103 protein-coding genes and 1 pseudogene (2 of these 104 cut by a window edge) are annotated in these 115,343 nt (G+C 58.4%); 36 read left to right on the top strand and 68 right to left on the bottom strand.

The genetic code is table 11. The features are described from left to right. The 23 genes from KZZ06_RS00985 to KZZ06_RS00880 all read right to left on the bottom strand — a co-directional run. A protein-coding gene (locus KZZ06_RS00985; protein ID WP_219578161.1) for a DUF5333 domain-containing protein crosses the window boundary here: on the bottom strand, positions 1-33 show its 5' portion. It extends 369 nt beyond the left edge of the window; only the first 33 of its 402 coding nucleotides appear in the window; its start codon is at positions 31-33; the stop codon falls past the left edge of the window. 116 nt (positions 34-149) lie between these two features. Further along, positions 150-476 (bottom strand): hypothetical protein, encoded by a 327-nt coding sequence (locus KZZ06_RS00980; protein ID WP_219578160.1) that lies wholly within the window; start codon positions 474-476, stop codon positions 150-152. 4 nt (positions 477-480) lie between these two features. Next, the gene (locus KZZ06_RS00975; RefSeq protein WP_257884141.1) at positions 481-975 is read right to left on the bottom strand and encodes a DUF3291 domain-containing protein; all 495 of its coding nucleotides are present in this window, start codon (positions 973-975) and stop codon (positions 481-483) included. 93 nt (positions 976-1,068) lie between these two features. Beyond that, a complete protein-coding gene (locus KZZ06_RS00970; protein WP_219578159.1) occupies positions 1,069-1,476 on the bottom strand; it encodes an MAPEG family protein in 408 nt (135 codons plus the stop codon). Positions 1,477-1,478: 2 nt separating this feature from the next. Beyond that, positions 1,479-2,774 (bottom strand): NADH-quinone oxidoreductase subunit NuoF, encoded by a 1,296-nt coding sequence (gene nuoF / locus KZZ06_RS00965; RefSeq protein WP_219578158.1) that lies wholly within the window; start codon positions 2,772-2,774, stop codon positions 1,479-1,481. A gap of 73 nt (positions 2,775-2,847) precedes the next feature. Beyond that, positions 2,848-3,075, bottom strand: a complete 228-nt coding sequence (locus tag KZZ06_RS00960) for a DUF5337 domain-containing protein (RefSeq protein WP_219578157.1) — start codon at positions 3,073-3,075, stop codon at positions 2,848-2,850. Positions 3,076-3,097: 22 nt separating this feature from the next. After that, on the bottom strand, positions 3,098-3,943 hold the full coding sequence (locus KZZ06_RS00955; protein WP_219578156.1) for an endonuclease: 846 nt from the start codon (positions 3,941-3,943) through the stop codon (positions 3,098-3,100). A gap of 32 nt (positions 3,944-3,975) precedes the next feature. Continuing rightward, positions 3,976-5,250: an NADH-quinone oxidoreductase subunit E gene (locus tag KZZ06_RS00950; protein WP_219578155.1), complete on the bottom strand. Its 1,275-nt coding sequence runs from the start codon at positions 5,248-5,250 to the stop codon at positions 3,976-3,978. An 81-nt stretch (positions 5,251-5,331) separates the two neighbouring features. Further along, positions 5,332-6,555, bottom strand: a complete 1,224-nt coding sequence (locus tag KZZ06_RS00945) for an NADH-quinone oxidoreductase subunit D (protein WP_219578625.1) — start codon at positions 6,553-6,555, stop codon at positions 5,332-5,334. Then, a complete protein-coding gene (locus tag KZZ06_RS22415; RefSeq protein ID WP_008226781.1) occupies positions 6,555-6,680 on the bottom strand; it encodes a hypothetical protein in 126 nt (41 codons plus the stop codon). Before KZZ06_RS22415 ends, KZZ06_RS00945 begins: the two co-directional genes overlap by 1 nt. 47 nt (positions 6,681-6,727) lie before the next feature. After that, entirely contained in the window at positions 6,728-7,333 is a 606-nt protein-coding gene (locus tag KZZ06_RS00940; protein WP_219578154.1) for an NADH-quinone oxidoreductase subunit C, read from the bottom strand. A gap of 9 nt (positions 7,334-7,342) precedes the next feature. Further along, positions 7,343-7,879: an NADH-quinone oxidoreductase subunit B family protein gene (locus KZZ06_RS00935; RefSeq protein ID WP_093915957.1), complete on the bottom strand. Its 537-nt coding sequence runs from the start codon at positions 7,877-7,879 to the stop codon at positions 7,343-7,345. After that, complete coding sequence (locus KZZ06_RS00930; protein ID WP_093915956.1) at positions 7,870-8,235, bottom strand: NADH-quinone oxidoreductase subunit A; 366 nt, start codon at positions 8,233-8,235, stop codon at positions 7,870-7,872. The genes KZZ06_RS00935 and KZZ06_RS00930 overlap by 10 nt, the downstream gene beginning before the upstream one ends. A 181-nt stretch (positions 8,236-8,416) precedes the next feature. Continuing rightward, positions 8,417-9,316: an NAD(P)-dependent oxidoreductase gene (locus KZZ06_RS00925; protein WP_219578153.1), complete on the bottom strand. Its 900-nt coding sequence runs from the start codon at positions 9,314-9,316 to the stop codon at positions 8,417-8,419. A gap of 55 nt (positions 9,317-9,371) precedes the next feature. After that, positions 9,372-10,157 carry a crotonase/enoyl-CoA hydratase family protein gene (locus KZZ06_RS00920; protein WP_219578152.1) on the bottom strand — a complete coding sequence of 262 codons (786 nt, stop codon included), beginning with the start codon at positions 10,155-10,157 and terminating at the stop codon, positions 9,372-9,374. Beyond that, positions 10,157-11,014, bottom strand: coding sequence for a hydroxymethylglutaryl-CoA lyase (locus tag KZZ06_RS00915; RefSeq protein ID WP_219578151.1), 858 nt, complete (start codon positions 11,012-11,014; stop codon positions 10,157-10,159). The genes KZZ06_RS00920 and KZZ06_RS00915 overlap by 1 nt, the downstream gene beginning before the upstream one ends. Positions 11,015-11,067: 53 nt before the next feature. Then, positions 11,068-11,721 (bottom strand): glutathione S-transferase family protein, encoded by a 654-nt coding sequence (locus KZZ06_RS00910; RefSeq protein ID WP_219578150.1) that lies wholly within the window; start codon positions 11,719-11,721, stop codon positions 11,068-11,070. Further along, the gene (locus KZZ06_RS00905; RefSeq protein ID WP_219578149.1) at positions 11,718-13,667 is read right to left on the bottom strand and encodes an acetyl/propionyl/methylcrotonyl-CoA carboxylase subunit alpha; all 1,950 of its coding nucleotides are present in this window, start codon (positions 13,665-13,667) and stop codon (positions 11,718-11,720) included. Before KZZ06_RS00905 ends, KZZ06_RS00910 begins: the two co-directional genes overlap by 4 nt. A gap of 123 nt (positions 13,668-13,790) precedes the next feature. Next, positions 13,791-14,207 (bottom strand): ASCH domain-containing protein, encoded by a 417-nt coding sequence (locus KZZ06_RS00900; RefSeq protein ID WP_219578148.1) that lies wholly within the window; start codon positions 14,205-14,207, stop codon positions 13,791-13,793. 10 nt (positions 14,208-14,217) lie between these two features. Next, the gene (locus KZZ06_RS00895; protein WP_219578147.1) at positions 14,218-15,822 is read right to left on the bottom strand and encodes a carboxyl transferase domain-containing protein; all 1,605 of its coding nucleotides are present in this window, start codon (positions 15,820-15,822) and stop codon (positions 14,218-14,220) included. Between the two features lie 34 nt (positions 15,823-15,856). Then, positions 15,857-17,380, bottom strand: coding sequence for an AMP-binding protein (locus tag KZZ06_RS00890; RefSeq protein WP_219578146.1), 1,524 nt, complete (start codon positions 17,378-17,380; stop codon positions 15,857-15,859). Continuing rightward, on the bottom strand, positions 17,380-17,871 hold the full coding sequence (locus KZZ06_RS00885) for a lysozyme inhibitor LprI family protein (protein ID WP_308339987.1): 492 nt from the start codon (positions 17,869-17,871) through the stop codon (positions 17,380-17,382). Before KZZ06_RS00885 ends, KZZ06_RS00890 begins: the two co-directional genes overlap by 1 nt. Beyond that, a complete protein-coding gene (locus KZZ06_RS00880; RefSeq protein ID WP_219578145.1) occupies positions 17,868-19,031 on the bottom strand; it encodes an isovaleryl-CoA dehydrogenase in 1,164 nt (387 codons plus the stop codon). Before KZZ06_RS00880 ends, KZZ06_RS00885 begins: the two co-directional genes overlap by 4 nt. A 141-nt stretch (positions 19,032-19,172) precedes the next feature. Here KZZ06_RS00880 and KZZ06_RS00875 point away from each other — a divergent pair, with 141 nt between their 5' ends. Beyond that, positions 19,173-19,643: a pyridoxamine 5'-phosphate oxidase family protein gene (locus tag KZZ06_RS00875; protein ID WP_219578144.1), complete on the top strand. Its 471-nt coding sequence runs from the start codon at positions 19,173-19,175 to the stop codon at positions 19,641-19,643. Between the two features lie 55 nt (positions 19,644-19,698). Here the strand turns inward: KZZ06_RS00875 and KZZ06_RS00870 are convergent, their stop codons facing one another. Beyond that, positions 19,699-20,889, bottom strand: a complete 1,191-nt coding sequence (locus KZZ06_RS00870; RefSeq protein WP_219578143.1) for a DegT/DnrJ/EryC1/StrS aminotransferase family protein — start codon at positions 20,887-20,889, stop codon at positions 19,699-19,701. Positions 20,890-20,893: 4 nt separating this feature from the next. Next, positions 20,894-21,565 (bottom strand): HAD-IA family hydrolase, encoded by a 672-nt coding sequence (locus KZZ06_RS00865; protein WP_219578142.1) that lies wholly within the window; start codon positions 21,563-21,565, stop codon positions 20,894-20,896. 118 nt (positions 21,566-21,683) lie between these two features. Here KZZ06_RS00865 and glmU point away from each other — a divergent pair, with 118 nt between their 5' ends. The 4 genes from glmU to KZZ06_RS00845 are packed head-to-tail and all read left to right on the top strand — an operon-like array spanning position 21,684 to position 26,122. Beyond that, the gene (gene glmU / locus KZZ06_RS00860; RefSeq protein WP_219578141.1) at positions 21,684-23,036 is read left to right on the top strand and encodes a bifunctional UDP-N-acetylglucosamine diphosphorylase/glucosamine-1-phosphate N-acetyltransferase GlmU; all 1,353 of its coding nucleotides are present in this window, start codon (positions 21,684-21,686) and stop codon (positions 23,034-23,036) included. 2 nt (positions 23,037-23,038) lie between these two features. Continuing rightward, positions 23,039-24,859, top strand: a complete 1,821-nt coding sequence (glmS, locus tag KZZ06_RS00855) for a glutamine--fructose-6-phosphate transaminase (isomerizing) (protein ID WP_219578140.1) — start codon at positions 23,039-23,041, stop codon at positions 24,857-24,859. Beyond that, on the top strand, positions 24,859-25,416 hold the full coding sequence (locus tag KZZ06_RS00850) for a pyridoxamine 5'-phosphate oxidase family protein (protein ID WP_219578139.1): 558 nt from the start codon (positions 24,859-24,861) through the stop codon (positions 25,414-25,416). The genes glmS and KZZ06_RS00850 overlap by 1 nt, the downstream gene beginning before the upstream one ends. Beyond that, entirely contained in the window at positions 25,409-26,122 is a 714-nt protein-coding gene (locus KZZ06_RS00845; protein ID WP_219578138.1) for a DNA alkylation repair protein, read from the top strand. Before KZZ06_RS00850 ends, KZZ06_RS00845 begins: the two co-directional genes overlap by 8 nt. 102 nt (positions 26,123-26,224) lie before the next feature. Here KZZ06_RS00845 and KZZ06_RS00840 read toward each other — a convergent pair whose 3' ends face one another. After that, entirely contained in the window at positions 26,225-26,734 is a 510-nt protein-coding gene (locus KZZ06_RS00840; protein WP_257884140.1) for a hypothetical protein, read from the bottom strand. An 86-nt stretch (positions 26,735-26,820) separates the two neighbouring features. Here KZZ06_RS00840 and moaA point away from each other — a divergent pair, with 86 nt between their 5' ends. The 3 genes from moaA to KZZ06_RS00825 are packed head-to-tail and all read left to right on the top strand — an operon-like array spanning position 26,821 to position 30,135. Then, positions 26,821-27,828: a GTP 3',8-cyclase MoaA gene (moaA, locus tag KZZ06_RS00835; protein ID WP_219578137.1), complete on the top strand. Its 1,008-nt coding sequence runs from the start codon at positions 26,821-26,823 to the stop codon at positions 27,826-27,828. A 13-nt stretch (positions 27,829-27,841) separates the two neighbouring features. Further along, the gene (locus tag KZZ06_RS00830; RefSeq protein WP_308339986.1) at positions 27,842-29,122 is read left to right on the top strand and encodes a 3-deoxy-D-manno-octulosonic acid transferase; all 1,281 of its coding nucleotides are present in this window, start codon (positions 27,842-27,844) and stop codon (positions 29,120-29,122) included. Continuing rightward, positions 29,119-30,135: a glycosyltransferase family 4 protein gene (locus tag KZZ06_RS00825; protein ID WP_219578135.1), complete on the top strand. Its 1,017-nt coding sequence runs from the start codon at positions 29,119-29,121 to the stop codon at positions 30,133-30,135. The genes KZZ06_RS00830 and KZZ06_RS00825 overlap by 4 nt, the downstream gene beginning before the upstream one ends. A 21-nt stretch (positions 30,136-30,156) precedes the next feature. Here the strand turns inward: KZZ06_RS00825 and KZZ06_RS00820 are convergent, their stop codons facing one another. The 5 genes from KZZ06_RS00820 to KZZ06_RS00800 all read right to left on the bottom strand — a co-directional run bounded on the left by KZZ06_RS00820 (position 30,157) and on the right by KZZ06_RS00800 (position 37,036). Beyond that, on the bottom strand, positions 30,157-31,320 hold the full coding sequence (locus KZZ06_RS00820) for a M20 aminoacylase family protein (protein WP_219578134.1): 1,164 nt from the start codon (positions 31,318-31,320) through the stop codon (positions 30,157-30,159). Between the two features lie 45 nt (positions 31,321-31,365). Continuing rightward, complete coding sequence (locus KZZ06_RS00815) at positions 31,366-32,535, bottom strand: M20 aminoacylase family protein (protein ID WP_219578133.1); 1,170 nt, start codon at positions 32,533-32,535, stop codon at positions 31,366-31,368. A gap of 19 nt (positions 32,536-32,554) precedes the next feature. Next, entirely contained in the window at positions 32,555-33,901 is a 1,347-nt protein-coding gene (locus tag KZZ06_RS00810; RefSeq protein WP_219578132.1) for an FAD-binding oxidoreductase, read from the bottom strand. A 130-nt stretch (positions 33,902-34,031) separates the two neighbouring features. After that, positions 34,032-35,192 (bottom strand): acetylornithine deacetylase, encoded by a 1,161-nt coding sequence (gene argE, locus KZZ06_RS00805; protein WP_219578131.1) that lies wholly within the window; start codon positions 35,190-35,192, stop codon positions 34,032-34,034. Between the two features lie 11 nt (positions 35,193-35,203). Further along, a complete protein-coding gene (locus tag KZZ06_RS00800; RefSeq protein WP_219578130.1) occupies positions 35,204-37,036 on the bottom strand; it encodes an ABC transporter ATP-binding protein in 1,833 nt (610 codons plus the stop codon). Between the two features lie 324 nt (positions 37,037-37,360). Here KZZ06_RS00800 and KZZ06_RS00795 point away from each other — a divergent pair, with 324 nt between their 5' ends. The 4 genes from KZZ06_RS00795 (at position 37,361) to KZZ06_RS00780 (ending at position 42,597) form a co-directional block, all read left to right on the top strand. Continuing rightward, entirely contained in the window at positions 37,361-39,082 is a 1,722-nt protein-coding gene (locus tag KZZ06_RS00795; RefSeq protein WP_219578129.1) for a peptide ABC transporter substrate-binding protein, read from the top strand. 101 nt (positions 39,083-39,183) lie between these two features. Further along, entirely contained in the window at positions 39,184-40,251 is a 1,068-nt protein-coding gene (locus KZZ06_RS00790) for an ABC transporter permease (protein WP_219578128.1), read from the top strand. After that, positions 40,244-41,242 carry an ABC transporter permease gene (locus KZZ06_RS00785; protein WP_219578127.1) on the top strand — a complete coding sequence of 333 codons (999 nt, stop codon included), beginning with the start codon at positions 40,244-40,246 and terminating at the stop codon, positions 41,240-41,242. The genes KZZ06_RS00790 and KZZ06_RS00785 overlap by 8 nt, the downstream gene beginning before the upstream one ends. A gap of 308 nt (positions 41,243-41,550) precedes the next feature. Further along, positions 41,551-42,597 (top strand): YeeE/YedE family protein, encoded by a 1,047-nt coding sequence (locus tag KZZ06_RS00780; protein ID WP_219578126.1) that lies wholly within the window; start codon positions 41,551-41,553, stop codon positions 42,595-42,597. Positions 42,598-42,601: 4 nt separating this feature from the next. Here KZZ06_RS00780 and KZZ06_RS00775 read toward each other — a convergent pair whose 3' ends face one another. The 3 genes from KZZ06_RS00775 to KZZ06_RS00765 form a co-directional block, all read right to left on the bottom strand. Further along, positions 42,602-43,885 (bottom strand): DUF3422 family protein, encoded by a 1,284-nt coding sequence (locus KZZ06_RS00775; RefSeq protein ID WP_219578125.1) that lies wholly within the window; start codon positions 43,883-43,885, stop codon positions 42,602-42,604. Between the two features lie 255 nt (positions 43,886-44,140). Beyond that, positions 44,141-45,580 (bottom strand): NAD(P)(+) transhydrogenase (Re/Si-specific) subunit beta, encoded by a 1,440-nt coding sequence (locus KZZ06_RS00770; RefSeq protein ID WP_219578124.1) that lies wholly within the window; start codon positions 45,578-45,580, stop codon positions 44,141-44,143. Between the two features lie 13 nt (positions 45,581-45,593). Next, a complete protein-coding gene (locus tag KZZ06_RS00765) occupies positions 45,594-47,168 on the bottom strand; it encodes a Re/Si-specific NAD(P)(+) transhydrogenase subunit alpha (protein ID WP_219578123.1) in 1,575 nt (524 codons plus the stop codon). A gap of 235 nt (positions 47,169-47,403) precedes the next feature. Here KZZ06_RS00765 and KZZ06_RS00760 point away from each other — a divergent pair, with 235 nt between their 5' ends. Both KZZ06_RS00760 and KZZ06_RS00755 read left to right on the top strand, forming a co-directional pair. After that, positions 47,404-48,156, top strand: a complete 753-nt coding sequence (locus tag KZZ06_RS00760) for an SDR family NAD(P)-dependent oxidoreductase (RefSeq protein ID WP_219578122.1) — start codon at positions 47,404-47,406, stop codon at positions 48,154-48,156. Positions 48,157-48,283: 127 nt separating this feature from the next. Next, positions 48,284-48,478 carry a hypothetical protein gene (locus KZZ06_RS00755; protein WP_219578121.1) on the top strand — a complete coding sequence of 65 codons (195 nt, stop codon included), beginning with the start codon at positions 48,284-48,286 and terminating at the stop codon, positions 48,476-48,478. Here KZZ06_RS00755 and KZZ06_RS00750 read toward each other — a convergent pair. From KZZ06_RS00750 to KZZ06_RS00735, 4 genes are all read right to left on the bottom strand, one after another. Continuing rightward, on the bottom strand, positions 48,470-49,246 hold the full coding sequence (locus tag KZZ06_RS00750; protein WP_219578120.1) for a gamma-glutamyl-gamma-aminobutyrate hydrolase family protein: 777 nt from the start codon (positions 49,244-49,246) through the stop codon (positions 48,470-48,472). The two genes, KZZ06_RS00755 and KZZ06_RS00750, sit on opposite strands and share 9 nt — an antisense overlap. Before the next feature lie 79 nt (positions 49,247-49,325). Further along, positions 49,326-49,751, bottom strand: coding sequence for a heme-binding protein (locus KZZ06_RS00745; RefSeq protein ID WP_219578622.1), 426 nt, complete (start codon positions 49,749-49,751; stop codon positions 49,326-49,328). Between the two features lie 70 nt (positions 49,752-49,821). After that, entirely contained in the window at positions 49,822-51,975 is a 2,154-nt protein-coding gene (locus KZZ06_RS00740) for a malate synthase G (protein WP_219578119.1), read from the bottom strand. Positions 51,976-52,182: 207 nt separating this feature from the next. Further along, positions 52,183-52,428, bottom strand: coding sequence for a hypothetical protein (locus tag KZZ06_RS00735; protein ID WP_219578660.1), 246 nt, complete (start codon positions 52,426-52,428; stop codon positions 52,183-52,185). Positions 52,429-52,530: 102 nt separating this feature from the next. Between KZZ06_RS00735 and pepN the strand changes: the two genes are divergently transcribed. Next, entirely contained in the window at positions 52,531-55,083 is a 2,553-nt protein-coding gene (gene pepN, locus KZZ06_RS00730) for an aminopeptidase N (RefSeq protein ID WP_219578118.1), read from the top strand. Positions 55,084-55,133: 50 nt separating this feature from the next. After that, positions 55,134-55,568 (top strand): hypothetical protein, encoded by a 435-nt coding sequence (locus tag KZZ06_RS00725; protein WP_219578117.1) that lies wholly within the window; start codon positions 55,134-55,136, stop codon positions 55,566-55,568. Positions 55,569-55,661: 93 nt separating this feature from the next. Here KZZ06_RS00725 and KZZ06_RS00720 read toward each other — a convergent pair whose 3' ends face one another. Beyond that, positions 55,662-56,366 carry a lytic transglycosylase gene (locus tag KZZ06_RS00720; protein ID WP_257884139.1) on the bottom strand — a complete coding sequence of 235 codons (705 nt, stop codon included), beginning with the start codon at positions 56,364-56,366 and terminating at the stop codon, positions 55,662-55,664. 257 nt (positions 56,367-56,623) lie between these two features. On the opposite strand from KZZ06_RS00720, the gene KZZ06_RS00715 reads away from it, so the two are divergent. The 4 genes from KZZ06_RS00715 (at position 56,624) to KZZ06_RS00700 (ending at position 60,738) form a co-directional block, all read left to right on the top strand. Then, complete coding sequence (locus KZZ06_RS00715) at positions 56,624-57,952, top strand: hypothetical protein (RefSeq protein WP_257884138.1); 1,329 nt, start codon at positions 56,624-56,626, stop codon at positions 57,950-57,952. Between the two features lie 154 nt (positions 57,953-58,106). Then, positions 58,107-59,618 (top strand): Asp-tRNA(Asn)/Glu-tRNA(Gln) amidotransferase subunit GatB, encoded by a 1,512-nt coding sequence (gatB, locus tag KZZ06_RS00710; protein ID WP_219578116.1) that lies wholly within the window; start codon positions 58,107-58,109, stop codon positions 59,616-59,618. A 97-nt stretch (positions 59,619-59,715) separates the two neighbouring features. Continuing rightward, positions 59,716-60,183: a thioesterase family protein gene (locus tag KZZ06_RS00705; protein WP_219578115.1), complete on the top strand. Its 468-nt coding sequence runs from the start codon at positions 59,716-59,718 to the stop codon at positions 60,181-60,183. 105 nt (positions 60,184-60,288) lie between these two features. Continuing rightward, positions 60,289-60,738 carry a DUF4177 domain-containing protein gene (locus KZZ06_RS00700; RefSeq protein ID WP_219578114.1) on the top strand — a complete coding sequence of 150 codons (450 nt, stop codon included), beginning with the start codon at positions 60,289-60,291 and terminating at the stop codon, positions 60,736-60,738. Here the strand turns inward: KZZ06_RS00700 and KZZ06_RS00695 are convergent. Beyond that, positions 60,735-60,992 carry a BolA family transcriptional regulator gene (locus tag KZZ06_RS00695; protein WP_219578113.1) on the bottom strand — a complete coding sequence of 86 codons (258 nt, stop codon included), beginning with the start codon at positions 60,990-60,992 and terminating at the stop codon, positions 60,735-60,737. The two genes, KZZ06_RS00700 and KZZ06_RS00695, sit on opposite strands and share 4 nt — an antisense overlap. A gap of 74 nt (positions 60,993-61,066) precedes the next feature. On the opposite strand from KZZ06_RS00695, the gene KZZ06_RS00690 reads away from it, so the two are divergent. From KZZ06_RS00690 to KZZ06_RS00670, 5 genes are all read left to right on the top strand, one after another. Further along, complete coding sequence (locus KZZ06_RS00690; RefSeq protein ID WP_219578112.1) at positions 61,067-61,696, top strand: J domain-containing protein; 630 nt, start codon at positions 61,067-61,069, stop codon at positions 61,694-61,696. Positions 61,697-61,902: 206 nt separating this feature from the next. Beyond that, a complete protein-coding gene (gene cobS, locus KZZ06_RS00685) occupies positions 61,903-62,889 on the top strand; it encodes a cobaltochelatase subunit CobS (RefSeq protein WP_219578111.1) in 987 nt (328 codons plus the stop codon). 309 nt (positions 62,890-63,198) lie between these two features. Further along, entirely contained in the window at positions 63,199-65,076 is a 1,878-nt protein-coding gene (gene cobT, locus KZZ06_RS00680; RefSeq protein ID WP_219578110.1) for a cobaltochelatase subunit CobT, read from the top strand. A gap of 56 nt (positions 65,077-65,132) precedes the next feature. Then, on the top strand, positions 65,133-66,923 hold the full coding sequence (locus KZZ06_RS00675; protein ID WP_219578109.1) for an aminopeptidase P family protein: 1,791 nt from the start codon (positions 65,133-65,135) through the stop codon (positions 66,921-66,923). 40 nt (positions 66,924-66,963) lie between these two features. Further along, positions 66,964-67,308, top strand: a complete 345-nt coding sequence (locus KZZ06_RS00670) for a DUF427 domain-containing protein (protein WP_219578108.1) — start codon at positions 66,964-66,966, stop codon at positions 67,306-67,308. A 4-nt stretch (positions 67,309-67,312) separates the two neighbouring features. On the opposite strand, the gene KZZ06_RS00665 is transcribed toward KZZ06_RS00670, so the two are convergent. The 15 genes from KZZ06_RS00665 to ftsW all read right to left on the bottom strand — a co-directional run bounded on the left by KZZ06_RS00665 (position 67,313) and on the right by ftsW (position 85,293). Then, a complete protein-coding gene (locus tag KZZ06_RS00665) occupies positions 67,313-69,046 on the bottom strand; it encodes a calcium-binding protein (RefSeq protein WP_219578107.1) in 1,734 nt (577 codons plus the stop codon). Positions 69,047-69,220: 174 nt separating this feature from the next. Then, the gene (locus tag KZZ06_RS00660; protein ID WP_219578106.1) at positions 69,221-70,906 is read right to left on the bottom strand and encodes a chloride channel protein; all 1,686 of its coding nucleotides are present in this window, start codon (positions 70,904-70,906) and stop codon (positions 69,221-69,223) included. A 78-nt stretch (positions 70,907-70,984) separates the two neighbouring features. Further along, positions 70,985-72,646 carry a DNA repair protein RecN gene (recN, locus tag KZZ06_RS00655; RefSeq protein WP_219578105.1) on the bottom strand — a complete coding sequence of 554 codons (1,662 nt, stop codon included), beginning with the start codon at positions 72,644-72,646 and terminating at the stop codon, positions 70,985-70,987. 37 nt (positions 72,647-72,683) lie between these two features. Continuing rightward, entirely contained in the window at positions 72,684-73,556 is an 873-nt protein-coding gene (locus tag KZZ06_RS00650; protein ID WP_219578104.1) for an outer membrane protein assembly factor BamD, read from the bottom strand. Positions 73,557-73,744: 188 nt separating this feature from the next. Further along, positions 73,745-74,668, bottom strand: coding sequence for a UDP-3-O-acyl-N-acetylglucosamine deacetylase (gene lpxC / locus KZZ06_RS00645; protein ID WP_219578103.1), 924 nt, complete (start codon positions 74,666-74,668; stop codon positions 73,745-73,747). A gap of 358 nt (positions 74,669-75,026) precedes the next feature. After that, complete coding sequence (gene ftsZ, locus KZZ06_RS00640; RefSeq protein ID WP_219578102.1) at positions 75,027-76,631, bottom strand: cell division protein FtsZ; 1,605 nt, start codon at positions 76,629-76,631, stop codon at positions 75,027-75,029. Positions 76,632-76,806: 175 nt separating this feature from the next. Next, a complete protein-coding gene (ftsA, locus tag KZZ06_RS00635) occupies positions 76,807-78,111 on the bottom strand; it encodes a cell division protein FtsA (RefSeq protein ID WP_219578619.1) in 1,305 nt (434 codons plus the stop codon). A 31-nt stretch (positions 78,112-78,142) separates the two neighbouring features. Next, positions 78,143-79,030 (bottom strand): cell division protein FtsQ/DivIB, encoded by an 888-nt coding sequence (locus tag KZZ06_RS00630; protein WP_219578101.1) that lies wholly within the window; start codon positions 79,028-79,030, stop codon positions 78,143-78,145. Further along, entirely contained in the window at positions 79,018-79,932 is a 915-nt protein-coding gene (locus KZZ06_RS00625; RefSeq protein WP_219578100.1) for a D-alanine--D-alanine ligase, read from the bottom strand. Before KZZ06_RS00625 ends, KZZ06_RS00630 begins: the two co-directional genes overlap by 13 nt. A 93-nt stretch (positions 79,933-80,025) precedes the next feature. Continuing rightward, positions 80,026-80,949, bottom strand: a complete 924-nt coding sequence (gene murB, locus KZZ06_RS00620; RefSeq protein WP_219578618.1) for a UDP-N-acetylmuramate dehydrogenase — start codon at positions 80,947-80,949, stop codon at positions 80,026-80,028. 118 nt (positions 80,950-81,067) lie between these two features. After that, a complete protein-coding gene (locus KZZ06_RS00615; RefSeq protein ID WP_219578099.1) occupies positions 81,068-81,328 on the bottom strand; it encodes a DUF2484 family protein in 261 nt (86 codons plus the stop codon). Next, positions 81,325-81,576: a DUF2484 family protein gene (locus tag KZZ06_RS00610; protein ID WP_219578098.1), complete on the bottom strand. Its 252-nt coding sequence runs from the start codon at positions 81,574-81,576 to the stop codon at positions 81,325-81,327. The genes KZZ06_RS00615 and KZZ06_RS00610 overlap by 4 nt, the downstream gene beginning before the upstream one ends. Before the next feature lie 32 nt (positions 81,577-81,608). Next, the gene (gene murC, locus KZZ06_RS00605; protein WP_219578097.1) at positions 81,609-83,024 is read right to left on the bottom strand and encodes a UDP-N-acetylmuramate--L-alanine ligase; all 1,416 of its coding nucleotides are present in this window, start codon (positions 83,022-83,024) and stop codon (positions 81,609-81,611) included. Then, positions 83,021-84,127, bottom strand: a complete 1,107-nt coding sequence (gene murG, locus KZZ06_RS00600) for an undecaprenyldiphospho-muramoylpentapeptide beta-N-acetylglucosaminyltransferase (RefSeq protein WP_219578096.1) — start codon at positions 84,125-84,127, stop codon at positions 83,021-83,023. The genes murC and murG overlap by 4 nt, the downstream gene beginning before the upstream one ends. After that, the gene (gene ftsW / locus KZZ06_RS00595; protein WP_219578095.1) at positions 84,124-85,293 is read right to left on the bottom strand and encodes a putative lipid II flippase FtsW; all 1,170 of its coding nucleotides are present in this window, start codon (positions 85,291-85,293) and stop codon (positions 84,124-84,126) included. The genes murG and ftsW overlap by 4 nt, the downstream gene beginning before the upstream one ends. 163 nt (positions 85,294-85,456) lie before the next feature. On the opposite strand from ftsW, the gene KZZ06_RS00590 reads away from it, so the two are divergent. Next, positions 85,457-86,638 (top strand): NAD(P)/FAD-dependent oxidoreductase, encoded by a 1,182-nt coding sequence (locus KZZ06_RS00590; RefSeq protein ID WP_219578094.1) that lies wholly within the window; start codon positions 85,457-85,459, stop codon positions 86,636-86,638. 64 nt (positions 86,639-86,702) lie between these two features. Here the strand turns inward: KZZ06_RS00590 and murD are convergent, their stop codons facing one another. Next, positions 86,703-88,097, bottom strand: a complete 1,395-nt coding sequence (gene murD / locus KZZ06_RS00585; RefSeq protein WP_219578093.1) for a UDP-N-acetylmuramoyl-L-alanine--D-glutamate ligase — start codon at positions 88,095-88,097, stop codon at positions 86,703-86,705. 49 nt (positions 88,098-88,146) lie between these two features. Here murD and KZZ06_RS00580 point away from each other — a divergent pair, with 49 nt between their 5' ends. Continuing rightward, positions 88,147-89,058 carry a glutaminase gene (locus KZZ06_RS00580; RefSeq protein WP_219578092.1) on the top strand — a complete coding sequence of 304 codons (912 nt, stop codon included), beginning with the start codon at positions 88,147-88,149 and terminating at the stop codon, positions 89,056-89,058. A 95-nt stretch (positions 89,059-89,153) separates the two neighbouring features. On the opposite strand, the gene mraY is transcribed toward KZZ06_RS00580, so the two are convergent. The 8 genes from mraY to KZZ06_RS00540 all read right to left on the bottom strand — a co-directional run bounded on the left by mraY (position 89,154) and on the right by KZZ06_RS00540 (position 98,693). After that, positions 89,154-90,236, bottom strand: a complete 1,083-nt coding sequence (mraY, locus tag KZZ06_RS00575) for a phospho-N-acetylmuramoyl-pentapeptide-transferase (RefSeq protein ID WP_219578091.1) — start codon at positions 90,234-90,236, stop codon at positions 89,154-89,156. 32 nt (positions 90,237-90,268) lie between these two features. Next, the gene (gene murF / locus KZZ06_RS00570; protein WP_219578090.1) at positions 90,269-91,705 is read right to left on the bottom strand and encodes a UDP-N-acetylmuramoyl-tripeptide--D-alanyl-D-alanine ligase; all 1,437 of its coding nucleotides are present in this window, start codon (positions 91,703-91,705) and stop codon (positions 90,269-90,271) included. After that, positions 91,702-93,183, bottom strand: a complete 1,482-nt coding sequence (locus KZZ06_RS00565) for a UDP-N-acetylmuramoyl-L-alanyl-D-glutamate--2,6-diaminopimelate ligase (RefSeq protein WP_219578089.1) — start codon at positions 93,181-93,183, stop codon at positions 91,702-91,704. The genes murF and KZZ06_RS00565 overlap by 4 nt, the downstream gene beginning before the upstream one ends. Positions 93,184-93,198: 15 nt before the next feature. Next, positions 93,199-94,986: a penicillin-binding protein 2 gene (locus KZZ06_RS00560; protein ID WP_219578088.1), complete on the bottom strand. Its 1,788-nt coding sequence runs from the start codon at positions 94,984-94,986 to the stop codon at positions 93,199-93,201. After that, positions 94,983-95,336 (bottom strand): cell division protein FtsL, encoded by a 354-nt coding sequence (locus KZZ06_RS00555; RefSeq protein WP_219578087.1) that lies wholly within the window; start codon positions 95,334-95,336, stop codon positions 94,983-94,985. The genes KZZ06_RS00560 and KZZ06_RS00555 overlap by 4 nt, the downstream gene beginning before the upstream one ends. Beyond that, complete coding sequence (rsmH, locus tag KZZ06_RS00550; RefSeq protein WP_219578086.1) at positions 95,333-96,325, bottom strand: 16S rRNA (cytosine(1402)-N(4))-methyltransferase RsmH; 993 nt, start codon at positions 96,323-96,325, stop codon at positions 95,333-95,335. The genes KZZ06_RS00555 and rsmH overlap by 4 nt, the downstream gene beginning before the upstream one ends. A 5-nt stretch (positions 96,326-96,330) precedes the next feature. Continuing rightward, entirely contained in the window at positions 96,331-96,834 is a 504-nt protein-coding gene (gene mraZ, locus KZZ06_RS00545; protein ID WP_219578085.1) for a division/cell wall cluster transcriptional repressor MraZ, read from the bottom strand. A gap of 788 nt (positions 96,835-97,622) precedes the next feature. Next, positions 97,623-98,693: an Mrp/NBP35 family ATP-binding protein gene (locus KZZ06_RS00540; RefSeq protein WP_219578084.1), complete on the bottom strand. Its 1,071-nt coding sequence runs from the start codon at positions 98,691-98,693 to the stop codon at positions 97,623-97,625. Between the two features lie 468 nt (positions 98,694-99,161). Here KZZ06_RS00540 and KZZ06_RS00535 point away from each other — a divergent pair, with 468 nt between their 5' ends. Beyond that, entirely contained in the window at positions 99,162-99,374 is a 213-nt protein-coding gene (locus KZZ06_RS00535) for a DUF1127 domain-containing protein (protein WP_219578083.1), read from the top strand. Positions 99,375-99,852: 478 nt separating this feature from the next. On the opposite strand, the gene KZZ06_RS00530 is transcribed toward KZZ06_RS00535, so the two are convergent. After that, complete coding sequence (locus tag KZZ06_RS00530; protein WP_219578082.1) at positions 99,853-100,731, bottom strand: LysR substrate-binding domain-containing protein; 879 nt, start codon at positions 100,729-100,731, stop codon at positions 99,853-99,855. 92 nt (positions 100,732-100,823) lie between these two features. Between KZZ06_RS00530 and KZZ06_RS00525 the strand changes: the two genes are divergently transcribed. Both KZZ06_RS00525 and KZZ06_RS00520 read left to right on the top strand, forming a co-directional pair. Continuing rightward, positions 100,824-101,240: a VOC family protein gene (locus tag KZZ06_RS00525; RefSeq protein WP_219578081.1), complete on the top strand. Its 417-nt coding sequence runs from the start codon at positions 100,824-100,826 to the stop codon at positions 101,238-101,240. Positions 101,241-101,250: 10 nt separating this feature from the next. Then, complete coding sequence (locus KZZ06_RS00520; protein ID WP_219578080.1) at positions 101,251-102,240, top strand: carbon-nitrogen hydrolase family protein; 990 nt, start codon at positions 101,251-101,253, stop codon at positions 102,238-102,240. A gap of 139 nt (positions 102,241-102,379) precedes the next feature. Here KZZ06_RS00520 and KZZ06_RS00515 read toward each other — a convergent pair. Together KZZ06_RS00515 and dctP are read right to left on the bottom strand one after the other, a co-directional pair. Further along, positions 102,380-103,014, bottom strand: a pseudogene (locus tag KZZ06_RS00515) (tyrosine-type recombinase/integrase). Positions 103,015-103,268: 254 nt separating this feature from the next. Next, positions 103,269-104,315: a TRAP transporter substrate-binding protein DctP gene (dctP, locus tag KZZ06_RS00510; protein ID WP_219578079.1), complete on the bottom strand. Its 1,047-nt coding sequence runs from the start codon at positions 104,313-104,315 to the stop codon at positions 103,269-103,271. Positions 104,316-104,435: 120 nt separating this feature from the next. On the opposite strand from dctP, the gene KZZ06_RS00505 reads away from it, so the two are divergent. Then, entirely contained in the window at positions 104,436-105,086 is a 651-nt protein-coding gene (locus tag KZZ06_RS00505) for a TetR/AcrR family transcriptional regulator (protein ID WP_219578078.1), read from the top strand. 624 nt (positions 105,087-105,710) lie between these two features. After that, entirely contained in the window at positions 105,711-107,084 is a 1,374-nt protein-coding gene (locus tag KZZ06_RS00500) for an aspartate aminotransferase family protein (RefSeq protein ID WP_219578077.1), read from the top strand. 62 nt (positions 107,085-107,146) lie between these two features. Here KZZ06_RS00500 and KZZ06_RS00495 read toward each other — a convergent pair whose 3' ends face one another. Then, on the bottom strand, positions 107,147-109,567 hold the full coding sequence (locus tag KZZ06_RS00495) for an ATP-dependent helicase (protein ID WP_219578076.1): 2,421 nt from the start codon (positions 109,565-109,567) through the stop codon (positions 107,147-107,149). 163 nt (positions 109,568-109,730) lie between these two features. On the opposite strand from KZZ06_RS00495, the gene KZZ06_RS00490 reads away from it, so the two are divergent. The 4 genes from KZZ06_RS00490 to KZZ06_RS00475 form a co-directional block, all read left to right on the top strand. Further along, positions 109,731-110,915, top strand: coding sequence for an alpha-hydroxy acid oxidase (locus KZZ06_RS00490; RefSeq protein ID WP_219578075.1), 1,185 nt, complete (start codon positions 109,731-109,733; stop codon positions 110,913-110,915). A gap of 109 nt (positions 110,916-111,024) precedes the next feature. Next, positions 111,025-114,465 (top strand): pyruvate carboxylase, encoded by a 3,441-nt coding sequence (locus tag KZZ06_RS00485; RefSeq protein ID WP_219578074.1) that lies wholly within the window; start codon positions 111,025-111,027, stop codon positions 114,463-114,465. A 4-nt stretch (positions 114,466-114,469) separates the two neighbouring features. Then, positions 114,470-114,856 carry a VOC family protein gene (locus tag KZZ06_RS00480; RefSeq protein ID WP_219578073.1) on the top strand — a complete coding sequence of 129 codons (387 nt, stop codon included), beginning with the start codon at positions 114,470-114,472 and terminating at the stop codon, positions 114,854-114,856. 119 nt (positions 114,857-114,975) lie between these two features. Next, on the top strand, positions 114,976-115,343 hold the 5' portion of the coding sequence (locus KZZ06_RS00475) for a DUF2244 domain-containing protein (protein WP_219578072.1). 118 nt of this gene lie beyond the right edge of the window; the window shows 368 of its 486 coding nt (coding positions 1-368); the start codon lies at positions 114,976-114,978; its stop codon lies beyond the right edge, outside the window.

The following is a 115,343-nucleotide window of genomic DNA, read 5'->3' as shown; positions in this document are numbered from 1 at the left end:
CACAGACATTACAGCAGTCAAAACGTTACGCATTTTACTCTCCTCATGCAGGGGGGCAGAATGCCCCGTCTGCATATGGGAACTGACGCCGTTGCTATACAATAACATCCCGAAATCAGCCGTTTGCATTCGGTGTGTCGCGCAATCCATCAAGAAGGGCAAGACCCAGAAAAGGTCAAACTATCATCAACAAGGCGAAGATTATCTGCGGAGGTATCAGGACCCACCACCCAAACGATGTCAGAGCTGCCATAGTTGTTCACACAATACACCGTCGCTTCATAGCGGGCTGCCTCGCGGGCACCGTCAATTGACTGCGACGCATTCTTGACCAACAAGGTGAATACATCACGTTGACCTTCAACTTTGCTTATCTTGGTTTTGAAATATATGCCGTCAAAAGCGACCCGGTCCTCGCGAGAGGAGCAGCCCGCCAGAACGGCAGCAATTGTACACGCAATTACAAAAAATCTCATCTAATTACTCCGCCGCTATGGCTTGGCATCCGTCGCTGCGCCAGCGCGTTGCCTGTTTCAGATGCGCCCAGCCAAAAGCATGGTCGCTGTCGCCGTTTTCGCGCAAATGATCCAGACGCACCAGCGCTTCATCCAGGGTGGGTTTGTGGCCCTTTGGCACCCACCACATCACGAAATGCATTTTGCCCAAAATCTCGAACCATTCGGCGCGGCGCGCATAGAACTGTTTGTGGATCGTACCCCAAACAAACTGCTCAAGGGTTTCGACGTTTTCCCAGACCGTCAGGTTAGACACATGCTGCGGGTCATCGCCGATCTTGGCGTCGGTGTTTCCGGTGCCGGGTTCACCCGACCCTTCCATCATCCACACGAAACCGGGCATCCGTTTGCCCAAGCTGTTGATCCGGTCAAGGTTATCCATGAATTCAGCAACGCGCGGGTCGTCCGTAGGTGCCAAAAGCCGGCCCACGTTCAACTCTGCCAGATGCATGTCTTTCATCACCGTCTCCTCCCCCTCGGTGGTGCTATGCCAGCCAACACGCTGCAGCAGCGCGATGGCCAAGGGGTGCTGTCGCCCCCGAAATGCACCTGCCTAGAATGCCGCTATGATCGTCATAAGGATTAGCGCCAGAATACAAAACAACCCCGCCGCAAAACACATGGACCGCGCCGCCTGATTGGTTGTGCGAATGTGGAAAAATGCCATCGCGCCGCGCACGACGATAAAGGCCGACGCGAACAGGTTTACCCAGAACGGCGATGCACCGATCAAGATGGCCGCAACTGTCGCCGCGACAAACGGGCCGGACGTTTCAACGGCATTCATGAACGCACGTTCGCTGCGATACCACGGGTCGTCGTAATTACGCTTGGGTTTCCCACAGTCGCACCGGTTTTCGGATGTGCGGCCGCGTGTCGAAAAACCACCCAAAACGGTGATCAACAACGCCCACAGAGCAAGGGACGTGATCGCGTGGCTATAGGCGGCAAAGGCTTCCATGATCACTCCGCCGCCACGGCACTAACGCGACCTGTGCGCTTGTGCTTGATTCGGTCTTCGATATCGTCACGGAAGTGGCGGATCAGACCCTGGATCGGCCAGGCTGCCGCGTCGCCAAGGGCACAGATTGTGTGGCCTTCAACTTGCTTGGTGACATCCAGCAACATGTCGATCTCTTCCGGCTCGGCATCGCCGGTCACCAGACGGTCCATCACGCGCATCATCCAGCCGGTACCCTCACGACATGGCGTGCACTGGCCACAGCTTTCGTGCTTGTAGAATTTGGCCAGACGCCAGATCGCTTTGATCACGTCGGTGGAGTTATCCATGACGATGACCGCAGCCGTACCCAGACCGGACCGCTGTTCGCGCAGGTAATCGAAATCCATGATCGCGTCGCGCATCTGTGCGCCGGGGATCATCGGAACAGACGACCCGCCCGGGATCACAGCCTTGAGGTTATCCCAGCCACCGCGAATACCGCCGCAATGCTTTTCGATCAGCTCTTCGAAACCGATGCTCATCGCTTCTTCGACAACGCAGGGGTTGTTGACGTGACCGGAAATCGCAAACAGCTTGGTGCCGGCATTGTTCGGGCGACCAAAGCTCGAGAACCACTCGGGCCCGCGGCGCAGGATCGTTGGTACAACGGCAATCGATTCAACGTTGTTCACCGTGGTCGGGCAACCATAAAGGCCAGCACCCGCAGGGAATGGCGGCTTCATGCGCGGCATGCCTTTTTTGCCCTCAAGGCTTTCCAGCAATGCGGTTTCTTCGCCGCAAATATAGGCCCCTGCCCCGTGGTGCAGATAAATGTCGAAATCATACCCGGATTTGCAGGCGTTCTTGCCGACCAGACCGGCATCATAGGCCTCGTCAATCGCAGCCTGAAGCGCCTCGCGTTCGCGGATGTATTCGCCACGAATGTAGATATAGCAGGCGTTGGCCTGCATGGCGAAGCTGGCGATCAGACAGCCTTCGATCAAGGTGTGCGGATCATGGCGCATGATTTCGCGGTCTTTACAGGTGCCCGGTTCGGATTCGTCAGCGTTCACCACCAGATAGCTAGGGCGACCGTCGCTTTCCTTGGGCATGAACGACCATTTCAGGCCGGTGGGGAAACCCGCACCACCGCGACCGCGCAGGCCAGACGCCTTCAGCTGGTCGATGATCCATTCACGGCCATTCTTCAGGATATTCGCCGTGCCATCCCAATGGCCACGCGCCTGCGCGCCCTTCAGCGTCCGGTCGTGCATACCGTAGATATTGGTAAAGATGCGGTCTTGATCCTGGAGCATGTCGCTTCCCTTTATGTCTCGCAGCAGTGCTGCGCTTACTATTCTATTCCTGTGCGGCGTACCGCGTTTTATCTCAACCGTCGCGGCTGGCCGTTCGGGCCTTGCGCATCTGGTAAATGTTTATCATCGCCCAGATCAGGGCACCCAAGGCCGCAAAATCAAACAACAATGCATAGCGTCCGGGCAAGCCAAACTGCGGCGCAATCCATTGCAATGCGATCCAAAGCAACATGGTGCCTGCAATGACCAACGCCACCATCCGACCCTTGCGGGCAAGTGCGATGTTTTCTTCTTCGGTCATAAATCAGGCACCATATCAGGCTTTAGGTTTTCTTGTTACGGGCAGAGAATTCGGTGTCACCGCCAGCGGCCAGGGTTGCCGCCTGCGCCATCCAGTTGTCCCGCTGAATACGCCCTTTGAAACGCACACGTGCATCAACCCAGGTGATTTCCTCGGGCCCCCACTTGGCGATCTGGTCAAAGTGATAAAAGCCCAGCTCGTTCAACGTCTGTTCCAGCTTGGGGCCAACACCGCTGATCAATTTCAGATCGTCCGCACCGCCTGCGCGCGCTTGCGCCATGGTTTCTGGCTTGCTTTCGATAGCAGCAGCCGGAATATCCGCTAACGCTGCCGGCGCGGTCTTCTTTGCGGCGGTCTTTTTAGGCGCAGCGGCTTTTTTAGGTGCCGCAGCCTTTTTGGCCGGGGCTTTCTTGGCTTTGGGCGCTTCGTATTTATAGCTACCTTTGCGCGCGGCCAGTTCTTCTTGGCCTTTCAATGGCGTGCTTGGCTTCATCCCGGAAAACGCGGCCTTTTCCGATGCAGATGCGGCGGACGTGCCTGCGGTCGCTTCGGATGCAGCGCCGCCAACATCGGCAGACGCCGTCGCATCAGATCCAGACTGAGGAGCCGAAGACACGGGTGCAGGTGTAGGTGCGGCGGGTGCAGGCGCTGGCGCAGTCGTTCGCGCGGGAGCATCAGAGATTTTGCTGCACCACATCGTGGAAAGCACGAAAAAGGCGACCAGACCAAGGATAATGCCCAAGATCAAAGACGAGAAAAAGCCCCAGCCGAAAATCAACCAAAACAAAAGAGCGGCAACAAGGCCAATACCAGCCCCCCACCGCGTGCAGCCGCGTTTACACTGTTCTTTTTCCGTTAAGCTTGTCATGTCCGTCCCTTCATACCATTCAAGATGATTTATTATCCTTTATAGATATCATCTTTTTTGGCGCGGGACGAGAATTCTGTTTCCTCGCCGGCGGCCAGCTTTTTAGCTTGGTCAATCCAGCCGTCACGGCTGGCACGTCCCTTGAACCCGCTAAGGTGCTGATCGACCCAAGCCAGCTCGTCGGCTGTCCAGCTTGCGACTTGGTCAAAATGGAAAAAGCCCAGTTCGTTCACCAGCTTTTCAAGCTTGGGGCCAACGCCCTTGATCAGCTTGAGGTTATCCGCAGCGCCGCCGCGCGGGGCGTCCAGTGTTGCAGGTTTCGTACCGGCAGCAGCCGCGTTCTTTTCGGCTGATACTGCAATTCCGGGCTTTGGCGCAGCAGTTTTCGGCGCAGGGGCAACGCTCCCTTGTGCGGGCTTGGCAATTGCCTCGGCCCCTTTGGCTTCGCCCGGCGCTTCGGACTTTTGATCAGAACTGTCACCGACATTGCGTGGTGCAGGTTTTTGGGCTGCGGTGCGTCCACCTTGCGCGCCATCGGGGCCGCTGGGGGGCATCTGTTCATCACGCGCCGCTGCTTTTTTCGAGGTCTTACCGGCAGCTTTGCCCTGCCAAGGGGCGGTAAATGGCACCTCGGTCCCGTCAATCCGCTTGATCGTATCGCCAATATCAACAGCCAGCTGCACGCTTGCGTTATATTGGGCTTTGCCGCTGTCGTGGTCCTTGAGACTAGTCAAACCCGCCAAAGGTTCGGACGTATAACGCCCGTTCTGGGGGCCCGGCACTGGAACCTTGCCCGCTGCCATGTCATCGATCATCGCAGCGAAGCCGTCGGTGGTCAGGTCTTCGTAATAGTCCTTGCCGATCTGGGCCATTGGCGCGTTTGAACACGCACCCAAGCATTCAACTTCTTCCCACGAAAACTTGCCATCGGCGCTGATTTGATGCGGTTTGGCCGCGATCTTGTCTTTGCAGACAGCAATCAGGTCTTCGGCACCGCAGATCATGCAGGATGTCGTGCCACAAATCTGGAAATGCGCCACCTCGCCCACAGGCTGCAACTGGAACATGAAATAGAATGTCGCGACTTCGAGGCCACGGATATAGGCCAGCCCCAACATTTCGGACACATGTTCAATCGCAGGCCGGCTCAGCCAGCCTTCTTGTTCTTGGGCACGCCACAACAGCGGAATGATCGCCGATGCCTGACGGCCTTCGGGGTATTTGGTGATCTGCGCTTCGGCCCATACCTGGTTGTCGGGGGTAAAGGCAAAGCTTGTCGGTTGGTCAGGGTGTAGACGGCGCAGCATCAGATCAGGCTTTCGTTCTGGCAGAGACGGCAGGAGCCTCCGGCGGGAGTTTATTTGGCAAAATGAAAATGGCAGGTCCGCTCAACGGTCGACCTCGCCAAAGACGATATCCATGGTACCGATGATCGCCGCGACATCCGCCAGCTGGTGGCCTTTGGCCAAGTAATCCATCGCTTGCAAGTGCAGATAGCCCGGCGCGCGCAGTTTTGCGCGGTAGGGTTTGTTGGTGCCATCCGCGACAAGATACACGCCGAATTCGCCTTTGGGCGCTTCGACAGCGCAATAGACTTCGCCGGCGGGAACGTGGAACCCTTCGGTATAGAGCTTGAAGTGGTGGATCAGGCTTTCCATGTCGGTCTTCATCGCGGACCGGCTAGGCGGTGTGATCTTGCCACGTGCCAACACATCGCCCTGCCCTTCGGGTTCGCGCAGTTTCGCGATGGCCTGCTGGATGATGTAGGTCGACTGGCGCATTTCCTCCATCCGGACAAGGTAGCGGTCATAGCAATCGCCATTCACACCGGTCGGGATTTGGAATTCGAATTCGTCATAGCATTCATAGGGTTCTGCGCGACGCAAATCCCATGCCATGCCAGACCCGCGGACCATCACGCCCGAAAAACCCCAATCTTGGATGTCTTGGGCGCTGACAACACCGATATCGACATTGCGCTGTTTGAAAATACGGTTTTCGGTCAGCAACTCGTCGATATCGACCATGAAGCCGGACAGGAATTTATGCGACCATGTTTCAATGTCGTCCAGCAAGGCTGGCGGCAAATCTTGGTGCACACCGCCGGGGCGGAAATAGGCCGCGTGCAGACGGGCACCGCAGGCACGTTCGTAAAAGATCATCAGATCTTCGCGTTCCTCAAAGCCCCAAAGCGGCGGGGTCAGCGCGCCAACGTCCATCGCCTGCGTGGTCACGTTCAACAGATGTGACAGGATACGTCCGATTTCAGAATAGAGCACGCGGATCAGCGAGGCGCGACGTGGCACGACAACACCGGTCAGCTTTTCAATGGCCAGACACCAGGCATGTTCCTGGTTCATCGGGGCCACATAATCCAGCCGGTCGAAATACGGCAGGTTTTGCAGATATGTCCGGCTTTCCATCAGCTTTTCGGTGCCACGGTGCAGCAGGCCGATATGCGGATCGCAACGTTCGACAACTTCGCCGTCCAGTTCGAGCACCAGACGCAAAACGCCGTGGGCCGCAGGGTGTTGCGGGCCAAAGTTGATGTTGAAGTTACGGATTTTCTGTTCGCCGGTCAGGGCGTCTTCGAAACCTTTGGTGCCGTCCATCATTTACGCTCCAACTCGGTCAGTTTGAGGCCCACCCACCACAGCAACGCAATCGTGCCAAAGGGGACCACGCAGGCCACGGACCAATATTTATTGATGCCGAAAAACGGCAGAATCTTCACCATTGGGATGATCGTCAGGGCCGAAAGAATGAACCACCAGAGGCCTCCCATTACTTGGCCTCCGGCTTTTCGTCGCCCGGAAGGATGTATTCGGCCCCTTCCCACGGTGACATGAAATCAAACTGGCGGTATTCCTGAACCAAGGACACAGGTTCATAAACCACGCGTTTTTCAACTTCGTCATAGCGGACTTCGGTATAGCCGGTCGTCGGGAAATCTTTGCGCAGCGGATGGCCGCGGAACCCGTAGTCGGTCAGCAAACGGCGCAAATCGGGGTGGCCTGCGAACAGGATGCCGAACATGTCGAATACTTCACGCTCGAACCAGTTGGCCGACGGATGGATGCTGACAATCGACGGCACCATGTCTTCTTCGCGGGCGGCGACGCGCAGGCGAATGCGGTGGTTCTGGAACATCGACAAAAAGTGGTACACGACGTCGAACCGCTTGGCCCGACCGGGGTAATCCACAGCTGTGATATCAACCAGCGACGTCAGGCGGCAGGTTGCATCGCCTTTGATGAATTCCACCAGACCCGGCAAATTGGCCTGGGTCACGTCCATATTCAGCTCACCATGGGCGATTTCCCAGCCCAAGATGCAATCGGGGCGTTTTGCTTCGATATACGCGCCAAGTTCGTTCAGTTGTTCTGACATATCAGCCCCTTAGCGAACAATTGTGCCGGTGCGGCGCATTTTGCGCTGCAATTGCATGATGCCGTACAACAGCGCCTCTGCCGTTGGGGGGCAGCCGGGCACGTAAACGTCAACCGGCACGATCCGGTCACAGCCGCGCACCACTGAATAGCTGTAGTGGTAATAGCCGCCGCCATTGGCGCAGGATCCCATCGAAATCACGTAGCGTGGTTCGGGCATCTGGTCGTAAACCTTGCGCAGGGCCGGTGCCATTTTGTTGGTCAAGGTACCTGCCACGATCATCAAATCCGACTGGCGCGGGGATGCGCGCGGCGCGGTGCCGAACCGTTCAAGGTCATAGCGCGGCATCGAGGTGTGCATCATCTCGACCGCGCAGCACGCGAGACCGAATGTCATCCAGTGCAGCGAACCGGTGCGCGCCCAGTTAATCAGATCCTCGGTCGAGGTCAGCAGAAAGCCCTTGTCCTGCAATTCTTTGTTCAGGTTCTGGGTGGCCACATCACGGTCCATCCCGGCCGTATTGGCCCCCGCGGCTGCTACTGCCATTCCAAAGCTCCCTTTTTCCACTCATATGCAAAACCGGCGGTTAGCACGGCTAGGAAAACCATCATCGACCAGAAACCGGCCATGCTCACATCCTGAAAGGCGACCGCCCAGGGAAAGAGAAATGCAATTTCGAGGTCGAAAATGATGAAAAGAATCGACACGAGGTAGAACCGCACATCAAATTTCATCCGTGCATCGTCAAATGCGTTAAAGCCACATTCATATGCCGACACTTTTTCAGGGTCCGGATTGCGCACCGCGATCACCACGGCTGCCAACATTAAAACAAGGCCAAGGCCAATGGCCACAGCCAAGAAAATAAGGATTGGCAGGTATTCCCGCATCATCTCGTCCAAGGGGAAGCTCCTTTTGCGTATGGGGGGCGGCAATGCGCCTTACCTGTCAGGCGGCAAACCCGACTGATTGGGGTTTACCCCCCCGCTACGTCCGGGTCAACAGAACCTGCGACATTTGAAGCATCCATTTCCCGGCATGATTATGGCGCGATCATGGTCGGCTCAATGAATGTGCAGCGGTCTATTTTCTAACCGGATCAACATAGTCACGCCAGCTATGTTCCGGGGCAAAGCCTAGCATATCGCGGGCCTTATTATTCGCGAAAAATGTCTCGTTCTCGCCCATCTCGCGGGTTTTCGGGACATCTGCGTAATAGTGCGCGATCAATTCCGCTGTTGTGCGGTCCACCGAATGGTCGTCATTCGCGACATTGAACACCTCATAGCCCAGCCCGTCCGTCTCAAGGCACCGCGCCACCATCTGCCCCAGATCGCGCGCATCGATATAGGCGAATATATTGCGGCGACGCTGGTCGGGGTCGTCGATGAAGTCCGGAAAAATACGCGCATATTCATCAGGCTCGATCACGTTGTTGATTCGAAGCCCATAGACATCCGCCCCCGTCCGCGCCTGAAAACTGCGCGCGGTCGCCTCGTTACAGACCTTGGACATGGCATAACTGTCATGGGGAACGGTCGGGTGCGTCTCGTCCATGGGAATATACTGCGGCTTCATCTCTCCGTCGGCAAAACAGATACCATAGGCCGTCTCGGAAGACGCAAAGATCACCTTGCGCACCCCGGCCTTGAGCGCGGCATCAATGACATTATAGGTGCCTATCGTGTTGACACGGAACGTCTCGTTGTCTGACCGGATCAGAATGCGCGGGATCGCTGCAAAATGCACAACGGCATCGAACGCAGGCATGCCGTTGCCCGGTTCCAGCTCGGCCAGATTGGCATAGCTTTGCATAACATCGTACATCTGCCCTGCATCCGTGATGTCTGCGATGCGGTTATCCACCCCGGGATAGTCCAGCGGTTCAAGGTCGACATTCAACACCTGATGCCCTTGTTCCATCAGATAGGGCACCACATGACGCCCCGCCTTGCCGCTGCCGCCTGTAAACAAAATCCGCATGATGTTTCCCTCAATAACCGCGCTTAGGTGCGATCTAACGCAGCACGGTGGTGGGTCAACCCTTGGCCCAAGCTGGCTTGCGCTTGTCGAAAAAGGCACCGATGCCTTCGGCGGCTTCCTCTGTCTCCCATCTTGCGGCTAATGCTGCGATGGTATGTCCGACCACATCCGCATCAATGCGCGGCCCCAGATCGCGGGCCAACTGTTTTGCTGCGGCCACAGCGCCGGGCGCACAAGACAGATAGGGCACGACTTCGGCCTCGATCGCGGCATCCAGATCATCTGCCGGAACAACCCGCGCCAACAGCTCTAGATCGACCGCCTCTTGTGCCGAAAACAGACGTGCCGACATGAACACCCGGCGCGCGTGCCCCTCGCCCATGCGGGCCAGCACATAGGGCCCGATGGTCGCCGGAATGATGCCCAGCCGCGTCTCGGTGAAGCCCATCTTGAGGGTATCCACACCAATCGCCACATCGCAGACGGCCGCCATGCCGACCCCGCCGCCAAAGGCGTTGCCCTGCACCCGACCGATCAACGGTTTTGGCAGCGTGTTCAGCGCGCCCAGCATCGCGGCCAGCTTGCCAGCCTCGGCCGATCGTGTGGCCGCATCCATGTCGCGCTGCGCCTGCATCCACCCCAGATCGCCGCCCGCACAAAAGCTTTTGCCAGCCCCGGTCAAGACAACCACCCGCACGCTGTCATCCGCGCCCAGTTGTTCCGCCGCTTGGCTTAGCTCCGCGATCATCTGCGCCGACATGGCGTTGTGCTTGTCCTCGCGTGCAAGCGTCAGCGTGGCGACCCCCCGCGGGTCCGTCTCGACCCTTATCGTTTCGAACATCAACCGTTCCTCATCTGCCGTGCCATCGCGGCCGCTTCCTCGATCAAGGCTTGATCCAGCCCCGTTTCATACCCCAATGCCATCAGATGCGCATTCACCGCTTCGGTCGCCACATTGCCCGCCGCACCCGGCGCAAAGGGACAGCCGCCAAGGCCACCCACAGCCGCATCGAACACCCGCACCCCCATAGACAGCGACGCATCGATGTTATCGATTGCCCGCCCGTTGGTGTCGTGGAAATGCCCCGCAAGCCGCCCGACGGGCACCACATCGCGCACCGCCAGCAGCATCTTTGCAATGCTGTCGGGTGTCCCTGCCCCGATGGTATCGCCCAAAGACACCTCGTAGCATCCCATGGCAAACAGCCGGTCGGCCACCGCAGCAACCTGCGCAGGGGCGATCATTCCGTCATAGGGGCATTTGATGACGCAAGACACATAGCCCCTGACAGGCATGTCAACATGCCGCGCCTCTTCCAGAATGGGGACAAACCGTTCAAACGCTTCGTCAATGCTGGCGTTGATGTTCTTCTGGCTGAACCCCTCACTGGCCGAAGCAAAGATCGCGATTTCATCCGCCTTGGCCGCCACCGCATCCTCATAGCCGCGCATGTTGGGGGTCAACGCCGCATAGCGGACACCCTCGGCGCGTTTGATCCCGGTCAAAACCTCACCCGATCCCGCCATTTGCGGCACCCATTTGGGGCTGACAAAACTCGCCACCTCTATCCGGGAAAAGCCCGCCCGGCTTAGCAGATCGACCAAGGCAACCTTTTCCGCCACCGGAATTTCGCGCGCCTCGTTCTGAAGCCCGTCGCGTGGCCCAACCTCGAATATCTCACAAACGCCCTTGTCCATTTCCGTCCCTCCCCTTCATTTTGCCAAATAAACTCAAAGTAACGCCATTGGCCTCAAACGATCGGCCAAGGCTCAAAGAACGACTGCGCAAACAAAGGCATCCCTTGGGGCAGTGATTTCTGGAACCCCGCGCGCGCTGAAATGCGCCCGTACCAACCAGCCACCCGTGGATGCGCGTCCAGCTTGGCAAAGTGTTGCGCCATATAAACCGCTTGCCCCATGCCGATATCCGCCGCCGTAAAACCGCTACTCAGCAAATAGTCGCGCCCCTCCAGCCGCGCCTCAATCGCATCATAGCATTTCACCACCCTAGCGGCTTCCAGCTTCATTACAATCGGGCTACGCATGCTGTCATCACGCAAGGCGATGTGTTGCTGGGTCAGCGCCGCGCAATGCTGCGACAGGGTTTCGGCGAAATGCATCCAGACCAGCCACGCCATCCGGTCCTTTGATCCGGGCATCCGGCCAAGGTCATCGGGGCTGAACCGCTCGCACAGATATTCGCCAATGGCCCCTGTTTCAAACATGGTCTGCCCGTCGATCTCCAGCGACGGTACCCGCCCCGCAGGCGAAATCGCCAGATAACCGGGATCACGCAGGGATTTGTCGAACGGATGCACGACCACGTCAAACGGCACATCCAGTTCATGCAGCAGCCACAAGCTCCGCATCGACCGGCTTTGTGGAACGTGGTGCAGCGTGATCATGCCGCGTCGCCCTCGGCTTCGGGCTCCAGCCGCACCAGCGCCGCCCCCGCTTCGACCTGATCGCCCGCAACGGCCAAAACCTCGGCCACAATACCATCGCGCGCAGCCAGCAGGCTATGTTCCATTTTCATCGCTTCAAGCACCGCCAGACGGTCCCCCTTGGCAACGGCCTGCCCCACGACAGCATCAACGCTGCGCACCAGTCCGGGCATAGGCGCTTCGACCAGATTGCCATCGCCATGGCCACCGGCGGCACGGGCCAACGGATCGATCACATCAAAGACCAGCCCATAGCCGTCAAATACCGTGACCTGCCCGTCATGCACCGCGACAGCCGCCGCGATTTGCCCGCCCACTTGCCAGCCGCTGCCGTCACGTCGTGCTGTGATCTCGGTCCCGTCCACTTGCCAAAGCTGCTGGCTTGGCGACAATACCTGCACTTTCAACAGATGATCCTCGCCCGCCCAGCTCAGACCGACCTGACGCAACAACGGTTGCCACAAGGTGAAGCCCGCATCCCCCGCCGGTTCCAGCAGCCCCAAAGCCGCCATGCCTGCCAGCGCCGCGTGACGCGGCTGCACATCGGGCGCGACGGTCAGGCTGTCGATCTCGCGGCCGATCAGCCCCGTATCCACATCGCCCACGCCGAACCCCTGATGCCCCGCAAGCGCGCCCAGAAACGCAAGGTTGGTGACGGTGCCGCCAACTTCGCACTGCTTCAACGCCGACCGCAGTTTGGACAGGGCGATTTCACGCGTCGGTCCATGCACGATAATCTTGGCAATCATCGGATCATAAAACGGGCTGATCGTATCGCCGGCCCGCACGCCGCTGTCCGCACGGCAGCCTTGCTGGAATACCAGATGGGTCAAGGTGCCTGTCGCGGGCAGGAAGCCTTTTGGCACGTCCTCGGCATACAGCCGTGCCTCGAACGCATGGCCCGTGATGGTCAATTCCTCCTGCCGCTTGGGCAGACTTTCCCCCGCCGCGACGCGCAATTGCCATTCGACCAGATCAACACCGGTAATAGCCTCGGTTACAGGGTGTTCGACCTGAAGCCGTGTGTTCATCTCCATAAAGAAGAACCCGTCGGGGCGCAGCCCGTCCGATCCGTCCACGATAAATTCGATGGTCCCCGCACCGGCATAGCCGATCGCCTCGGCTGCCGTCACCGCCGCCTGCCCCATGGCCGCGCGCATATCATCGGTCATGCCGGGGGCTGGGGCTTCCTCGATCACCTTTTGGTGGCGCCGTTGCAGCGAACAATCGCGCTCGAACAGATGCACGGCGCTTGTGCCATCCCCTAACACCTGCACCTCGATATGGCGCGGCTTGGTCACGAATTTTTCCACCAGCACATCGGCATTGCCAAAGGCGGTTTTCGCCTCAGACCGCGCACTGTCCAGCGCCGCCTGAAAGCCATCCGCCGCCTCGACCAGACGCATGCCCTTGCCGCCGCCGCCCGCAACGGCCTTGATCAGCACCGGATAGCCAATCTTGCCCGCCTCGGCTGCCAGCAACGCATCGTCCTGATCCGCCCCATGATAGCCCGGCACAACGGGAACACCTGCCTTTATCATCAATGCCTTAGCGGCGTCTTTTAATCCCATCGCGCGGATCGCCTTGGCGGAGGGTCCGATAAACACCAGCCCGGCTGCCTCGACCGCATCAACAAAATCCGGGTTCTCTGACAAAAAACCGTAGCCGGGATGGATCGCCTGCGCGCCCGTATCCAAGGCCGCCTGAATGATCACATCACCGCGCAGATAACTCTCCGCCGGGGCCGATCCGCCAATATGCACGGCCACATCCGCCATCGCGACATGCTTCGCCCCTCGGTCCGCATCCGAATAAACCGCCACGCAGCGCACGCCCATGGCTTGGGCCGTTTCCATCACCCGGCAAGCAATTTCGCCCCGGTTTGCAATCAGGATCGTGTCAAACATGCGCCTCTCCTTCGGTCCGTTCTATCTTCATTTTGCCAAGTAAACTCCGGGGGTTTGGGGGCTGGCCCCCATTTACATCCCCGTCAGGGACCAGATGCCCTAATTGCCAAGCATCATGCCCCATCAGGCGTAATCCTCTATCAGGGTGAACCGTTCGCACATCAGCTTCATGTCGGGTTTGAACCCGCAGGTGCGATGGAAATACGCCTCGTAACTTGCGCGCCAATCGTTCAGATCGCGAAATTCGCCCTGTGCGGCGACGAATTCGGCGTCCATTTCGCTGAAACGACGGGTGGAGACCTCGACCGTTTCGATCATAAAGGCGGGCGTGCCATCCCAGTTCAGCGCAATGTCGCGACGGCCCACCTCGGGGTAGGCATCGCCGCCCGCGCCATAAGCCGATGCGGCCTCGCAGGTGGCGGTCTTTTTACCAGCACGCACCAAGGCAATGATATCTGCACATAGTTTCGGGTTGTCGCCAAAGCGGAATGTTTCCGCGTCCGGATTGGCATCGACGATCTGTTGTAGCGTTTTTGTCATGGCGATCCCCTTACATCCGGAACACGCCAAAGCGTGTATCCTCAATCGGTGCATTCAAACTGGCCCGCAGCGACAGCGACAACACATCGCGGCTTTTGCGCGGGTCGATCACGCCATCATCCCACAACCGGGCAGAGGCATAAAGCGGGTGCGACTGTTCCTCGAACATATCAATCGTGGGCTGCTTGAATGCGGCTTCGTCCTCGACGCTCCAGCTATCGCCAGCGCGTTCAATCGCGTCACGTTTGACTGTGGCCAGAACCCCCGCTGCCTGCGCGCCACCCATCACGGAAATCCGCGAATTGGGCCATGTCCACATAAAGCGCGGGGAATAGGCCCGCCCCGCCATGCCATAGTTACCCGCGCCAAACGATCCACCGACCAGCATGGTGATTTTCGGCACGTTGGTGGATGCAACGGCGGTCACCATCTTGGCCCCGTGCCGTGCAATGCCTTCGTTCTCGTATTTGCGACCCACCATGAAACCGGTGATATTTTGCAAGAACACCAACGGGATCTTGCGCTGCGAACACAGTTCAACGAAATGCGCGCCTTTCTGGGCGGATTCCGAAAACAGCACCCCGTTGTTGGCGATGATACCCACGGGGCAGCCTTTGACATGGGCGAAGCCGCACACCAGCGTTTCGCCGTAGCGCGCTTTGAATTCATCGAAACGACTGCCATCGACCAGCCGCATGATCACCTCGCGAATGTCATAGGGCGTGCGCAGATCGGCAGGCACAACACCCAGCATTTCAGCGGGGTCATAGGCGGGTTCTTCGCTGGGTTGCCATTGCACGGTTGCAGGCATCGCGCGGTTCAACCCCGCCACGGCACGGCGCGCCAGAGCCAGCGCATGGACATCATCCTCGGCCAGATAATCCGCCACACCGGACAGACGGGTGTGCACATCACCGCCGCCAAGGTCTTCGGCGGTCACAACTTCGCCAGTCGCAGCTTTGACCAGTGGTGGGCCAGCTAGGAAAATCGTGCCCTGTTCTTTGACGATAATCGACACGTCGGACATGGCAGGCACATAGGCCCCACCCGCCGTACACGACCCCATCACGACGGCGATCTGGGGGATGCCCTTGCCGCTCATCCGGGCCTGATTATAAAAAATCCGGCCAAAGTGGTCGCGGTCGGGAAATACCTCGTCTTGGTTGGGCAGGTTCGCGCCGCCACTATCAACCAGATAGATGCACGGCAGATGGTTTTCCTCGGCGATCTCTTGGGCGCGCAGGTGTTTTTTCACGCTCATCGGGAAATAGGTACCACCCTTAACCGTCGCGTCATTGCACACGATCATGCAGTCGATGCCATGCACCTGACCCACACCCGCGATCACGCCCGCGCACGGGGCCGCACCGCCATAAAGGCCATGTGCGGCCAGCCCGCCGACCTCAAGGAAAGGTGATCCGGGATCCAGCAGGTTCGCCACCCGTTCACGCGGCAGCATCTTGCCACGGCTTTCGTGACGGGCGCGGGATTTTTCGCCACCGCCGAATGCGGCGGCATCGGACGCGTCGCGCACGGTTTGCAACGCTTCAAGATGGGCGGCTTCGTTGGCTTTGAAGCCTGCCGATGAGGGCAGCGCCTGCGAGGTCAGCTTCATGTCGGTCTCCTTGAATGGATATATGTGGCGGCGGTCACGGGGTTAGCTCGCTTATCGCGAGCGCTTTGAGGTCTTTGCGGATCACCTTGCCCGTCACGGTCATGGGCAGCGCGTCCAGAAAGGTGATTTCGCGCGGGTATGAATAGCTGGCCAGACGGGTTTTGCACCAATCTTGCAAGGCTTTGCCCGTCACGTTACCACCGGGTTTGCGCACCACATAGGCCTTGACGATTTCGGTGCGCAGGGCATCGGGTTTGCCCACCACGCCGCAGGTCGCAACGCCCGGATGGGTCATCAGGCAATCCTCGATCTCGGCGGGGCCGATGCGGTAGCCGCTCGAGGTGATCACATCATCCTCGCGGCCCACGAAACGAAGATAGTCGTCTTCCCAGATGCCACGGTCGCCGGTGATCATCCAGTCGCCGCGGAACTTCCCGGCGGTCGCTTCGGGGCGCTGCCAATAGCCCAGCATCATCGCCGCCGATCCGCGCCGGATCGCAACATCGCCTTCGGCCAATGTGGGCATGCCAGTGTCATCAATGACGGCCACATCGTGCCCCGGCACGGGTTTGCCGATACATCCCGCACGGGCCGGAAACCGCGCGGCGCAACTGGACGCGACCATGTTGCATTCGGTCTGGCCGTAGAATTCGTTGATTGTCAGGCCGAACGCGCTTTGGCCCCATGTCAGCATTTCCGCGCCCAACGGTTCACCGCCCGACGCGACAGACCGCAAACCGGAAATTTGGGCCCCCGCCGCCTTGAGCATCCGCAGGGCCGTTGGCGGAAAGAACACGTTGCGCACGCTGCCGTCTGCGATAATGCGCGCACACTCTTCGGGGGAAAACTTGGGCAGCCGTGCCGCGACCACGGGCACACCCAAGGCCAGCGCCGGCATCAACACGTCAAACAGCCCGCCGATCCATGCCCAATCCGCAGGGGTCCACAGGCAATCGCCTTTCTCGCCCAACACATCATGGCTTAGCGATACGCCGGGCAAATGCCCGGTCAGAACACGATGCCCATGCACGGCACCCTTGGGGCTACCCGTGGTGCCCGATGTATAGATTAACACCGCCGGATCATCTGGTTCGGTATCTGCAAAAGGTATGGGTTCGCCCGCGATACCCACGGTATCGGCCATCCAAGCGTCGGCCAGATCGCCCAGCAGATCACGCCCCTCGGGGTCGGTCAAAACAAGGTTAATACCCGCATCCTGCACCCGCGATTTCAACGCATCATACTTGAAGAGTTTGAACAAAGGCACTGAAATCGCGCCGATTTTCCAGATCGCCAGATGAGCCGCCGCACACCACGGGCTTTGGCTAAGCAAGACACCGACGCGGGCACCCGCCTCAATACGCGGGCTCAGAAACCGCGCCAAACCATCGGCCATTTCGGACAGTTCGCCATAGGTGACATCGCGGCGCGCGCTGCCTGTCAGGTCAATGATCGCGGTTTGTCCGGCATCATGGGCCAGACATTGCGCCGCCATGTTCAACCGCGCAGGAATATCCCACGCGCCCGACGCATCCAAACCGGGCAAGCGGTCCGCCATCACCTCCCCCAAGGCTCAAGCGTCAGTGCCTGCCTGGCGGTTTGCTGCACAAGACAGCTGAGCGTCGCAGGTCCCTGCCCCGTGCCGCCCGCCCAAAGCGACGCCTCGTAGGCGCAGGCCTTGTCACGGAACGGAATCCACGCGCGCTGCATGTCGCGCAAAGCTATCGCGGCACCCGGCAAATCCTTCATCGCCGCCGGACGGTCGGCATCAAGGTTTTTGGCCTGCGCCATCGCCGTCGTGTAATGGCTGTTTAACAGGCCATCCCAATACGACAACTCGCGATCCAGACAGCCGCCCATGCCAATGGTGCTGTGCCCACCGGGGGTGTCTTCCATGCATTGTTCCGCCGACGCACCGGCGCAGTCGATCTTTGCGCCATAGCTTTCGGCGACTTCAAGGCAGGTTTGCGTGCCCCTGTCCGTATATTGCAAATCTTGGGCCATGACCGGTGCAGCCAATAGCGCCAAGACAGCGGTCAGCCGGATCACGCCATCGATCCCATCATCTCGCGGCCCACCAGCATGCGACGGATTTCGGATGTACCGGCACCGATCTCCATCAGCTTGGCATCGCGGAAAATACGACCCACGGGGTTGTCGGACAGATAGCCCGCACCGCCCATCGCCTGTACCGCTTGATGCGCCTGTTTCATGGCCTCTTCTGATGCATACAGACAGCAGGCCGCCGCATCGGCGCGGGTCACATCGCCACGATCACAGGCCTTGGCGACCTCATAAACATAGGCGCGGGCTGAATTCATCGCGGTGTACATATCCGCCATCTTGCCCTGCATCAGTTGGAAGTTGCCGATGGGCTGCCCAAATTGCTTGCGCTGCGCCATATAGGGCATGATTTCATCCAAGCACGCGGCCATGATCCCCAGACCGATGCCTGCCAGAACGACGCGTTCGTAATCAAGGCCCGACATCAGAACCCGCACGCCGCGTCCCTCTTCGCCCAAGACATTCTCGAACGGGACTTCGACGTCGTCAAAAATCAGCTCGGCGGTGTTTGATCCGCGCATCCCAAGCTTGTCGAAATGCGGGCTGGTGGTGAAGCCCTTCATCGATTTCTCGATCAGAAATGCCGTGATCCCCTTGGACCCCGCATCGGGATCGGTCTTGGCATAGACGACCAGCGTATCGGCATCGGGGCCGTTGGTGATCCAGTATTTATTGCCGGACAGACGGTAGTGATCGTTGCGCTTTTCGGCGCGCAGCTTCATCGACACCACGTCGCTGCCCGCTGACGGCTCCGACATGGCCAACGCACCGACATGAGTACCCGAACACAGCCCCGGCAAGAACTTTGCCTTTTGTTCAGGGGTGCCATTCAGACTAATCTGGTTGACGCATAGGTTGGAATGCGCGCCATAGGATAGCGAAACCGAGGCCGAGGCCCGCGCGATTTCCTCAACCGCGACGGTATGCGCGACATAGCCCATGCCCGTGCCGCCGAATTCCTCGTTCACGGTCATGCCCAGCAGACCAAGGCTGCCCATCTCTTCCCACAGCTCGGGCGGGAATTCGTTTTTCTGGTCGATGCTGGCGGCCATCGGCTTTACCCGTTCCTGCGCCCAGCGATGCACCATATCGCGCAGATCATTCACATCGTCGCCCAAATCAAATTTCATGCTGGCGTTGAACATGGACCCCTCCCAGAGTTTATTGAACAGTTGTTCATTACCTTACACTCCCAGAGGATTTGGTCAAGCAAATCTCAAGCCTGCGGGAACCTCAAAGCAGCTTTGGTCGTTGAACATGGAAAGCAAATATAAGGATGATTTACCATGACCGACACATTGAAGGAAGAATTCTGGGACCGCATCGAAGACATCCGCACAGGGATGTTGGGAACCGACAACGCGCGCGCCGTCCCGATGAGCCACTATGCTGATAAAGATGCAAACGTGCTGTGGTTCATCACCGCCACTGGCACCGATCTGGCGAAAACCGCGCAAACGGGCGCATCCGCAGAATATGTTGTCATCAGCGACGATGAACATCTCTACGCGCGGATTGATGGCAAGGTTCAAGCCGTCACTAATCCTGCGAAACTGGAAGAGCTATGGTCTGCGGTTGCGGACGCATGGTTCGAAGATGGCCGTATCGATGACGATGTTCAGCTTGTTCGCATGGACCTGTCGGGGGCCGAAGTCTGGGCGACCGGTGGCAGCCTTTCCTTCATTTACGAGATCGCCAAGGCGCACATCACCGATGAAAAGCCTGACATGGGCCAGCACGGCACCATCCGGTTCTAATCCACATAAGACGACCAAATGAAATCAGGGCGCTTACCAGCGCCCTTTTTTCGTTTCACGCCTGCTGAAAGACTGCGCTGACCTCTTCGCGGATGATCCGTGCGATCAGCGTGCAATCCTCGATGCTAAACGTCAGGGGCACACGCATGTCGATCAGCCCTGCCAGCACCGCGTCACTTTTGGGCAGCGGCACCGACGGGGCATAGCGCCAACTGTCGTAGCGGCTGGTAAACCCCAAAGGTTCGGCGGCACCGAACCATTTCAGCTCGACCCCGCGGTTCAGACAGCGCCCCAAAACGTCCCGAACCCTGTCGGATGACCAGCCTTGCAGCAAAAACTGGATAGACGATCCCACGATGCTGTCGCGTGCGGCCCGTTCAATCACCGTCAAACCCGGTGTGTTGCGCAACCCTGTCTCGACCGTGAAATAGCGTTCGTTCCAGCGCGCCACCTGTTCGTTCAGGTTCCGCAACTGGGGCCGCAGCAGTGCCGCGCGCAGATTGTCCATGCGCCCCGAAATATTGGGCGTCTCGTATTTGATTTGGGCAAACGCTTCGGCTGGGGGCGCGGCCAAATGTTTGTCATACAACATATACGACCCCGACAGCATGATCGCGCGGGCGGCCATCTCTGCATCATCCGTGACCAGCAGACCGCCCTCGCCCGCATTGACGTGCTTGTAGGTCTGGCAGGAATAGCACCCGATCGCCCCGTGCCGCCCCGAAGGCACGCCGTTCCACGCGGCCCCCATCGTATGCGCGCAATCTTCGATCACCGCCACACCCGCCGCACCACACAGCGCCATCAGCGCGTCCATATCGCAGATGTGCCCACGCATATGGCTCAGCAGCAAAACATCCGCTTGATCCAGCTTGCTTGCCAGATCATCAAGATCAATCACCAGCCCGTCGGTCACATCCACAAACACAGGTTCCGCCCCGACAGCAGCAATGGCACCCGGCACAGGGGCCAGTGTAAAGGCGTTCGACAACACCCGGTCGCCCGGTTTCACACCGACAGCCCGCAGCGCCGTGGCCATCGCATACCCCCCCGAGGCGACAGCCACACAGTATTTCGCACCGACCAGCGCCGCGAATTCCTGCTCAAGCAACGCAGTTTCCGCAATCTCGTCCGTGGCAGTATTATAGCGATGCAGCCTGCCATGCCGCATCACGGCGATTGCGGCCTCGATTGCGTCTTCTGGAATGGGTTCTTGCTGGGTAAAATTGCCTTTGAATACGTCCATGCGTTCAGATTTCCCCGATCAGGCTTGGCACCAAGGCAGGCAGATGCGCGTAATCATGCAGCAACGCTTCGGGTTTGAGCGCGGCCATATCCTCGCCCGAGGGGCCGAAGGTGACCAGAATGCAAGGCACGCCAGCCGCCGCGGCGGTATTACGGTCGGTACTGGTGTCGCCGACCAGACAGCATTGCGCAGGGTCGCCCCCCGCACGCCGCGCGGTCTCGAACAGGTGTTCGGGGTCGGGCTTGCGCACGGCAAGGCTGTCGGCCCCCAACATCGCCCCGAATGCATCGCGCACGCCCAGACGGGTCAGCAATGTATGCGCCAGCCCTTCGGGTTTATTGGTACAGATCGCCACCCGGTAACCGGCAAGTTTCAACGCCTCGACCGCATCCATCGCGCCCGGGTACAGCACGGTATGAGTGTCGATATTATTAGCATAAGCCTTTAAGAGAACGGGATAATAACGGTCAATCGTCGCCTCGTCGCCTAACCGGTTCAACCGTTCCATCCCTAGGCGCAGCATCGCCCGACCGCCCTTTAACGCCGTGCCCGCGTCAAGGCGCGCATCCAGCAGATCGCCCGCCCCCATATCGCGGAAACATGCGTTAGCTGCGGCGATCAGGTCACCGCTTGTGTCTGCCAATGTGCCGTCCAGATCGAATACAACCGTTTTCATCGGCGCTCCTTTGCTTAGTCATGTTGCAGGCCGAAATCTTCTTTGATCGCTGCTAGCCTTGCGCATAAACGCCAACAAGGTAAAGAGAACCTCAGTCAATTTATTAAAGAGATTATATATGGAAGTCGCACTTATCATCCTGGCCGCAGGCAAGGGAACGCGGATGCAATCGGATCTACCAAAGGTCCTGCACCCCGTCGCCCAAGCACCCCTGCTGGAACATGCGATGGCGTCAGGTGCGGCCGTATCTCCCGCGCGTACCGTCGTTGTTGCAGGCCACGGGGCCGATCAAGTGCGCGCCGCCGCCCAGGCGTTTGATGAAGACGCGCAGGTCGTTGTTCAAGAGGAACAGTTGGGCACCGCCCATGCCGTTGGACAAGCCCGCGAGGCGCTGGAAGGTTTTGATGGCACGGCGATCGTTCTGTATGGCGACACGCCTTTTGTTCAACCCGAAACGCTGGAGGCAATGTGCGATGCATTGCGCGACAATGACGTGGTTGTACTGGGGTTTGAGGCCGCCGATCCGGCGCGCTATGGCCGTCTGGTGATGCAGGGCGATAGTCTGGACCGGATCGTCGAATTCAAAGACGCAACAGATCAAGAACGCGCCATAACCCTATGTAATAGCGGTGTTGTTGCCTGCAAATCTGATCTGCTATTTGATCTGATCGATGCTGTTGGAAACGACAACGCGTCCAAGGAATATTATCTGACAGATGTCATCGGCATTGCACGCGCGCGCGGTCTTAAGGCGACCACAGTGACCTGCACCGAAGCCGAGACAATGGGCGTGAATTCGCGCGCGGACCTTGCTGTCGCAGATGCTGCATTTCAGGCACGCACCCGCGCTGCCATGCTGGAACAGGGCGTTACCTTGATGGCCCCCGAAACCGTCTATTTCGCCCGCGACACCTATATTGGTGGCGACACGGTGATCGAACCCAACGTGGTGTTCGGCCCCGGCGTGACCATCGAAAACGGTGCCACCATTCGTGCATTCAGCCACCTCGAAGGGTGCCATGTGTCGCGCGGCGGCATTATCGGCCCCTACGCCCGCCTGCGCCCCGGCACAGAACTGGCCGAAGACGTGCGCATCGGCAATTTCGTCGAGGTCAAGAATGCCCAGATCGACGAAGGGGCCAAGGTCAACCACCTCAGCTATATCGGCGATGCCACGATTGGCAAAAAATCGAACATCGGCGCAGGGACGATCACCTGCAACTATGATGGCGTGATGAAGCATCACACCCATATCGGCGCGAACGCGTTTATCGGATCCAACACCATGCTGGTCGCACCCGTCCATATCGGCGACGGGGCCATGACCGGGTCTGGGTCTGTTATTACATCCGACGTCGAATCCGACGCGTTGGCATTGGCGCGTGCACCACAAGTCGAAAAACCGGGCATGGCGCGGAAAATGTTCGAAATGTTAAAGGCCAAAAAGGCCAAACAGCAGAGAGGCAGCTAATTATGTGCGGTATTGTCGGGGTCCTTGGTCAGCACGAAGCTGCACCCATCCTTGTTGAAGCGTTGAAACGTCTGGAATATCGCGGCTATGACAGCGCCGGTATTGCCACGGTTAATGATGGGCACCTTGAACGCCGCCGCGCGGTCGGCAAGTTGGTAAACCTGTCGGATTTGCTGGTGCATGAACCGTTGGCTGGCAAGTCTGGCATCGGCCACACCCGCTGGGCCACCCACGGTGCGCCCTCTGTCACCAACGCCCACCCGCATCAGGCCGGCCCTGTCGCGGTTGTGCACAATGGTATCATTGAGAACTTTCGCGAATTGCGCACCGAATTGGCCGCACTTGGTGCCAACTTCGTCACCGAAACCGACACCGAAACCGTCGCGTTGCTGACCCAGCACTATATGTCCCAAGGGCTAAGCCCGGTTGACGCCGCGACCAAGACTTTGACCCGTCTGCAAGGGGCCTTTGCCTTGGCGTTTCTGTTCGATGGCGAAGAAGACCTGATGATTGGCGCGCGCAAAGGTGCGCCCTTGGCTGTCGGGCACGGCGACAATGAAATGTTCCTGGGCAGTGATGCAATTGCCCTATCGCCGATGACCAACCGCATCACCTATCTCGAAGAAGGCGACCGCGTAATCCTTACGCGCAACTCGTTCGAGATTTTCGATGCCAATGGATCACGGGCGAACCGCGCCATTAAAACCATCAGCCTTGACAGCACCCGCGTCGACAAGGCGGGGCATAAACACTTTATGGCCAAAGAGATCGCAGAGCAGCCCAGCGTCATTGCAGAAGCCCTGAGCCACTATGTGAGTGCCGATAACGTGATTTCCCTGCCCGATCCCGGCCTGGACTTCAACAGTTTTGACCGCATCACAATGGTCGCCTGCGGCACGGCATATTACGCCTGCCTGACAGCAAAATACTGGTTCGAACAAATCGCGCGCCTACCGGTCGAGGTCGATTTCGCGTCTGAATTCCGCTACCGTGAACCGCCCATTCCGGGCCGCACGCTGGCCATGTTCGTCAGCCAATCCGGTGAAACCGCCGATACCCTTGCCGCGTTGCGCTATTGTGATGGCAAGGCTGACAAAATTGCGTCTGTCGTCAACGTCACCGAATCCTCGATTGCACGCGAAAGCGATCTGGCCTTGCCGATCCACGCGGGCGTCGAAGTCGGCGTGGCATCCACCAAAGCCTTCACCTGCCAGTTGACAGTGCTTTTCCTGTTGACCCTCAAAGCCGCAGTTGATCGCGGCACCATCACCCAGGACCAACTGGCCGATCACATGTCGGCTTTGCGCTCAATACCATCGCTGATCAACACCGCGCTCGAGCAAAACGCCACGATCCGCGATGCTGCACAAAAACTGTCCTCGGCGCGCGATGTACTGTTTTTGGGCCGTGGCGCGATGTTCCCCCTCGCCCTTGAAGGCGCGCTAAAACTAAAAGAAATCAGCTACATACACGCCGAAGCTTATGCATCAGGCGAACTCAAACACGGGCCCATCGCGTTGGTAGATGAAAACGTGCCAGTGGTCGTCATGGCCCCCAAGGACACACTGTTCGATAAAACCGTCAGCAACATGCAAGAGGTCATGGCACGCAAGGGCAAGGTCATTCTGATCTCTGATCGCTCGGGTCTTGATGAGGCCGCAGAAGGCACATGGGCGCAGATCGAAATGCCCCCCGTCGCCGATGCGCTGGCACCGATCCTTTATGCCATTCCCGCGCAATTGCTGGCCTATCACACTGCCATCGCCAAAGGCACTGATGCCGACCAGCCGCGTAACCTCGCCAAATCTGTAACGGTTGAGTAATGGCCAAGCAGTTCGACCACATCAGCGATGACCAACGCGACTTCATCCAGGCGCAGCATATGTTCTTTTGCGGCACTGCGGCTGAGGATGGGCGCGTTAACATCTCGCCCAAGGGCATGGACAGCCTGCGAGTACTGGGGCCGAACCGCATCGTCTGGCGCAATATGACAGGGTCCGGCAATGAAACCGCCGGGCATCTGGCGCGCGTCAACCGCATGACGCTGATGTGGTGCGGCTTTGAAACGCGACCGATGATCATGCGCGCCTATGGCACCGCGCGGGCACTGCACCCCCGCGATGCCGATTTTGCACCGCTGCAAGAGCTGTTTCCAGCGGCCCTTGGCACCCGCCAGATCTATGACATGACCGTCAATCTGCTCCAGACAAGCTGCGGCTATGCCGTGCCATTTTACGACCACGCAGGCGACCGCGACGTTCTCAAGAAATGGGCCGATGACAAAGGCGCAAGCGCGATTGAAACCTATTGGGGCGACCGCAACCACACCACGATTGACGGGTTGCCCACATATATCACTCAGGACCAAACAGATGCATGAGCCCTATCTGGCACAACTCACATCGCTTGCCGACCCGGCACGCGTCGAACAGATGCACGCCTATCACAAAATCGACCGCCCCTATCTGGGCGTGACCAATCCCGATATTAACGACCTGACCAAAACATGGCGGGCCGAACTGGAGCTGGCCGACCGCATCACGCTCGCCGACGCGCTGTGGCATACCGATATATTCGAGGCCCGCGTGGCCGCCGCCAAACTGCTGACGCAGGCGCGACTGCGCCCAAATGACGAACCCGCATGGCAAATGCTGCAAAGCTGGGTGCCCGAATTTGACAGCTGGGCCATCGCCGACCACGTTTGCATGGCGATCCAGAAACGCCTGATCGCCGATCCGACCCGTCTTGATACCGTCGAAAACTGGACAACATCAGATCAGCTTTGGACCAAACGCGCCGCCCTCGTGGCGACCTTGCCTTGGACAAAGCAGAACAACCCAAAACCCGAAGAATTGGCCGCGCGCGAACGCATCTTGGGCTGGGCCGCAAGTTATTTACCGGTCAAAAACGGCATCATGCAAAAGGCCATCGCCTGGTGGGTCCGCGACCTCAGCCGCCATGACCCTTCCCGCGCCCAGCTTTTCATTGATGAGAACAGCCACCACATGAAACCCTACGCGATCAAGGAAGCTTCGCGCCACCTGCCCCCGGTACATGAAAACACCGAACCCGCGCCAAACACCTGATCCGCATTCTCTGGCTCATAAATATCCCGGGGGTCTCGGGGGGCTGGCCCCCCGTACGCCGCACGCCGCACGCCGCAAAAAACACACGACGTGCTACGTGATCTACCTTAGCGTCGATATCTCAACGCTGGTTAGATCGGTCAAAGACGCCCCAATCAAACGCAATGCCGCAAGGGACATGCGGCTTCCTGCCGTGGCCGGCCCCTCGATCGGGATCAACATCACAGTGGATGATTTGCCCGTCGCAGGGTTTTTGACGCGGCCCTGCATTTCGGTCTTCACCAAAGGTGTTTTGATCCACAGGCCCGGCTCTGTCGCACTGCCCAAGGATACAACGGTCGTTCCCAAAACCCGTGCCCCCGCCGCCGCAGGGGCAACCGCGGCCGCGCGCTGTTCGGGGGTGGTGGTGTCCAATGCCTCAACCGTGCGGGCCGCTGCGGGTGGGCGTGGTGCCGATGTAACGGGGTCATAACTCGCTTGATCCGCATCCTCAGCAGCGGGCAAAGCAGCCGTTTTATCTGCATTAGGCCCCGCAAGACCCAAGCGTTCCATAGGGGCACCACAGGCAGCAAGCCCAAGGCAAATCGTACAAAGAATGAGACTATGTTTCATAGCGTTGTGGATAGCCGCCCGCGGGTGTTGCTTCAATCACCTTATTGTACCTTGCCCCGCGATGGGCCGATGTTTACCTATGGGGTATGAATGCACCATTAATTGACCCGTTTGCCCGCGCGATCACCTACCTGCGTGTCTCCGTCACGGACCGCTGCGATTTCCGCTGCGTCTATTGTATGTCAGAGAATATGAATTTCCTGCCGAAAAAGGAACTTCTCACGCTCGAGGAACTGGACCGCCTTTGCACCAATTTCATTGATCTTGGCGTGCAAAAATTGCGCATCACCGGCGGCGAGCCTTTGGTGCGCAAAGGCATCATGACCTTCTTTGACAGCATGACCCGCCATCTGGATGCGGGCACCCTCAAGGAACTGACCCTGACCACCAACGGCAGCCAGCTCGAACGCTTTGCGGGTGATCTTTATGCCGCTGGCGTGCGCCGCGTGAACGTGTCGCTTGATACGCTGGATGATCAGAAATTCGCAGACATCACACGCTGGGGTCGTCTGCCCCAAGTGTTGCGTGGCATTGATGCGGCACAGGCGGCAGGGTTGCGGGTGAAAATCAACGCCGTGGCGCTAAAAGGGTTCAATGAGTCTGAACTGCCCAGCATGACCGCATGGTGTGCGGATCGCGGCATTGACCTGACCTGGATCGAAGTCATGCCCATGGGCGATTTGGGCAACGAGGACCGTCTGGGCCAGTATTGGTCCCTCAAAGACGTGCGCCGCGCCTATGAGGATCACTATTCCGTCACAGATCTGGCAGAAAACTCAGGTGGCCCAGCCCGTTATGTGCGGCTTGAGGAAACCGGCCAGAAAATCGGTTTCATCACCCCGCTTAGCCATAATTTCTGCGAAAGCTGCAACCGCGTGCGGATTACCTGCACCGGAGAGATATACATGTGTCTGGGACAGGAAGATGTCGCTGACCTGCGTGCGCCCCTGCGTAACCACCCTGATGATGACGCGCCGTTGAAAGATGCAATTCGCGCGGCGATCAACCTCAAACCCAAGGGCCATGATTTCGATTATTCCCGGCAAAAACTGGACGGGCAGATGCCCCGCCACATGAGCCACACAGGCGGCTGACAGGGTCGTGCCAGTGCCTTTTCTCTATCGTGCGTGGGTCGTCGCCAGCATGGGGTTGGTTCCGTTCTTTGCACGGTCACAAACCGCCAAGCTGCGCGAGCAAGGTGTCCCGGTGCGCCGCGCCCATGAAAAGCTTGGGCATGCCACTCAAGACCGTCAAGGATCAGGCCCGCTGATCTGGCTGCACGCCGCATCCGTCGGCGAAAGCCTGTCCGTGCTGGCCCTGATCACGCGCATGGGGCTGATTTTGCCCCGCGCGCATTTCCTGATCACATCGGGCACGGCCACATCTGCTGCACTGGTCGCCCAACGCATGCCGCCGCGCACTGTCCACCAATTTGCCCCCCTTGATGCGCCCGGCCCGTTGAAACGGTTCTTGCGCCATTGGCGGCCTGACGCGGCGATCTTTGTCGAAAGCGAACTTTGGCCGCAAATGCTGCGCCGGACCCATGCCACGGGCGCTAAAATGGCCTTGGTCAATGCGCGGCTGTCCGACAAATCGGTCGAGACATGGCGCAAGCACCCGAAAATGGCCGCCTATCTGTTTGATGTGTTCGATCTGATCCTGACCCAAAACGACGCGATGGCTCACAAGATGGTCAGCATGCACGCGCCCTCGGACCGTGTTGCGCGGGGTATCAACCTCAAATCCATGGCGGGGCCCCTGCCGGTTGACGAAGACGCGCTGTTTGACGCTCGCGCTGCACTGGGGCACCGACCTATATGGGTTGCGTCCTCGACCCACAAAGGTGAAGAAGACGCTGTTTTACAGGCGCATCAGACGTTGTTGAAACAGTTCCCCGACCTGTGTCTGATCCTTGCCCCGCGCCACCCCGAACGCGGCGACGCGGTCGAAGAGATGGTGACGGCGGCGGGCCTGACCTGCAACCGGCGCAGCCGCGGCGATGCGCCCGGCGCGCAGGTTTATCTGGCTGATACGCTGGGCGAATTGGGCCTGTGGTATGCGATGACGGACATTGTATTTTTAGGCGGCTCGCTGCTGCCCATCGGCGGGCACAACCCGTTCGAGGTCGCCCAAGCAGGCGCTGCGGTTCTGTCGGGCACACATGTTGCAGCCTTTGCCGAAACCTATACCCAGCTTGAAGCCGAAGGTGCCGCGCACTTCGTTGAAGACGGTGATGATCTGACCGCAACTATCGCCAATCTGCTGTCGACGTCACACGAGTTGACTGACATGACCGACGCTGCCAAACGGTTTGTCGCCGCACAGGACGACCAGCTTGATGGCATTGCCGCGCGGCTTGTGGCCGTGCTGGGGCTGGAAGCAGGATGAAAAGAAAGCTTTTCGTCACCAACTTTAACAAGAACTTTACCGGCGTGTCGGCGACGGCAGCCAATGTGATCCGCGCGCAGATGGACAGTTATGATCTGGCGCTTGTCGGCCGCCCCCTGCCCGGCTGCCCCGATCCGATCACCGTGAAACAAGCCCGCGCGGCATCCACCGACGGGGCAATCTGGCATGTGCGGCGCAATACGGAAATGCGCGCCGCACTTTGGGCGCGCGACATCCTGCGTCTGCCGATTAAGATCGTCTTTACCTCGGCGGCGCAACGACGGCATTCGGCCTATCCCCGCTGGTTGATCAGCCGCATGGATGCCGTGATCGCCACCACCGACAAAGCCGCCAGTTTCGTGCCCCACGTCCGCGCAGTGGTGCCGCACGGCGTGGATACCGCCCTGTTTCACCCTGCCCAAGACCGCGCCAAATCGTGGCAAGCCTTGGGGTATGGCGGCAACGTGGGCATCGCCACGATTGGCCGCATTCGCCCCGAAAAGGGCACTGACCACTTTGTCAAAGCGATGATTGATCTGCTGCCCGATCATCCTGATGCTGTCGCCTTGGTTTTGGGGAAAGCCACCCGCGAACATCAGGCGTTCCTTGCTGGCCTAAAAGACGATATCAAAGCAGCCGGCCTGACCGACCGCATCCTGTTTCCCGGTGAAATCCCGGCCCAAGACCTGCCCGCGCTGATGCGCGCGCTGTCGCTGGTCGTGCAGCTGCCACAATACGAAGGCTACGGTATGGTCCCGCTCGAGGCGATGGCATCCGGCGTGCCGTTCATTGGCTATGAGGCGGGATATTACAGCGCCTTTAGCGCGCAAGGCCGCGCAGGTGTGATCGTCGATACCCCGAAAGCCGCCGCATTAGCTGCGAGACAAATCCTGAACGGGAATGTCGATAAAATGGGCAATATCGCCCGCACCTATGTGATCGAAAACTTCAGCGCCAAGGCCGAAGCCGATGGCATCGACGCGGTCTATCAGATGATCTGGGCGCAGGGTTAGCCCCCGCGCCCGAACCGAAACTTAGCCGATTGGCATGCGTTGTTCCGCAAGCCCTGCCCACCAGCTGCACCCAGCCGGAATCACATCATCGTTAAAGTTGTACATCGGGTGATGCACCATGGCGGTGTCGCCATTGCCCACCAGAATATAGGCACCGGGACGCTCTTCGAGCATGAACGCAAAGTCTTCGCCGCCCATCACCAGCGGGGCCTCGTCACATTGACCGGAAATACTGCGCGCCACATCGGCGGCGAATTCGGTTTGGTCATCATGGTTCACCATCACCGGATAGTTGCGGATATAGGTCACCTTGGCCGTGGCACCGAACGTCGCGGCGATGCCTTCGCAGATCTCGGTTACGCGCTTTTCAGCCAGATCGCGCAGATCATTGGACAAAGTCCGCACAGTGCCCAGCAGGTTAACCCGCTGCGGGATCACGTTAAACGCCTTGGATGACGATTCAATCGAGGTGATCGACACGACGATATTGCCAATCGGATCGGCATTGCGGCTGACGATGGTTTGCAGCGCTGTGATCATTTGCGCAGTGACCACCATTGTATCAATGGTTTCGTGCGGTTTGGCAGCGTGCCCACCCAGACCTTCGACTTCGATCTCAAGCAGATCGGTCGCGGCGAAAAACGGGCCCGGACGAATGGCGAAACTGCCCGCTGGCATGCCCGGCCAGTTGTGCATGCCGTAGACTTCTTGGATGCCCCAACGATCCATCATGCCGTCTTTGCACATCTCGCGGCCACCGCCGCCACCTTCTTCGGCGGGTTGGAAAATCACGACCACGGTGCCGTCAAAATTGCGTGTTTCGGCCAGATATTGCGCGGCCCCCAACAACATCGCGGTGTGACCGTCATGGCCGCAAGCATGCATCGCATTGGGCGTTTTCGATGCGTATTCGACGCCGGTTTGTTCATGAATGGGCAGCGCATCCATATCGGCGCGCAGGCCGATCACCTTGCCCGACGTGGTTGCGTTGCCCTTGATCACACCAACAACGCCGGTGCGGCCAATGCCCTCGACGACCTCGTCACAGCCAAAGGCGCGCAGTTTTTCAGCGACAGTGGCGGATGTCCGGTGGGTTTCGAACAGGATTTCAGGGTGTTCGTGCAAATCACGGCGCCATGCAGTGATATCATCGTGAAGTTCCGCAAAGCGGTTTTTAACAGGCATTGTAGGTCCTTTTTGGGAGGTTTTTATCTGTGGAGCGCGGGCACCTTAGCCCACGCTGGGTAGTCGTGTTTCAACCATCTCGGCAAACCAGCTGCAACCGGCGGGGATGGCATCATCGTTGAAATTGTACATCGGGTGGTGCACCGTGGCACCGTCGCCGTTGCCCAGCATAATGTAGGCACCGGGTCGTTTGTTCAGCATATAGGAAAAATCCTCGCCTGCCATGATGGGCGGGGTATCACGGTCTACGCCGGGGGTCACTTTTTCGGCAGCTTCCGCGGCGAAATGGGTGTTATCCTCGGCGTTGATCGTCACAGGATAACCGCGTTCATAGATGATATCCGCGCTGCACTGATAGGCAGCGCAAGTATGGGTGACAATCGCCTCGAGCCGTTCCTGGGCCAGATCACGAATGCCCGCATCAAGCGTGCGCACAGTGCCGCGCAACCGCACGGTTTGCGGCAAGACATTGTGGCTGTCGGTGTCGGATCGCAGGGTGCAGACTGACACGACGACTTGCTTTAGCGGATCAACATTGCGGCTGGCGATGGATTGCAACGCCACAACGACATGGGCGGCGGCAAGGTTGGTATCAATGGCCTCGTGGGGGGCGGCGGCATGGCCACCCTGCCCTGTAATCACGATGTCGAATTCATCAGCCGCCGCAAGCAACGGGCCGGAGCGGATGGCAAATTCGCCCACCGGATGATCGGGCATATTGTGCAAGCCATATACCTCGTCGATGGACCAGCGTTCCATCAGGCCTTCCTCGACCATGACATTGCCACCGCCACCGCCTTCTTCGGCGGGTTGAAAGATCAGCACCGCGCGGCCATCGAAATTGCGTGTCTCGGCCAGATACTGCGCCGCCCCCAACAAGATCGCCGTGTGGCCGTCATGACCGCAGGCATGCATCTTGCCCGGATGCGTGGAAGCGTATTCAAGGCCCGTTGCCTCGGTTATCGGGAGGGCATCCATATCAGCGCGCAACCCGATGGTGCGGCCCGAGGTGTTTGTTTTGCCTTCGATCACCGCAACGATACCGGTTTCAGCGATGCCAGTGGTGATGTCTGTGATGCCAAAGCTGCGCAGCTTGTCAGCCACGAACGCGGCGGTCTTGGGCAGATCGAACTGCAGTTCCGGGATTGTGTGCAGGTGGCGACGCCATGCGGTGATATCGGCATGGGTTTCGGCAAAGCGGTTCTTGATCGGCATGGTAACTCCGGTAATAAAATCAGACGTTTGGGCCCAAAACCATTGGGCTGCCATCGCTAAAGCGCGACAGGCGGAAGCGTGTTAAGTCATGTCCCACATCGCGCCCCATGGCCAGTGCGGCCAACACCCGCCCCATCCCCGGACCGATGCCAAATCCATGGCCCGACATGCCCGTGCCGATGGTAAGCCCCTGTAAACTAGGCACCTGATCCACGACAGGTACGATATCGGGCATTGTATCAATCATACCGGCCCAAGCAGCCTTTAGGCGGACGGGAGGCAAATTCGGGAACAGCGATGAAAAATTACGCAAAAGACGGTTAATTTTGCGCATATTCGGGGACGGGTTCAGAATGCGCATTTCCTCGAATGGGGTGGTTTCATCATAGCGCCACCGGCGTTTGGTGCCCCATGCGTCTGGAAAACCTTTGGGTCCGTAGGGGTACAGCACCTGCCCGAAGGGATTCGCGCGAAGCTGGGTCAGGTAATGGGGGAAACTGCGAAAGGCATCAGGGCCAATGAACAGGTCCGGCGCGCCGGGCGGGGCCAGCGTATAGCCGCCATCCTCGCGCCGTCTGAAGGCCACTTTGCGGTTGGCGGCAGCCCCCGCATAAATTTCAGGCAGGGGTTCGGTCGCGGCCACGTTTTCACGCACCGAAAGTTGGGGGATGTTGACCCCGTGATTGCGCAAGAACATCGAGGACCACGCCCCGCCCGCCAACACCACTTGCGGGGCGCTGATCCGACCGGATTCGGTGATCACCCCGGCGACACGGCCCGCGGCAATATCCAGCGAACGCACGGCGCAGTTTTCAACGATTTCGACCCCATCACGCGCCGCAATCGCCGCCAAGGCGGGCACCGCGACCCATGGTTCAGCACGCAGATCGGACGGCGTCACCAATGCTGCCAAGGCTGGTTTCGCCATGCCGGGGAACATGGTCTTGACCTGCGCCGAGGACAGGATTTTGCTGTCCACACCGTTGGCCCGCGCATGGGGCAGCCATTCCTCGTAATCTGCTACCTGACCGGGTTTATCCGCAAAATAGGTGATCCCGCCCTGACGCAAGCCGATGTCGATATTGGTCTGCCCCGCCAGTTCGCGCCAAAGGTGCTGTGCCTCGGCCATAATCGGCATCTCGTCTGGGTCACGCCCTTGTTGCCGGATCCAGCCCCAGTTCCGGCTGGATTGTTCGCCCGCGATGCGGCCCTTTTCAAGCAGGATAACTTTGCCGCCCTCGCGCGCCAGAAACAGCGCCGTGCAGACGCCAATAATGCCACCGCCAATGACGATGAAATCTGCCTGAGTACTGTGCGGGCCGGGATAAGTGATCGGGGTCGTAGTGTTGATGGGGAAGTGCATCATGCGCGCGTTCTATATGTGACGGGGCCAATTTGGAGGCCGGGTTGGGGGCCAGCCCCCGGTGCCGCGCTGCGGCCCCTCCCCCGGGATTTATTTCCATTTGGAATGGAAGGTTTGGGAGGGGCGCTTTGTGTCATTTCAATCGTTCGATTAAGTCTCGCATGAATTTATGCCCGGCCTCGAATTGCGAGACTTCGATATATTCATTTGGTTGGTGGGCCTGCGCGATGTCGCCGGGCCCGCAGATCACAGCGCTGTATCCTGCGTCCTGGAATTGACCGGCCTCGGTGCCGTAGCTGACCTTGTGGCTGGCATTGTCGCCGGTGATCTGGCGCACAAAGGTTTCGGCCAAGCCGTCCTTTTCGGGTTGCAAGGCGGGGACGTCGAAACGCGGCGTGACTTCGATATAGGTTTCAGGCACAACTTCTTGCATCTGCTTTTCGACTTCGCGCACCTTTTTCAGGTAGGCCGTTCCCCAAGCGTCTTTATCCTCGCCGGGGACCACGCGGAAATCCATTGCAAAGTAGCAATCCTTGGCCGTGATGTTATGGGCGGTGCCGCCGGAAATCTGGCCGACATGGCAGGTGGTAAAGGGCGGATCGAACATTGCGGCCAGTTCGGACGGTTTGCGCGCAAAGTTTTCGGTGTTCATGTCATTGGCCCACTCGATCAGTTTGGCCCCTGCCATGATCGCGTTCACCCCGGTGTGCATCAGCGAAGAATGGACCTCGAACCCCACCACGTGGGTGTTGAAGCCACAGCCGCCTTTGTGGCCCGTGACCGCCTGCATCGTCGAGGGTTCGCCCACGATTACCAGATCGCCCTTGGGCAGCACCGGTTGCATGGCTTCGATCATCGGTGGGGCTCCGGTGCAGCCGACTTCTTCGTCAAAGCTGAGCGCGATTTGCAGTGGCCGTTTGATATCGCTGTACTTGGCCTCGACCATGGCCCATATGGCCATCGCGTCAAACCCTTTCATGTCGCAGGTGCCGCGCCCGTAGTATCGGCCATCGCGTTCAACGACGGTAAAAGGATCTGTGTCCCATGGCTGGCCGTCAACGGGCACGACATCCGTATGGCCCGACAAGACCACCGCGCCTTCGACCCAAGGGCCGACATGGGCAAACAGCGCATGTTTGGGCTGATCGGGGTCGATATAGCGGTGGCTTTCGATGCCGTGGCTTGCCAGATAGTCGGCCACCCAATCGATCAACGGGATATTCGTGTCACGCGAAACAGTGGGAAAACTGATCAGTTTTTCCATCAGCGCAAAGGGGGTCATACGTTCTGCCATGGGGCGATCCTTTAGTATCCGCTGTCGGTCAAAAGCACCTGATGGCCGGGAGAGACGGTTTTATAGACGGAGGGTTCGGGCGTGTAGCTGATCGGGTGAATCGGCGACGGAATGGGTTTGAAGTTCAGCTCGCTTTCCTTCTTGCGCTGACGCGGATCGGCAATTGGCACCGCTTTCATCAACGCTTGGGTATAGGGGTGCTGCGGGTTTTCGAACACTTGCTGCCGTGATCCGATTTCGACGATGCGGCCCAGATACATCACGCCGACCTGATGGCTGACCCGTTCCACAACGGCCATATCGTGGCTGATGAACAGGAACGACAGCTCCATCTCTTGTTGCAGCTCGAGCATCAGGTTCACGACCTGCGCCTGCACCGACACATCCAGCGCGGACACGGCTTCGTCTGCGATGATCAGCTTGGGGTTCAGGGCCAAAGCACGGGCAATGGCGACGCGCTGGCGCTGGCCACCGGACAGTTCGTGCGGGAAACGGCGCATAAAGCTGCGGGGCAATTCGACGCGGTCAAACAGCATCTCGATGCGTTTGGTCAATTCGGCCCCTTTGAGGGTGCCATAGTTGTGGATCGGTTCGGCGACCTGATCAGACAGCTGCATTTGCGGGTTAAGCGAGGCAAACGGGTCTTGAAAGATCATCTGCATATCAAGCCGTGCTTCGCGCAGATCACGGGCATTCAGCGCCATGATGTCCTTGCCCCCGATGTCAATTTCACCCGACAGCGGTTCAACAAGACGCAGGATCGACCGGCCGGCAGTGGATTTACCGCAACCGGATTCACCAACGAGGCTAAGGGTTTGGCCCTTGTTAATGGTGAAAGACAAATCCTCGACCGCGTGGACATTTGCGATGGTGCGGCGGAAAAAACCGCCCTTGACCGGAAAGCGAGTGGTCAGATTTTTCACGGTCAACAAGGTTTCGGTCGTGCCTTTGATCGGCTTGATTTCCTTGTCTTCGCTGCCCAACAATTTCATTGGCTCGGGATAGGCTTTGCCAGTCATTTCGCCCAGCTTTGGCACAGCGGCCAGCAACGCCTTGGTATAGGGGTGTTGCGGGTTCTCGAATATTTCCTCGACGGAGCCCTCTTCGACCTTGTTGCCGCGGAACATGACAACGACGCGGTCAGCCATCTGCGCCACAACGGCCATGTCATGGGTAATGAACATCACGGCGGTGCCGGTCTCACGTTTCAGCCGGTCGATCAGCGCCAGAATTTCGGCCTGAATGGTCACGTCTAGCGCGGTCGTGGGTTCATCTGCGATCAGCAGACGCGGCGAACAGGCCAGCGCCATCGCAATCACAACACGCTGACGCATACCGCCGGACAATTCATGTGGGTATTGCTTAAGCCGCTGGTCCGGTTGGGGGATTCGCACTTGGGTCAGCAATTCCAACGCGCGGGCTTCGGCCTCGGCCTTGGTCATGCCTTTGTGCAAACGCAAGCCTTCGGTCAACTGGCGGCCCACGGTAAAGACCGGGTTCAGCGCGGTCATTGGTTCCTGAAAGATCATCCCGATTTCGTTGCCGCGAATTTCGCGCATCAATTCCTGATCGGTCTGCGCCAAATCGACTGCCGGCTTGTCCTTGCGCTCAAATAATAGGCGACCCCCAGCGATTTTTCCGCCGCCGAATTCGACCAAACGCATTAATGACAGCGACGATACCGATTTTCCCGAACCAGATTCGCCGACAACACAAACGGTTTCACCCGAATTAATGTCGAAACTGACGTTTTCGACCCCCAAAACAGGGCCGTCTTGGGTCTGAAATTCGACCCTAAGCCCTTGTATTTGTGCAATTGGTGTTGATGTGCTGTCGTCAAGCATTCGGATATCCAGCGCTGGTGATGTAATTGTCCCGCAGACGCTAAGACCATTCTTCCCCCAGTGTCAAACGGGACAGGCCGTAGGTATGTTACCGCTCTCTCAGTGCTTGCATTTTGCGCAAATTCTGCTTCGATAGCGGCACCCGCGATGAGAAACGCAATGTGACGAACCGTAACGAACATTTAATTGAACAGTTGTGTTTCGTCCTCTTGACCTTTCCTTCGCGATCATAAGAAAGTTGGGGTCATGTCAAAAAAACGACATCCGACGAAAAAAAGAGTGGCACCACAAAACATATCACCGGTGCCCAACAAGGAGTAAGTTATGAAGTTGAAAACCCTTTTGATGGGTGCAGTTGCCTCGACGGCTCTTGCCCCCGCTGCATTCGCAGCCGCCCATGAAGGCGAGCGCGGACGCGACGGCGAGGTCAAGATCATCTATTGGCAAGCGCCTTCGATCATGACGCCATATCTGTCGGGCGGCACCAAGGATCTTGAGGCAGCCAGCCTCGTGATTGAACCTTTGGGCCGGTACGACGAAAACGGCGCGTTGGTTCCATATCTGGCCACGGAAATCCCGACCGTTGAAAACGGTGGCGTTTCGGCAGACCTGAAATCCATCACATGGAAGCTGCAAGAGGGCCTGCTGTGGTCCGATGGCACACCTGTGACAACAGCGGACGTCAAGTTCACTGCTGAATACTGTATGCACCCAGAAGGCGGCTGCGCACAGGCATCCAAGTTTGACGGCGTGGAAAGCATCGACATCATCGACGAACTGTCGCTGACCGTACATTTCACCGACGCAAAACCAAACCCATATGGCCCATTCATGGGTGCACAATCCCCGATCATTCAAGCGGCACAATTCGCAGAATGCTTGGGCGCAAAGGCACCTGAATGTACCGAAGCTAACTTTAACCCGATCGGCACTGGCCCGTTCATGGTTACGGATTTCCGTCCAAACGACGTTATCCAGATGGTTGCGAACCCGAACTACCGTGATCCGAACAAACCTGCGTTTGCATCCCTGACCTTCAAAGGTGGCGGCGACGCGACTGCAGCGGGTCGTGCGGTTATGGAAACCGGCGAATACGATTACGCTTGGAACATGCAGTTGGCACCCGACGTGCTGGCGAAAATGGCCGAAGGCGGCAAAGGTACACCCATCTCGGCATTCGGCACCTTGGTCGAACGTATCGAAATGAACATGACCAACCCGTCGGCAGACCTGCCCGAAGGCGAGCGCGCGACTGTGATGCACCCGCATCCATTCTTGTCGGATTTCAAAGTCCGCAAAGCGCTTTCCATGGCAATCGACCGTCCGCTTTTGGTTGAAGTCGGCTATGGCCAAGCTGGCCGCCCGACCTGTAACCTTGTTCCTGCGCCTGCGCTTTATGCATCCGACAACACCGAATGCCTGACGCAAGACCTAGAAGGTGCCAAGGCACTGCTGGAAGAAGCAGGCTACGCCGATAGCGATGGCGACGGTGTCCGTGAAAAAGACGGCGTCAAGCTGTCGGTTCTGTACCAAACCTCGACCAATGCTGTCCGTCAGGATTTCCAAGCGTTGATCAAAGACTGGTGGAACCAAATCGGTGTCGAAGTAGAACTGCGCAACCTTGACGCGTCGGTCTTCTTTGGTGGTGACCCAGGTTCGCCTGACACGTTCCAAAAGTTCTATGCGGACGTTGAAATGTACGCCAACAACTTTGACGGCACAGACCCACAGGCATATCTGTCGGCCTACCGTTGTGGCGGCGAACCAAAACCATCCAGCCAATGGCAGGGTGAAAACATCAACCGCTTCTGTAACGAAGAGTATGATGCACTGCTGGACGAATTGTCCCGCACAGGTGAATTGTCCAAGCGCGGCGAAATCGCCAAGCGCCTGAACGACATCATCACCAAAGAAACCATGACAATCGTTCCACTGGTTGACCGTGGTCGTGTATCCGCAGCTTCGGCCACTTTGGGCGGCGTTGTGCTTAATACTTGGGATTCCGAACTTTGGAATGCCGCTGATTGGTACCGCATGAAGGATTAATACTTTCCTTCTGGAGGGGAGCGTGTATTACGCTCCCCTCTCTCGTACCGACCCTAATCATGACCACATCTATAACAGACTGACCTGCAAAGGCGCCGCGCATGCTGACTTTCACCATTCGACGACTGCTATTGTCGATCCCGACGCTCTTGTTCATCAGTTTGGTTATCTTCCTGCTGCTTCAGCTCGCCCCCGGCGATCCGATGGCACAGGTACCACTGACCGTGCCCCCCGAAGTCAAACAAAAGATGCGCGAAGCGCTTGGCCTCGGGCAGCCGATCTATGTGCAATACTACAAATGGCTGATCCAGTTTTTCTGGGTTGAACCGCAGGTATTCCTTGATTGGGCGACACGCGACACATTCCTGTTAGGCTGGTTGCCGGATACGAACTTCTCGACCTTTATTGACCCTGACAGCGGTGCCGTACGCCCCGTGCAGCGCACCATCAGCTGGCAGACCCGCAGCCCGATCATGGACATTGTGATCCAGCGGATGCCGCAAACCCTTTGGGTCGTGGGCCTTAGCTATGTTGTGGGCATCCTGATCGCCATTCCGATCGGCATCTATTCCGCCTACCGCCATTATTCACTGTTCGATCAGGCCGGTACATTCGTCACCATGGTCGGCTTTTCGATCCCGCCCTTCTTTACCGGCCCGCTGCTGATTGTGGTGTTTTCCGTCACACTGGGCTGGCTGCCGTCAATCTATGACACCACCCATGTGGTCACGGACTGGGCCAGCTTTAAGGTGCAGTTCATGCAGATGATCATGCCGGTCATGGTGCTGGCGCTGCAAACCACAGCCCAGATCAGCCGCTATATGCGCGGGGCCATGCTGGACAACCTTAACCAAGATTACGTGCGCACCGCCCGCGCCAAGGGCCTCAAAGAATCCTCGGTCGTGATGGTGCATGTGTTGCGCAATTCGATGATCCCCGTTGTTACGGTCATTGCCTTGGGCATGCCCGCGATTTTCGGCGGCGCGATCATCACCGAAAACGTGTTCAAGGTGAACGGTATCGGTCAGCTGTTGTTGACCGCCCTATTCGCCAATGACCTGCCGATGGTAATGACGCTGACGTTCATCTTTGCCATCCTCATCGTTCTGTTTAACCTGATTGCCGATGTTCTATACGGCCTGCTTGACCCAAGGATCCGCTATGACTGAGCAAGCCATTCCCGCAAGCCCCATCGAGGCCGACATCGAAACCTTTGGCGCGCTGGTCGACAAAGAACCGTCCAAGCCACCGCGCAGTCAGTGGTTCGACGTCTGGCAGCAGTTCCGCAAACACAAAGGCGCTGTGTTCGGGGGTGGCTTCTTGCTGTTTATCACGCTGGCCGTCGTGTTTGGCCCCTTCCTGTGGGATGTGGACCCCAAAGCGCTGGATATCCGCAACAAGAACTGGCGGCCCATCTACCAGCTGTTGTTTGACAACGAGGCCAAGGCCGGCTGGGCACATCCCTTTGGCACAGATCAGTTGGGCCGTGATATCATGGCACAGATGATTGCAGGCGGTCAGGTATCGATGGCTGTCGGTTGGTTGGCCATGGCGCTGGCGCTGGTCATCGGATCGGCGATTGGCGTGATCTCGGGGTATTTCAAAAAGCTGGATTTCTGGCTGATGCGTTTCACCGATCTGGTGCTGTCCCTGCCGATCCTGCCGCTGACGCTGCTGGCCGTGACGCTGTTCCGCCAGCCGTTGAATTCACGCTTTGGCCCCGAAGGCGGGATGTTCATCCTGATCGTGGGCATCATCGGCCTGACGTCCTGGATGCAAACCGCACGGATCGTGCGTGGCGATATTCTGGCGCTGAAAGAACGCGAATTCATTCTGGCCGCGCGGTCCATCGGGACGCGGTCGGGCAAGATCATCCGGCGGCACCTGCTGCCCAACGTCATCTCGCCCATCATGGTCTCTGCGACCTTGGGTCTGGCAACGGCGATCATCACCGAAAGCGCGCTGAGCTTTCTAGGTGTGGGTTTCCCGTCGGATTTCCCAACCTGGGGCAAGCTGTTGTCTGATGCGGTCAGCCGCATGCAGGAATTCCCCGAACGGGTATTGCTGCCGGGCATCGCGATTTCGCTGACGGTGTTGAGTGTGAACTATCTGGGTGACGGTTTGCGCGATGCCTTGGACCCGCGCCTGCGCGGTCGGTAATCACGGCGACCAGCCTCATACTTGGGTCTGTGTGGCGATTGCCGGATTTGAGTATTTAAGAAAGGGTGAAGGGAGGATGTTGGTCCTCCCTTTTTTATGTGGTGAATAAGGACGGTATCGGCCTGACTTGCCGGGTTCTTGGAACGGATATGTTCAAGGGGTCCAAGCGGCGGAATTCCCTTCTGTTCAGTACGTATAGATCAGAACAAAGTTCCATCTAACGGGCTGTAATACATATATGAATTGCTTGATATCAGAGATTTTTCACGCCAATTGGGAAAATATTCCATTTCCAAGAGGATCAGGCGATGTTCGAGACATTCGGTTTTGAAAACACCACCCCGCAGCAGGCATCTGTTCTGCTTGCCATCATCATTGGTGTGCTATTTGGCGTCTTTGGCCAGATCACCAAGTTCTGTTTTCGCAGATCCCTGATCGGCGAAGACCGAGTTTCCGCGGCGGGCGTATGGCTGACCGCGCTGGCCTTTGCCGTTGTTGGAACGCAAGCCGCCGTTGCCATGGGCTGGATCAGCTTTGCCGAGCATCGGTTTATGATCGCAGATCTGCCGATCGCTGCCATCGTGATTGGCGGTCTGATCTTTGGCGCGGGCATGGTGTTGACCCGTGGCTGTGTGTCCCGTCTTACCATTCTGGCGGGGTCGGGCAACCTGCGCGCCGCGCTGGTCGTCGTCGTCTTTGCGATCATCGCCCATGCCACCCTGAAGGGCGTGTTGGCCCCTATGCGCGTTGCGTTGGGCCGTGTGACCATCGACATGGGCGACAACATCAGCCTTGCCAGCCTGCCCGGTGGTGCGTGGCTTTGGACTGCTGTGATTGCCGTGCCTGCGCTGATCTATGCGCTGCGTTCGGGGAATGGGGTTGGTACCTTGGTCATGGCAGCTGTCATTGGCCTGCTTGCGCCGCTTGCTTGGGTCGGAACCGGATTCATCCTGTTTGACGAATTTGACCCCATCGCGATGGAAAGCCTGTCGTTCACATCCCCTGCTGCCGACAGCCTGTTCTGGGTCATCGCAAGCAGTGCTGTGCCTGCCGGTTTCGGTGTGGGCCTTGTGGGGGGCGTTATAATTGGCGCGTTGATCGCAAGCCTTAGCTTTGGCGGGTTCGGTTGGCAGAGCTTTGAAAGCCCCGCCCAGACCGGCCGCTATATGGCAGGTGCCGCGCTGATGGGCGTTGGCGGTGTGTTGGCCGGTGGCTGTACCTTGGGTGCTGGTCTGTCGGGCGTCCCTACCCTATCGCTGGCTGCGATACTGGCCATCGTGATGATCGCCGTTGGCGCATTGGCGATGAACGCGGTGCTGCGTGCGGCACCTGCTGGTCGCGTGGTGCACGGGTAATCTGTTATTGGATTTTGCGGCGCAACCGCCGCAACATTCCCCACACCAACACGACGACAACCGGCACGGCAATGGCAGTTAAAATGCCCTTGCTGATGCCAAAGGGTTCGGCCAGCGGATAGAGCATATAGCTGGCCAGCGACACTGCGTAATAGCTGATCGCGACCACAGAGAGCCCTTCGACGGTATGCTGCAGACGCAATTGCAGGTCCGAACGTTTGTCCATGCTCGCCAGTATCTCTTGGTTCTGGGCAGAGCGTTCAACATCCACCCGTGTGCGCAGCAGTTCTGACGCGCGGATGGCCCGGGCAGACATAGATTGCAACCGCGTCTCGGAGGATTTGACCGTGCGCATGGCGGGCTCGTAGCGGCGCATCATAAACTCGTCAAAACCTTGCCGTGACATAAACCGCGTTTCACGCAGCGCCGAAATACGTTGGTTAACGATCGCTTGATACGCCTCGGTCGCGCCAAGACGATATGAGGTTTCGGCCAAGAGGGTTTCGAGCTGCACCGAGATGTCGAGCAGCTTGTGCAATGTGTCTTCGGCCATGGCATCGGATGCCCGCATTGCCGCCATCAGACTGTTCAGCTGCGTGTCCAGGTCGTTCACCTGTCCGCCAAAGTCGCGCACCTTGGCAAAGCCCAGCATCGACATGGATTTATACGTCTCAATTTCGCACATCCGCTGGACAATGCGACCCAACCGCCGGTCACCGGTTTCGGGCGCGGCAAAAACCGCCATGCGCATATGGCCCGCTGAATCGATGCGGAAATCGCTGGCGACAACGGCGGCATCGTCCAGCACGTTGGCGACAGCAAGGCTTTCTGGGACGAACCAATCGTTCAGCGCAGCCGCGATCTGATCGTCTTTTTCGGGCCGGTCCACCAACCGCAACAGGATCGACGTGATGCGTTCGGCATTCAGGCCCCCGCGCCATTCGGCAGGAAAGACATCGAATTCAGCGGGATCAAACGGACGGTCGCCGATCTGGTCAGAAAACACGGTGTAGGTGACAAATTCCGTGTGCTGTTCCCACTTCAGGGCGTATTTCCCCATCGGGCCATAATAGTGCGTGGCGTGTGCTGCCGGCAGCGGTGCCCCATAGTGTTTGAGCAGCGCGGTTAGATGTTCAAGATCGACAGATCTGTCGCGGGTGGCCGCGTCACCCGGCGGGCGAAGGGCGATATAGGCGGCGACTTGGGGGGCGCTAAGCGACGGGAACGGACGGGCGTGCAATTCGCTGTTGAGCGCATAGCGCAGGGGATGATCCTTGATCGCAGCCATTTTATCCTCGTCTCTCAAAACGGTCATTCGGGCAAGGATACAACTATTCAACGCAAAGGGTAGAAATAAATTGATTATTTCCATTAGGTTACGGTGTACCGTTGAATACAGAACCGGATGTAAGACCTAGGTTTGATTGGCGGGCGGTCGGAATTTTCAAAAATTCCGGATCGATCTTTTTTTAAAAAAACCGGGCCCCAAACGCAAAAGGCGGCGCATTTCTGCACCGCCTTTCAATCTTTTACCGACCAGTGATCAGTCGATCAACGGCAGCAGCTTGTCCAAGCTGGCCTTGGCATCGCCATACAGCATCCGCGTATTGTCCTTGAAGAACAACGGGTTTTCGATGCCGGAGTAGCCCGTCCCCTGCCCGCGTTTGGACACGATCACGTTCTTGGCCTTCCAGCATTCCAGAACCGGCATACCGGCGATGGGGCTGTTTGGATCGTCCTGTGCGGCAGGGTTCACGATGTCGTTGGACCCGATCACAATGGCAACATCCGTGTTGGGGAAGTCGTCGTTGATCTCGTCCATCTCCATCACGATGTCATAGGGCACTTTGGCTTCGGCCAGCAGCACGTTCATGTGGCCCGGCAAACGACCCGCAACCGGGTGAATGGCGAAACGCACGTTCTTGCCTTGGGCACGCAGCTTTTTGACCAGCTCGCTAACCGCTTGCTGAGCCTGCGCAACCGCCATCCCGTAACCGGGGATGATGATGACACTGTCAGCTTCGTTCAGCATCGTGGCAACGCCGTCTGCTTCGATCGCGACCTGTTCGCCTTCAACGGCCATCTGTTCGCCCGCAGGGCCACCAAAGCCGCCCAAAATCACGCTGACAAAGGACCGGTTCATCGCCTTACACATGATGTAAGACAAGATCGCACCCGAGGAACCAACCAGCGCGCCAACAACGATCAGCAGATCATTGCCAAGGCTAAAGCCGATCGCCGCCGCGGCCCAGCCGGAATAGCTATTCAGCATGGACACAACCACCGGCATGTCCGCGCCACCGATGCCCATGATCAGATGGTAGCCAATGAACAAGGCCGCCAGCGTCATCAGGAACAGCGGCAGAAAGCCACCAGTGTTAAAGTACCAGATCAACGTCAGCACAGCGACAGCCGCCGCTGCGATGTTCAGCATGTGACCGCCGGGCAGCTTTTCTGCCGTGGACGACACGCGCCCCGCCAGCTTGCCATAGGCGATGACGGAACCGGTGAAGGTTACCGCACCGATGAACACGCCCAAGAACAGTTCGACCCGCAGAATGCTAAGCTCGACACCCGATTTCTTGGCGATCAACGCCGCGAAAGTGCCCAGTTCATACGGATCACCCCCAGCCGCAAGGAAACCACCGACGCGGCCAATCTCGAAATGTGCGATCAGGCCGACAAACACCGCAGCCAGACCGACGAGGCTGTGCATCGCAGCAACCAGTTCGGGCATTTGCGTCATCTGCACCTTTGTCGCCAGCTGATAACCGATGGCACCGCCACCCGCGATCAGGATGATCGACAAAAGCCAATAGCCAGAGCCCGGCCCGATCAGCGTTGCAGCCACGGCCAAAGCCATACCCACAATGCCGTACCATACCGCGCGCTTTGCGCTTTCCTGCCCGCTTAACCCGCCAAGCGACAGGATAAACAGGATTGCTGCGACCACATAAGCCGCTGTTGTGAAACCAAAATCCATGATCCCTGCCCCCTTAAGATTTCTGGAACATGGCGAGCATGCGCCGTGTCACGAGGAAGCCGCCGAATATGTTGATCCCACACATGAAGACCGACAAAGCCGCCAAAATAATCACCAAGAAGGACCCCGATCCAATTTGCATCAGCGCGCCCAGAATGATGATCGACGAGATCGCATTCGTCACCGCCATCAACGGTGTGTGCAAGCTGTGCGCCACGCCCCAGATGACTTGGAAACCGATAAACACCGACAGAACAAACACGATAAAGTGCTGCATAAAGCTGGCCGGAGCCACCAAACCAACCGCCAGCAGCAACGCGCCACCAATCGCCAGCAATGTAACTTGAGACTTGGTTTGCTTTTTGAACGCTGCCGTTTCAGCGGCACGCTTTTCTTCTGGTGTCAGTTCCTTGACCGGTGCCTTTTTCGGGGCAGCCGCAATCGCAGCCACTTTCGGTGGTGGCGGCGGGAAGGTCACTTCGCTGGCGTGGGCGATGGTCGCACCACGGATCACGTCGTCTTCCATGTTGTGATTGATAACGCCGTCTTTTTCCGGCGTCAGATCGGTCAACAGGTGACGGATGTTGGTGGAATACAGCGTGGACGCCTGTGTACCCATCCGGCTTGGGAAATCCGTATAGCCGATGATGGTCACGCCGTTATCCGTGACGAATTTCTCGTCCATCTTGGTCAGCTTGCAGTTGCCGCCCTTTTCCGCCGCCAGATCGACAATCACCGATCCGGGCTTCATCGCGGCGACCATGTCTTCGGTCCACAGCTCCGGCGCCTCGCGGTTGGGGATCAACGCCGTGGTGATCACGATATCGACTTCCGGTGCCAACTCGCGGAACTTGGCCAGCTGTGCCTCGCGGAATTCTGGCGAAGAAACAGACGCATAGCCGCCAGAGGCAGACCCGTCCTGCTGTTCTTCCTCGAAATCAAGGTAAACGAATTCGGCACCCATGGATTCGACCTGCTCGGCCACTTCGGGGCGCACGTCAAACGCATAGGTAATCGCACCCAAAGATGTCGCCGTACCAATCGCGGCAAGACCCGCGACACCGGCGCCAACCACTAGAACCTTGGCCGGGGGCACTTTGCCCGCCGCTGTGATCTGACCGGTAAAGAAACGACCAAAGTTATTGCCCGCCTCGATCACCGCACGGTAGCCCGCGATGTTCGCCATGGACGACAACGCATCCATTTTCTGGGCGCGGCTGATGCGGGGGATCATTTCCATCGCAACAACGGTGGCCCCTTTTTCGGCGGCCGCCTTCATCTTTGCCTCGTCCGCGACAGGGCTAAAGAACGAGATCAACGTTTGACCACTGCGCAGTTTCTTCATCTCTGCATCATCAGGTACGCGTACCTTGGCAACCACATCAGCAGCTTTCCAAAGTGCTGTTGCCGTTTTGACGACCTTAACACCTGCTGCGGTATAGGCTGCATCGTCAAAACCAGATGCCAGACCGGCACCCGTTTCGATCAAGCACTCATGACCTAGTTTTTGCAGCTGAAGCGCTGACTCAGGGGTCATCGCAACGCGACGTTCCCCCTCAAATACTTCCTTTGGCGTCCCGATCTTCAATCCAGAATCCCCCGTGTTGTCGTGTTACGTCCACCGTGGCGCAACATTATTACGCTGAGCAGTACCGCTCGGGTTCCAATAGTACAAGATGTGGCCCCGGATAGAAGGCCCATTCTGGCCTTTGCTAGCGCTAAACACCGGTTTTCTGATCCCGCGACGTTGCGTGACAATGCCGCATGGCTTGCGCCCGCCCCACCCTGTTGCCAGCATGGCTGGGATTCAAAGGGAGGACACCATGAACCTGAACGGAAAACACGCATTCATCACCGGTGGCGGCACAGGCATCGGTCTGGCGATTGCACAGGACCTTGCCGCGAAAGGCGCACATGTCACGATCACAGGCCGCCGCCAAGAGGTGCTGAACGAGGTCGCAGGCCCGAACATGACCGGCGTTGCCATGGACGTGCGCAACGAGGATGACGTGGTCGCCAAGATCGCCGCCGCCGTTGCAGCCCACGGCCCGATCCAGATTTGCATTCCCAACGCAGGCATCGCCGAAGGCAAAGCCGTGCATAAGACCGATATGGAATTCTGGCGCAATATGATGTCGACCAATCTGGACGGCGCGTTTCTAACGATCCGCGAATCGTTGAAATCCATGCGCGAGACAGATTGGGGCCGCGTGATCGCCATATCCTCGATGGCGGGTCTGCGCGGTTTGCCCGGCGCAGCCGCCTATTCCGCGTCCAAACATGGGATGATCGGGCTGGTGCGGTCGCTTGCCGAAGATTACATGGGCCAGCCTTATACGTTCAACGCGATCTGCCCCGGCTATGTGGACACGCCGATTGTCACGCGCAACACCGCGTCTATTTCGGAACGCGCCGGTATCTCCGAGGAAAAAGCCCGTGCGATCATGGTAAATTCCAACCCCCACAAGCGTTTGATTGATGTGTCCGAAGTGTCAGCAGTGGCTGCCTGGCTGACCGGCCCCGGATCCCAAAGCATCAACGGTCAGTGCATTCAGGTCACCGGCGGCCATATGTAGGCCATATATAGGGCTGTTTCAGGAATCATTAACCACTATCCTGCTACGGTCGGGACATGGTTAATTTATCTATGATCCCCGCCGGTCTCCTGCGCGCCTTCTCTTGTTTAAAAGGGGGGCGCTCAGGATGACACTATCCTTCAAAAGCCGCCGCAAAGCAGCCGATGTGAACAGCCGTGGCCTGCCGTTTCCACCGCAACAGCGGCCCTATCTGAACCCGCCGGGGTTTGTCTGGCGCTCGCGGCGCACATCCGCCGCCCCCACGCCCCGTCACACCTTTGATTTCAGTTTTGGCCAACGCACACGCCAAGCCTTAGGCTGACTGCAGCAAACCTTGCCGTCTGCCTTCGGCCCAGGCCTGCGCCGCCGCGCCAAAGCGCTGGAACAACGGGCGCGAAACGGGATCATTCGCGGCGTCCCATTCGGGATGCCACTGCACAGCAAGGGTAAAGCCGGCAGCACCCCTGACATAAATTGCTTCGGGCGTGCCATCATCGGCAAAACCGTCAATAACGATCCGTGGGCCGGGTTCCTTGATCCCCTGCCCGTGCAAGGTATTGGTCCGCACCTTTGCAGCGCCCAGAATATCATGGAAGATCCCGCCTTGGGTGAATGTCACGTCATGGCGCAGCTCGAATTTCTCTTCGATCGTGCCATCGGGGGGCATCCTGTGGTTCATCCGCCCCGGCAAATCACGAATTTCGGGATACAGCGACCCACCCATCGCGACATTGACCTCTTGAAAGCCGCGGCAGACGCCAAAAAACGGCTGCCCGCGATCCACACATCTGCGGATCAGGCCCAATGCAATCGCATCGCGCGCCCGGTCAAATGTCCCGTGGGCTTCGGTCTCGACCTCGCCATATTCCTCGGGGTGCACATTCGGACGCCCGCCCGTGAACAAAAATCCGTCACAGGCTTCCAACAGCTCGTCCACGGACACCAGCGCAGGGTCACTCGGGATGATCAACGGCATACAGCCCGACACCTGTGCCACCGCCACCGTGTTCATCGTGCCTGCTGCATGGATTGGGTATTGATCGTTCAAAAGGCTGGTATTGCCAATGATACCAACGACAGGACGTGACATATACGGGCCTCAAACTTGCGAATAGCTCAAAGCTTAGCGCGTCCGACTGGCGACCTCAACACCCCTTAAAACGCTATTTTTAAGCGTCCGCCTGCAACCCGGTGGCGGCAATACCGGCCAATCCGGCCTCGACATCGTTATCGGATGTGTCCCCCGTGACACCAACCGCGCCAATCACAACACCGCTATCATCGCGCAACAAAATCCCGCCCGGTACGGGCACGACTGCGCCGCCAAAAACGCCGTTCACCGATGACATGAAATAGGCCTGCGCCTCGGCCCGTGCCATCTGCGCGTGCCCGGCCATCCCCAACATCACCGCGCCGTAAGCCTTGCCATGGGCAATCGCAAACCGTCCCGGTGCGGCACCGTCCTCGCGCTCAAACGCCTGCACATGTCCGCCCGCATCCAAAACAACGACCGACAAAGGCTTGAAGCTCATCTCGCGGCCCTTTTTCAGCGTCTGTGCAATTATTACCCGCGCCTGCTCTAACGATACCATCAGTCTAAACCCTTTTCATTTTGCCAAATAAACTCCGGGGAGCGCGAGGGGCTGGCCCCTCGCTCCCGCACCATCAAGCTTGTGCAGCTTTCAATTCAAGCCGCCGCGCGTGCAACACAGGCTCGGTATAGCCCGACGGCTGCACACGGCCCTTCATCACCAGATCACAGGCCGCTTTGAACGCGATCCCGTCAAACCCAGGTGCCATCGGGCGGTACAGCGGATCACCCGCGTTTTGCCCGTCAACCACGGCTGCCATCTTTTTCAATCCGGCCATCACCTGATCCTCGGAAATCACCCCGTGATGCAGCCAGTTCGCCAGCGCCTGCGCCGAAATCCGGCAGGTGGCGCGGTCTTCCATCAGGCCCACATCATGGATGTCTGGCACTTTGGAACAGCCCACACCCTGATCGACCCACCGCACCACATAGCCAAGGATGCCTTGGGCGTTATTCTCGATCTCTTGCGCGATTTCCGCATCCGACAGATTGCGACCTGTCAGAACCGGAATGTTCAACAACGCGTCCAGCGTGCCACGAGGGCCGCCGGCCTTGATCTCTTCTTGCCGCGCCAGCACGTCAACCTGATGGTAATGCATCGCGTGCAATGTCGCGGCTGTCGGTGATGGCACCCAAGCACAGTTTGCACCGGCTTTGGGGTGGCCAATCTTGGCCTCCATCATCGCTGCCATCATGTCCGGCATGGCCCACATGCCTTTGCCGATCTGTGCCTTGCCCTGCAAACCACAGGCCAGACCGATATCAACGTTGCGATCCTCATAGGCGGCGATCCACTCGGCGTTCTTCATCTCGCCTTTGGGCACCATCGGCCCCGCCTCCATCGAGGTGTGGATTTCATCGCCGGTCCGGTCAAGGAAACCGGTGTTAATAAACGCCACCCGCGATTTCGCGGCGCGGATACATTCGGCCAGATTGGCCGAGGTGCGGCGCTCTTCGTCCATGATACCCAGCTTGACGGTGTTGGCAGGCAGGCCCAGCACGGATTCCACATCGGTGAAGATCTCGTCGGCAAAGGCGACTTCGGCGGGCCCGTGCATTTTGGGTTTAACGACATAGACCGATCCCGCGACCGAGTTGCGCATCCCGCTGGTCTTTTGCAGGTCATGCATCGCGATCAGCGTTGTGATCATCGCGTCCATCAGCCCCTCGCCCACTTCCAGACCATCACGGTCCAGCACGGCGGGGTTGGTCATCAGGTGGCCGACATTGCGGATCAACATCAGCGACCGGCCTTTGAGGGTCAGTGCCGACCCATCCGGCGCGGTATATTCGCGGTCGGGGTTCATCGCACGGGTGACCTGCTGGCCGCCCTTTTCAAATGTCTCGGACAGATCGCCCTTCATCAGGCCCAGCCAGTTGCCATAAGCAACGACTTTGTCCTCTGCATCCACGGCAGCAACGCTGTCTTCGCAATCCATGATCGTGGACAGGGCGGATTCCATCAGCATGTCCGACACATGCGCCGGATCGGTTTTGCCGATCGGGTGATCCGCGTCGATTTGCACTTCGATATGCAGCCCGTTGTGCTTTAGCAAAATCGCCGTCGGGGCATCTGCCGCACCACGGTAGCCCGCAAATTGCGCCGCATCTTCAAGGTTGCCTGCACCTGACAAGGCCAATGCACCGTCCGAAACCGCGATCCCGGATACATCAGCCCAAGATCCCGATGCCAGTGGTGTTGCCTCGTCCAGAAACGCCTTGGCTTTCGCCACAACCCGCGCGCCGCGCGCCGCGTCATAGCCCTTGCCCTGCGGCAGATCGCCCAGCGCATCCGTGCCATAAAACGCATCATACAAGCTGCCCCAGCGGGCATTGGCAGCGTTCAGGGCAAAGCGGGCATTGGTGATTGGCACAACCAGCTGCGGGCCGGGCACCGATGCGATTTCGGGGTCAACGCCAGCGGTATCAATTGAAAAAGCAGGGCCTTCAGGCACCAGATAGCCGATTTCGCGCAGAAACGCGGTATAGGCAGCCGCATCGTGGTCCTGACCGGCACGTTCCTTGTGCCATGCGTCGATCTTGGCCTGCATGTCTTCGCGCACCTGCAACAGGTCGCGGTTCTTGGGCCCCAGATCATGCACGAGATCAGAAAAACCCGCCCAGAATTTGTCAGGTTCAACACCGGTTCCGGGCAATGCTTGCGTCTCGATAAAGCGGACCAGTTCGTCCGCGACCTGCAAGCCGTTCTTATCTGTGCGTTGGGTCATTGAATTCTCCTTGGGTTCCGTCTGGGACGCGCGTTGAGAAATTCTTAAGATGTAACACCCCCTTGGGCAAGCTATATTGGTCAAATTATATTACCAATCCACCCAACCTACCCGTTTGCCATGGTTCACGCGACGCCTAGCGGACATAGAAAAAGGCAGGCTCTGCCCCCAGAACCTGCCCAAAATTCACTTAAAAGACTGAAACCTTTAGTTGCCGTCTGTCGTAGTGGTCCCAACCGGATCAACCGGCGCGTCCACGGTCGCGGTGCCTGCGTCTTGTTCGATCACTGCACCGTCGGTCGCCACATCTTCATCTTCGCGCCCGTTGCCCACAACAAAGAACAACAGCAACGCCACCATCAAAACGCCAAACACCATGGCACCTTTGATCCCCAGCAGCGCCGGTTTATGTTGCTTTTCTTGCTTCTCGATATTTGTGTCGGGTGCTGACATAATCATTCTCCGGTTAATCGGTTGCTATTCCCGCCTTGCGGGTAGTCGGTTGCAGGATTAACCTGCCAACCGAACACTAAGTTCCGACACAAAGGAAAAAACATGCGCGATGCTGCCCCCCAGACGATACACCTCGCCGATTACACGCCTTACGGCTTTATTATCGACAGTGTCGCGCTGCAATTCGATCTGGATCCGCATATCACCCGCGTGAAAAGCGCCATCGCCTTTCGCCCCAACCCCGATGCCACAGACCGCACGTTTTTGCTGCATGGCGAGAACCTGAAACTGATCAGCGCGAAAATCGACGGCAAGCCTGTCACCCCCAAATTTACCGAGGCTGGCCTGACCTGCGACGTGCCCGATGCGCCGTTTTTATGGGAGGCCGAAGTCGAGATTGACCCAACCGGCAACACCGCGCTTGAAGGGCTGTATATGTCCAACGGCATGTATTGCACCCAATGCGAGGCCGAAGGGTTCCGCAAGATCACCTATTACCCCGACCGCCCCGACGTGATGGCCGTGTTCACCGTCACCATCAACGGGCCGCACCCGGTACTGCTGTCGAACGGCAACCCGATCAGCTCAGACGCCCACAGCTCCCAATGGCATGACCCGTGGCCCAAGCCCGCCTATCTGTTTGCCCTTGTTGCGGGCGATCTGGTGGCACATCCAAGTAGTTTCACCACCAAATCCGGCCGCGATGTAGCGCTTAACCTCTATGTGCGCCCCGGCGACGAAGACAAATGCGCCTTTGGCATGCAGGCGTTGAAGGATTCGATGAAATGGGACGAAGACGTATACGGCCGCGAATACGACCTTGATCTGTTCAACATCGTTGCCGTGGATGACTTCAACATGGGCGCGATGGAAAACAAGGGGCTGAATGTTTTCAATTCCTCTGCCGTGCTGGCGTCGCCTGAAACCTCGACCGATACGAATTTCGAACGGATCGAAGCGATCATCGCGCATGAGTATTTCCATAACTGGACCGGCAACCGGATCACCTGCCGCGACTGGTTCCAGCTGTGCCTCAAGGAAGGGTTGACCGTCTTTCGCGATAGCGAGTTCACGTCCGACATGCGGTCAGCCCCCGTTAAACGCATCGGCGATGTGATCGACCTGCGCGCACGTCAATTCCCCGAAGACCAAGGCCCGCTGGCCCACCCTGTGCGTCCGGCAAGCTTTCAGGAAATCAACAACTTCTATACCGCCACGGTCTATGAAAAAGGTGCCGAAGTCATCGGCATGCTGAAATCGCTGGTCGGCGATAAGGCCTATTCAGACGCGCTTGATCTCTACTTTGACCGCCACGATGGCCAGGCCTGCACCATCGAGGATTGGTTGAAAGTATTTGAAGACACCACCGGCCGCGACCTGACCCAGTTCAAACGCTGGTATTCCCAAGCCGGCACCCCCCGACTGTCGGTGACCGAAGATTGGGACCACGGCAAGCTTACGCTGAACTTTAAACAGCACACACCGCCCAACGCCGCGACGCCTGCCCCGCAGCCGCTGGTATTGCCCATCGCCGTTGGCCTGATCGATCAGGACGGCGACGAGGTCGAACCAACCGTCGTGTTAGAGATGACCCAAGCCGAACAAAGCTTTGTCTTTGACAACTTGGGCACCCGCCCCATCGCATCCGTGTTGCGCGGTTTTTCCGCCCCCGTTGTCCTGACCCAAGACCTAAGCGATTCCGACCGTGCGCATCTGCTGGCCTATGACACCGATCCATTTAACCGCTGGGAACAGGGTCGCATTTTGGCCCGCAAGTCTCTTATCGCGATGATCCTTGAGGGTAAGAACCCCAATAAGGATTGGCTGAAAGGCATCCGTGCCGTGATCAGCGACGAACATCTTGATCCAGCTTACCGCGCTTTGATGCTGGGCCTGCCCTCGCAATCCGATCTGGCGCGCGCCTTGGCCGAAGACGGCCATACCCCCGATCCTGACATCATCTATGCCGCGGTCGAGACGACCCGCGACGCGATGGCGAAATCCTATGCTACTTTGGTGCCGACGCTTTATATGCGCCACACCGTGACAGATGCCTATGAACCCAACGCCGCACAATCCGGCAAACGCGCGCTTGCCAATGCCGCGCTGTCGCTTTTGACCCGCACCGACGACGGTGCCATGGCGCAAAAGCAATATGATGCCGCCGATAACATGACACAACAGCTCAGCGCCTTGGCCAACCTCATTCGCGCGGGCAAAGGCAGCGCCGCATTGCAGATATTCGAGGCACAATGGAGAAACGACCGTCTGGTGATGGATAAATGGTTCGGCCTGCAAGTCATGGAAGCCGATCCAGAAGATGCGCATGAGGTGGTGGAAACCCTGACCAAACATGCCAGTTTCAACTGGAAAAACCCCAACCGGTTCCGGTCTGTACTGGGGGCCTTTACGGCCCATCATGCCGGGTTCCACCATGCATCCGGCGCGGGATATCGCCTGCTTGCCGACTGGTTGATCAAACTCGATCCGGTGAACCCGCAAACCACGGCGCGGATGTGTTCTGCCTTCCAGACATGGAAACGCTATGACACAGACCGCCAAGCCATGATCAAAACCGAGCTTGACCGCATTCTCGCGCAACCCGATCTCTCGCGCGACACGACTGAAATGCTCACCCGGATACGGGGCGCGTAACACATGGCCCCTGACCGCCAGAGAACCGGTGTATCTGGCATCAGCACAAGGTGACCGAAGTCTATATATACCAACGGCAGGGGCGCAGTGCCCCTGCGATCCTCGTGCTGGTACTGATCTGGGCCGCGCTGTTCTACGCTTGGGCTATGCTCGACGCCGCCCCCTTGATCATCGGGATCATCGGGGCCTGCTCCCTACCCGCGCTCTATGATGTGGTCGCGAACCCTGCTGCGGGTCTCAGCCTCAGCCAGACAAACCTTGACTGGCATAGTGGCCGGCGCAACGCGCAGATCCGCCTGTCAGAAATCAATCATATCCGCCTCGATACGCGGCTGGATTTTTCGACCCGCGCGACGGTGATCCTCAATTCGGGCCGCAAAATCCGTATCCCGTTCGAGGCAACTCCACCGCACAAAACCTTTGAGCAGGCGTTGAACGCCCGCAACACTAAAACCGAACGCCATCACTTCAGCCTCAGGCAATGACCGCTCGCTTCTCTGGCTCTTAAATATCCTCGCCGAAGGCATCCCACCGCTGCGCCCATCCCGAACGCCTGACAGTCCGCCCTACGACCGCGTCTAGGGTCGCGTCTTGGGCCGCGTCGCATCCAGCGGCCTGCAATAGGTCTGCCGCCGCAACCAATGGGCGATATCCGCCCGTTTAGCGGCACTGCGCATCGGCCCCCAATCAGCCGCAACGCCGCGCCCGCCGGGGCCATAGATCACACCGTCCCGTGGCACAGTCACCGCCATGATGCGAATGGCGCAGCTCAGGTTCGCGGCACCGCTTTTCAACGCCTCGCCGGTGCCGGCGTTGCAGTCATAGCCCCGCGCGGTTGCGGGCAAAATCTGCAACAATCCATACCACCGTCCGCCGCCGCCCACGGCATACGACTGATAGGTGCTTTCATGCTTTGACAGGGCTGACAGAAAGCCGACCCAGAACGCCCGCCGCCCCCGGTCATCAGCCAAAGGATAGGCAGGACACCACTCTGTGACGTCGGCTGGCACCATATCCACCAAGGGTTTGCCATGCGCTTTCAACGCTGACAGCGCCGCCCGCGTCCACAGGGCATGCCCCGGCTGATGCTGATAGCGCGTGCGCGGCAAATGTGCGGATCGGGTGGGCGGTGACAACGTATCCCGGTTCAGCCGTGCGCGCGGTGTCAGATCGGTGATGCCAATATCAGCGGCGCGCGCCACTGGTCTGACCGTATCGATCCCGGCAGCAACCGCGCTGGCTGCACAGCACATCAAAACCAAACCATAGACCACGTAGCGCATCAAACATCCCCCCAAATCAAAACACCTATACCGTCGCAAGGCGGGTCAGCTTTCATCGAAAATCCATCCCCTCTGCATCGTCACCCGTATTTTGCCCCTTCACAACACATGCCCGAATTAGGCCCAAAACACACGCAATAGGTGTAAAAACACCTCAGATGAACCTTGGCAAAGCCATGTTTGCGCCCGAATCTGGGACGAAATTGATCCGATACAAAGCGACCTACGAAAACCAGTGAACGAAAATTGGACAATAGATGCTGCAGATTAAGAATTTCTTCAAACGCAAAAACAAGTCGCTGTCGTCGCAAGATACTGCAAGCACTGCCACTAAACCTCGGCTTCCCGAGCTTTCTGAAACGGTAAAACACGCACAAAGGCGGCACCGCAGCACCCGCCCGACCCCCGGCAAGAACGGCCACAGTGCGCCCAGTCAGGACATGCTGAAAATCGATTGCCCCAATCCCACCGCCGAAGAAAGTGCGCGCGACGGGTTCCAACAAACCGGCCAACGTCTGGTGCGTCAGGAAAATTGGGCGGCCCTAAGCGAAACCATCCGCACATATGACTGTGCAGGCACCCTGACCGAAGGCTCAATGCCCGTCGCCGATCTGATCGCCTTTGGCGCGCGCGCCGATGTGGTTTTGGCTGCCGAACATGCGATCCGCGAAAGCGACAGCCACGTCGCCAAGGAAGTTCTGACAGGCATCGAAGATTTTGAACATGTTCTGGAAGAGTACCCCAATGATTATGTCGTCGCCTGCATCGTCGCGCAGGCGCATATCGATATTGGCTGGGCCTGGCGCGGCAACGGATGGGATCAGGACGTCCCGCGGCGCAACCGCGACGCGTTCGAGGCCCATCTTGCCCGCGCCGACGATATCATTGAACCGTTTTTGGCCAAGCATGCCGACAGCCCCCTGCTGGCCGCAACCCATTGCGCCCAAGTCAGCGGCCCCGCCAGCACCAAGGACCGTGTGGCCGACAGATACGAGCATCTGATCAACCTCAACCCGCTGAACCCCGGCCCGATGCGCGCCATGGGCAATCACCTGTTGCCACGCTGGTTCGGCAGCTACGCCCAGCTGGAACTCGAGGCCCGGCGCACAGCCGCGCGAACCGAGCATATCTGGGGCGCTGGCGGCTATGCTTGGGTGCAATTCGACGCAATTTCATGCGATGATGAGGCCTGTGCGAACTTGGACCTGCCGTTCTTTATTGATGGGCTGCGCGACATCCTGGGTCGTAACCCAAACGCCTACACTGCAAATCTTTTGGCCGCTTACTGCGCCAATACCATCGGTCAGGGCTTTACCGGAAACGACAAGGCAGACCATGTCCGGGCGCAAATCGCGGGCTGTACGGAATGGATCGTACGCGAACATCTGACAGAGCTGCACCCGATGGTCTGGGCACATGCGGCACACGGGTTTGACAACAATCTGCGCATCAGCTCGCCACGTAAATTTGCAGCGGCGGGCCGTGATGACGCCATGCGTATCATGGCAAGTCTGTTCAAATCGGAAATCGCAGCAGGCAATCGTATCGTGTTCACTGAAAACGGCCCGCAGTCGCACGCCTTTTAGCCGATCCAGTTCCAGTGCCCCGAATAAATGCAGCAATCGGCCGCCGCCCGTCTGATATCGCGTGATTGCCCCCCACAGCCAAGCCACCTCTTGCAGCACCCCGCCCCCTGTCTTATGACCAAGCGATGTTACCAAAGATGCCAAAGGTGCCCTGATGCTTGACCTGACCTACGACACCCCCAAAGTCCGCACAATTGCCGGTGCCAAACATGACTGGGAACTGGTGATTGGGATGGAAGTCCACGCACAGGTGCTGTCCAACGCCAAACTGTTCTCGGCGGCCTCTACCAAATTCGGGGCAGAACCGAACAGCAACGTATCTTTCGTGGATGCGGCAATGCCCGGCATGCTGCCGACACTGAACGAATTTTGTGTTGAACAAGCGGTGCGCACGGGGCTGGGCCTCAAGGCGCAGATCAACCTGGAAAGCGCGTTCGACCGCAAAAACTATTTCTACCCCGACTTGCCCCAAGGCTATCAGATTTCCCAACTTTACCACCCCATCGTGGGCGAAGGCGAAGTGTTGGTTGAAATGGGCGACAACACCGCACGTCTAGTGCGGGTTGAACGCATCCACCTTGAACAAGACGCCGGTAAATCCATCCACGACATGGACCCGAACATGTCATTCGTCGACCTGAACCGCACAGGCGTCGCCCTGATGGAAATCGTCAGCAAACCCGACATCCGTGGCCCCGAAGAAGCCGCCGCCTATCTGACCAAACTGCGCCAGATCCTGCGCTATCTGGGCACGTGCAACGGCGACATGCAGTCCGGCGCGATGCGCGCTGACGTGAACGTGTCGATCTGCCTGCCCGGCCAGTATGAAAAATACCAATCCACGCAGGATTTCAGCCATCTGGGCACCCGTTGCGAGATCAAGAACATGAACTCCATGCGCTTTATCCAGCAAGCGATTGACGTCGAAGCCAAACGCCAGATCGCCATCGTCGAAGGCGGCGGTGAAGTGGTGCAAGAGACGCGGCTGTTTGACCCGGATAAAATGGAAACCCGTTCCATGCGGTCAAAGGAAGAAGCGCATGACTACCGCTATTTCCCCGACCCCGATCTGCTGCCTTTGGTGATTGAACAAGCGTGGGTCGACGAGATCAACGCGACCCTGCCAGAACTGCCCGACGCCAAGAAAGCACGCTTTATCAATGATTTCGGGCTAAGCGATTATGATGCTTCGGTGCTGACAGCCGACCTCGACAGCTCTAGCTATTTTGAAGAAACCGCCAAAGGGCGTGACGGCAAGATGGCCGCGAACTGGGTGATCAACGAACTCTTCGGTCGCCTCAAGAAAGACGAAAAGACGATCATTGAGAGCCCCGTCACCCCTGCCCAGCTGGGCGGCGTTGTTGACCTGATCGCGTCGGATGCCATTTCGGGCAAGATCGCCAAGGACCTGTTCGAGATCGTCTATACCGAAGGCGGCGACCCTGCCGTGATCGTTGAAGAACGCGGCATGAAGCAGGTCACCGACACAAGTGCCATCGAGGCCGCCGTAGACGAGATCATCGCCGCCAACCCCGATCAAGTCGCCAAGGCCCGCGAAAACCCCAAGCTGGCAGGCTGGTTTGTTGGCCAGACCATGAAGGCCACAGGCGGCAAAGCCAATCCGAAGGCCGTCAACGAAATCGTGGCGAAAAAGCTGAACGGCTAAGGGGCGAACGGAATTTTTCAAAAATTCCGGCCCGTTTTCTTTGAAAGAAAACGGCGCACCCCGCAGCCCGCAGCCACATCTTTCGAAAGGCTTTATAATGGATACCCCTTTCCGCTCATCCCCCCGGATCGTGAAACCTGAATGGATCGATTTTAACGGCCATCTGAACATGGCCTATTATTCGGTGCTGATGGATAACGCCGTCGACGATGCCTATGAGCAGATCGGATTTGGGCCCGAGTATCAAAAGCAGGGCTGCACCACCTATGTGGCCGAATTCCACATCTGCTATATTCGCGAACTGCATGAGGGCGCGCAGACCTACTGCACCTTCCAACTGTTGGATTTCGACGAAAAACGGTTCCACACGTTCACCGAGCTTTGGCATGTTGATGGCTGGCTTGCCGCCACGGGCGAGGCATTGACCTTGCACGTCGATCAGTCCGGCCCCCGCGTCGCCCCCATGCCACAGTCGGTCCTGTCCAAGCTTGACGCGATGAAGCAGGCGCATAGCAGTCTGCCCTTTCCCGAACGTGCCGGCCGTAAAATCGGGCTGAAAAAGTAGGCGATAAGAAGCAACACCCGATAAGTTGCAAAATCGATGCGCCCGACACGTTGTGCGGCAATTGGTGATAGGCTAAGACGTTTCAAACAACGCCAAAGGACGCCCATGCCCCGCTACGAATACAAAGTCGTTCCCGCACCGAAAAAGGGCCTGAAGGGCAAAGATATCAAAGGGGCCGAAGCGCGTTTTTCCCATGCGTTGGAAGAGCTTATGAACAGCCTTGCAAGCGAGGGCTGGGAATATCAGCGTGCGGAAACCTTGCCATCGACCGAACGTTCTGGCCTGACTGGAACCACAAAAGAATGGCGCAATGTGCTGATTTTCCGCCGTCCGCATGCAAGCGATACGGATGCGTTTAGCCCCGAACTTCTGCCCGCTCCGCAAGTTACGGTGCCGGGTCAGGATGGCTCTGATACGAAAGCTGACAGTATTGCCCCCGCACCACGGGGCGACACGGCTGGCGATACAGATGTAAAATCTGACGACGCGCAGAAAGACACTACGCCATCGTCCAACACGACCGCATCCAACACGACCCCGCCCAAAGGCGACTAAACGTCGAGATCCAGCGCCAGCGCGTGGATACGGCCGATTAATTCAGGCCCCAACGCCTCGTGCACGGCGCGGTGACGTGCAATCCGGTTCAAGCCCTTGAATTTCTCTGACCTGATTTTTACGTTAAAGTGACTTTCGCCCCCCTCTTGAAAGCCCGCATGACCGCGATGGCTTTCGCTGTCATCCACCACATTCAATTCCGTCGGCGCAAAGGCGGCTTCCAAACGGTCGGCAATTTCCTGAGTTACTGACATTTTTTCGCAAAGCCCCCTTCAATCTGGCGCTGCAATCTTTAGAGTGATCGTCCTGAGTCGGAAAGGTCCATATCATGCCCAAAGCTGATCCCTTTGGATTCGACATGTCAGTGTCGTCTTCCAAAAAGAAAAACCCCCGTGGCCGCAGGGGTATGTCCGGTGCATCCGAGACATCACAGCGGCTGTGTTCCCACGAGGGATGCCAGGAGCCCGGTAAATACCGCGCGCCCAAGGCCCCAGATGTGCTGGACGACTATTTCTGGTTTTGCCAGCAGCACGTGCGCGAATATAACCTCAAGTGGAACTTCTTTGACGGCACCACCGAGGCCGAATTGAATGCACAGCAGTCCAAAGACAAAGTTTGGGAACGCACCACCAAGCCGCTTGGCGATCCCGAGGCACGCGCCTGGGCCCGTCTGGGCATCGAAGACCCCCATCAGGTGCTGGGCAAAAACGCGACCCAAAACCCGGGCAAAGGCCCCGCTGCCGGCCGTCGTTTGCCCCCCACAGAACGCCGCGCGATCGAGATTCTCGAGGCCAAGGACAACTGGACCAAGCCCGAGGTGCGCAAAGCCTATAAGGCGCTGATCAAGGTCTTGCACCCTGACATGAACGGTGGCGACCGCAGCCAGGAAGAGCAGTTGCAAGAGGTCGTCTGGGCTTGGGACCAAATCAAAGTCAGCCGCCACTTTAAGGACAAATAAACCTATCACCGCGCGCAACGGCCTGGCATGGGCCACAGCGCGCGGTCCGCATTAGGCGTGCCCTAATTGCCCCTATCTGCACAGACGCGACACGCCGTCATTGCCGCAGATGCGAATTGGGCCTTTCCCTCAGGCTTAAGAAAGATATGTTGCCTAACGAAACCGCCCTGACCTGCAGGCGCGCATGATTATGAAGGACGCACAGAATGGCCGAGACCTCATTGGATCTTAACGCAAAACCCACCAAAGAGATCTCCGTTCGCGAAGTCTTTGGTATCGACACAGACATGATCGTTCATGGCTTTGAGGAACGCACAAGCCGCGTACCGGATCAAGACAGCACCTATAAGTTTGATCCAGACACCACGATGGCCATTCTTGCCGGCTTTAACCACAACCGTCGCGTTATGGTTCAGGGCTATCACGGGACAGGGAAATCCACCCATATCGAACAGGTGGCAAGCCTGCTGAACTGGCCCTGTGTGCGTGTTAACCTTGATAGCCACATCAGCCGGATCGACCTGATCGGTAAAGACGCGATCAAACTGGTCGACGGCAAACAGGTCACCACCTTCCAAGAAGGCATCCTGCCGTGGGCCCTGCGCAACCCGACTGCGATTGTGTTCGACGAATACGATGCGGGCCGCGCCGACGTAATGTTCGTGATCCAGCGCGTTCTCGAAGTAGACGGCAAGCTGACCTTGCTGGACCAGAACAAGGTCATCGAACCGCACCCCTATTTCCGCATTTTCGCGACCGCCAACACCGTTGGTCTGGGCGATACCACGGGTCTGTACCACGGCACCCAGCAAATCAACCAAGGTCAGATGGACCGTTGGTCGCTGGTCGCCACGCTGAACTATCTGTCGATCGAGGCCGAGACCCAGATCGTTCTGTCCAAGAACCCGCATTACAACACCGACAAGGGCCGCAAGACGATCAAGCAGATGGTCACCGTTGCCGACCTGACGCGCACCGCGTTCATGAACGGCGATCTGTCCACCGTGATGTCCCCGCGTACCGTCATCGCATGGGCCCAGAACGCCGAGATTTTCCGCAACGTCGGCTATGCCTTCCGCCTGTCGTTCCTGAACAAATGCGACGAGCTTGAGCGCCAGACAGTGGCCGAGTTCTACCAGCGTCTGTTCGACGAAGAACTGCCTGAATCAGCGGCCAGCGTGAGCTTGGGGTGAAAGCTTTAGCGATCCTCGTCATCATAACTTTTGTTGGTTGGTTTAGCTATAAGAGTGGATATTCATCTGGGGTAGAAACATCACCAGAGTATGCGGCAGAGGTAAAGGCGGCGACAGCACAGAGGAACCAGCAGTTGGAGCAAGACCTCAAAGCTGCGGCATCATACCAGACGCCCACGATTGCTGAATGCGTACCAGTTCTGGCAGGGTTTGATGGGGATGAAATGTCATTTTGTACTGATCTATTAGCCCGATATCAGCATGACGAACATGAGGCTCGAGAGCTTGAATTCAGGAGTAGGGATTAAGATGTCTAAACCTTCCGATAACCCCGCCGACGCGTTCAAAAAGGCGCTGGCCGAAGCGACCAAGGTCATGTCCCATGACCCGGACGTCACGGTAAGCTATTCCGTTGATCCCTCGGGCATGTCCGGCGACGCAATGCGCCTGCCGCAGGTCAGCCGGCGCATGACCCGCGACGAAGTGTTGCTGGCCCGTGGCACCGCAGATGCGCTGGCGTTGAACCGGCGCTATCACAATGGCCAGACCCATTCGAAATACCTGCCCAATGGCGACATGGCCCGCGAGTTGTACGAGGCGATGGAAACCGCCCGTTGCGAGGCCGTGGGTGCCCGCGACATGCCCGGCACCGCCGGAAACATCGACGCCAAAATCAAATATGATGCGCTCCGCAAGGGCTATGATCAGGCCAAACAGCCCAGCGATGTGCCACTGTCCACCGCTGCGGGATATCTTGTGCGCCATCTGGCCACGGGCCGCGATCTGCCCCCCGGCGCGTCCAACGCAATGGAACTGTGGCGCGGTTATATCGAAAATCAGGCGGGTGCCACGCTAGAGACATTGAACGACACGTTGGACGATCAGGCAGCGTTCGCGCGGTTTGCCCGCAAGATGATCGTTGATCTGGGCTATGGCGACCAGTTGGGCGATGACCCTGACCAGTCCGACGACGACCAAGACAGCGCCGAAGAAGAAGGCACCGAAGAAGAGCAAGATCCGGATAGCACAGGTCAGGACGACGATGACGACGAGCAGGCAGAAGCCTCGCCCGAGCAGTCGCAGGAACAACAGCAAGACGAATCCCAAGCGCAAGTGTCGATGGATGACATGGCCGATCAGGAGCTTGGCGAAGAAGCCGAGATGCCCGATGGCGACGCCCCGATGGAGCCACCCGCCCCGCCGCAAGCATCGGACGCGGACCCCAATTATTTGGTCTACCGCACCGACAATGACGAGGTGATCGGCGCAGAAGATCTGGCCGAACCCGCCGAGTTGGAACGCCTTCGCGCCTATCTGGATCAGCAGCTTGAGCCTTTGAAAGGTGCCGTAAGCCGCCTTGCCAACAAGCTGCAACGCCGCTTGCAGGCGCAACAGAACCGGTCATGGGAATTCGACCTCGAGGAAGGCACGCTGGACGCGGGCCGTCTGGCACGGATCGTGGCAAACCCGACCACGCCGCTGTCGTTCAAGATGGAAAAAGACACCGAATTCCGCGACACTTGCGTGACGCTGCTGCTGGATAACTCCGGCTCCATGCGGGGACGTCCGATTTCGATCGCGGCGATTTGTGCGGATGTTCTGGCGCGCACGCTGGAACGCTGCAACGTCAAGGTCGAGATCTTGGGCTTTACCACCCGCGCGTGGAAAGGCGGTCAGGCCCGCGAGACATGGCTGAACGAAGGCCGCCCCGTGCAGCCCGGCCGTCTGAACGATCTGCGCCACATCATCTATAAATCTGCCGACGCCCCATGGCGCCGGACGCGGCCCAATCTGGGTCTGATGATGAAGGAAGGGTTGCTGAAGGAAAACATCGACGGCGAGGCGCTGGAATGGGCGCACCGCCGGATGATCGCCCGCCACGAGTCGCGCAAGATTTTGATGGTGATTAGTGATGGTGCCCCTGTCGATGACAGCACGCTGTCGGTGAACCCCGCCAACTATCTTGAAAAGCACCTGCGTGACGTGATCGCCATGGTCGAGAAACGCAAAGCTGTTGAATTGCTGGCAATCGGCATCGGCCATGATGTGACCCGTTACTATGACCGCGCGGTCACGATTACCGATGTTGACCAGCTGGCCGGTGCGATGACTGAACAGCTGGCGGCGCTGTTTGACACCGATCCCCGTGCACGGGCCCGCGTCATGGGCATGCGCCGCGCGGGCTGAGACGGCGGGACGCTCCGCGGGGAGTTTATTTGGCAAAATGAAGAGGGACTTGCGTCATGTTTCAATCGTTTGAGGTGACATCGAGGCCTGAGCAAGGCCCGCCGCGTTTGGCGGCCTTGCGTACCCAGTTAAAGGCCGAAGGGCTAGACGGGTTTCTGGTGCCGCGTGCTGATGCGCATCAGGGCGAATATGTTGCCCCGCATGATGAACGGTTAAGCTGGCTGACGGGGTTCACCGGATCTGCCGGATTTTGCGCCGCGTTGATGGATGTGGCGGGCGTGTTTATCGACGGGCGATATCGCACGCAGGTCAAGGCGCAGGTGGCGGATGTTTACACGCCGGTGGCTTGGCCAGAGGTGTCTTTGGCCGACTGGCTGAGGGCGGAATTGCCCGATGGCGGGATCGTCGGGTTTGATCCGTGGCTGCATGCTGTGGGCCAGATTGAACTACTAAATACTGCACTGAAAGGCAGCGGCATCGAAATGCGGCGGTGCGAAAACCTGGTGGACCGGATTTGGGGGGATCAACCCGCCCCGCCGATGTTCCCCGCCAAGGTGCACCCGCTAGAATTCGCAGGGGAATCCCACGGCGAAAAATGCGCGCGTTTGGCCGAAGAGCTGCGCAAAAAGGACGAGACCGCCGCTGTCATTACCCTGCCCGACAGTCTGTGTTGGCTGCTGAACGTGCGCGGGGCTGACATCGCGCGCAATCCGGTGGTGCATGGATTTGTCGTGCTGCACGCTTCTGGTGCGGTTGATCTGTTCGTTGCCCCCGAAAAAGTCACCGATCTGGCCGATCACTTGGGTGACAACGTCACGGTGCATGAACCCGATGCATTGCTGGGATACCTTGAGACCCTCGCAGGGCCGATCCGTTTGGATAAATCAACGGTTCCGGTTGCTGTGGTCGATGCTGTTGGTGTCCGCGCATCTTGGGGTGATGACCCCTGCGCCCTGCCCAAGGCCTGCAAGAACGAGGCCGAGGTTGCGGGATCGGCAGCGGCGCATTTGCGCGACGGGGCGGCGTTGGTTGAATTGCTGGCCTGGCTGGATGCCCAAGCCCCCGGCACCGTGACCGAGGCGCAGGTCGTGCGCCAGCTTGAGGAGCAACGCCGTCGTGACAACGCGTTGCAAGACATCAGCTTTGAGACCATTGCAGGCACCGGACCCAACGGCGCGATCATGCATTATCGCGTGACCGAGGAAACCGATAGCACCCTTGAGGAAGGGCACCTGCTGGTGCTGGATTCAGGCGGGCAATATCTGGATGGCACGACCGACATCACCCGCACCATTCCCATCGGTGCCGCCCCTTTGGAGGCGAAACAAGCATTTACCCGTGTGTTGGCGGGGATGATCGCGATGAGCCGCCTGCGCTGGCCGCAGGGCCTTGCGGGTCGCGATATCGAGGCGATTGGCCGCGTGCCGCTGTGGATGGCGGGGCAGGATTTTGACCACGGTCTGGGCCACGGCGTTGGCGCATATCTAAGCGTACATGAGGGGCCGCAGCGGCTGAGCAAGGTTAGCACCGTGCCGTTGATGCCCGGTATGATTCTGAGCAACGAGCCGGGATATTACCGCGAGGGGGCCTTTGGCATCCGGTTGGAAAACCTGCTGGTGGTGCGCCCTGCCCCTGATTTGCCCGGCGGCGACGCACACCGCAAAATGCTGCATTGGGAAACCCTTAGCTTTGCGCCCATCGACACACGGTTGGTGATTGCGGATATGCTGGACAGCGCGGCGCGCGACTGGCTGAATGTCTATCATCGCGACGTCGCGGAAAAGATCGGGCCACGCCTATCGCATGAGGCAAAATTGTGGTTGGATGCTGCAACTGCGCCGATCTGAGCGCTGCATAGTTCAGTTATTTTAGGGAGGCCGGTCCGCGATGTCAGACCATATCAAGATTTTGAAAGCCGATGGCACGTGGACAGTCCGTGCCGGAGGTGCCGTGCTGGCCGAGACCAAAGACGCGCTGGAACTGCGCGAAGGCGACCGGGATGCAGTTATCTATATCCCCCGCGGTGACATCGCGATGGCATTTCTGGACAAGACCGACAAGACGACCCATTGCCCCCACAAAGGCGATGCGACCTATTATTCGGTCGTCACCAAAAGCCGGACTTTGCAGAATGTCGCATGGTCATATGAAGACCCCAGCGACCAAGCCGCTGAGATCAAAGGGCATCTTGCCTTTTACAACCTGCCCGAAGTCACCGTCGAGCAGATTTAAACGCTTAGACGTTCAGCAACCAACTGGTGTCGGCGCTTAGGGCGGCGGCATCGGTATTTTGCATAATCACCACCACATTCCCCTCAACGACAATCTCGCTGTCCGTCCCGTTTGAAGCGGCGCGGATTTCGAACTTGCCGTCGCCCGGTGCGAATTTCGCGGGGGAGCTTTGGGTTTCTTGCAGGTACAAGCCGTCTTCGGTCAGATCGAAATCGGTCACGATCACGGGCTCTGTGCCCACCTGATCATAGCCGATTGCGTTGATGACATCTGCGCCTTCGCCCCCTGTAACGATGTCGCCGTCGTTGACGCTGATCGTGTCATTGCCATCACCCGCCACAATCGTGTCAGCCAGCGTATCGGATGCGCCTGTCACATCACCGGCAAAGTCAAAGTCGTAGGCGCGGATAACGTCATTGCCAGCACCGCCGTCAATGCTGTCAGCACCGGTACCCGCCAGCAAAAAGTCGTTGTCGTCATTGCCGAACATGGTGTCATTGCCCTCTCCGCCAAAGAGCGCATCATTGCCCGATCCACCGGAAATCAGATCGTCGCCTTTGTTGCCAGCCAGCTTGTCAGGGCCTTCGCCGCCATCAAGTGTATCGTTGCCCGGCCCGGCGTTCAGCGTGTCGGCACCGCCGCCACCCGACATGTCGTCGTCGCCGGCACCACCGCTTAGCAGGTCGTTTTGGGTGCCGCCGTCCAGCACGTCATTGCCACCGCCGCCATTTAGAGTGTCGTTCAATCCGCCACCCAGCAGGGTATCATTACCGGCGTTACCGTTCAGCAAGTCATTACCGCCTTGCCCGTCAAGCTGATCATCACCGATCATCCCGCTTAGGGTGTCATTCCCGATGCCGCCGAACAGCGTGTCATTGCCAGCACCGCCATTCACTCCGTCATCGCCTGCGTTGCCGTACAGCAGATCATCACCGTCATTGCCTTCGACATAATCGACACCCGCGCCGCCAGACAGCAGGTCGTTGCCACGACCCCCTAACAGGGTATCTGCGCCAAAGTTGCCTTGGATGTCATCGGTGCCAGACCCGCCGTTCAACAGATCGCTATCGGCACCGCCGCGCAGAACATCGTTGCCTGTGCCGCCAAGCAACGTATCGTCCTGCGCATTCCCGAACAATGTGTCGTCGCCGCTGCCGCCATCCAAGCTGTCAGCGCCCCTGCCACCTGTCAGTGAATCGGTGCCGCCAAAACCGCCAAGGCTGTCGTCGCCATAGTTCCCTTGCAGATCGTCATCGCCCGAACCGCCATCCAATGTGTCGGCCCCGTTGTTGCCAAGCAGGGTGTCGTTGCCAGCGTTGCCGCGCAGCAGGTCGTCGCCCTCTCCTCCGGCCAAGCCATCATCATTGCCATAGCCGGTCAGAACATCCGCGCCGTTGCCACCGGCCATAAGGTCGACGCCGGGCCCGCCGTTGATGGTATCATCGCCATCATCGCCATAGGCCAGGTTATCGCCGCCGCCCAACGACACGCTGTCATTGCCGGTACCGCCCAGCACCACGTCATCATTGCCAAATCCGTTAAGCGTATCGTCGCCCGCAAGCCCGTCCAGAAAATCAGTGGCTCCGGTACCGTTCAAAAGATCGCCACCACCAGTACCCGTCTGGGTTTCAAAATCCAGATCCGCATCATCGAAATCCTCGTCGTCTACACCGCTGGTATCGACAAGGCCCGACACGCCAAAAAGCGCGAGTGCAGGTAATAAAAACAAGCTAAGCATCAAAATATCTCCACTGAAAAAACCTCCCCTGAAAGTTACGTGGATAATAATGCTTTGTTAAGGCTTATTTCCGCCATAATTCACAACTCGCGCGTCGGTTGAGCAACAATGTTACGCATGACGAAAAACTGTCTTGAAAACTGGTACAATCTTCGGGCTGCGGGTCTTCTATATTCAGGAATGTTCTTCGGCTGCGGTCTCGGCCAGGGCGCGATTATAGGCTTTCAGCGCGTCCACATGGAACAAGGCACCCAACAGTTCAGGCGGGGAATCAGCCCTGAGGGTGACCACAGGAATAAAGGATCGGCCCGATTGCTCAAAGATCGGCATCGCGGCCTCTAGCGTGGCGGTGCCATCGATATATGTGCCCTCACCGATCAGTTCCCAGCAGACATCATCATTGGCCGCACCCGGATCATCGCGGCTGCGCATCACCCGCGCCGCCATGAACATCGCCAGCAAATAGGCTTGCGGCCCGGCGGCCAGATGCACGCCGCGCCGTTCCATCTGGGTCAGGAAAAAACTGCGATCAACGATGCGCGATGCAAAGGCCGTGGACATACTGACGGCGACCATCACGGCCAAACCAGTTTGCCAATCGCCCGTCAGTTCGAACACAATCAACGTCGTCGAGATCGGCGCGCCCAATACGGCGGCGGCCACCGCCCCCATCCCCGCCAAAGCATAAAGCGACGTGACCCCGGACACATTTGGAAACACGCTGGTGGCGATCAAACCAAAGGCCAACCCCGTCAGCGCGCCCAACATCAACGACGGCGAAAACACCCCGCCGCCCATACGGCCCCCCAAGGTGATGGACACCGCGACGATCTTGAGCACGGCAAAAACAAAGGCTTCGTTCAGCACCATATTACCGGTCAAAGCACGGGTCGTGGTTTCATATCCGACCCCGATAATATGCGGATACCAAAGCGCAATGCAGCCCAGCAACGCCCCCGCAACAGCCGGGCGCAGATAGCGGGGAAGTTTGGATTTGTCTTGGATAAAGTTCCCGATATCCTCGGCCCAGAAAATGCTGCGCATAAGGATCACGGCGACCAATCCGCAGGTCAGCCCCAACAGCAAAAATGCCGGTAATTCAGCGTAAAACGCGACGTCCCCAACCGTGGGTAGGGCAAATTCAGTAAGGCCGCCGAACTCCATCCGGTTGATGACAGTCCCCGCAGCCGAGGCAATGACGATGGGGGCAAAGGCATGCACCGCGAAATGCCGCAACACGACCTCGAGCGCGAAAAGTGCGCCCGCGATCGGGGCGTTGAAACTGGCCGATACGCCCGCAGCCACAGCACAACCCAACAGATCACGCCCCGTAATGCCGCTGGCATTGATCCGGCGGCTGATCAGGGTCGAAATCACCCCTGCAAGATGAACAACCGGCCCTTCGCGCCCCGATGACCCGCCCGTGCTCAGCGTGATCAGCGATGCCAAGGCCGACGCCAGACCGGCGCGGGTCTCGACCCTGCCCTCGTGCATGGCCGCGCCTAAAATCACATCGCCGACACTGCGCACACGGGCGTCACGGGTAAAAATATGCAAAATCACCCCGACGGTCAGCCCCCCGATGGTCGGGATCAACACGACCCAATACCAGTCAAGGCTGCCAATGAAGCTGTGCAGATGTTCGACGTCATCAGTGCCGTAAAGAAACGCCTGTATCACGTTGATTCCCTTGCGGAAAAACAACGCCGCAAATCCGGCGGCGATGCCCACCACCAACGCAATAAACCAGAATGTAACCTTGCTCGGCCCCTTTTCGCGCAACACGTCCCAGCCCGATCGCGCCTTGATACAAGCGACGTCATATTGCTGGGTCAGATAGGGGCGCGGGTTCACGGGCATGGCTACTTTTGATAAAGGCTATACCCTGTCTAAGACACAGTTGCCGTTAGGAAAAGCCCCGCAATCTGCCTTGGTGCTTTAGGCTGCGAATTGATCGCCCAATAGGACCCGCGCAGCTGCACGTGCCGCTTCTGTAATCGTGTCGCCAGACAGCATGCGCGCGACCTCGTCGACGCGTTCGTCCTCTGACAACGGCGTGACAGTGGATAGGGTCATGCCCTTTGAAACGGCCTTGGACACCCGCCAATGATGCGCACCAAGGGCAGCCACCTGCGGGGAATGGGTCACGACCAACACTTGCCCGCCTTGGGACAGCGCGGCCAGTCTGCGCCCCACCGCATCAGCAGTCGCCCCACCAACACCGCGGTCGATTTCGTCAAAGATCATCGTCAGCCCGCTTTGGCCCTTGGTCAGGACAACCTTGAGCGCCAGCAGAAACCGGCTGAGTTCACCACCCGATGCGATCTTGCCCAAGGGGCCAGCGGGCGCGCCGGGGTTGGTCGCCACGGTAAAAGACACCGCATCGCGGCCTTCGGGGCCAGCGGCTTCGGGGCTGATCTGGGTCTGGAACACGGCGCGCTCCATCTTGAGCGGTGCCAGCTCTGCCCCTACGGCCTTGTCCAGCTTGCCAGCCGCCTTGGAGCGGGCCGCTGACAGGGCATCCGCCGCCGTGTCATAGGCAGCTTGTGCGTCGCGCACGGCCTTCTCCAACTCGGCCTGCGCGGCTTCACCCGCGTCAAGCGCATCCAGCTTGCCACGCAATGTGTCGGCAAAGCCTGCCAGATCATCTGGCTGGACATCATGCTTGCGGGCCAATCCGCGGATCGCGAACAAACGTTCTTCGGTTTCTTCCAGCTCGAGCGGGTTAAACGACATCGTATCGATCGCAGCGACGATACCTTCCATGGCGTCGTCCAGTTCGACGATGGCCCGTGACAGCGCGGCCATCGGGGCCTCGAGCGTGCCATCGGCCCGGTCCGCGACACCGTCCAGCCAGCGTAGCGCATCGCCCAACTGGCTTTCTGCACCGCCCTGCCCCAGCATCTCGTATGCGTTGACCACGTCCGACCGGATCTTTTCAGCGCCCTGCATCAAACGACGGCGGACATCCAACTGCGCCTCTTCGCCCTCTTGCGGGTTCAGCTTGTCCAACTCGGCCACAGCATGGCGCAGGAATTCCTCTTCGGCGGCGATGGCGTCGCGTTCTTGGGCGGCTTTGGTCGCCGCCTTGCGCGCGGCAGCAAGGGCGCTCCATGCTTGGCGGACCTTGTCGCGCAGGCCCGAAGCCTTGGCAAAATCGTCCAGAATTGCGCGGTGGCCTTTGGGGTCCAACAGGCCGCGGTCGTCGTGCTGGCCGTGCAGTTCAACCAATGTCTCAGACAGCGCCCGCAACACTTCGCCAGAACAGCGCCGGTCGTTGACCCATGCGGTTTTGCGGCCATCAGATGCGTTGATCCGGCGCAGGATCAATTCGCGGCCACCGGGCAGCCCGGCCTCTTCCAACACGGCATGGGCAGGATGCGTCTCTGCCAAATCGAACCACGCTGTCACTTCGCCTTGATCGGCCCCTTGGCGCACCAGATCGGCACGACCGCGCCAGCCCAATACAAACCCCAAGCTATCAAGCAAGATCGATTTTCCCGCCCCGGTTTCACCCGTCAGAACGTTCAAACCCGGCTGGAACGCAAGCTCCAGCCGGTCGATGATCAACATATTCGAGATGTCTAGGCCGCGTAACATGGGTCCACTTCCGTATGGGACGCTTTGATCGCGTCCGTCAGATCCATTCGCCCTTGATGGTTTGGCGATAAATAGCCGACAGCCAGTTGTTCCCGAACGACCGCATTTGCAGGCCTTTGCCGGTCAGCAGCTTATAGCTGGCCTCGTACCATTCAGTAGACTGATAGTTATGGCCCAAAATCGCACCCGCCGTCTGTGCCTCGTTCGTCAGACCAAGGGACAGATATGCCTCGACCAAGCGATGCAGCGCCTCGGCGGTGTGGCTGGTTGTTTGGAAATCCTCAACAACGACGCGGAACCGGTTGATGGCAGCGGTGTAATGGTCGCGGCGCAGGTAATAACGACCCACTTCCATTTCCTTGCCCGCCAGATGGTCAAACGCCAGATCGAATTTCAACACGGCAGAGCGCGCATATTCGCTGTCAGGGTACACTTCGATCACCTGACGCAATGCTTGCAACGCTTGAAAGGTCAGGCCCTGATCACGGCCAACTTCGTCAATCTGGTCATAATAGCTGAGCGCAAGAAGATAGCTGGCATAGGCCGCATCATCGTCATCGGGGAAGAAGTCGATAAACCGCTGTGCCGCAGATCGGCTGTTCGGGTAATCCTGATCTTGATGAAAGGCAAAGGCCTGCATGATCAAGGCCCGCTTGGCCCATTCGGAATAAGGGTAAAGCCGCTCGATCTCAGAGAAATATTCGGCCGCTTCGGCCGGGCGTCTGCGGTTCAATTCAAACTCGCCACGCTCGTAAATCTGTTCCGCGCTGTAGGTTTCCAGCGGGATTTCCTGTGGGTTGAAAAAGCTGTTGGTCGTACGACCGGTGTTTTGGTTGCCACTACATGCACCCAGCACGGCAACAACAACCACCGCGCCAATCAATCGCTTGCGCGACTTTGCAATTGTCATGCCTAACACCCTCGCTTCATTTTTCACGCCACGCATTGTGATACGACTTTGCCGGTGACTATCACAATAGATCACGCAACAAAACGATGATTAAACCCACAAGACAAAGTCTTATCGTCGCCGACTTGATTTTCAAAGCTAGGATTAACCAAGCTGAAGAGGAGTTTCAACTCTTCAACAGTATAGGGTCAAGCAACGGCGGGGATTTCATCCCAAACAAGACCATAACCCGGCAGTTGTTGCGCCATATCGGTATCACATTCGACCAACCGAACGGCACCGGGGGTTGCGAACAACGCCCGCAACAACGTGTTTGTCAACGAATGGCCCGCGCGCACGCCTGTATAATGGCCGATCAAGGGGGCCCCTGCCAACGCAAGGTCACCCAAAGCATCCAGCATTTTGTGGCGCACAGGTTCGTCCGCATGGCGAAGCCCGCCGGGGCTGACAACTTTGTCACCGTCAAACACCACAGCGTTTTCACCGGCGTCCCCACCAAGTGCCAGACCGTTGGCCTGCATCGCATCGACATCTGCCTGACGGCAGAAGGTACGGCTGTCACACAGTTCCCGCGCGAATGAACCGTTGTTCATCACCAGCGATTTCTGTTGGTGACCAATCGCCGCGTCTACAAAATCGATCTCAAAGTCGATTTTCATCGTATCGCTTGGCGCAATCGTTGCCGATGCGTCGCCGTCGGTCACAGTGACGGTTTTCAACACTTCAAGCACCATCACAGGCGCAGACAACACGCGCACACCGCGTTCCATGATACCGCGTACGAAGGGGGCCGCAGACCCGTCAAGGATAGGAACCTCGGGGCCGTCAATCTCGATCAGGGCGTTGTGAATACCGCAGCCCGCAATCGCAGCCATCAAATGTTCAACAGTCGACACTTGCAAACCCGACGCGTTCTCAAGCTTGGTGCACAAGGGTGACCGGTTCACGGCGTCCCAACGGGCGGGAATCAGACGATCGCCAACGTCGAGGTCGGACCGGGAAAACCAGATGCCATGATGCGCGCCAGCCGGACGGATCGTCACAGTCGCGGGAAGGCCCGAGTGCAGGCCCTTTCCGGTAAAGCTGATTGCCGTCTTGATCGTTGTCTGCACAATAAAACCTCAATGGTCAAAAATCGTCTGTCTAAGGTGAACAACCTCCTATCGAGGGGGTTCCGGATGCTCAATTCAATCATTGCTACGGTCTGAAACATGAATGTTACAATTAGGCACAAATGCGCCCATATTGCGCCAAGACACTGTTTTGCAATAATAATATCACCCGAAAAACACGCCAATCCATTTAAACTGTGATCAGTTTTATTCAATAAAACTCACGGGATTCAGCGGAACGTTACAAGGTTCACGCCCTGCCCGTGCTTGGCGTCACCTAGAACTCCCGCCCGAAAATGCAAAAAGACCACCCCGAAGGATGGTCTTTTCGATCGTCTACAAGGTCGTCTTGGTGGTCTTAGTTCGCCTGACGGCGCAGGAACGCAGGGATCTCGATGCGCTCTTGATCTTCGTCGTGGGAATCGCGCGGCTGTGGTGCAGCAGACGAGGCCCGCGTTTGCACTTGTGGCTGGTGACGTGCCGGACGCTGTTGCGCCTCTGGCTCACTGTGGCCTGTCATGCGGTTGATCAGCGAATTGATCCCAAAACGCTTTTCGCTTTGCTCGGGCGCGGCAGGCTGTGGGCGCTGCTGACCGGCTGTCGCAGGTGTCTTTTGAGCGGCGGCACGCAGACGCGCCAAGGCTTCGGGCGATGGTGTGCCGGGGGCCGGTGCACGCGGCGCTACGAATGCTTCTTGCTCGGGCTCGTGACGAACCTCCTCGCGGCGCGGCTGAAAGGATGCAACCTCGGGGCGGTAGGCAGGGGGCGGCAGATCATCTGCTTCGCCTGTGTCTTCGGCGAAAATATCATCTTGGCCGAAATTACCTGTGTCAGCCGAAGCGGCTTCTTTAAACAACTGTGGCTGCTCGTCTTCGTACTCTTCCTGAACCGCAACATTCTGAGGTGCTTCCTCGGCGGCGGGTGCAGGTGCTGCTACTTTTTGCTGCAATGGCTGCGACATCGAACGGCGCGGCACGGGCATTTCCGTGTTCACGTCGACCGCGTCAATACCGGTCGCAACAACGCTGACGCGCATGACGCCACCCAATTCGGTGTCCAGCGTGGACCCGACGATGATATTTGCCTCTGGATCGACTTCTTCGCGAATGCGGTTTGCCGCCTCGTCCAGTTCGAACAGGGTCAGATCGTGGCCACCTGTGATGTTGATCAGAACACCCTTGGCACCGCGCAGGCTGATTTCGTCCAGCAGCGGGTTGGCGATGGCTTTCTCGGCGGCTTGGATCGCGCGATCTTCGCCTTCGGCCTCGCCTGTGCCCATCATCGCTTTGCCCATTTCGTCCATTACGGCGCGAACGTCAGCAAAGTCGAGGTTGATCAAGCCGGGGCGGACCATGAGATCGGTCACGCCTTTAACACCTTGGTACAAAACGTCATCCGCCATGGAGAACGCTTCGGTGAATGTGGTTTTTTCATTCGCAAGACGGAACAGGTTCTGGTTCGGAATGATGATCAGCGTATCAACGACCTTTTGCAGGGCTTCGACGCCCTCTTCGGCCTGACGCATGCGTTTGTTGCCCTCGAACTGGAACGGCTTGGTTACAACACCAACAGTCAGAACACCCAATTCACGTGCGGCTTGTGCGATGATCGGTGCGGCACCTGTCCCGGTGCCCCCGCCCATACCAGCCGTGATAAAGCACATGTGCGCGCCGGCAAGGTGATCAACAATCTGTTCGATGCTTTCTTCGGCAGCGGCGGCCCCAACAGACGCCCGTGCCCCAGCACCCAAACCTTCGGTAACCTTGATGCCCAGCTGAACGCGGTGCTCTGCCTTGGCTTGCTGCAACGCTTGCGCGTCCGTGTTAGCAACCACGAAATCAACACCATCGAGGTTCTTCTCGATCATGTTGTTCACGGCGTTGCCGCCTGCGCCACCGACACCGAAAACGGTGATCCGGGGTTTCAGGTCACCCTGTCCGGGCATGGAAAGATTCAATGTCATGTGCCATCCGCCTGTAATTGCGTGCCCGCTAACGGGGCATTTATTCCGTTCAATTTGCCCTAGCGTATAGAGGTTAACGCCATGCGTCACCCAAAAAAACACAGTTTTGACACACTATCTGGGCGTTTTTTTGCCGATTCTTACCTGATTTTGCCCGATGCACTGCATCTTGCGATCACCAGTTGTCTCTAAACCACTTGACCGCGCGCTTAAGCGACCGCGCCGGATACCGATCTGCGGGAATATCAAAATCCCACCATTCGTCTTGCGGGTGGGCTGCAAACAGCGCCAAACCCACAGCCGAGGCAAAACCGGGGCCCGTTGCGGCCTGCGGCAGCCCGTGCACACGCAGCGGACGGCCAAGGCGGACCTGATGGCCCAAGATCTTGCTTGCCAATCCGTCAAGGCCGGGGATCTGGCTGCCGCCGCCGGTCAAAACGATCTGCTGGCTAGGCAAATGGTCGAACCCAGCCGCGTCCAGACGTGCGCGCACTTCCTCAAGGATCTCTTCGACGCGGGGGCGCATAATACCGATCAATTCGGCACGGCTGACCGTGCGCCGGTCATGTTCATAGTCGCCCGTGTCGCCGCCGATATCGATCATCTCGCGGTCATCCATCCCCGTGGCATGGACCCCGCCATAGAATGTCTTGATCCGTTCCGCGTTATTGGTGGGCACCTGTAATCCCATCGAAATATCCGATGTGATGTGATCCCCGCCCATCCGAACACTATCGGCATAGATCATGTGTTTGCGGATAAAGATCGACACGGATGTAGACCCGCCGCCCAGATCGATACAGGCAGCGCCCAGTTCCTGTTCATCTTCGACCAGTGCGGAAATGCCCGACACATAGGCCGAGGACGCGATCCCCGCCAGTTCCAGATCACAGCGTTTGATACAATGCGCCAGATGCTGCACGGCGGCGGCATCAACGGTCAGCATATGCATATCGACCGACAACGCGTTGCCCAACTGCCCGCGCGGGTCAGACAGGCCCGACCGGTTATCAATGGCAAAGTTCACGGGCTGCGCGTGCAACACTTCGCGGTCCTCGCCGTATTCAGGAACATCACAACTGGCCAAAACCTGTGCCACATCCTGCTCGGACACGACCTGCCCTTCCAGATCGATCTGCGCATCCAAACCATAGCTGCGCGGTTCAGCCCCCGAGAAACAGGCGATCACGTGATCAACGCGGATGTTGGCCATCTTTTGCGCGGCCTGAAGCGCCGTGCGCACGGCACGTTCGGTTTCTTGCATGGCGCAGATTTCACCAAAGCGCACACCGCGTGAACGGGTTGTCGCCGCACCAATGACGCGGAAACCGGATTGCCCGGCCAGCGATCCGATCTCGCCTTCGTCGGAAATGCGGCCGGACCCGTCAAACCGCAGGACAAGGCAGGCGATTTTCGAGCTGCCCACATCCAAAATAGCCACAACGCCGCGCTGCATAGCAAGCTTGCGCATGTGGCGCATCGACCGTTGACTGTCGTAAAGATCCATAACGTTACTGTCCCGAAATTTGCCTGATGCGCCACCATTCTTGGGTGGCCTCTTTATTCATTTGTACGGTTGGTCTTTGTGCCAACCGCATGTCGACCCGCGCAACATCACGGGTCAGAACCTCTTGTGCGCCTTCCAGCGCGATAACGCGTTCCAACGCTTGGATTGCACCCGTTTCGGGCAGCAAAATGCGTTGTTCGCGATCCAGCACAACATCCCAACGGCGCGCGCCCATGCGGACAAACCCGCGCAGACGGTCGCCCAAGGGGGCCGCGACCCGCAAAAGATCCAGTGCCTCGGCGACGCTGACATTTGCCTCTTCACCCGCCACCAGCGGCAGATCAGAACGGTCCGTGCGGTGGACCAATCTGCCGATATAGGCACCGCTGGCGTCGATCAGCGCCAAACCGTCCTGGCTGCGCCACACGGCAACTGCAACGCGCGGCTCGACCTCGACCTGCAACAGCCCGCCGGGTTTCACCCGCAAGGTTGCGTGCTTGACGCCCGGCAGCTGCATGATCGTGGACCGCATCGCCGCCAGATCAAGGTCAAAAGAACTGGTCGGGAAATCAATTGGCAACGCAGCGCGTACATTTGCAGCCAGTTCGGGCCCGGCACCATCAATGGCCATCAGCTTGACCATAAATTCGGGGCGCTGCTGGATGCTGGACCGCAGGCTGGCATAGCCATCGGTGATCTGCCCGCGCCGCGCATCATCGGTCAGATAGACCGTGCCTACCAACAGCGCCAAGCAAAACGGCACACCAAAGCGCAGGCCAAACAGGAATGCGGGGGTCAACATCAGACGTTGCATGCGCCACGCCCAACGGGACGGGGCCGGATCAGCCTTGATGGCTCTGGCGGGTTTCACGCGGTTTATCAGCGATTGCATGATGCGTCCTCCACCATCCAGGCGCAAAGTTCGCCAAAGGAAATGCCAACCGCCTGCGCCTGTTCAGGCGACAGCGATGTGGGCGTCATACCGGGCTGGGTGTTTGTCTCAAGCAAGATCAGGCCATCGGCACCGCGGCTTTCATCCCAGCGGAAATCCGTGCGGCTGACACCACGGCATCCAAGCGCGTTATGGGCGCGCAGGGCATAATCCATGCACAGTTCAAAAATCTCTTGGGGGATGTCGGCGGGCACCACATGGGTCGATCCGCCCTCTTTGTATTTCGCGTCGTAATCATACCAGCCGGTGGTCAGGATATCAGTCACCGTCAAGGCGCGCTGCCCCATCACGGTCGTCGTCAATTCGCGACCGGCGGCAAAGCGTTCGACCATCACCTCGGTTGGCATATCCGCGCTCAGCTGCGGCGGGCCGTTGTTTTCGATATCAACCAGATAGACGCCGACAGACGACCCTTCGTTGTTGGGCTTAACGACATAGGGCGGTTCCATCACGTGGCGGGCGCGCACATCCGCGGCAGGCGCGATAATGCTTTCGACAATCGGCAACCCGGCAGACCGGAACACTTCTTTGCTGCGTTGTTTGTCCATGGCCAGCGCCGAGGCCAGCACACCCGAATGACTATAAGGAATACCCATCCATTCAAGAATACCCTGAACGCAGCCGTCTTCGCCCCAACGACCATGCAGACAGTTCAACACAACGTCAGGGGACGCCGCGCGCAGATCAGCGCACAGATCGGGGCCAGCATCCACCTCGATCACGTTGAAATTCTTGTCCCGCAAAGCAGCAGCGCATGCACGCCCCGTTGAGAGAGACACATCCCGCTCAGCGGAAGGGCCGCCCATCAATACCACTACTTTCGGGTCTGTCCTGCTCGACATGCCCACTCAATGTGCCTTTTTAACTGGGTCTTGCTGACCCTATTTATTGTGTAGTTTGCCGCGACGCGGCACCGTGCCTGAACGTTCGCGCGATTATTTTTCGCCGATACGCATAATTTCCCACTCTAGCGTGATACCGCTGGAATCGTAAACCTTTTTTCGCACTTCTTCGCCCAATCCTTCCAACTCTGCGGCAGTGGCGCCACCGGTGTTGATCAAGAAGTTCGGGTGTTTGGGGCTCATTTGCGCGCCGCCCAAGGTGGCACCGCGCATTCCGGCGTCGTCAATCACCTTCCATGCCTTCAGATCATGGCGATCATCGGCCTGCCCCGTGCTGGAAAATCCGGCCGGGTTGCGAAAGGTCGAACCGGCGCTGCGGTCTTTGGTGGGCTGGGTTTCATCGCGCTTGCGCAGTTGGTCTTCCATGCGGGTATGCAGCGTTTCGGGATCGCCCTTTGGCGGGGCAAATATGGCCGAGATCACGACACACCCGTCGTCCAGCGTGGTCTGGCGGTATTTAAAATCAAGGTCTTGCGCCGTCAACGTGACCAGATCGCCGCTGCGCGTAATCGCCTGCGCGCTGACAAAGTGATCGGCCGTATAACTGCCATAACAGCCTGCGTTCATCCGTACCGCACCACCAATGCTGCCCGGGATCGTGCGCAGGAACGTCAGATCCAGACCTGCATCCGCCGCTTTACGGGCCACATGGGCATCCAGCGCCGCCGCGCCTGCAATCACATGGTCGCCATCGATCTCGATCTGGTTAAAGCCGCGGCCCAGCCGGATCACCACGGCACGCAACCCGCCATCGCGCACGATCAGATTGGACCCGACCCCCATCGGAAACACTGCCACATTTTCGGGCAATGCACGCAAGAAAGCCGCCAGATCATCAGCATCGGCAGGTTGATACAGATAATCAGCCACGCCGCCAACGCGCAGCCATGTCAGATCGCTTAGCGGGCGTTGCGGCGTCAGCTTGCCGCGCATGTCGGGAAATGAAATATCTGTCATGTTGTGCGGGGTATCGCTGTTTGCGGCTGTCGTCAAACCGGCGGGTTTCTTGGGCGGCAACCACGCGCCACTGGCGTATCACACAGCCCATACGCGGGCCAAAAGGCCCGATTGGGCGTTATTCAGCTGGGCCTTGAAACGCCGTGCGCCGCAGCCAGCGCATCAGAAAGATCACCGGCCAGCGCAAGACCGAACACCCCGCCGCCAGAACCAGCATGCCAATCCATGGCCCGTGCTGCATCGTCACATAGCCGACAATCGGAATGCCGACCGCGATCAAGCCATAGGCGTTGCGCCAGTGATTATCGGAACTGGGGGTCAGTGCGATGATATTGGCAATAACAGCCCATAGACAGGCAAGCGTCAGGGAAAGGGTCACCTTGGCACCTCGGGTTTTTGCCCGCGCAGCTTTGCCAGTAGAAACAGCAAAGGATTGCGGAACATGGACACATAGGCAGCAAGAGCGATCACACTAAAAACAAACCCAACTTCAAAACCAATTACAATAATCAAAACCGGCCCCGCAACCAACAGGATCGCCCCCGGAATAAACTGCATACGCAAGGGCAAGGTGGCGACGGTTGCTGACAAGAATACCCAGATCAGGCAAAGCCACGCAAGCGTCATTCTACGCCCCCGCGTTTGGCCAGGCCCGCCATTCAGGCAGTACCCTTTTTTATCGCTTCCAATGCAGCGGGCAACCCATTGGCCCAAGCGCTGATCGTACCGGCCCCAAGGCAGACAACCATATCCCCCGGCCCTGCTTGTTCGAGCACAAGGCGGGCAAGGTCGTCTTCGTCTTGAACAGCGCGGGCGTGGCGGTGACCGTGGCGGATAAGCCCCGCCACCAGATCATCGCGGCTGGCCCCCTCAATCGGGTCTTCGCCGGCGGCGTAAACTTCGGCAATGCCCACCACATCGGCATCGTTAAAGCAGGCGCAGAATTCTTCGAAATGGTGATGCAGGCGGCTGTAGCGGTGCGGCTGGTGCACGGCAATCACGCGGCCTTCGGTTGCCTGGCGCGCGGCCTTTAGTACGGCGGTGATTTCAACCGGATGGTGGCCATAATCGTCAATAATCGTGACGCCGTCCACTTCGCCCACTTTGGTAAAGCGACGGTTCACGCCCCCGAAACCGGCAAGTGCTGCGCGAATTTCATCGACCTTCATGCCAAGGTGACGCGACACGGCAACGGCAGCCAAGGCATTCGATACGTTGTGATCACCCGGCATTGGCAGGGTGCAATCCTTGATCACGATGTCTTCGGCCTGAAACTGGATGTCGAAATGCGCAACGCCCGCTTTGTAGCGCAGGTTTACCGCACGCACGTCGGCTTGGGCGTTGAAACCATAGGTCATCACGCGGCGATCGGTGATCTTGCCCACCAGCGCCTGCACCTCGGGGTGGTCGATGCAACAGATCGCCAGACCGTAGAACGGAATGTTCGACACGAAATCCAAGAAACCCTGACGCAAGGTGTCAAAGTCACCCCAATGTTCCATATGTTCGGGGTCGATATTGGTCACAATCGCAATGGTCGCAGGCAGGCGGTTGAACGTACCGTCGGATTCGTCGGCCTCGACCACCATCCATTCGCCCTGCCCCATCCGCGCGTTTGACCCGTAGGCGTGAATGATCCCGCCGTTCACAACCGTGGGGTCAATGCCGCCATGGACCAGCAGCTCGGCAACCATGGTGGTGGTCGTCGTCTTGCCGTGGGTGCCTGCAATCGCGATGTTGGATTTCAAGCGCATCAACTCGGCCAGCATTTCAGCACGGCGCACAATCGGCATCCCGGCAACGCGCGCGGCGTCCAGTTCGGGGTTGCCCGGTTTGATCGCGGACGAGATCACGATGACCTCGGCCCCTTGAATGTTTTCGGCTTTTTGCCCTTCGAACACGGTCGCGCCAAGTTCGACCAGACGGTCGGTGATCTTGGTCGTTTTCAGGTCAGACCCCTGCACACGGTAGCCGTGGTTCAACAACACTTCGGCAATACCGGACATGCCGATGCCACCAATGCCAACAAAATGAATCGGGCCCACATCGGTAGGAAGCTTGGTGGCTGCGTTCATGTTGCGGGTCCTTTATTTCCCAAGTGTTCTACCAATTGTGCGAGCTGTTCTGCCGCGTCAGGCTTGCCCGCCGACAGGGCCGCCTTGGCCATTTGCTGTGCGCCGGACGGGTTCGACAGCACCATCTCAATCTGTTTGGTCAGGCGTTCCGGATCGGCCATGTCTTCGGGTACCAGGATTGCCGCACCAGCAGCAACCAACCCGCGCGCATTTGCGGTTTGATGATCACCCGTCGCCGCTGCATAGGGGATCAGAACCGAAGGGCGGCCAATGATCGACAAATCCGCAACGCTGGACGCGCCTGCCCGGCTGATAACCAACTGCGCCTCTGACATGCGGCGCGGCACGTCGTGGAAGAACGGCTGTACGTCCGCGTTGATCCCATTTTCGGCGTAGAATTCAGACACCCGCTGCGCATCTTCGTCGCGCGCCTGATGGCTGACGCGGATATTGCGCAGCATCTCCATCGGCAGGTTTGCAAGGGCGGGTGGCACGACCTCGCTTAGGATGCGCGCGCCTTGGCTGCCGCCCATCACCAACACTTCCATCGGGTAATCGCCCGGCTCGATATATCCGGCACCGGCACGTTCCAACACGGATGCGCGCACAGGGTTACCCACATGATACGCCTCGACGCCCTCGGGCAGGGTCGTGGGCCAGGTGCCACAGGCAACCGCATCTACACGTTTGGCAAAGAACGTATTCACCCGCCCCAACACGCCGTTCTGTTCGTGGATCATCCGGGGTTTGCGCAAAATCCAAGCGGCAGTCAAAGACGGGATCGACGGATACCCACCAAAGCCCACAACCACATCCGGTCTATCGCGCAGCATGCTAAAAACAGCCCCCATGACGCCGCCAAAAATACGAAACGGGGCCACCGCCTTGGCCGCCAAACCACCACGGGCAAAGGTCGCACTGCTGATCTGCTGAATTTCGACCTGATCGGGGAAACCGCCAGTATAACGCGCGCCGCGTGCATCTGTTGACAGCTTGACCCGCCAGCCGCGCGCCAGCATCACCTCGGCCAGCGCCTGCGCGGGGAACATGTGCCCCCCGGTGCCGCCCGCAGCGATTGTCAAAAGCGGAATACGTCTATTCATCGGCCACGCCCCCGGCCCAACAGGTCGGAGATCTGGCCCTGTGGCCGCGTCCGCGTAAAGGCCAGCAACATGCCAACGGCAATGCCCGACGCAATAACCGACGACCCGCCATAGCTAACGAACGGCAAAGTCATCCCCTTGGCGGGCAGCAACCGCACGGCAACGCCCATGTTGATCATCGCCTGCACACCAAACATGCACGCCAGACCGGTGCCCGCCAGACGAATGAACGGATCACGTTCGCGCACCAAACGCAGCAACGATCTGACCACCACAACCGCATATAGAATGATCACGGCCATCACCAAAATCAGCCCGTATTCTTCGGCGGCAACCGCGATGATAAAATCCGTATGCGCATCAGGCAGCGACCATTTCACTTGTCCTTCGCCCACACCAACGCCGAACAACCCGCCCTCGCGGATCGCATCCGTGGCATAGCCAAGCTGGGTGCGCGGATCGACATCAGGCGACAAAAACCCGTCAATCCGGCGGGCGAAATGTTCGGAATTCGAATAGGCCACGGTGCCGGCAACCACCACCATGCCGGCCATCCCGACCAGCAATACCAGCGGCGCACCGGCGATAAAATACATCACGCCCCACCCGAACAACACCAGACAGGCCTGCCCGAAATCGGGCTGCAAGGCCAACATCAACACAATGGAAACACATAGCGCAAAGGACCATGTCTTGCCCGGCGGGCCGTTAATCTCAACAGACGCAGCCATCATCCACGCGGATACAACCACAAAACCCGGCTTCAAAAACTCGGACGGTTGAAACGACGCAAAGCCCAGCGAATACCATCGCATCGCGCCTTTGCCAAAGTCTGTTCCGAAAAACGGCAACAATGCCAAGGCCACGAATGATACCAGAAACCCGATAACAGCAAGCCTGCGCACCATGGTCGGCGTCATCATCGACGTCAGCAGCATCGCCCCAATCGCAAGGAACCCGAACACGGCCTGACGCTGGACATAATGAAAGGAATCAAACCCGTTTTTGGCAGCCAGTGGCGGCGACGCAGCCAGCCCCAACAGCATCCCGACGGCAAACAACATGAGGATGCAAAACATGCCCCATTTATCAATTGTCCGCCACCATTTTGGAAGAATGGGTTCGCCATCCCGTACGGGAACCGCGCCATAGACCATTTCTGTCATGGTAACTGCCTTACACTGCCTCATCACGCCCCTTTTCGGGGTCTACCTTTAACTATAGCGCGAATTGGCCAACGGCGCTAGCCCGTTTTCACATCGCCCGCGCAAACCTGCCAATGGGATCGGGGCCTTGACCGCCCTGCCCGCCTCAGGCAAAGCGCGGGGCATGCAGTATGATACCGTGATCCTTGGTGCCGGGGCGGCCGGCATGATGTGCGCGGCCCATGCGGGCGGGCGGGTGCTGCTTGTCGATCACGCCAAGGCCCCCGGCGAAAAGATCCGCATTTCCGGCGGCGGTCGCTGCAATTTCACCAACATGCACTGCACCGCCGACGCCTTTATCTGCGCCAACCCGCATTTCCCCAAATCTGCGCTGGCGAAATACACCCAATGGGATTTCATCGAACTCGTCGATGCCCACGGCATCGCGTGGCACGAAAAGACCCTCGGGCAATTGTTCTGCGACACCTCGGCCAAGGAAATCGTCGCCATGCTGCGCGGCTTGATGGATAAGGCCCATGTCGATCTGCGCTTGCAAAGCAGCCTTGGTGACATCACCAAAACCGACGGCAGTTTCACGATGACCCTGACAACGCCGGATGCCAGCACCAAAATAACCGCCACCCATCTGGTCATCGCATCCGGCGGCAAATCCATCCCCAAGATGGGGGCAACAGGCCGCGCCTACGAGATCGCGGAAAGCTTCGGCATTCCCGTGACGCCCACCCGCGCAGGGCTTGTGCCGTTCACCTTCACCGATGCGCGGTTTGCCCCGATCTCGGGCACCGCCACGCCGGCCCGTGTGACCGCCGGAAACACATCATTTGACGAGGCATTGTTGTTCACGCACCGCGGTCTCTCTGGCCCCGCCATCCTTCAGGCCTCAAGCTATTGGCACGACGGAGAGACCATCACGCTCAACCTGCTGCCGAAAAACGATCTGTTCGCCAAACTGCGCGACCAGCGCCAAACCTATGGCCGTCGAAACTTCACAACGGAACTCGCCAAACACCTGCCCTCGCGGCTGGTCGATCACCTCGCCACGCAATTCGATCTGACAGGTAACCTTGCCGATTGGTCCGATGTCCGCCTGCAAAATCTCTGCGACAACCTGTCAAATTGGCAGATGACACCATCAGGCACCGAAGGTTACCGCACCGCCGAAGTCACCCTTGGCGGGATCGACACAGATGCGCTGTCCTCCAAAACCATGGAAACCAAAACCACGCCCGGTCTCTATTTCATTGGCGAAGCCGTGGACGTCACCGGATGGCTTGGCGGGTATAACTTCCAATGGGCATGGTCATCAGGCATGGCCGCCGCCCGCCACATCGCAGGGCACCCTTAATTTCCAAATGGACTAAAATCCCCGGGGAGCAGCCAAAGGCTGCGGGGGCAGCGCCCCCACGCCCTCACAAAAACTTCTGCACCTGAGCAACAAAATCATCCCCGCGCCGCTCGAAACTATCATATTGATCAAAACTCGCCGCCGCAGGGGCCAGCAGAACAACATCGCCCGCCTCGGCCTCGGTCACAGCGCGCGCCACGGCCACATCCATCGTGCCACACACCTCGGCCTCTACCCCCAGCTTCATGGCAAACTGCGCAGCCTCGCGCCCGATCACATAGGCCTTTCGCACAGTCGGCAGGGGGTTGGTCAGATCGCCCAAGCCCCCCTCTTTCTCAAGCCCGCCACAAATCCAGCGGATGTTCTGGAATGCCGCCACCGCTTTGACTGCACTATCCACATTGGTGGCCTTACTGTCATTCACGAACCGGATACCGCGGGCCTCCCCCACTGTCTGGCTGCGATGCGGCAACCCGCCAAAGCTGTGAAATGCCGCCTCGATCACTTTGGGCGCAAAGCCCAATGTCCGACACGCGGCATAGGCGGCGCAGGCGTTTTGATGGTTATGCGCCCCCGGCAGCCCTTCAACCTGGCGCAGATCGATCGATGCCACCTGTTTGCCATTACGCATTTCAGCCAGGAACCCTTTGCGCGCAAAAACATTCCAGCCAAGGCCAGCCAACGTACGATCCACCGACACGCGAATGACCCGGTCATCCGCGGCTCCTTCGCTTAGCTGCCCGGCCAGAAAACGCCCCTCGGCCTCGTCCACGCCGATGATCGCACGGTCCGGCCCACCCTCGGCGAACAACCGGCGCTTGGCTGCGAAATACCCGCCCATGCCGGCGTGACGGTCCAGGTGATCGGGGCTCAAATTGGTAAAGACCGCCACATCCGGCGTCAGATTACGCGCCAGATCGGTTTGATAGCTCGACAGTTCCAACACCACCACCTCGCCGTCAATCGCAGGATCGATGTCCAGAACCCCGCGCCCGATATTACCGGCCAGTTGCGTGGGCCTGCCCGCATGCTGCAAAATGTGATGGATCAGCGCCGAGGTGGTGGATTTCCCGTTTGACCCAGTCACCGCAATCACCTTGGGCATCTGATCGAAATTGTCCCAGCCCTGTGTGGCAAAGCTTTGAAAGAACAGACCGATGTCATTATCCACCGCTACGCCCGCGTCTTGGGCGGCGACAATCACGGGGTTGGGCGCAGGATAGAGATGCGGAATACCCGGGCTCACGATCAAACGCGCTACATCAGCAAAGGCCCCCGCCTTTAGCAGATCCAGACACTCGAACCCCTCGGCCTGCGCCTTTTCGCGCGCCGCCGGATTGTCATCCCAACACACAGGCACTGCCCCGCCCGCGACCAAAGCCCGCGCCGCCGAAAGCCCCGAACGTCCCAAGCCCAAAATAGCGACCCGTGCGCCTGCCAAACCCTGAACTGGTATCATGCCCGATCTCCTGCTAGCGATGCCCCTGAATCCGCCTTAGGAGCCTGATATGTCCCCTCTGCCAGATATTCTGTCCCAGCTCAACGACGACATGCGCCGCGACGATGACTGGGGCGCTGTGGCCAGCTATATCCCTGAACTCGCCCATATCGACCCCGCGCAATTCGCTATCGCGGTGACCACGGCAGATGGCGACGTATTTACCGCAGGCGATGCGGACACGCCGTTCTCGGTACAATCGATTACCAAGGTCTATACCCTGGCCATCGCCTTGGGACGTTCAGGCGATCAGCTGTGGCGTCGCGTAGGGCGCGAACCATCGGGCAAGGCATTCAACTCGATTGTGCAGCTCGAACAGGAAAACGGGCGCCCCCGCAATCCGTTTATCAACGCAGGCGCGATCGTCACCACCGATGAAATTCTCACCGGCCGCCTCCCCCGCGAGGCGCTGGCCGAAATCCTCCAATTCATCCGTGCAGCAGCAGGCGACGACGATATCCACATCAACGAAAAGGTCGCCGCCTCCGAAAAATCCCACGGCCACCGCAATTTCGCATTGGCGCATTTTCTGGCCTCCTGCGGCAATCTGAACAACACGCCGAACAAAACCCTCGGCACCTATTTCCACCACTGCGCGATCGAGATGTCCGCACGCCAGCTCGCCATGTCCGGGCGGTTCCTCATCGAAACCACGAAACTCCCCCGGATGATCCTGCCCCAACGGATCCGGCGGCTGAATGCGCTGATGCTGACCTGCGGACATTATGACGGCTCAGGCGATTTTGCCTATCGCGTGGGCTTGCCCGCCAAATCAGGTGTTGGCGGCGGCATCCTCGCAATTGTGCCCGGCGTCGCCAGCGTCGCGGTCTGGTCGCCGGGTCTCAACCGTTATGGCAATTCAAAAAAAGGCACCGAAGCCATGGCCATCCTCGCCCGCGACATGGGCTGGTCCATTTTTTAACGACGTTTCATTTTGCCAAGTAAGCTCCGGGGGAATCGGCCAAAGGCCGATGGGGGCTGGCCCCCTCTTGCCCCCAGACAGCGACAGGCTTTCGCCTAGCGTACTTTCAACGTCGCCAAACCGATCATCGCCAGGATCAACGAGATGATCCAGAACCGGATCACGATCTGCGGCTCGGCCCAGCCCTTTTTCTCATAGTGATGGTGGATCGGGGCCATCAGGAACACCCGCTTGCCGGTGCGTTTGAAATACAGCACCTGAATGATCACCGACATCGCCTCGACCACGAACAGACCGCCCACAATGCCCAGAACCAGCTCGTGTTTGGTGGCAACCGCAATCGCGCCCAATGCGCCGCCCAAAGCCAGCGAACCGGTGTCGCCCATAAACACAGCCGCAGGCGGCGCGTTATACCACAAGAACCCAAGGCCACCGCCAAAGAGGCCCGCAGTAAAAATCAGAATTTCGCCCGTGCCCGGCACATAATGCACATCCAGATATTCGGTAAAATCGACCCGGCCCACGGCATAGGCAATCACGCCCAAAGCCCCCGCCGCGATCATCACTGGCATAATCGCCAACCCGTCCAGACCATCGGTCAGGTTCACCGCATTGGCAGACCCCACGATGACGATCATTGAAAACGGAATAAACAGATAGCCAAGGTTGATCAGCGTGTCCTTGAACACCGGCAGGGCAAGCTGGTTTTGCAGCTCGGCAGGATGGTATTGCGCCGCCCAAAATGCGGCGATCCCGGCAATGATAAAACCCAGCAATAGACGCACCTTACCGGAGACACCTGCCACGGTCTGCTTGCTGACCTTGGCATAATCATCGGCAAACCCAATCGCGGCAAAGCTTATTGTGACGAAAAGGATCATCCAGACGAACGGATTGTCCAGCCGCGCCCACAGCAAGGTCGAGGTCAGCAGCGCCCCCACAATCAGCAGCCCGCCCATTGTCGGTGTGCCCGCCTTCACGAAATGCCCCTCGGGGCCGTCATCGCGGATCGGCTGGCCTTTGCCCTGACGTCTGCGCAAAACCGCGATCAGCGGCTTGCCAAACAAGAAACCGAAAATCAGCGCTGTCATAAACGCGCCACCCGCCCGAAACGTGATGTAGCGGAAAAGGTTGAAGAAATCGCCGCCGTCCGACAGCAGGGTCAACCAATAGAGCATTTTGCGCGTCCTAACTCAAAATTTTGCGGGCCTTAGCCCTGTTCTTTGTTTGGCACCGGATGGCCCATTTTACGGATCGCGTCAACGATAAGGCCTAATTTCATGGACAATGATCCCTTGGCCAGCACCACATCGCCACTGTCCAGATGGCTTGCCAATCCGGGCAGCAATTCCGCCGCGGTCGCGGCCCATTCGCCCCGCTGATGTGCCGGAATAAGATCATATAGCGACCGCATCAACGGACCGACGCAGTGGATCACGTCCAGCGTTTTGGTCGCATCCAGATGGGCCAGCCCCGCGTGCAGCGCGATCTCGTCGGGGCCCAGTTCTTTCATATCGCCCAGATACGCGATTCGCCGGCCTTTGCTGACGCGGCCAATGTCATGGGTCACTTCTGACGCGGCCAAAACCTCGAGCGCGGCAGCCATCGAAGTGGGGTTGGCGTTATAACTGTCGTCGATCAGGTTCAGCGTCATATGTGTCTCGACGGGGTCCAGATGGATCACCTCGCGGACACCCCGGCCTTTATAAGGCATCCAGCGGCCAAGCGATGCCGCCGCCAGCGCCAGATCGGCCCCCATCGCCTGTGCCACGGCAAGCGCGCCAAGCGCGTTCATCGCGAAATGCCGCCCCGGCGTGCCGATCTTGAACAGCAGCGGCGTACCATCGGCGTCCGCTTGGACAACGGTCACATCGCCTTGGACCTGTACGTCTTTCAGTTTGAAATGATAGCCGTGTTCACCGAATTCCACCTCGCGCAGACGGCAATCAACCGCTTTGGCCATCAAGATCGCCGCATGTTCGATATCGGCGTTGATCACAGCCACCCCGCCCGGCGCTAACCCGTCGAAAATCGCAGCCTTTTCAACGGCAATGCCCGCGACATTGTCAAATGCCTCTAGATGCACGGCTGCAACCGTTGTCACCATCGCCACATCCGGTTTCGTCAGGATCGCCAGCGGTGAAATCTCTCCCGGGTGGTTCATGCCGATCTCGATCACCGCAAATTCGGTATCCACGGGCATCCGCGCCAATGTCAGCGGCACGCCCCAGTGGTTGTTGTAGCTGTCCACGGATGCATGTGCGCGCCCCTGATCGGCGAATATCGCCAGCAGCATTTCCTTGGTCGATGTTTTGCCGACGCTGCCCGTCACCGCGACCACCTTGGCCTGCGTGCGCGCACGGGCCGCAGCCCCTAGCGCCTCAAGCCCCTGCAGCACATCGTCAACGATCAACAACGGCGCATCGGCGGCCACACCGTCTGGCACATGGCTGACCAAAGCCGCCCCTGCGCCTTTTTCCAACGCCATCGCCACGAAATCATGCCCGTCGCGCACATCCTTTAGGGCCACAAATAGATCGCCGTTTTGGATGGTACGGGTGTCAATCGATACGCCGTCACAGGCCCAATCACCGATTGCGCGGCCTCCGGTGGCTTTGGCCGCCTCTGCTGCTGTCCACAAGGTCATGTTAGTCTCCCGTCCAGTGCCGCGACCGCAACGCTGGCCTGCTCCACATCATCAAAGGGCAAGACATCATCGCCGATGATCTGCCCGGTTTCATGGCCCTTGCCCGCAATCAGCAGCGCATCGCCGGGGCCGATGGCATCAATGCCGCGCAAAATCGCCTCGGCGCGGTCGCTGACTTCGGTCGCGTCTGGTGCGCCGCCCATCACCGCCGCACGGATCACTGCGGGGTCTTCCGAGCGTGGGTTATCATCGGTCACGAAAACCAGATCCGCATGTTCTGCCGCCGCCTGCCCCATCAAGGGGCGTTTGGTCGTATCGCGGTCACCGCCTGCGCCCACGATGGCCACCAGACGGCCCATCACATGCGGGCGCATCGCCTGAAGCGCGGTGGCAATGGCATCGGGCGTATGGGCGTAATCCACAAACACCGCGCCGCCATTATCGCGGGTCGCGGCCAGCTGCATCCGGCCCCGCACGGTGGTTAGATGCGGGATCGTATCGAACACATCGGCAGGCTCTGCCCCGCAAGCGATGACCAGACCCGCCGCAAGCAAGATATTATCCGCCTGAAACCCGCCAATCAGGTTCAGCCGTTTCTGATAGGTCTTGCCGCGCCAATCGAACCGCAGGTCCTGCCCGGTGGCGTCAAAGCGCTGGCCCGTCAGGTGCAGATCGCCACCATCCCGACCGACGCTGATGACAGCGCAGCCCCGCGCACGCGCAATGGCAGCCATATCGACGCCTTTGGGATCGTCAATGTTGATCACCGCCGTCCCGTCTTCTGGCAACACGCGCGAGAACAATCCCGCTTTGGCATCGAAATACGCCTCGAATGTCTCGTGATAATCTAGATGGTCCTGCGTGAAATTCGTAAATCCCGCCGCTTTCAGCGTCACCCCGTCAAGGCGGCGCTGGTCCAGCCCGTGCGATGACGCCTCCATCGCGGCATGGGTGATGCCGTTTGCCGCCGCTTCGGCCAAGGCGCGGTGCAGGGTGATCGGTTCGGGCGTGGTATGGGCCAGCGGTGCTGTCCATGCGCCCTCGACGCCCGTGGTGCCAAGGTTGACGGCGGACAGGCCCATTTCGATCCAGATTTGGCGGACAAAGGTGCTGACCGATGTTTTGCCATTCGTGCCCGTCACCGCGATCATAGTGGCAGGTTGCGCACCGAACCACAGGGCGGCTGAGCGTGACAGCGCCTCGCGCGGGGCGTCGGTGACGACAACGGCAACGCCCGCGTCGGCCAGCGCATCGGCTGCAATCGCAGCACCTTTGGCATCGGTCAGTACCGCAGCCGCACCCATCCGCAACGCATATTGAATAAACTCGGCCCCGTGGACTTTGCTGCCGGGCATGGCGGCAAACAAAAAGCCGCTTTTCACCTGACGGCTGTCAACGGCGATGCCGGTAATGTCGGGGTTGGCCTCCCCCTTTGCGGTCAGACCAAGTGAGGAAAGGGGGACGGCCTGTGTGCCCATGGGGGACGCTCTTTATCAGTTGCTGCTGGACAGCGTTATATCAGCGACACTGCCCGGTTCAACAGTTGGTCGAAGCCCCAGCAAGGGCGCGATCCGGCGGATCATCTCGGCGGCGACGGGCACAGCTGTCCAACCCGCCGTGCGGCGTGGTTTTTCACCTGATGTTTCAACAGGTTCGTCCAAGGTCACGATCAGCACATATTTGGGATCATGCGCGGGGAACATGCTGGCGAATGTGTTGATCACTTTGTCTTCTAGGTATCCACCACGAGGTCCGGGTTTATCCGCTGTGCCGGTCTTGCCGCCCACCTGATAGCCGGGCACCTCGCCAAAGCTGGCGGTGCCTTCGGTCACGACAGCGCGCAGCATCATCCGCGCGTCCGCAGCGGCACGTTCAGACATCACCCGGTCGCCCAGTTTGGGGCCGGATTGTTTCAGCAAGGTCGGCACGATTTTGCGACCGCCATTGGCAATTGTCGCGTAGCCGGCCGCCAGATGCATCGGGCTGGACGACAGCCCGTGCCCATATGAAATCGTGACCGAGCTTAGCTCCTCCCAGCGTTTGGGGAGCAGGGGTTTGCCGCCGGATGCTTCGACGATCTCGAACGGGGTGGGTTCAAAGAAACCAAGGCTTTTCAGGAATGCCTGCTGCCGTTCCGCCCCGATCTGCAAGGCCAGACGCCCCGACCCGCGGTTCGAACTGTTCACGATAATACCCGTAACCGTCTGTTCGCCGTAGTTTATATTGTGGAACTCGCCGATCCGGAAGCCGCCGACCTTCATCGGGCCAGCGGTATCAATAACGGTGTCGGCAGTGACCAAACCCAGATCAATCGCCTGTGCGGCTGCAAAGATCTTGAACACCGATCCCAGCTCGTACACCCCTTGGACCGAGCGGTTGAACAGCGGGCTGTCCGACGCATCGCCGCTGATGGCCGCATGGGGGCGATCATTCGGATCAAACGACGGCAAGGACACGGCGCTGATCACCTCGCCGGTGCGCACATCCATCAAGACCGATGTCGCACCCTTGGCGTTCATCAGCTTCATACCGCCATACAAGATACGTTCAGATGCGGCTTGCACCGTCATATCCAGCGACAATTCCAGCGGCTTGTTGCCGTTCGCAGGGTCCCGCAGATAATCGTCAAAGTATTTTTCCGCGCCCGCAACGCCAATCACCTCGGCACCGTGCACGCCCTCTTTGCCAAAGCTGGCACCGCCCATGATATGCGCAGCCAAGGCACCATTGGGGTAAAGACGCATGTCACGCGGGGCAAACAGCAGGCCGGGTTCACCGATTTCATGCACGGCTTGCATTTGTTCAGGGCTGATTTTCTTTTTGATCCACAGGAACTTACGTTTCCCGGTAAAGTCACGCACCAGACGTTCCTGATCCAGATCGGGGAACACCTTCATCAGCTTTTTCGCCGCACGTTCAGGATCGATCATGTGATGCGGCTGCGCGTACAGGGCGTGGGTCTCAAAATTCGTGGCCAGCAGGTTGCCGTTGCGGTCAACGATATCGGCGCGGGTGGCCGAGATCACGGAACCGGGGGCCGCCGCGCGCGGCTCTGTCGGGTCGGTGGTCGCCATGACGCCCATGCGCGCGCCCACCACGGCAAAGGCACAGAAAAAGAACACGCCCAAGACCAGCAACCGTCCTTCGGCACGCTGGCGGGCACTGTCGCGCATCTGTTCGTGACGGATACGTGTATTTTCACGTTCGATCGCGTCGGGGTTTTCGCCCTTTTGACGCGCCTCAAGAATTCGGGCCAATGGACGCAGCGGGGTGCGGATCATTCTGTGGCCTCCATCGTGGACACATCCACACCTTGGGTAATTTCAAACAGCGGCAGATCGGGAAGCGGCGGATAACCGACCTGATCAATGGCACCAAACTGATCGGGGTGCAGCGGCAACAGGCCCAACCGGTCAAAGTTCAGCTCGGACAGATCGCGCAAACGCTCTGGCCGGTTCAGATAGGCCCATTCAGCCCGCAATACCGCCAGCCTGCTATGGGTCTGACGGATTTCCTGGCGCAGATCATCCGTATCGCTAAGCGCTTGTTGAGTGGCATAGTTTTCGCGGTAGGCCCAAAAGGCCAAGCCAATGACCGACAAAGTGGTAAGAACGTAAAGCACGGCTCTCATGGTTGGATTCCTTTGACGATGGGCATGCCGAGCGATTTCGCGTCGACGGGACCGGCAGGCGCGTCGGTCCGAATGGCAACGCGCAACTTGGCCGACCGGCTGCGCGGGTTTTCCTCAAGCTCTTGCGCGTCTGGCCCGATGGCCTTGCGTTTGAGGATCTTGAATTGCGGCGGCACGGGTGCGGCCTCGGGGGCAAATCGGTTGGCATTACCGCCCGCCCCTGCACGCGCGGTCAAAAAGCGTTTGACCATCCGGTCCTCGACCGAATGAAAGGTCACCACGGCCAGTTGCCCGCCGGGTTTCAGCGCGCGTTCGGCAGCCATAAGCCCTTCGAACAATTCACCATATTCGTTGTTCACCGCGATGCGCAGCGCCTGAAAGCTGCGGGTGGCGGGGTGCGACTGACCGGGTTTGGATCGGGGCAAGCATCCTTCAACCAGCCCAGCCAATTGCAAGGTTGTGGTGATTGGCGCGTCTTCACGAGCGCGGACAATCGCCTTGGCAATGCGGCGGCTGGCGCGCTCTTCACCGTATTGGAACAGAATATTCGCGATGGTTTCTTCTTCGGCCTCGTTGACGATATCGGCGGCTGACGGGCCTTGCTGGCTCATCCGCATGTCTAGCGGGCCGTCGCGCATGAACGAAAAGCCGCGTTCGGCCAGATCAAGCTGCATCGACGACACGCCCAGATCCAGCACAACCCCGTCAAGGTCTTGGGCATAGGTGTCCATCTTTGAGAACACACCCTGCTGCATGACGATCTTGTCGCCATATGCCGCCGCCCAGCTTTGCGCCATTTCAAACGCCAGCGGGTCGCGATCAACAGCAATCACCTGATCCGCACCTGCCTCAATCAAGCCACGGGTGTAGCCGCCCGCGCCGAATGTGCCATCCAGCCAGCGCCCCGTGACGGGGGCAACTGCTGCCAAAAGGGGGCGTAGCAGAACCGGCGTGTGGGGGGCTGAGGGGGTATCAGAGGCAGCGGTCATATCGCTTAAGCCCCCGGCTTACCGTCCAGGAAGGCCATGGGATCGAAGTCTTCTGGCAACTCGTCCAGCCATTCTTCTTCGCGGGCTTTTTCCTCGGTCTCGTATGTTTCGGGTTTCCAAATCTGGAACGTGTCACCGGCAGCGATAAAGAACGCCTCGCCTTCCAGATCGATTTTGCTGCGCAGTTTGGCAGGCAAGACCAGACGGCCGGTTTCATCAACAGCTGTCGGGAAAGACTGGCCGTGGAACAGACGTTGCAACATCTTGCGTTCCATTGATCCACGCGGCAGCGCGTCGATTTTATCATCGACCTCGTCAATCGCCTGCATGGTATAACACTCAAGATAGCTGCGGCGGCTGTCGCCATAAACGATTACCAGCTCGGGCGTGCCGCCGTTTTGCCAATTCGGATCACCGGCTTCCAACACACGACGAAAAGAGGCCGGGATAGACACCCGCCCCTTCGTATCGACCTTGTGTTGGCTTTCGCCTCTGAACCTGCGGCTCACGTGTCTGTCCCTGCCTATGACGCGCTTTGCGTCTAAAATTCATACCCCCGGCGGTAGATGTAAAAACGGCGGGTTGATCTGCTGCCACTGATCAACCCGCCGCCCGTCCCGCTGTGCGGGGAAGTCCGACTGCGCGCGCCACCTGGGGGGATGTCTGCTCGCTCGCGCGCCGGATTCTTGGTCTGATGAAAGCGAGGTGCCTGTATGAACCTGCTAGAGTTTTATTTGGTCTTTGGGGTCGTTTGGTGCCCCTTGTCTCGTTCTCATCTGATGTACTAGGGATGCCATGGGAATTCATGGGCGTCTACACTTTTCTTTGGGAAATAACACTGGATTTGGTTTTACACAGGGCTGTAAAACAACATGTAGAGTATCTTTTCCGCCCCGATATCACCCCATGATGAGTTAAAAGCGAAATTGAGCACAACATATAGTAGCATTCATCGCGAGCCAAAATTTCCCACGAAATCCCGGAAAAAAGATGCCCTCAGACTTATCCACAAGGCATGTTCCCTCCTTGTTCTAGAAATCAATGGTAACATGCAACAGGATTCAAGGGCAGTTCCGCCAATTCCCACGTGAAACGGCGGCTTATGGCCGAATCACCTGACCGCCAGCAGATCCGGCATCCTGAAAAATCCCATGAAATCCCGCACGGGACATCATCGGACCGTATTATTGGGGGAAATGGGACCGCCAAGACCGGCTGCGCAGATCAACGGCAACCCGCACCGCTAAGACTTGGCGGTACGCTTTCTATAGGTGGCTCAGAGCGGCAAAGACGGGTCTTAAGCCATCCCGCCCTTTATCAACCCATCAGCGATGCGGGCATAGGCCTGCGCCATGGGGCCATCGCCCGCTGCGATCGGGGTGCCCGCGTCGCCCGCAAGCCGGGTTTCCAGATCAATGGGCAAACTGCCCAGCAATGGCACGCCGATTTTCTTTGCCTCGTCCGCAACACCACCATGGCCAAAAATCTCATGCTCGGATCCGCAATCGGGACACACGAACATCGACATATTCTCGATCAGGCCAAGAACGGGCGTCTTTAGGGTGTTGAACATGTCGATCGCCTTGCGCGCATCGATCAGCGCCACGTCTTGCGGCGTCGACACAACGATGGCCCCCGACAATTCGGACTTGGTACATAAGGTCAGCTGCACATCGCCAGTGCCGGGCGGCAGATCAACCAGCAATACGTCAAGCTCGCCCCATTCGACCTGCCCCAACATCTGCTGCAACGCACCCATCAGCATCGGGCCACGCCAGACAACGGCTTTGCCCTCTTCCATCATAAAGCCGATAGACATCAAGGTGACGCCATGGGCGTGCAAGGGAATGATCGTTTTGCCATCCGGCGACGCGGGGCGCTTGTTCACACCCATCATGCGCGGCTGGCTGGGCCCGTAAATATCTGCATCCAGCAACCCGACCTTGCGCCCTGCCCGCGCCAAGGCGACGGCGATGTTGGAACTGACGGTCGATTTCCCGACACCGCCCTTACCTGACCCGATGGCCAGAATACGCTTTACACCTGACGGTTTGGTTGGCCCCTCTTGAGGTTTGGGATGGCCGCCAATCTTAAGGCTGGGTGCCGGTGCCTTGGGGGCCGGGCCGTGGGCCGTCAGGGCAACAGTAACTGTCCTCACACCCTCCATCGCCTTGACCACCTGCTCTGCCGCGTCCCGCAACGGTGCCATTTGTGCTGCGACCTGCGCATTCGGGGCCTCGATCACAAAACGAACGACATCGCCCTCAACCGTCAAAGCGCGCACCAAATCATGGGCAAGGATGGATTTCCCATCCGGCAAGGTGACTCGCTGCAGTTCTGCTTCAACTTGGGCTTTGGTGATCGACATCGGTTATTCCTTCTTATCAACAGCTTTGACATGGCAGTTTCTACGTAAACCACAAGAGGGCGTCACAATACTGCGCATATCGCCAGCAATTCCGCCAATTTTTGCCTAAAAATTCGCCATTTCCGCAATGTTTGTGCTGCATAGCAGCATTGCAAAATTTTTTATTGTGCAGATGCAGCAATTAGGTCAGAAAGGTTTCAGGAAAGCGCTAGTCGCTAACCAATAGAAAGACCAGACGCATCCATCCTCCTCCCGGATGTTTCTGTTTAGGCGACGGCACCTTCCTCCTCCCTGGTGTCGTCGCCATTTTTTTATTTTTTATCACAAATTCTCAAGACGTTACGTCAACTTCTCGTATGCATTTGCTGCATAGCAGCATTGTCGATCTGTCCATTGTGCAACTGCAGCATCTTCCTACATAAGGGTCACAACAGAACGAAACGCAGACGAAACAAACGAGGTGCTGAAATGGCATATGTCAACGTAACAACCGCTCCTTCCTTGGCAGATCGCTTTAACGCTGTGCTGTCGATGATCGCGACACGCCGCAAGCAAGGCCGCGTATACCGCGCAACCTTCAACGAACTGAGCTCCTTGTCGAACCGCGAATTGGCAGACCTCGGCATGTCCCGCTCACAAATCCGCAGCATCGCACTGGAAACAGGCCGCAACGCTGCCTAAATGAATTGAGATCGGACACACGCACCCTCCCGGTTGTGTGTCTGTAGAAGGCCCACGGTTTCCTCCTCCTCCCTGAGACCAAAGGCCTTCATAAACGTCTCCTTCCTCCTTTCCTCCCGATTGGATTGGAGACGTCGAAAAAGACGGCGGTGCTTTCCTCCCAAAGCACCGCCGTTCTTGTATCTGGAGGATGCATATTCCCAGCGTTTGACTTAAAGGTCGTCATTTTTGTGCCGGCCTATGGTCTGCTGTGCGGACTTTGCAGCCGTTTGCCTCCGCAGCGAGTGCTCACGCAGCATTCCCTTGCAGTTGCAGCAGATTTTATGCTGCGATGCAGCCCAAGTCGCGGAAGCGGCCATTCAATGATACCGACGTCAGTAGATTTTAGACCGACCCTTCGCCGCATCTTGCACGAATTAACAGAGGGCGGACAAACCGCTCTTTCGCTGCAACTGCGCTAATGGCTGCTATCGATTGTTCACACGTTGTGCCGCACCGTAGAAATCCAATTGATAAATGCCGTTGTGGCCGGTCGTTTGGAATTACGATCTGTCGATAACGCATAGTAGCCCGCGCCCGATGATGCTGGTGGTCCGCAAGCGATTAGTTCACCCGTTTTGAGGTCTCCCTCAACTAGAACGGACGGCAGTAAGCCAACACCATTCCCAACCCGAACAGCTTCCCGCACCATGAAGTAGTGTTCAAAAACAAGCGCTGGTCTGGACAGGTTTATCTCGACGCCTGTTTCATCAATGTAGGCTTGCCATGCGCCGGTTCTTGTTGAATGCCCTAGGCGAGCCTGAGTATCAAATCTTGGCGATCTGACGGCGATCATCGCCTCGTCAAATAGTTTGGTTGCAACTAGGGATCGCCACCCGCCTCGTCCGCGCGTTACAACGACATCCAGCGACGACGGGTCCCAAGTGACCGGGTCTTTGTGATCATCTCGAAAATCCGCATCTATTGTCTCAATTCGAACCTGAAGGTCGGGATGATCAGCACAAAAGGCGGACAAGCGCGGTATCAGCCAACAGCTCGCTAGAGATGGCAGCACACCCACTGTTAAGGTGCCGCTTAGACTTGCGTCCGATTGATGCTGGGCATTTTCGAGCAATTCAAGCGATGCGCGCGCCGCATCAGCCAAACGCGCCCCGTCTTCCGTCAACGTGATGGACCGCCCGCGCCGGGCAAACAGGACAACACCAAGATCGCGCTCTAGCCCTTGAATTCGGCGCGACAGCGCGCTTTGGGTCAGGCCGAACTCTCGGGCAGCTTTTGTAAAACTGTTATGGCGCACCGCAGCTTCCAGAACAGGGAGCGCCCCGAAGATCGCGAGTTTGCGGCTGTCATTTTGCATGCGTTTTGCTCATGTATTCTTGCACTATGCTTTCTATTTGATGCGTGAAAAGAAAGGTAAAGACAATACCGCCAAGCCTAAAGGATAAACATATGCACCCGTTTCATCTTGCCTTCCCCGTCACAGATCTTGTTGCGACACGACAGTTTTACATCGAAAAGCTCGGCTGCGCCGCCGGACGAGAGAGTGCTGGTGAATGGCTGGATTTCGATTTGTTCGGGCACCAGATGTCAGCCCATCTGCAGACGTCAGAGACGCCAACCGGCATGGGGGCAGTCGATGGGGATGCCGTGCCGATCCCGCATTTTGGGGTCGTTTTGGATATGGAGGCATTCGATGCACTTTCTGCCAAGCTGGAGGCAGATGCTTCAATCAATTGGATCATGCACCCAAAGCGCCGGATGATCGGAGAACCGGGTGAGCAAGCGACCCTGTTTGTGCGCGACCCATCGGGAAACGGAATTGAATTTAAAGGCTTCGCAGACCGCGCAGCCTTATTTGCGCACTAAGGAGAGTATCATGCAGGTATTGCACACACCGGAATTAAAAGACGCCCGAGACGAAGATCGTTTGACCGTTGGGGTGGCCCAGATTGCGCCAGTCTGGCTCGACAGAGCAGCAACATTGGCAAAGGTCGAAGCGGCAATAGAACAAGCCGCTGCAAAGGCCTGTAAGTTGGTCACTTTTGGTGAAGCGCTTGTGCCCGGGTATCCGTTCTGGATTGAACGCACAGATGGTGCACGCTTCAATGATCCGCGCCAAAAACACCACTACGCACGCTACGTCGATCAAGGCGTGGTCATTGAACGTGGCGATCTGAGCGGCGTAGCCCAGCTTGCCAAGGACCACAAAATCGCTGTCTATCTTGGTGTGATGGAACGCGCACCAGATCGTGGCGGGCATAGTCTATACTGTACGCTGGTTTACATTGACGACGCTGGCACCATCCAGTCAGTCCACCGCAAGCTACATCCGACATACGAAGAACGCCTCGCTTGGGCGCAAGGAGATGGGCATGGTTTGCGCGTTCATGATCTTGGCCCGTTTCGCGTAGGGGGGTTGAACTGCTATGAAAACTGGTTGCCGTTGGCGCGGTCTGCGCTTTATGCGCAAGGTGAAAGCCTGCACGTGTCGGTCTGGCCAGGCGGGTTGCACAACACCCAAGACCTTCCGGCGTTCATTGCCAAAGAGAGCCGCAGCTATGTTATCGCCTGTTCGGGTTTGATGCGCGCACAGGACTTTCCCGAAGATACACCCGACCTTGATGTCATATTGTCCGATGGTGCGGAGATCGTATCAAACGGCGGCTCAACGATTGTGGCCCCTGACGGGACGTTCATGATTGACCCTGTGCTGAACGAGGAAGCGTTGATTATTGCGGAGATTGACGCAGGAGTCGTCCGAGGAGAGCGCCAGAATCTGGATCAGGCAGGTCATTACGCGCGTCCTGATGTGTTGCGCCTAAAGGTAAACAGAAAACGCCAAGGGCAGGCTAAATTCCAAGACTAATACTTGGAAAAACTGAGCCAAGCTGCCGTTCAGACACCCTGCAGCATCGGTGACTCCGGGCTCAACGCTGCCGTAGAAAGTATCAAACGATCATGACCGCTTCGAAATGACGAACGGCTCCAACCGTTCGTCAGAATTCTCAGATATCAATCCTTTCTGCAATGCTCAGCGCGTCTTCGAGCTCGACCCCCAGATATCTGACGGTGCTATCAACTTTTGTGTGGCTAAGCAAAAGCTGAACAGCACGCAGGTTGCCCGTCTTGCGATAAATTTCCGCCACCTTTGTTCGGCGCATAGAATGGGTGCTGTAGCCACTAGGTTCCCAACCAACCGAGACAACCCAATCCCGAACCAAGCGACCATACTGGCGTGTTGATATGTGGGGCCGATCATGAAATCGGCTCGGAAACAAGAACTGGCACCCGGTCATTTCCGGAGACTTGATCCAGTTGGCCACAGTTTCTCGCGTGTTTTCGGCCAGTTCAAACTGAACAGGCTTGTTCGTTTTACTTTGAACGACGGACACTCTTTCACGAATTCTGTCATCCCTGAGTAGGTCAATGACCTTCAGTGACACCAAATCGCAACCGCGTAACTTGCTATCTATTGCGACGTTGAACAATGCGAGATCGCAGAGATTACCCGCTAGTTCGGGGCGAGCGCGGATATGGCCCAGACCTGTTTTGGTAGAAGCGGGCGCTTTTGCCCGACGAGGCGACCCTTATTCCAGGCTCGTCGTTTTGGGGTTACAGCGGGAAGTTGAACTCTTGGCATGATTTGCCCTCCACCCAACCCTCCTGCCCAAACATCAACACAGCGCTGACGACGTAGTATAGCCTAAAAACTAATGTCGGCTTCGCCGCTGGCGCTTCATCAAGTGTTTCTGCGAAAGCAAAAGGCGGCTGTGAGCCCAACATAACTCATATTGCGCGATGCAGCGAATGGCTGCTTCATGCGAAGGTCTCAGCGCCCAGCCGCGGGCGCTTCACGGTATTGGAGGTGAGGGCAAAGAGGTGAACAGAAACCTTTCAGTCCATAGCATGCCGCATAATGGTGCTGACCTTTTCCACTACAAGGCCTGCGTTGGATGCGCCGCTGCTTGCCTGTTCACTGACCCAGCCCGCCTGTACGTCAGGATAACGGGTCGCCGCGGAGAAGGCTTCTATCTCCGCTTCGTCCAGCCTTCGCACTGTGGCACCAAGTTTTTCCAAATCCTTCAACTGAGCATCGTAACTCCGATCCATCTCAGCACCTAAGGCCGCATATGCGGTTTCCGCAGCCCGCTGAATGGCGTCCTTGTCCTCTTGTGACAGTCCGTTCCAGGTATCGAGGTTCATCACCACAGGATAGAGGTGGCCCAGCCAAAGCTCCTCGGATACCAGCACATGGGGTGCCTGTTCGTAGACCTTAAGATTGTATCCACTGTCGACGTTGACCATCAGGCCGTCGAGGGTGCGGGCAGCGAACGCATCGTAGACTTCCTGCCCCCACGGTATTCGCACCGACTCTGCGCCAATGTTGCCAAGGAAATCGAGATGCCAGAAGCTGGCGGAGCGCCAAGTGGTTCCACCGATCTCCTCGAGTGAGGCCAGCGGCTCCACGCTGTAAAAAGCTACCGGGTACCCTGTGCCCAGAAAGATCGGTACAACGTTGTTGTCCGCTAACTCTTCGGAGAATTCCAGAACCTCGGCATAAACCTCGCGGAAGAAAGAAACCTGCGCTTCACCCGACGGACCTACTGGAAAGCTCTTGAATATTTGATGCAGAGGGAGTGCGTCGGCGGTGTATTCCGGGACGGCGGTGGCGATGTCGGTTACCGCTCCCTCACTGACCGCGCCTAAGGCATCGTAGGGGGCAGCAAGCTCGCCATCCCAATGGTCGTCAATTTTCAGTCGGCCATTCGATTCCTGCTCAATCGCCGGGAAAAGCACCTCCTTGAGAAACGTCGTGCGCATCTGATCCAACGGCTGATGGTCGGAATATCTGAGAATGGTTTCGGCCGATGCTGCGGTGGACATCACCGAGGTTGCCAATAGCGCCCACAAGGCTTTTTGGGTCAGGTGTATCGTTCGCATAGGAATCTCCGTTCTGATGTTAGGCGATGATTTCCCGTCCTGATTGGCAGCGCGAAATTGGGCCGTTGTGAAGCTATTGGGTGCAGTATATGAATGATTATTCGGCTTTGGAATTCGCAAATGAAAACAACACATCCTGAGACGCTCAGGCCAAGAAAAACACCGACCCAAGCCAGATCAGCGGCAACGGTCGGTGCAATATTTGAAGCGACCATTCAGGTTTTGCTGACCGATGGCGGGCACCGGCTGACAACCACCCGGGTGGCTGAGAGGGCTGGAGTCTCGGTCGGGACAATGTACCAGTATTTCCCCCACAAGCAGGCGCTGATGTATGCGGTGGTCCATCAACATCTAACGATGTTTGTCGACGAGTTTGAGGCTGCGTGTTTCCGGCATTGGAACGAACCGATCGCCAACATAACGCAGGGCATGGTCACGGCCTTCCTCGACATCAAGATACGCCACCCTGATGTGACACGAGCGCTGTACAAAATTGCCGACGAATTGGATACTGATGAGCTGAGGTTTGGAACCGCCAAGAGCCTTCAGACGGCCTGCGTATCATTACTCGGCAGCGCGCCGGATGTTACCTTTGAGAACTTGCCGGACATAGCGTTCACGCTGCTTACGGCCATGAACGGAACCACAAGAGCGGTTTTCGAATTTGGTGCCGAGCCCGAGATGGTAAAGATGCTACATATCCAATTGTTGGCATTGTGCCGGGGTTACCTTGATATATCTGCAGTGCAGCGCTCGAACGTCTCTCACTGAACCCCGCTGGTCCTGCGATGATAATGAAAGGTTTGGTTCGCACACTCCTCTGAATATGTTCTATCAAACTATCGATTGATTGTTGAACAGTTCGCCGAACCGGACATTGGCGCACTTGCAGTGAACGTCTACTTTGTCCCGCAGTCTGTGAATTCGACCCCTGATCCCTGCTGCACTCTGCACGAATGGCTAGTTTTCCCGCCGCGCGGCAGCACCGAATTTTACGCTGACGCAGCATTTTCCACGCTGCGAGCGCATGCAGCGAGAAAACCAAATCCACACAATGGGCTCAAAGCAGACCTTAACCATCCACAAGAAAACATGCGAACGCGGTAACAGGTCAGAAAACCAGCGCCAGCATCACCCCTACCCCTGTTCAGCCTGTTTCCTGGGCAACCCCGGCCAACAACGATCCCAAAAATGACACCCGCCGAAATATCTGTTGGTTTTGCCATTCAGCCGTGGTTAAACCTGCCTATTACCTTGGCAATAAAGGCATTGCGCGCTGCTGCTTGGGTGAGCGGAGCCGTTCTGCTCACACTCCGGCCTCTGTTGGCCCCGCGCGTGCAACCGGCTCCAATCAAATGAACAGGCGGCGCGCCGCCAGAGTTGAAGGGTAAGACCATGCGACATAATGATAATCTTGAACAATGGGACCGCGAGAATTTCTTTCACGCCTCGACCCATCTGGCTGAATTCGCACGGGGCAACATCCCGCAACGCGTGATCAAAACCGCGTCTGGCGTTCATATCGAAGACCGCGACGGTAACCGAATGCTGGACGCATTCGCCGGTTTGTATTGCGTGAACGTCGGCTATGGCCGCCCCGAGATCGCCGAAGCCATCGCCGATCAGGCGAAAGAGCTGGCCTATTACCATTCTTATGTCGGCCACGGCACCGAGGCGTCGATTACCCTAGCCAAGATGGTGATGGACCGCGCGCCCGATCACATGTCCAAGGTCTATTTCGGCATGTCCGGGTCCGATGCGAACGAGACCAACATCAAATTGATCTGGTATTACAACAACATACTGGGTCGCCCGAAGAAGAAAAAGATCATCTCGCGGTGGCGTGGCTATCACGGTTCGGGCCTGATGACCGGATCGCTGACAGGTCTGGATCTGTTCCACAAGAAGTTCGATCTGCCCCTCGCGCAGGTCATCCACACCGAGGCACCGTTCTATTTCCAGCGCAAGAATCAGGACCAAAGCGAAAGCGAATTCGTCGCCCATTGCGTGTCCGAGCTTGAGGCGATGATTCACGCCGAAGGGGCCGACACCATCGCTGCCTTTATCGGTGAACCCGTGCTGGGCACTGGCGGCATCGTGCCCCCGCCCGCAGGCTATTGGCCCGCCATCCAAGAAGTGCTGGACCGTCACGATATTCTGCTGGTCGCAGATGAAGTCGTCACCGGCTTTGGCCGTTTGGGCACCATGTTTGGGTCCGATCACTATGGCATGCGCCCCGATCTGATCACCATCGCCAAGGGTTTGACATCGGCCTATGCGCCGCTGTCCGGGTCGATTGTGTCTGACAAAATGTGGGCGGTGCTGGAAAAAGGCACAGATGAGAACGGCCCCATCGGCCATGGCTGGACCTATTCGGCACATCCCATCGGGGCTGCTGCAGGGGTGGCCAACCTCGAACTGATCGACAAATTGGGTTTGGTCGAAAACGCAGGCACCGTGGGCACATATCTGAACACCCAGATGCGCGCGGCCCTTGCCGATCATCCCCATGTGGGCGACGTGCGCGGCGAAGGCATGCTGTGTGCGGTCGAATTTGTGGCCGATAAAGACAGCCGCACTTTCTATGATGCAGGCGATAAAATCGGGCCGCAGATCGCAGGCAAACTGCTAGAGCAAAGCAATGTGATCGCCCGCGCCATGCCCCAAGGCGACATTTTGGGCTTCGCCCCGCCGTTCTGCTTGACCAAAGACGAGGCAGATCAGGTTGTGGCCGCGACCCATCAGGCCGTGACATCCGTTCTGGGCTAAACCGCTACTGACATAATCATAGGGCGCTGCATCTGCCGCGCCCTATGAACCAAGCCCTCGCCTTAAAACGGTACGTCGTCCGATCCCGTCAAAAACCGCGACACGACCTTTTTAGTACCCGCTTTTTCGAACTCGACCTCCAGCTTGTCGCCTTCGATCCCGATCACATTGCCATAGCCGAACTTCTGGTGGAACACGCGTTCGCCCATGGTGAAACTGCTGACCGCCGCCATATCAATGGTGACATTGCGGGTTTCCTTGGGTTGGCTCATCCCGCGATCATTGCTGCGCGATTGCAGACGCCGCCACCCGGGTGAATTGTAAACATTCGCCTCGGCGGCCTTTTCGTGCAGATCAGATTTCGGCATCGCAGCCCCGAAACCCCCGCCATAGAGGCCGGGCGGGGTTAGAACGTCCACATGTTCCTCGGGCAATTCGTCGATAAACCGCGACGGCATAGCGCTTTGCCATTGCCCGAACACCCGCCGGTTTGCGGCGAATGAAATGGTGCAGATTTCCTCGGCTCGGGTGATGCCGACATAGGCCAAACGGCGCTCTTCCTCGAGGCCCTTGATGCCGCTTTCATCCATGGACCGTTGCGACGGAAACAGCCCATCCTCCCATCCGGGCAGGAACACGGCAGGGAATTCCAACCCCTTCGCGGCGTGCAGCGTCATGATCGACACTTTCTCGCCCTCACCGTCCTGTTCATTGTCCATAATCAGGCTGACATGCTCAAGGAAACCTTGTAGATTCTCGAACTGTTCCAAGGCCTTGACCAGTTCCTTGAGGTTCTCAAGCCGCCCCGGTGCCTCTGGCGTTTTGTCGTTCTGCCAGAACCCCGTATAGCCGGATTCGTCCAAGATAACCTGTGCCAGCTCGACATGGCTCATCTCGGGCGGGCCATATTCATAGCGGGCGGTCGGCGCGCCATCGTCGATCACGCTGTTATCGTCAATCTCGGTTCGAATGCGTGGCCCGCGCGCCATCTCGCCCCAGCGTTCGATGCCGTCAATCAACAGCCGCAATTGCGCGGCACCCTTGCCGCCAATCCCGCCATTGGCCAGCAAAATTCGCGCGCCCTCGACAAGGTTCACGCCATTTTCACGGGCGGTTTTCTGGATATTCTGCTGCGCTTTGTCGCCCAGCCCGCGCTTAGGCGTGTTCACAATCCGCTCGAACGCGAGGTCATCATCAGGCGATGTCACGACGCGGAAATATGCCATCGCGTCCCGGATCTCGAGCCGCTCGTAGAATCGCGGGCCGCCAATCACACGGTAGGGCAGACCAATAGTCAAAAACCGGTCCTCGAACGCGCGCATCTGGTGCGAGGCACGCACAAGAATTGCCATCTCGTCCAGCGAATACTGCCGCAAATCACGGGTACCGCGCTGCATGGATTCGATCTCGTCCCCGATCCAGCGGGCTTCTTCCTCGCCGTCCCAATGGCCGATCAGACGGACCTTTTCACCGTCGCGCGCTTCGGTCCATAGCGTCTTTCCCAGCCGGCCCTCGTTGCCCGCAATCACGCCCGACGCAGCGGCCAGAATATGCGGGGTAGACCGATAGTTCTGTTCCAGCCGCACCACATGGGCCCCGGGGAAATCCGTCTCGAACCGCAGGATATTGCCCACTTCGGCACCGCGCCAGCCATAGATCGACTGGTCATCATCGCCCACGCAACAGATGTTTTTATGCCCCGACGCCAGCAACCGCAGCCACAGATATTGGGCCACGTTGGTATCTTGGTATTCGTCCACAAGAATGAATTTGAACCAGCGCTGGTACTGCTTCAACAGGTCCTCGTGGTTCTGGAAAATCGTCACCATATGCAACAGCAGATCGCCGAAATCGCAGGCGTTCAGCTCTTTCAGGCGGGCTTGGTACTGCGCATACAGCTCGGTGCCGCGGTGGTTGTACAACCCCGCGTCCGCGCTTGGCACCTTGTCAGGTGTCAGCGCGCGGTTCTTCCAGCCATCAATAATCCCCGCCAAAAGCCGCGCGGGCCAGCGTTTGTCGTCGATCTCTTCGGCCCGAATTAACTGTTTAAGCAGCCGCAGCTGGTCGTCCGTGTCCAGAATGGTAAAGTTCGACTTCAACCCCACCAGTTCCGCGTGACGGCGCAACAGCTTGACGCAGATCGCATGGAACGTACCCAGCCACGGCATGCCTTCGATGCTTTGGCCCAACATGCCGCCGACGCGGTTTTTCATCTCGCGCGCGGCCTTGTTGGTGAATGTCACCGCCAGAATTTCGTTCGGGCGGGCACGGCCCGTGTTCATCAAATGCACGATCCGCGCGGTCAACGCCTTGGTCTTGCCGGTACCCGCCCCCGCCAGCATCAATACCGGCCCGTCCATCTGTTCAACGGCAGCCCGCTGCGCAGGGTTCAGCCCGTCCAGATAAGGTTGCGGGCGCGCGGCCATGGCACGCGCTGATAAAGATGCGCCCTCAAAGGCGTCCATTTCGTCGAAATCATTCATGGGCGATAACCTAGCGCGGCAAACGCCCAAATGAAAGACACGTTCGCAAAATGTTCTTGGCGACAATGCGCCGAATTTCGCCCCGTTTATCCGGTCTGCCGCAAAGCTTGTTCACCGCAAAACGCCGCTGGACAATACCCCGACGCCCTGAGCAAATATGCCCATGGATTTACACACAAAATACCCCGAATTATCCGACCTGCGCCGCCGCGCCAAACGGCGGATCCCAAAGTTTGTCTGGGAATATCTGGGCAGCGCCACAGGGTCCGAGGCCACCCAACGCCGCAATCGCGAGTCACTGGACCGGATCGGGTTCATGCCATCGGTCCTGCATGGAGAATTCGCCCCCGATTTGTCGACGTCCCTGTTCGGCACTGATTTCCCCCTGCCCTTCGGGATTGCCCCGATTGGCATGTCAGGCCTGATGTGGCCCGATGCCGAGGGGCATCTTGCCCGCGCCGCCGCCCGTGCGGGCATCCCCTATTGCCTGTCAACCGTCGCAACCCAAAGCCCCGAAGACCTTGCCCCCCATGTCGGCGAAAACGCGTGGTTCCAGATGTACCCGCCGCGCGACCCCGACATCCGGACCGATATGTTGAACCGCGCCAAAACGGCTGGGTTCAACGGACTGATCCTGACTGTCGATGTCCCCGTGGCCAGCCGCCGCGAACGGCAAACGCGGTCAGGTCTGACGAACCCGCCCCGCCTGACACCCCGCTTGCTGGCCCAAGTGGCAATGCGGCCTGCTTGGGCTGCGGGCATGGCACGACGCGGGATGCCGCATATGCGGATGCTGGATAAATACAAAAGCACCAGCACCGAAGGCCTGTCCTCAACCGCACATGTTGGATACCTGCTGCGCACCTCGCCCGACTGGGATTATGTCAAATGGCTGCGCGACGCGTGGGACGGGCCGCTCATGATCAAAGGCGTGTTGCGCCCCGAAGATGCCACCGCCCTCGAGGGCATCGGCGCAGACGGCATTTGGGTGTCGAACCACGCGGGCCGGCAATTCGACGGTGCGCCTGCGTCTATCGACATGCTGCCCGCGATCCGTGCTGCCACGACTTTGCCGATCATCTTTGACAGCGGCATCGAAACCGGTTTGGACATTCTACGCGCCCGCGCTCTTGGGGCTGATTTTGTAATGATGGGCCGCGCCTTTCACTATGCGCTTGCAGCCCTTGGGCCACAGGGCATCGACCATCTGATCGATATTTTCATCAAGGATATGGGTGCAAACATGGGCCAAATGGGCGCAAAATCCTTGAGTGCCTTACCCGCGCCGGTCGACCTTGATCAGCGTTTTGTCTTTCCAACTGGCCTAAAATCCCCGCCGGAGGCATAAACTTCCTTGCACCCCGTCGGAATAGAACGCAACAATGCTGCACTGCCGCAACAACCCTCGGGCCGGCCCTGTCGCCGCGCCCAGCCCAGCGTAACTAAAGCGAGGCCCCATGACCGACTTCAAAAAAATCCTGATCGCCAACCGTGGTGAGATTGCCATCCGCATCATGCGGGCAGCAAATGAAATGGGAAAAAAGACGGTCGCCGTCTTTGCAGAAGAGGACAAGCTGGGCCTGCACCGCTTCAAGGCTGACGAAGCGTACCGGATTGGCGCAGGGCTTGGCCCCGTTGCGGCCTACCTAAGCATCGACGAGATCATCCGCGTGGCCAAAGCGTCGGGCGCGGATGCGATCCATCCGGGCTATGGATTGCTGTCAGAAAACCCCGATTTTGTGGATGCTTGCGAACAAAACGGCATTACCTTTATCGGGCCGCGCGCCGAAACCATGCGCGCCTTGGGTGACAAGGCCAGCGCGCGCCGCGTCGCAATCGAGGCTGGCGTGCCGGTCATTCCCGCCACCGACGTCTTGGGCGACGACATGGATCTGGTGCGCAAACAGGCGGCCGAAGTTGGCTATCCCTTGATGCTCAAGGCGTCTTGGGGCGGCGGCGGGCGTGGCATGCGGGCAATCAATTCCGAAAAAGAGCTTGAGGAAAAAGTCCTCGAGGGTCGCCGCGAGGCCGAAGCGGCCTTTGGGAATGGCGAGGGTTATCTTGAAAAGATGATCATCAAGGCCCGCCACGTCGAGGTGCAAATTCTGGGCGACAAGCACGGCGAGATTTACCACCTGTTTGAACGCGATTGTTCTGTCCAGCGCCGCAATCAAAAGGTCGTTGAACGCGCGCCTGCCCCCTATCTGACCGAAGAACAGCGCACCGAAATTTGTGATCTGGGCCGCAAAATCTGCGCCCATGTGAATTACGAATGCGCCGGCACCGTCGAATTCCTCATGGATATGGAAGACGACAAATTCTATTTCATCGAGGTCAATCCACGTGTGCAAGTCGAACACACCGTGACCGAAGAAGTCACCGGCATTGATATTGTGCGGGCGCAAATCCTGATCGCCGAGGGCAAAACCATCGCAGAGGCAACGGGCAAAGCCAGCCAAGCCGATGTGCAATTGAACGGCCATGCCCTACAAACCCGCATCACGACCGAAGACCCGCAAAACAACTTTATTCCCGACTATGGTCGTATCACCGCCTTTCGCGAGGCAACGGGCATGGGCATCCGTCTGGACGGCGGCACCGCCTATTCCGGCGGGGTGATCACACGCTATTATGACAGCTTGCTGGTCAAGGTCACAGCCAAGGCGCAAACCCCCGAACAGGCGATTGCCCGCATGGACCGCGCCTTGCGTGAATTCCGTATCCGTGGCGTCAGCACCAACATCGCCTTTGTGGAAAACCTACTGAAACACCCGACGTTCCTCGACAATACCTACCACACCAAATTCATCGACCAGACGCCTGAACTGTTCACCTTTAAAAAGCGCCGCGACCGCGCGACCAAGGTGCTGACTTATATTGGCGACATCACAGTGAACGGGCACCCCGAGACCAAAGGCTTTGAGCGTCCCGCAGCCACCGTGCGTGCCCCCATGCCGCCCGCGCCAAAGGCCGAGCCGCAGATGGGCACCCGCAACCTGCTAGAACAAAAAGGCCCGCAAGCGGTTGCCGACTGGATGGGCCAACAGCGCCAGTTGCTGATCACCGACACCACCATGCGCGACGGGCATCAATCCCTGCTCGCGACGCGGATGCGCAGCCATGACATGATCAAGGTCGCCCCCGCCTATGCCGCCAATCTGCCATCGCTATTCTCGATGGAATGCTGGGGCGGCGCGACATTCGACGTGGCATACCGGTTTTTGCAGGAATGCCCGTGGCAGCGCCTGCGCGACCTGCGCGCCGCAATTCCCAACGTGATGACCCAGATGTTGCTGCGCGGGTCGAACGGCGTCGGTTATACCAATTACCCCGACAACGTCGTGCAGGAATTCGTGCGCGTCGCCGCGACCGAGGGTGTGGATGTCTTCCGCGTGTTCGACAGCCTGAACTGGGTTGAAAACATGCGCGTTGCGATGGATGCCGTGATCGATAACGGCAAGATTTGCGAAGGCACGATTTGCTATACCGGCGATATCTTTGACCCCGACCGCGCCAAATACGACCTGAAATACTATGTCTCTATGGGCAAAGAGCTGAAGGCCGCCGGTGCCCATGTGCTGGGTCTGAAAGACATGGCAGGTGTGTTGAAACCAAACGCCGCCAAGGTGCTGATCAAAGCGTTGAAATCCCAGGTTGGGTTGCCGATCCACTTCCACACCCATGACACTGCTGGTGTTGCCATCGCCACGATCATGGCCGCGTCCGAGGCGGGCGTCGATGCGGTTGATTGTGCCATGGACGCACTGTCGGGCAACACATCGCAGGCCACGCTGGGCTCTGTCGTCGAGGCATTGAAACACACCGACCGCGACACCGGCCTGTCGATGGACGCAGTGCGCGAGATTTCAAACTATTGGGAAGAAGTGCGCGGCGAATACGCAGCGTTTGAAACCGGCATGCAGGCCCCATCTTCCGAAGTGTACCTGCACGAAATGCCCGGTGGCCAGTTCACCAACCTCAAGGCGCAGGCCGCGTCGATGGGGCTGGACGACCGCTGGCCCGAGGTCGCCAAAACCTATGCCGACGTCAACCAGATGTTCGGCGATATCATCAAAGTCACACCATCCTCAAAGGTCGTGGGTGACATGGCGCTGATGATGGTGTCCCAAGGGTTGACCCGTGACCAAGTCGAAGCCCCCGATGCGGAAATGTCCTTTCCTGATAGCGTCATCGACATGATGCGCGGCAATCTGGGTCAACCTCCGGGTGGGTTCCCTGCGGGCATCGTGAACAAGATCTTGAAGGGCGAAAAACCCAATACCGAACGCCCCGGCGCGCATCTGCCCCCCACCGATCTTGAGGCCACCCGCGCCGATCTGAAAGAGCAGCTTGAAGGGGCCGATGTCGAAGACGACGATCTGTCAGGCTATCTGATGTATCCCAAGGTTTTCCTTGATTACATGGGCCGTCACCGGACCTATGGCCCCGTGCGCGTATTGCCGACACGCACGTTCTTTTACGGGATGGAACCGGGCGAGGAAATTACCGCCGAAATCGACCCCGGCAAAACGCTGGAAATCCGCCTGCAAGCGCTGAGCGAAACCAACGAGGATGGCGAGGTCAAAGTGTTCTTTGAACTTAACGGTCAGCCCCGTGTCGTACGTGTGCCAAACCGTCTGGTCAAAGCCACCACAGCCCAGCGACCCAAGGCTGAATCCGGCAATCCAAACCACATCGGCGCACCAATGCCGGGCGTTGTGGCATCAGTCGGTGCAGTTGTGGGCCAGCAGGTCAAAGCGGGCGATCTATTGCTGACAATCGAGGCGATGAAGATGGAAACCGGCATTCACGCGGACCGCGATGCGGTGGTCAAAGCGGTGCATGTCGCCCCCGGCGGCCAGATCGACGCCAAGGATTTGCTGGTAGAGTTGGAGTAGACGCATGCGTCTCTCCGCCCTCACCCTGATTGTGCCCAGCTATGACGAAGGCATCGCATTCTACTGCGGCGTACTGGGGTTTGAGCTGACCCAAGACGAGGACCAAGGCCACAAACGCTGGGTCCGCGTCACCCCTGCGGGCGGCGACACGGGGTTTATTCTGGCCGAACCGGGGGACGCAGCGCAGCGTGCGGCCATCGGCAACCAAGGCGGGGGGCGCGTCTGGCTGTTTCTGGAAACCGACGATTTCGCCGGTGACCATGCACGCCTTTTGGCCGCAGGTGTGACCTTTGAAGAGGCCCCCCGCCATGAGCCCTATGGTACCGTCGCCGTCTTTCGCGACAGGTTTGGCAACCGCTGGGATCTGATCGAACCATGCGCGGCGACCTGAGCATTACGCCTAAGCGGTTCAGACGCCCGCCCCGAAGCGCCAGATGCAATCTGTCGCATTGTTTGGCACCCGATCCGTACTAAATTAGGGGCGTAACCTAGGCTAACCGGACCCGCCCCATGCCCTATGAATGGAAAACTGCGCCCACTGCCCGCAGGCAGGAACTGCGGCTTTGGCCCCATCAGTCGCTGCCACCCAAAGGGTTTGCCGCGTTCATTCTTGTGACCTTTGCGATGATCCTGATACCGACGCTGCCCTTGCTGGGCACACCGCTGCTGTGGTGGTTGTTGCCCTTTGTGTTGGCGGCGGTGGCGGGCATGTATTTCGCCCTGCAAGGCAACCACAAATCCCGCCAGATCGAAGAGGTGTTTACCCTCACCGATGACACTGTGCACCTGACCCACACCACGCCCAAGGGCGATGTGAAAGAATGGGACTGCAACCGTTATTGGACCGTCGTCACCAAATACGAGAAAGACGGCCCCGT

The sequence above is a fragment of the Sulfitobacter sp. CW3 genome (genome assembly GCF_019392245.1).
Taxonomy (GTDB): Bacteria; Pseudomonadota; Alphaproteobacteria; order Rhodobacterales; family Rhodobacteraceae; genus Sulfitobacter.
Note: the sequence above shows the minus strand (reverse complement) of the source record. Positions and strands in the feature narration are given on the sequence as shown.

Excerpts from the sequence above, each read along its gene's own strand:
- KZZ06_RS00980 (WP_219578160.1), bottom strand. The coding sequence starts at position 476 with ATGAGATTTTTTGTAATTGCGTGTACAATTGCTGCCGTTCTGGCGGGC.
- KZZ06_RS00975 (WP_257884141.1), bottom strand. The coding sequence starts at position 975 with ATGAAAGACATGCATCTGGCAGAGTTGAACGTGGGCCGGCTTTTGGCA.
- KZZ06_RS00970 (WP_219578159.1), bottom strand. The coding sequence starts at position 1,476 with ATGGAAGCCTTTGCCGCCTATAGCCACGCGATCACGTCCCTTGCTCTG.
- nuoF (WP_219578158.1), bottom strand. The coding sequence starts at position 2,774 with ATGCTCCAGGATCAAGACCGCATCTTTACCAATATCTACGGTATGCAC.
- KZZ06_RS00960 (WP_219578157.1), bottom strand. The coding sequence starts at position 3,075 with ATGACCGAAGAAGAAAACATCGCACTTGCCCGCAAGGGTCGGATGGTG.
- KZZ06_RS00955 (WP_219578156.1), bottom strand. The coding sequence starts at position 3,943 with ATGACAAGCTTAACGGAAAAAGAACAGTGTAAACGCGGCTGCACGCGG.
- KZZ06_RS00950 (WP_219578155.1), bottom strand. The coding sequence starts at position 5,250 with ATGCTGCGCCGTCTACACCCTGACCAACCGACAAGCTTTGCCTTTACC.
- KZZ06_RS00945 (WP_219578625.1), bottom strand. The coding sequence starts at position 6,555 with ATGGACGGCACCAAAGGTTTCGAAGACGCCCTGACCGGCGAACAGAAA.
- KZZ06_RS22415 (WP_008226781.1), bottom strand. The coding sequence starts at position 6,680 with ATGGTGAAGATTCTGCCGTTTTTCGGCATCAATAAATATTGGTCCGTG.
- KZZ06_RS00940 (WP_219578154.1), bottom strand. The coding sequence starts at position 7,333 with ATGTCAGAACAACTGAACGAACTTGGCGCGTATATCGAAGCAAAACGC.
- KZZ06_RS00935 (WP_093915957.1), bottom strand. The coding sequence starts at position 7,879 with ATGGCAGTAGCAGCCGCGGGGGCCAATACGGCCGGGATGGACCGTGAT.
- KZZ06_RS00925 (WP_219578153.1), bottom strand. The coding sequence starts at position 9,316 with ATGCGGATTTTGTTTACAGGCGGCAGCGGCAAGGCGGGGCGTCATGTG.
- KZZ06_RS00920 (WP_219578152.1), bottom strand. The coding sequence starts at position 10,157 with ATGTTCGAAACGATAAGGGTCGAGACGGACCCGCGGGGGGTCGCCACG.
- KZZ06_RS00915 (WP_219578151.1), bottom strand. The coding sequence starts at position 11,014 with ATGGACAAGGGCGTTTGTGAGATATTCGAGGTTGGGCCACGCGACGGG.
- KZZ06_RS00910 (WP_219578150.1), bottom strand. The coding sequence starts at position 11,721 with ATGATCACGCTGCACCACGTTCCACAAAGCCGGTCGATGCGGAGCTTG.
- KZZ06_RS00905 (WP_219578149.1), bottom strand. The coding sequence starts at position 13,667 with ATGTTTGACACGATCCTGATTGCAAACCGGGGCGAAATTGCTTGCCGG.
- KZZ06_RS00900 (WP_219578148.1), bottom strand. The coding sequence starts at position 14,207 with ATGACAAAAACGCTACAACAGATCGTCGATGCCAATCCGGACGCGGAA.
- KZZ06_RS00895 (WP_219578147.1), bottom strand. The coding sequence starts at position 15,822 with ATGAAGCTGACCTCGCAGGCGCTGCCCTCATCGGCAGGCTTCAAAGCC.
- KZZ06_RS00890 (WP_219578146.1), bottom strand. The coding sequence starts at position 17,380 with ATGGCGGACCGCTTGCCCGGTTTGGATGCGTCGGGCGCGTGGGATATT.
- KZZ06_RS00880 (WP_219578145.1), bottom strand. The coding sequence starts at position 19,031 with ATGTTCAACGCCAGCATGAAATTTGATTTGGGCGACGATGTGAATGAT.
- KZZ06_RS00875 (WP_219578144.1), top strand. The coding sequence starts at position 19,173 with ATGACCGACACATTGAAGGAAGAATTCTGGGACCGCATCGAAGACATC.
- KZZ06_RS00870 (WP_219578143.1), bottom strand. The coding sequence starts at position 20,889 with ATGGACGTATTCAAAGGCAATTTTACCCAGCAAGAACCCATTCCAGAA.
- KZZ06_RS00865 (WP_219578142.1), bottom strand. The coding sequence starts at position 21,565 with ATGAAAACGGTTGTATTCGATCTGGACGGCACATTGGCAGACACAAGC.
- glmU (WP_219578141.1), top strand. The coding sequence starts at position 21,684 with ATGGAAGTCGCACTTATCATCCTGGCCGCAGGCAAGGGAACGCGGATG.
- glmS (WP_219578140.1), top strand. The coding sequence starts at position 23,039 with ATGTGCGGTATTGTCGGGGTCCTTGGTCAGCACGAAGCTGCACCCATC.
- KZZ06_RS00850 (WP_219578139.1), top strand. The coding sequence starts at position 24,859 with ATGGCCAAGCAGTTCGACCACATCAGCGATGACCAACGCGACTTCATC.
- KZZ06_RS00845 (WP_219578138.1), top strand. The coding sequence starts at position 25,409 with ATGCATGAGCCCTATCTGGCACAACTCACATCGCTTGCCGACCCGGCA.
- KZZ06_RS00840 (WP_257884140.1), bottom strand. The coding sequence starts at position 26,734 with ATGAAACATAGTCTCATTCTTTGTACGATTTGCCTTGGGCTTGCTGCC.
- moaA (WP_219578137.1), top strand. The coding sequence starts at position 26,821 with ATGAATGCACCATTAATTGACCCGTTTGCCCGCGCGATCACCTACCTG.
- KZZ06_RS00825 (WP_219578135.1), top strand. The coding sequence starts at position 29,119 with ATGAAAAGAAAGCTTTTCGTCACCAACTTTAACAAGAACTTTACCGGC.
- KZZ06_RS00820 (WP_219578134.1), bottom strand. The coding sequence starts at position 31,320 with ATGCCTGTTAAAAACCGCTTTGCGGAACTTCACGATGATATCACTGCA.
- KZZ06_RS00815 (WP_219578133.1), bottom strand. The coding sequence starts at position 32,535 with ATGCCGATCAAGAACCGCTTTGCCGAAACCCATGCCGATATCACCGCA.
- KZZ06_RS00810 (WP_219578132.1), bottom strand. The coding sequence starts at position 33,901 with ATGATGCACTTCCCCATCAACACTACGACCCCGATCACTTATCCCGGC.
- argE (WP_219578131.1), bottom strand. The coding sequence starts at position 35,192 with ATGGCAGAACGTATGACCCCCTTTGCGCTGATGGAAAAACTGATCAGT.
- KZZ06_RS00800 (WP_219578130.1), bottom strand. The coding sequence starts at position 37,036 with ATGCTTGACGACAGCACATCAACACCAATTGCACAAATACAAGGGCTT.
- KZZ06_RS00795 (WP_219578129.1), top strand. The coding sequence starts at position 37,361 with ATGAAGTTGAAAACCCTTTTGATGGGTGCAGTTGCCTCGACGGCTCTT.
- KZZ06_RS00790 (WP_219578128.1), top strand. The coding sequence starts at position 39,184 with ATGCTGACTTTCACCATTCGACGACTGCTATTGTCGATCCCGACGCTC.
- KZZ06_RS00785 (WP_219578127.1), top strand. The coding sequence starts at position 40,244 with ATGACTGAGCAAGCCATTCCCGCAAGCCCCATCGAGGCCGACATCGAA.
- KZZ06_RS00780 (WP_219578126.1), top strand. The coding sequence starts at position 41,551 with ATGTTCGAGACATTCGGTTTTGAAAACACCACCCCGCAGCAGGCATCT.
- KZZ06_RS00775 (WP_219578125.1), bottom strand. The coding sequence starts at position 43,885 with ATGGCTGCGATCAAGGATCATCCCCTGCGCTATGCGCTCAACAGCGAA.
- KZZ06_RS00770 (WP_219578124.1), bottom strand. The coding sequence starts at position 45,580 with ATGGATTTTGGTTTCACAACAGCGGCTTATGTGGTCGCAGCAATCCTG.
- KZZ06_RS00760 (WP_219578122.1), top strand. The coding sequence starts at position 47,404 with ATGAACCTGAACGGAAAACACGCATTCATCACCGGTGGCGGCACAGGC.
- KZZ06_RS00755 (WP_219578121.1), top strand. The coding sequence starts at position 48,284 with ATGACACTATCCTTCAAAAGCCGCCGCAAAGCAGCCGATGTGAACAGC.
- KZZ06_RS00750 (WP_219578120.1), bottom strand. The coding sequence starts at position 49,246 with ATGTCACGTCCTGTCGTTGGTATCATTGGCAATACCAGCCTTTTGAAC.
- KZZ06_RS00740 (WP_219578119.1), bottom strand. The coding sequence starts at position 51,975 with ATGACCCAACGCACAGATAAGAACGGCTTGCAGGTCGCGGACGAACTG.
- KZZ06_RS00735 (WP_219578660.1), bottom strand. The coding sequence starts at position 52,428 with ATGTCAGCACCCGACACAAATATCGAGAAGCAAGAAAAGCAACATAAA.
- pepN (WP_219578118.1), top strand. The coding sequence starts at position 52,531 with ATGCGCGATGCTGCCCCCCAGACGATACACCTCGCCGATTACACGCCT.
- KZZ06_RS00720 (WP_257884139.1), bottom strand. The coding sequence starts at position 56,366 with ATGCGCTACGTGGTCTATGGTTTGGTTTTGATGTGCTGTGCAGCCAGC.
- KZZ06_RS00715 (WP_257884138.1), top strand. The coding sequence starts at position 56,624 with ATGCTGCAGATTAAGAATTTCTTCAAACGCAAAAACAAGTCGCTGTCG.
- gatB (WP_219578116.1), top strand. The coding sequence starts at position 58,107 with ATGCTTGACCTGACCTACGACACCCCCAAAGTCCGCACAATTGCCGGT.
- KZZ06_RS00705 (WP_219578115.1), top strand. The coding sequence starts at position 59,716 with ATGGATACCCCTTTCCGCTCATCCCCCCGGATCGTGAAACCTGAATGG.
- KZZ06_RS00700 (WP_219578114.1), top strand. The coding sequence starts at position 60,289 with ATGCCCCGCTACGAATACAAAGTCGTTCCCGCACCGAAAAAGGGCCTG.
- KZZ06_RS00695 (WP_219578113.1), bottom strand. The coding sequence starts at position 60,992 with ATGTCAGTAACTCAGGAAATTGCCGACCGTTTGGAAGCCGCCTTTGCG.
- KZZ06_RS00690 (WP_219578112.1), top strand. The coding sequence starts at position 61,067 with ATGCCCAAAGCTGATCCCTTTGGATTCGACATGTCAGTGTCGTCTTCC.
- cobS (WP_219578111.1), top strand. The coding sequence starts at position 61,903 with ATGGCCGAGACCTCATTGGATCTTAACGCAAAACCCACCAAAGAGATC.
- cobT (WP_219578110.1), top strand. The coding sequence starts at position 63,199 with ATGTCTAAACCTTCCGATAACCCCGCCGACGCGTTCAAAAAGGCGCTG.
- KZZ06_RS00675 (WP_219578109.1), top strand. The coding sequence starts at position 65,133 with ATGTTTCAATCGTTTGAGGTGACATCGAGGCCTGAGCAAGGCCCGCCG.
- KZZ06_RS00670 (WP_219578108.1), top strand. The coding sequence starts at position 66,964 with ATGTCAGACCATATCAAGATTTTGAAAGCCGATGGCACGTGGACAGTC.
- KZZ06_RS00665 (WP_219578107.1), bottom strand. The coding sequence starts at position 69,046 with ATGCTTAGCTTGTTTTTATTACCTGCACTCGCGCTTTTTGGCGTGTCG.
- KZZ06_RS00660 (WP_219578106.1), bottom strand. The coding sequence starts at position 70,906 with ATGCCCGTGAACCCGCGCCCCTATCTGACCCAGCAATATGACGTCGCT.
- recN (WP_219578105.1), bottom strand. The coding sequence starts at position 72,646 with ATGTTACGCGGCCTAGACATCTCGAATATGTTGATCATCGACCGGCTG.
- KZZ06_RS00650 (WP_219578104.1), bottom strand. The coding sequence starts at position 73,556 with ATGACAATTGCAAAGTCGCGCAAGCGATTGATTGGCGCGGTGGTTGTT.
- ftsZ (WP_219578102.1), bottom strand. The coding sequence starts at position 76,631 with ATGACATTGAATCTTTCCATGCCCGGACAGGGTGACCTGAAACCCCGG.
- ftsA (WP_219578619.1), bottom strand. The coding sequence starts at position 78,111 with ATGCGCCACATGCGCAAGCTTGCTATGCAGCGCGGCGTTGTGGCTATT.
- KZZ06_RS00630 (WP_219578101.1), bottom strand. The coding sequence starts at position 79,030 with ATGCAATCGCTGATAAACCGCGTGAAACCCGCCAGAGCCATCAAGGCT.
- KZZ06_RS00625 (WP_219578100.1), bottom strand. The coding sequence starts at position 79,932 with ATGTCGAGCAGGACAGACCCGAAAGTAGTGGTATTGATGGGCGGCCCT.
- murB (WP_219578618.1), bottom strand. The coding sequence starts at position 80,949 with ATGACAGATATTTCATTTCCCGACATGCGCGGCAAGCTGACGCCGCAA.
- KZZ06_RS00610 (WP_219578098.1), bottom strand. The coding sequence starts at position 81,576 with ATGACGCTTGCGTGGCTTTGCCTGATCTGGGTATTCTTGTCAGCAACC.
- murC (WP_219578097.1), bottom strand. The coding sequence starts at position 83,024 with ATGAACGCAGCCACCAAGCTTCCTACCGATGTGGGCCCGATTCATTTT.
- murG (WP_219578096.1), bottom strand. The coding sequence starts at position 84,127 with ATGAATAGACGTATTCCGCTTTTGACAATCGCTGCGGGCGGCACCGGG.
- ftsW (WP_219578095.1), bottom strand. The coding sequence starts at position 85,293 with ATGACAGAAATGGTCTATGGCGCGGTTCCCGTACGGGATGGCGAACCC.
- KZZ06_RS00590 (WP_219578094.1), top strand. The coding sequence starts at position 85,457 with ATGCAGTATGATACCGTGATCCTTGGTGCCGGGGCGGCCGGCATGATG.
- murD (WP_219578093.1), bottom strand. The coding sequence starts at position 88,097 with ATGATACCAGTTCAGGGTTTGGCAGGCGCACGGGTCGCTATTTTGGGC.
- KZZ06_RS00580 (WP_219578092.1), top strand. The coding sequence starts at position 88,147 with ATGTCCCCTCTGCCAGATATTCTGTCCCAGCTCAACGACGACATGCGC.
- mraY (WP_219578091.1), bottom strand. The coding sequence starts at position 90,236 with ATGCTCTATTGGTTGACCCTGCTGTCGGACGGCGGCGATTTCTTCAAC.
- murF (WP_219578090.1), bottom strand. The coding sequence starts at position 91,705 with ATGACCTTGTGGACAGCAGCAGAGGCGGCCAAAGCCACCGGAGGCCGC.
- KZZ06_RS00565 (WP_219578089.1), bottom strand. The coding sequence starts at position 93,183 with ATGGGCACACAGGCCGTCCCCCTTTCCTCACTTGGTCTGACCGCAAAG.
- KZZ06_RS00560 (WP_219578088.1), bottom strand. The coding sequence starts at position 94,986 with ATGATCCGCACCCCGCTGCGTCCATTGGCCCGAATTCTTGAGGCGCGT.
- KZZ06_RS00555 (WP_219578087.1), bottom strand. The coding sequence starts at position 95,336 with ATGAGAGCCGTGCTTTACGTTCTTACCACTTTGTCGGTCATTGGCTTG.
- rsmH (WP_219578086.1), bottom strand. The coding sequence starts at position 96,325 with ATGACCGCTGCCTCTGATACCCCCTCAGCCCCCCACACGCCGGTTCTG.
- KZZ06_RS00540 (WP_219578084.1), bottom strand. The coding sequence starts at position 98,693 with ATGTCGATCACCAAAGCCCAAGTTGAAGCAGAACTGCAGCGAGTCACC.
- KZZ06_RS00535 (WP_219578083.1), top strand. The coding sequence starts at position 99,162 with ATGGCATATGTCAACGTAACAACCGCTCCTTCCTTGGCAGATCGCTTT.
- KZZ06_RS00530 (WP_219578082.1), bottom strand. The coding sequence starts at position 100,731 with ATGCAAAATGACAGCCGCAAACTCGCGATCTTCGGGGCGCTCCCTGTT.
- KZZ06_RS00525 (WP_219578081.1), top strand. The coding sequence starts at position 100,824 with ATGCACCCGTTTCATCTTGCCTTCCCCGTCACAGATCTTGTTGCGACA.
- KZZ06_RS00520 (WP_219578080.1), top strand. The coding sequence starts at position 101,251 with ATGCAGGTATTGCACACACCGGAATTAAAAGACGCCCGAGACGAAGAT.
- dctP (WP_219578079.1), bottom strand. The coding sequence starts at position 104,315 with ATGCGAACGATACACCTGACCCAAAAAGCCTTGTGGGCGCTATTGGCA.
- KZZ06_RS00505 (WP_219578078.1), top strand. The coding sequence starts at position 104,436 with ATGAAAACAACACATCCTGAGACGCTCAGGCCAAGAAAAACACCGACC.
- KZZ06_RS00500 (WP_219578077.1), top strand. The coding sequence starts at position 105,711 with ATGCGACATAATGATAATCTTGAACAATGGGACCGCGAGAATTTCTTT.
- KZZ06_RS00495 (WP_219578076.1), bottom strand. The coding sequence starts at position 109,567 with ATGAATGATTTCGACGAAATGGACGCCTTTGAGGGCGCATCTTTATCA.
- KZZ06_RS00490 (WP_219578075.1), top strand. The coding sequence starts at position 109,731 with ATGGATTTACACACAAAATACCCCGAATTATCCGACCTGCGCCGCCGC.
- KZZ06_RS00485 (WP_219578074.1), top strand. The coding sequence starts at position 111,025 with ATGACCGACTTCAAAAAAATCCTGATCGCCAACCGTGGTGAGATTGCC.
- KZZ06_RS00480 (WP_219578073.1), top strand. The coding sequence starts at position 114,470 with ATGCGTCTCTCCGCCCTCACCCTGATTGTGCCCAGCTATGACGAAGGC.